Here is a 115,343-nt window from a genome sequence, read left to right as displayed (position 1 = left end):
CTTCGGCAAGGCCAGTGACGAGGTTGGTTGCGCCAGGTCCAGAAGTGGCGATACACACACCAACTTTAATGCCCGAAGTTGCTCCTGCGCGGGCATAACCCACAGCTGCCATTGCCGCACCTTGCTCGTGGCGAGTAAGCATGTGCTTTACACCACCGTCATAGAGAGCGTCGTATAAAGGCATAATTGCCCCGCCAGGATAACCAAATACTTGTTCAACGCCCTGTTGTTTCAGAGTCGCTACAATTTGTTGCGCACCATTCATTACTACTTCCTTTCCACCGTTAACAAAAAACCCCCGAGCTTTGCAGCGCGGGGGTTTGATGTTGTGTGCTTGTTTCAGTTACAACAACGCATCCCCGCGAGGTGATAGAATAATCACCACAAGGACGACGCTAATAATTAGAGCAACTGAAAGAGACATATTTAAAACTTTCCTAAATCATTGGCTAACAAGTATCACAGGATAAAATGTGATTCAAGTCCACTTTGGCTACTAATTGTTCTGCCTGTGGTACGTTTAATAAACAATTTAAGGTTTCTTAATCTGTCTTTTCTTTTTTGGTTGGTTGTATGTTCTGTTTTATTTGTTTTGAGTGGTGATAAATTTTGCATATGCAGCAGATTGTTCATTGCTCATTTGGCTAAAATTATTGCACTTTTTTTCGTTGATTTGCGTTTAAGCAAGGTAAAGTGATGGCTTGCTTAGTGAGTTGTGTATCTGACACGGTTTTACTTAGCGCCGTTTTAGTCATCTGGGAATCCTGTAACTTTGAATGTATCCGTTTATAAATATGTCCTATTGGTTTTACTGGTAGTCACAAAAAATGTAGGGGCTGCAACGCCAAGTGAGGAATTTCCAGCGGTAGCGCTGGAGGTAAATCAACAGCACTACACGGTGGAATATGCCTACAGTGACCAACAACGCGCCTTGGGTTTAATGCATCGGCTGCACTTGTGTACCGATTGCGGCATGTTGTTTAACTTTCAGCGCAGCAAACAAGCTCAAATGTGGATGAAAAATACTTTGATCCCTTTAGATGTCGCTTTTATCCGCAAAGATGGCTCTATTAGCGAAATCACTCAGATGCAGGCGAATGATAACAAACTAACTAAATCGCGCTTTCAAGTGATGTACGCTTGGGAGATGAATCAAGGCTGGTTTGCCAAAAATGCAATCCAAGTCGGAGATAAAGTAGTGATTAAACCTGTAGAATAACTTACTGAAAATAAAACATTTCGCTGCAGTTTTGTCCTAGTGGCGGCCAGTTTCTCGAAGAGGTAAGCATGACAGAAAAAGAAAAGATGTTAGCTGGAGAGTTGTATTTGGCCTTTGACGGAGAGTTGGTTGAAGAGCGTAACCAAGCTAAGTCTCTATGTTACGAACTCAATTTGTTACACCCCGAAGAAGACCTTCGCGCCGAGGTATTAGCCGAGCTGTTGCCAAACAGTCTCGATCCTTGGATAGAGCCAGATTTTTTCTGCGACTACGGCTATAACATCACCACCGGTAAGAATTTTTATGCCAACCATAACTGCGTGATTCTTGACGGAGCGCCTGTCACCATCGGCGATGACGTGATGCTGGCTCCTGCTGTGAACATTTCTACTGCGACTCACCCGTTAAACGTTAAACAGCGCACCGAAGGTTTAGAGCGAGCTTTACCTGTAACTATTGGTGACCGCGTTTGGATTGGTATGGGCGCGAATATTTTACCTGGCGTAAGCATTGGTGATAACGCGGTAATTGCCGCTGGTGCCTTGGTAAACAAAGATGTGGCGGCTAATACAGTGGTAGCCGGCGTGCCGGCTAAATACGTGAGAGATATTCCCGAGGACCAAGACTAGCTAACCTGAGTTAGCTAGTCGCTTTTTCTATGCGGCTTTAATTGCACTTAGTGCTTCGATGTATTGTTTTGCTTGGCTCTCGCCAACGCTTTGGTTGGTGAGTTTGCCATGAATTACATTTAAGCCGTTTAACAAGTGCGGGTTAGCTAATAATGCCTGTTTGTAACCTTGATTTGCGAGCTGCAATACAAAAGGTAAGGTGGCGTTATTGAGGGCAAATGTTGACGTTCGCGCGACTGCGCCAGGCATGTTGGCAACACAATAGTGTACTACGTCATCAACAATGAAGGTGGGGTCGGCGTGAGTGGTTGCTACCGATGTTTCAAAACAGCCACCCTGGTCAATGGCTACGTCAACAATGGCACTTCCAGGCTTCATACCGCTGATCATTGCTCTAGTAACTAACTTGGGCGCTGCAGCACCTGGAATTAATACTCCGCCAATTACTAAGTCGGCATCAGCAACATATTTTTCTAGATTGTATTGGTTAGAGAATACTGTTTTAACGCGGCCAGAAAACTGAGCGTCAATTTGGCGTAGTGTATCAATGTTATTGTCTAACACGGCTACGTCAGCATACATGCCCACCGCCATTTGGGCCGCATTTCGGCCTACGACGCCGCCGCCAATAATTACTACTTTTGCTGGCTCTACACCACTTACGCCACCTAGCAGCATGCCACGTCCAAGGTTAGATTTTTCTAAACAATGAGCGCCAGCTTGAATTGCCATGCGGCCTGCAACTTCAGACATTGGCGCTAATAGCGGCAATGCCCCGGTATTAGAGGTGACTGTTTCATAGGCAACGCAGACTGCGCCGCTGTCAATCAGGTCATCTGTTTGCGGGACATCAGGTGCTAGATGTAAATAAGTGAATAGTAGTTGGTCTTCTTTTAGCATCGCGCGTTCTTGAGCCAAAGGCTCTTTTACTTTTACGATCATCTCGCTGCCAGCAAACACGTCTTGTGCGCTGCCAACAATGTTTGCGCCAGCTTTTTGGTAGGCGGCATCGTCGATGTTAATGCCTAAACCTGCACCAGCTTGAATGTTAACTTTATGGCCGCGGGCGGTAAGCTCTTGAACTGAGGCTGGCACTAAGCCAACGCGATATTCATGGTTTTTGATTTCTGAAGGTACGCCAATAATCATAATAATCTCCTAGCGATTTAAGTTTTAATTGAAAAAGTAATTAGTTAGCTTGTTTAACAACATTGAAATTGTTCCAAGCTTGCGAGCTCGGCATGACTTCTAAGCTATTGATGTTGATATGAGCAGGTTGCTCTACTAACCAATAAATAATGTTGGCAATGTCTTCTGGTTGCAGGGCATTGCTATTGCCGTAAAGCTGCTGATATTTTTCTTGGTCACCACCAAAGCGCACCAAGCTAAATTCACTCTCTGATAAACCAGGCTCTAAGCTGGTAACCCGCACGCCGCTACCCACTAAGTCACAGCGTAGATTTCTAGAGAACTGGGCGACAAAGGCCTTTGACGCGCCATATACATGACTGCCAGGGTAAGGCCAATTAGAAGCTATCGAGGCTAAGTTCACTACCGAGGCAACGGTTTGTTGAGTAAGAATGGGCAGCAAGGCATGGGTGACATTAATCAGCCCGGTGACATTGGTATCAATCATGGTGTGCCAATCAGCAAGGCTGGCCTTATCACAAGGGTCGGTGCCTAGGGCTAATCCGGCATTGTTAACTAGCGCTGTTACTTGTTTAAAGTCTTCGGGCAGTGCTGCTACTAACTGGGCTACTTGTTGGCTATCGCGCACATCAAGGCTGGCATAGTGCACTTGGCATTGTTGGCCTAGATCATCGGCAAGTTGGGCTAAACGCTCTATGCGCCTGCCGGTTAAAATGAGTTTGTAACCGTGCTGAGCAAACAACTTAGCACTGGCAAGGCCAAACCCCGATGTAGCGCCAGTAATGAATACGCAATTGCTCATAAATAACTCCTTGTTAAACCAACTATATTTTTGACGGCTGGTTAGAGTCATAGCCTCTAACAGCGGAATGAAATTAGATTAACCAAGGGAGGTTGTGGGCGAGTAGTGCCAGAAATATGAACCGAAGGGACCAGATTAAGTTTGGGGTTTTAGCTAAACGTACAAACCTCTCTAGCGTTGAAGAATATCTGCGCTAGAGAGGTTTGTTGATCAGTATTATTGGTTTAGGCGTGTAAGGCTTCGCTAGGACTATGCTGTGAGAGTTGGCTAACTAAGTTACCTAACAGGGCGAGTCCGGCATTTATCTTTTCTTCTGCAATCGCCGAGAACCCCAAGCGGATGTAGTTTTTGGGAGCTTGTTGTTCGGCAAACAAGGTATCCCCCGATTCTACTAATATTCCTTGTTTAGCCGCTTGTACCACTAGTGCACTACTGCATACATGCTTAGGCAGTTCTATCCAAAAACAAAAACTACCTGGTGTTGCGTTAATCACGCATTGATGAAGGTGGCGCTGTAAACCCTGTTGCATGAGCAGCCACTTTTGTTCATATACATGGCGCATTCTACGAACATGGCTATCGTAATAACCTTGGGCAATAAACAGCGCTGCGGTGCGTTGATTATTGGCTGGAGGGTGGCGGTAGATAAGTCGGCGCAGTGCGCGTAGCTCGGCAATTAGCTGCTTGTTTGCTACCAAGTAACCTATGCGTAAACCTGGTGATAGCGATTTAGACAGGCTGCCGATGTAAATAACCCGGCCATGTTGGTCAATGCTTTTTAGTGCGGGCAATGGCTGCTCATGAAAATTCACTTCGCTTTCATAGTCATCTTCTATTAATACAAAGTCGTCCGTAGCGGCTTGTTCGAGTAGTTGTTTGCGTCGCTCAATAGGCATGGTTACGGTAGTTGGGTATTGATGGCTGGGCGTTACACATACATAGTCACAATCGCTAAGTTGCTGGCCGAGTATTAGGCCCTGTTGATCAAGCTCTAATGGCTCTGGTTTAGAGCCACATTGGGTGAATATGTGCCTTAAGTCAGCATAGCCGGGGTTTTCTACCCCTACTTTTACTCCCTGTCCCGCGAGCAAGGAAGCCAGTAGGTACAAAGAATTTTGGGTACCCATGGTAATTAGCACTTCGTCGTTACTGGCTGTAATGCCGCGTTTAGACAAAATCTGCTGGCGAATCTGCGTGACCAATTCTGGATCATCTACATCAACATAATCTTCAATCCAATGATGCACACTATTACGGTTTTGGGCGATGCGAGAACATTCTCGCCATTGATAAATGGGGAAATGGCTTGGCTCAATTTGGCCATAAATGAAGGGATAAGCATAATTTATCCAATCTTTATCTTTGTTTAAGGTGCTAAATGATGCCGGGGCGCTGCGTAAGCGATGGGTCCAATTTGGCTGGTTTTGGTCCAGATGAGGGCGAGTTTGCACCAATTTGAGAGTTGGTTCTTGGTCCAATTCAGGGTTTACAAAAAAGCCGCTGCGTTCTCTGGCAATTAAGTAACCATCGTCCACCATGCTTTCGTAAACCAATACCACTGTGTTACGCGACACTTTTAGCAGTTGCGCCATTTTGCGGCTGGAGGGCAGGGCCCTTGTGCCAAAGTAGTCGTGCTGAATCAGCTCTACTAACTTTTCTCTAATCTGTTGTTGTAAGCCTCTACCTGCTTGTAACTCAATATTCATCATGCAGTCATTCATGCCCATATCCTTACAAAAAGTAGGTGAAGATTTTGCATATCTTCCATTCCCCATGTTTGGAAATAGCAATTTATTAGCCAACATGGCTTTTTATTTGTTGCTTTGCGCTGGACCAGCAATTCAAAAAAATTGGCCCTATAGCTCGTTTTTCGCACGCAGTAACTTAAAACAACACGCTAAGTGTCGGGTTCAACAAGGAGTTAACGATGAAACAATTGAAGATGAAAACTGCGATAGCAGCTTTGGCGGGACTAATGATTAGCACGGCGGTTACCGCAAAAGAGGTCACCATTGGATACCAAGGAATGTTCAATCCATGGAAGCACGCCATTAACGAGAAATTGGTAGAAAAAGAGACGGGCTACACCATCAAATGGCGTCGCTTTGATTCTGGCGCTAAAGCGATGACCGCAATGGCCTCTGGCGCTTTAGATTTAGCCTCGGCGGGCTCTAGCCCAATTGCCAGTGCGGTAAGCCGCGGCGTAGATATCGAATTGGTATGGATTCTAGAAAACATTGCCGATGCAGAAGCATTGGTAGTGCGTGATGGCTCGGGGATCAGTTCTCCAGCCGACTTAAAAGGAAAGCGCATCGCGGTACCGTTTGTATCCACTACGCACTTCCATGCCTTATTTGCACTTGAGCAATTTGGCTTAACCGAGAAAGACGTTCGCTTAATCAACATGCAGCCTAATTCTATAGCCGCAGCATGGCAGCGTGGAGACATCGACGGCGCGTTTATTTGGGATCCTGCACTGGGAAAAATTAAGCAAAGTGGCAAGGTGTTGATTACCTCGGCCACCTTAAGCGCTTGGGGTAAACCTACTTTTGACGGCTTAGTTGCGAACAAAGAATTTGCTGCTGCTAACCCTGATTTTGTGAGCAAAATGCTAAAAGTAGTGATTGATCTAGACGAAGACTACCGCAGCAACAAAGCGAGCTTTGATGCTAGCAATCCAATTGCCCAGTCTATTGCTAAAGTGAGTGGCGGTGACGTAAACACCGTAGCTGAGGTGCTAGACCTTTATGAGTTTCCCGATGTAACTACGCAGTTATCATGCAGTTGGTTGGGGTGTGGCGCAGAAGGCGGAGCCAGCCAATCACTTAAATCCACTTCAGAGTTCTTGAAAGAGCAGAAGAAGATCAACGACTTAATGCCAGATTACAGCAAGTTTGTTAACCCTGCTTATGCAGCGGCAGCCGCAGAAATGTAACTGGCTAACAGCCTAAACCAGGAGACTTAACAATGAATACTCTCGAAATTCATGACGTATCGGTAGTCTATCCTGCAGCTCAAGGTGGTGACCCAGTCACCGCCTTATCTGAGGTGAACTTGAACATTGAACAGGGCGATTTTGTGGTTGCCTTAGGTGCTTCAGGATGCGGAAAAACCACATTATTAAACTTGATTGCCGGGTTTATCGCGCCCACCAAAGGGTATCTCACTTTAGGCTCTAGCCCTATTGAAGGTTATCCCAGAGTAGCTTGTGGTTTAGATATTGGCGATGAAATTGTTGGCCCTGGTGCCGATCGCGGCGTGGTGTTCCAAAAACATGCGCTACTGCCGTGGTTAAACGTAATCGAAAACACCGAGTTTGGCTTAAAGCTGCAAGGTGTAGACAAACAAGAGCGCCGAGAGCGCGCGGCCAGTTACTTAAAACTGGTGGGGCTTGAAGATTTTCACCAACACAAGGTGTACCAGTTATCTGGTGGAATGCAGCAGCGGGTTGGTATTGCCAGAGCGCTTACTAACAACCCTGAAATGCTGTTACTTGATGAACCCTTAGGTGCTTTGGATGCGCTTACTCGTGAATCCCTGCAAGAGCTCTTGCTGGATGTATGGCGCGAAACCAACAAAATGATGTTTTTTATCACCCACAGTGTGGATGAAGCCTTGTTGTTAGCTACTCGCCTCATTGTGATGTCGCCGCGACCAGGGCGGATCACTCATGAATTTAAGATTGATTTTAACCAGCAGTTTTTAGACTGCCGAGACGCTAGAAAAGTGAAATCGAGTGAAGCCTTTATTGCCATGCGCGAGCAAGTGTTAGCAATTATTCATGGCGACGAAGCGGCGGCAGCCTAAGGACCAATTATGACGACCAATACCATGAGTGCCTCATCTCTAACTTCGCCCATCAGCCCCGATGAGAAGGCTGTTGGCGCAGCAGCACATAAAAAAGAGCTGACCCCTTTTGCTAAAAAAGTTGTTAGTACTACCAAACAATTAACCGCGCAAAAAGCCGTTCAAAGTGGTGAATATTTTGGTACGCCTGGTGCTGGTGATAGCAAACTAATTGCACTGTGCTCTACCATATTTTTCTTGGGTTTATGGGCACTGGTAACCGAAGCTGGCATGATTAAACCGATGTTCTTACCATCGCCTTTTGATGTGCTAGCTCGCCTTTGGGACATTTTTATTGATGGCTTTGCTGGCGCCACCTTGTTTGAACACCTTGGTGCAAGTTTAGGCCGCATTTTTGGTGCGTTTGTTTTGGCCTGTGCCATAGGTATCCCGCTTGGTATCGCTATTGGCTGTAGCAGAGTGATGCGTGGCATATTTGACCCTATAATCGAATTTTATCGCCCGCTGCCTCCTTTAGCCTACCTGCCATTAGTGATTATTTGGCTGGGTATTGATGAAGAAAGCAAAGTGACCTTAATCTTTCTAGCCATGCTGGCGCCAATTGTATTGAGTGCCCGTGCGGGAGTGAGCTCGGTGCGGATTGAGCAAATTCAAGTGGCTTATTCAATGGGAGCAAGTCGCTGGCAGGTGGTCTCTCAAGTGATAACCAAAGGCGCGTTGCCCGATGTATTAACCGGTATGCGCATTGCTATTGGCTTTGGCTGGACAACCCTAGTAGCCGCAGAAATGGTGGCCGCAGAGCGAGGCATAGGATTTATGGTGCTAAATGCGTCTGAGTTTTTGGTTACCGATGTGGTTATTGCCGGCATCGTGGTGATAGGCATAATCGCTTATTGCTTCGATTTGTTTATGCGGTTCTTAGAAAGCAAATTGGTACCTTGGAAAGGGTGCAACTAAGCGCAATAAGTTCTACCTTTGCATGTTGTTTGCCCGGCTAATGTCGGGCTTTTTTAGTTGGTATATATTAGACAATCTTCAAGATTCTTGTTTTTCATAGCGTCTGTTCAAAAGCTGCTTTATATACTCAATTGTTAAAATACTGCTTGGGGGAAATGTCTCTTGGATTCTTTTAATTAGCTGTTTCTTCGCACCTAGTACCACTACATCTTGACACTCAACGTCAATGTATATCCCACACCAATCTTTTTGAGTAGGGTAAAAAAACATACCAGCGTAAACCAATTGCCATTGCTCCTTATCAGAAAGCATTAAGCTTTTGGCTGAATATTGCTCTGTCCAATTAGGTTCTTCAAAGTCTGCAAACATAGTTAAGTGAAAGTGGAGCTCATCTTCTGTTTTACTCTTATCTAATTTGCTTAATACCTCTATGCCTTGAAAGTAGTTATCTTCATCTAAAAGAAATTGTGGAGATACCAATAGGTAGTCCCAGCCATTAACAAACACTTTGTGAAAGCTATCCAAGCTCTTCGCTTGGCTTAGGTCAAACCAACTATCAGGATCTTCGTTTTCATTTCCCACAATATAAGCTCCAATAAGTAGCGATGTTTATATTAACCGGCATTTTCGCGGATGGACATTGGAGAGTGAAATATAGCTTCTGATAGGAAATTGGTAGCTTTACTTTTTAAGATGGTTCGGGTTTCAGCTGCGGAAGAGGTAATGGAGTTTACAATTCATTCAATTAATAAACCCCATCTAATGAAGCGTTGATTCCCAGAAACGCCACAGTAATCATTACGGGTAAGGCGATGTGCTTAAATGAACGTGGCGGCCAACGATTAAATAAGTATTGGCCTAAGCGCACCGCTAACATAGTGGGAATAAGTAGAACGGCAATATGGCTCAAAGACTGCCAGCTAAAAATTCCAGTTGCTAGCAATCCGCCCACCGATAGCAATTCACTCACGATAAAAAATAAGATCATGGTGGCACGTTGTTGCTGCGGGTTGAGCGGGCTAGAAAGCATGTAAACGACTACCATTGGACCACCTACCGAAGCACTGGCTGTGCCAGCTCCCGAGAGAAAGCCAAATAGCCCAGGGGCTGAAGGCTTATCCATGTGAGGTAGGCGCATATTGCAGGCGAGGAATAAAGAAAACAGCAATATGAACAAGCATATCGCTAGCTTAAGCAATTCTGCTGGTAGCAAAAGGAGTAGTCCTAGGCCTAAGGGAATACCTATTAAGGAGCCCGCAATTAACTTTTTGAGTATTGGGTAGTTGGCTTGTTGACGGGCTTGTTTCCATAGGTTTACGCTACACAGTAAATCCAAGCTTAAGATAACCGGCACACTTTGCTGCGGCGTAAAAAACAGGTTCATACCAATCACCGCAATGGCAGCAAAACCAAAACCACTAAAGCCTCTTACCAAGGCCGCCAACATCACTATGGGTACCATTACGGCCATGTTATCAAGCATTTAGTTATCTCTTAAACCTGAGTAAATGGCTAATATGGCAGGCTGTTACATTAAGGCTATAGGGCCAATTAGCAGTATATATAGCGCCACTTTCCACTAAGTTTTGTCCTCGGGTTTATCTGGCTCCATGGATTTGAATTGCTGGTCCTAAGCACCCGTTTTACCCTGAGTTAATGTCGTAAGCATGCTTTGCAATATTGAATTAGCTTAAGGGAGTAGAGGCATGTCGATAGAAAATACGGCGGTAATTGAGCAAGATCGTAAGCATGTTTGGCATCATCTTAACCAACACAGTGTGTTAAAAAGCCAAGACCCAATGGTTATGGTAAAAGGCGAAGGCTCACGAGTGTGGGACGCCAAGGGCAACAGTTACTTAGATGCCTCATCGGGCGGAGTATGGTGTGTTAACGTTGGTTACGGGCGCAGCTCAATCGCAGAAGCAGTGAGCAAACAACTTACAGAGCTTAACTTTTTTGCCAGTACTGCGGGTACCGTTCCAGCAGCTGAATTTGCCGAAAAGCTACTCGCCAAAATGCCCGGTATGAGCCGCGTTTATTATGCAAGCTCTGGTTCTGAAGCAAATGAAAAAGCCTTTAAAATTGTTCGCCAAATTGCACATCTAAAATATGGCGAAAAGAAACACAAAATTTTGTACCGCGAGCGGGACTATCATGGTTCTACCATCGCTGCTTTAAGTGCAACGGGCCAAGAGGAGCGCCGTAAGCAATATGGCCCCTTTGCGCCTGGCTTTGTAGAGTTTCCACATTGTTGTGAATATCGTAGTCAATTTGGCGATGTTAGTGATTATGGAGTGAGAGCTGCTAAAGAGTTAGAGAGGGTCATTCTGCAAGAAGGGCCAGATACAGTAGGAGCAGTGATCTTAGAGCCCATTACCGCAGGCGGCGGGGTGATTACACCACCCGAAGGTTACTGGCCTACCATCATGGAGATTTGTAAGAAATATGACGTACTGCTGCACATCGACGAAGTGGTTTGTGGCCTAGGCAGAACCGGCGAATGGTTTGGTTACCAACACTATGGTATTAAGCCCGACATTGTCACGCTAGCAAAAGGTGTTGCCTCTAGTTACGCCGCCATTTCTTGCACGGTAACAACCGAAGAAGTATTTAATGAATTTATGGCTGATAGCAGTGACCGTGAAGCCTATTTTAGAGACATTAGCACCTTTGCCGGCTGTACTGCTGGGCCTGCTGCGGCATTAGAAAACTTACGCATTCTTGAGCAAGAAGAACTGGTGCATAACAGCAAGATGATGGGCGATTATTTGCTAGAAGGGCTAATAGGCTTACAAGCCAAGCACCCTATCATTGGTGATGTACGAGGCAAAGGTTTGTTGCTAGGCATTGAGCTGGTTAGTGACCAAGACGCCAAAACGCCAGTGGATGAAAGTGTGGCGGTTAAGGTAGCGGGAATGTGTATGGCTAAGGGCCTAATCATTGGTAGAACTAACCGCTCATTTGCTAGCTTAAACAATACCTTGTGCTTGTGTCCGGTGCTAACTTTGAGCAAACAAGAAGCAGACTTTATTGTTACTACCATCGATGAAGTATTGGCCCAGCTTGAAGCCAGTTAAGCGCAAATATAGTGGGTTTAAAAGCAGCGTTATTCGCTGCTTTTTTGCGCCAAAACCCCTACCTATCAATCTAATAGTTATAAGCCATTTCTTATCTGTCTTGGCTTGTATTACATTTGAGCTGTAATCTTAAAGGCCCTTGAAGGAGGTCTTATGCAACAGCTTAATGTTAGACACTACATGCGTGCTCAATTCTTGAGTTTTACCGAAGAGCAAAGCATTAACGAGGCCAGCGAATTGCTGACTAATTCACACCAGCTTGGTGCCCCAGTGGTTGACGCTAAAGGCACATTAATTGGTTGGTTATCAGAGCTAGACTGCGTAACTCAAATGCTACAAGCCGGATACTACTGCGATCAAAGTGCTTTGGTTAAAGACATTATGCGCAGTGAAGTACTTAGTGTTGGCCCAGATGAGAATGTACTCGACTTGGCAAAAACCATGACGGATAACAAACCAAAAAGTTACCCAGTATTGGAAAACGGCAAACTGATTGGCTTAATCGAACGCAAAGCGGTATTAGCGGCGCTTCATCAGCAACAGCAGCAGTGCTTTAGCGTACAGTAACAAACCTGTTTTCAGTCACTTAATAACAACTTTGGCAAAAGCCTACTAGTATGTAAGTTGTTATTAAGCGCTGGAGAGCAAATGGGTTTAGCGATAGTTAAAACGTGTACCTTAGTGGGCATGGAAGCCTTAAATGTGACTGTAGAAGTGCATTTAGCCAATGGTTTGCCTGCCTTTTCTATTGTAGGTTTACCAGAAACCTCTGTTAAAGAAGCTAAAGATAGAGTTCGTAGCGCCATTCTCAATAGTGGCTTTTCCTTTCCTGCAAAACGCATTACCGTAAATCTAGCTCCTGCAGATGTTCCTAAAAGTGGAGGTCGCTTTGACCTGCCAATTGCTATTGGTATTTTAGCCGCTGCTGGTGATGTTCCTCTAGCGTGTTTGAATGACATGGCGTTTTGCGGTGAGCTGGCTTTATCGGGAGCAATTCGCCCGGTGAGCGGAGCAATTGCCACTGCCTTATCAATAAGCCAGCAGGGTTTAACCTTGGTGACTAGTGAGCAAGATGCCGACGCAGCGGTAAGAGTGCCAGAGGCAAAAGTACATGGCAGCGCCAGCTTGCAGCAGTTAAGTGCTGGTCTCAATGGCCAAAGCGCTTTCAACTTGAAGGATTCTCAAGTTATTGAGCCGCAGTTTAACGAAAGCCTCTTAGATATGAGCGAAGTGCAAGGTCAACATCTGGCAAAACGTGCTTTAGAACTAGCTGCCGCCGGCGCGCATAATCTGTTAATGATGGGCCCTCCAGGTACCGGAAAAACTATGTTGGCGAGTCGTTTACCGGGCATATTACCCAGCTTAACCGAGCAACAAGCCATAGAGGTGGCGGCAATAAACTCGGTAAGCGCTCAGCAACGAGAGCTAGAGCAATGGTACATCCCGCCTTTTCGTAGCCCGCATCATAGTGCCTCAATGGTAGCGCTGGTGGGAGGTGGTTCAAATCCTAAACCCGGTGAAATAACCTTAGCCCATCATGGTGTGCTTTTTTTAGACGAACTTCCTGAGTTTGCTCGCAGTACCTTAGATGCTTTGCGCCAGCCGCTTGAGTCGGGTGAGGTACATATTTCTCGTGCTGCTTTGCAGGTGCGCTTTCCTTCACGATTCCAGTTAGTGGCGGCGATGAACCCTTCGCCTTGTGGTTACTATCAAGGTCAGCAGCTACGCAGTAATCCTGATCAAATCTTGAAATATCTTGGTAAGCTATCGGGGCCATTTTTAGACCGCTTTGATTTAAGTGTTGAGGTGGCTGAGTTACCCAAAGGCAGTTTAACTCAGCATGCGCAGGGAGAGTCTAGTGCCATGATAAAACAGCGGGTGATTAACGCGCGCAAGCTGCAGTTGGAGCGTAGCGGTAAGCTAAATAGCCAACTCTCGGGTAAAGAGCTTCATCAACACGCTAGTTTAAGCTCAGATAACAGCGAATTTTTAGAAAATAGCATTAATCAATTGGGTTTATCTGCACGGGCATTTCATCGAGTTTGGCGTTTGGCTAGAACCATTGCCGATCTTAAACAGCAAAAAGATATTCAGCGCAATGACATTGTGGAAGCACTAAGTTATCGGGCAATGGATCGCTTACTTAAGCGTTTGTCTGCATAGTGTTTATATTTTGTCGAGTTTCTCCTTCCTCTATTGATTAATAAATCACTCACCAGATTACGAATTATCTCAGTGCTCGCGGGGCTTCGCTGGCATTTTGTCTTAGCGTAAACAATTAGCTACAACAAAATGGCTCAATAATTGTATAGCTGTTAGTGTTCAAATTATTGACACTTTATTAGAATAACTTGAAGATAACGTTTTCATAAGCTTATGTTTTTCAAGTACAATATAGGATATAAACACAGAGTTATAGATAGCGCTCACTAGGAAGGGCGCCGCTTAGCGCTTGATTAGAGCAATAAAAAAAACATAAAAATAAAGGCAGTGAGGTCAGAAACATGACTTTCACCGAAAAAATGTCAAACAGGCGTTTACAAGGGTGAAGCTGCTACTTAAAGTGCACGTGAATAAGCCGTATGCAAAGAGCTTATCGCGCTTCAAAAGAAGGAAGGAAATACTATGATGAAATGGATGGTGATTGGCATTTCTCTATTGTTTGGTACTGCAAATGCGCAGGATGTTAGAATTTGGCTACAGTCGGGTAGCGAATCGCAATGGATGCAAATGCAAGATTTACAGATCCAAAACTCCGATGGCAGTTTACAACAACGCATTGTTGCCTTAGATAGCAAAGGAAAACCGCTGTTTATGCCATTAAGTGAGTTGGCGTTTATTCAAGCCGATAACAAATATTATTATGTTTCAAATGAGTACGTAGCGGTTACTCATAGCGGTGCTAAATTTAAACTTCCTAGCGGTGATGAAGCCGACAATATGTTTGTTGCACGCAACGGTTACGGCGGTTACACCAGTTTCGACTATTCTGCGCTACGTCGCATTATCTTCTCTAAGTAGCTAGCTGTTCAGCTAACTGCTGCCATCCAGTGAAAATCGTTTAAGCAACACTTTTTTAAGCGTTTTTTTCTGGCACAATAAAGGCTGCTTCGTTCAAGGGAACAGCCTTCTTGTTATATCTTTATCAAAGTAATCACCTCAGTTCATTAAGGGAAATGTTGAGCTCAGTAATGAGTTTACAGACTCCTGATAGTCCGTTTACTCAGCAACAGATTTTGGTACAAAGCCCTGGCATGGCGCAGTGGTTAAAACTGCAGCTAGCCGAACAACAAGGCATTGTGGCAAATGTGGCGTTTCCCCTGCCTGCTAGCTTTATTTGGCAAATGTTTCATTTAGTTCTGCAAGATGTTCCCGAGCAAAGTCCCTTTAATAAAGAAGCCATGAGTTGGCGATTAATGCGCTTGTTGCCGCAACGTTTGCAAGAGCCAGCATTTAACGCCTTAAAGCACTATCTGTTGGGTGAGCAAGAAAGTGAGGAAGTTGACAGTCGTAAGCTTTGGCAACTGGCACAAAAAATTGCTGACATTTACGACCAATACTTGGTGTATCGCAGCGAATGGACTAGTGCATGGGAAACGGGTGATGACTTAAACGAAGTGAGCGAAAGCCAGCCTTGGCAGCCTATTTTGTGGCGTGACTTGGTCGACGACACGGTAAGCTCTATGGACTCCCCTTATCATCGGGGCAACTTATATATCGACTTTGTTGAACAGTTGCGAGTGGCCAGTGCCGTGCCTGAAGGCTTGCCTGAGCAGGTGTTTATTTTTGGTATTTCGGCTTTACCGCCTGCTTATGTTGAAGCTTTAGATGCCTTAGCCTTACATACTGACATCCACTTGTTTTTAACTAACCCTTCAAAAGAGTATTGGGGGGATATAAAAGATGTTCGTACAGTACTTAAAGAGCAGTCCGAGTTACTTAGTGTCGGTAACCCTTTGTTATCTTCTATGGGGAAATTAGGCCGTGACTATATTGATATGCTGCATCTGCTTGAAAAAAATGACTTCACTTCATTTGACGACAATTTTCCAGAGAATAATGCACACACGATTCCTCCGATATTGAAGTTAATACAAGACGACATCTTGTATTTACGAGACCCCATTAACTATACATATTTTGATAGTAGTGAAAAGAAACGTCCAGTAGCTTTAAATGATACCAGTATTCAGCTGCATCTTTGCCATAGCCCTCGCCGAGAGCTAGAAGTATTGCACGATCAACTCTTGGCGATGTTTGAGCAAGATCCAGAACTAAACCCCCGCGATATTATTGTAATGGTGCCCGATGTAAATCGTTATGGGCCAATGATTCAGGCGGTGTTTGGCAGCACCAGTGCTGAAACGCGCCTGCCTTTTGCTATTTCAGATCGCAGTGCCACTCAAGAAAACCCCGTTTTGTTAAGCTTTTTGGAGCTATTGGCGCTACCACAAAAACGCAAGTCTGCTGCAGAGCTCTTGGCGTTATTAGAAGTACCGGCGATTATGCGTCGTTTTGAATTGGCTGAAGATGAACTTAAGTCGCTGCGCCAATGGGTGAGAGAAGCAGGGGTGCGTTGGGGGCTAGATGGCAGTGACCGCAGCCGCTGGCAGGCCCCAGAAGATGAAACTCACTCTTGGCTATTTGGCCTTAAGAGGATGCTGTTGGGTTATGCGATGCCCAGTGATGCGGGTTTACATCAAGGGGTGCTAGCCTATGATGAGGTGCAAGGGAAAATTGCCTTAGCAGTGGGCAAGTTAGCCGACTTTATAGACCAACTAATGTTGCTAGAGCAACAGTTGTTGAGCGCGGTTAACGCCGAGCAATGGCGACTGCGTTTGCAAGATTTGCTCAGCAATATTTACAGCTTTGATAGTGATGACGAAACCGAGCAATTGCGCCTGCATAAGCTATTTGAAACCCTCGTAGAGCAATGCAGCAGTAGCGGTTTTATGGAGCTTATCAGCCCTGAACTTATTTTGGATTATTGTCGCAATCAGCTAAATGCCCAGCGTGGTAGTCAACGCTTTTTGGCGGGGCAAATTAACTTTTGTACCTTACTGCCAATGCGCGCTATACCCTTTAAAGTGGTGTGTTTATTGGGCATGAATGACAGTGAGTATCCGCGCTCCGTGCCTAGCATGGGCTTTGACTTAATGGCGCAAAATCCTGCTAAACGTGGCGACCGTAGCCGCCGAGATGACGACCGCTATTTGTTCTTAGAAGCATTGCTGGCCGCCCAAGATACTTTATATATCTCTTATATTGCCCATAGTGCCAAGGATAACAGTGAACAAACGCCGTCGGTGTTGGTGGCTGAGCTATGTGATTACATTGGCCAAAGCTGCGTGCTACAAGGTGACCAACAATTAAATGTGGATCAATCAGCCAAACGTTTATTAACGCATCTTAGTTGTGAGCATCCTTTGCAACCTTTTTCGAGCGATTATTATCAAAACCAAAGCGATAAGTTTAGTTATGCGCAGCGTTGGCTGCCGGCTGTAGCAGCCCAGCAACAAAGCAAAGCGCCCGAGCCGATAGAGGAAGCGCTGATCAATGAAGGTTACATAGCGGATATTGAAATGGACGAGTTGCTTGCTTTTAGTCGCTCGCCCATCGCTTATTTTTATCAGCGGCGCTTAAAAGTGAGTTTTCCGCGCTTAAATGAGCAATTAGAAGAAACCGAACCCTTTTTAGTAGAAGGGTTAGCGGGTTTCTCTATTAAGCAATATTTACTCGAACAGCAACTAAACAAGGCAGATAAAAAGCAGCAATTTGCGCTGTTACATGCTGCCGGTAGCTTGCCACATGGTGGTTTTGGAGAGGTATCGTTTGAGCAGCAATGGCAAGATCTTGAACCTTTGGCCGATGCGCTATTTCCCTTACTCGCGGGAGGGCTAGTTAAGCGCCAGCAGCTAGCGCTAGATCTAGAGTATTCGCTTGAGGATGGTTTGCAGCAGTGTCGTTTGTCGGCTTGGTTAAAGCACCAATACGCACAAGGTTTAGTGAGTTATCGACCGGGCAGTATTCGAGGTAAAGATTTGCTTGCTGCTTGGCTGTGGCACTTAGTGTTTCACGCCAGTTTGCCAGAGCAAGCGCTTAGCTCTTATGTGCTTGGTCGTAAAGGGGCTTGGCAGCTTTCGCCATTAAGTGCCGAACAAGCAAAAGAGTATTTAGCTCTTTGGCTAAGCCACTTACAACAAGGTTTACACCAGCCGATATTGCTACCTATCGAAAGCGCTTGGCAGTGGATAAGCCAATGTAAAGACAAGAAAACCGGCAGTATTGAATACAGCGAGGCCAATCTAGATAAAGCAAGGCGCGCGGCACGCAATCAGTTTAACGGAGGGCCGTTTGCTCAGGCAGAAGGCGCAGATCCGTATATTCAAGCTCAGCTAAATGATTTAGAAGCCATTTGGCCGCAGTTCGAAGCCAGTGCTCAAGCATTGCTTGGCCCTTTGTTAGCTCATCTAGAGGAGTTTGCTGGTGCCTAATCTAAACCAAGCTACTCAGCAGAGCAGCACGACCAATAATAACTTAGATGTTTTCACCTTTCCCTTAAATGGCTCTAGGCTTATTGAAGCCAGTGCCGGTACAGGTAAAACCTACACCATTGGTGCTTTGGTGCTGCGTTTGTTGCTAGGGCATTATCGTCAACCAGAGCAAGCTTTTAGCCAAGCTGGAGAGTGCGTAGCGCTCACTATTGAGCAGATATTGGTGGTTACCTTTACCGAAGCGGCTACGCAGGAGCTGCGAGGGCGAATTCGCGAGAAAATTCATCAAGCGCGAATTGCTTTTTTGCGAGGCCAAAGCGATGATTTTATTATAAGTCAGCTGCTAGATGAGGTTAACGACCACCCGCAGGCGGCGCAACGTTTGTTGTTGGCAGAGCAGAACATGGACCAGGCGGCGGTGTTTACCATTCATGGTTTTTGCCAACGCATGTTGAAGCAACATGCTTTCGAATCGGGCTTGCCCTTTGAAATGGAGTTTCTTACCAATGAAATTCATCTTCGTTTGCAAGCGGTGCAAGACTGTTGGCGTCAGCGCTTTTATCCCTTATCGGTGCCTTTAGTGGGGCGAATAGTGCAATGCTGGGCCAGCCCTTACGACTTACATCAAGAGCTGGGCGGCTTGTTAAATCAAAGCCATTTTGATCTACAAGGAGTGCCGCAAGAGCAAGATTTAGAACGCTTTTTTGCGCAACAAATTAATCGCATTGATGCCTTTAAACAGCTCTGGAAACCAGCTGCGGCAGAAATTGCCGAACTTATTGCAACTGCGCCATTAAATGGCAATAAGTTTCGTAAAGCTTCGGTCGAAAAATGGTTGGGCTTAATTAACCAGTTTGCAGACGCCGCAACCGACAGTGACTTTTTAAGCAAACCATTGCGCGAGGCTTTGGCTAAGTTCGCGCCAGAGAATTTAGCCAATGGCGTAAAAGCTAAAGGTACGCCGCCACAGCACCCGGCGTTTAACGCGATAGAAACCTTGTTTGCAGAAGAACAAAACATCAAAAATTTGCTGTTAGCTCAGTTGTTGCCGCAAATCCGTCAGCGTTTTAGTGAACTCAAGCAACAACAGCAGTTGTTAAGTTTTGATGATTTATTGGCGGGTTTGGCCAAGGCGCTAAATGCCCCTCAGGGAGAGGCTCTAGCCAAGCAAATCGCCGAGCTTTACCCGGTGGCGATGATTGATGAATTCCAAGATACCGATCCTCAGCAATATCAGATTTTTTCTCAGCTTTATATTGATAGGCCCGATACCGCATTAATGCTAATTGGTGACCCTAAACAGGCGATTTATGGCTTTCGTGGCGCCGACATTTTCACTTATATGCAAGCGCGCAACAAGGTTAGCGCGCGTTACAATCTGCCAACCAATTGGCGTTCTACTGGCGCGATGGTGAACGCTTGCAATAAGTTGTTTGAGTGCCATGCTCGGCCATTTATTTTTGACGATGCCATTGAGTTCATCCCGGTGAATGCGGCTAAAGCAGAGCTGAGTGGTTTAGTTATAAACGGCGAGTCACAGGCAGCCATGCAGTTTTTGTATCAGCAAAACGCAGAATTTGTGCGCGGCGAAGATTATCTTGTTGGCCAAGCGCTACAGTGTGCCCAGCAAATACAGGCTTTGTTAGAAGCCGGGCAACAAGGGCGTGCAACTCTAGGCGATAGTGGAAAAACAGTGCAAGCGGGCGATATCGCGGTGTTAGTGCGCACTCGCCGTGAAGGCGAAAAAGTGGCCGCGGCATTGGCTAAACAAAACATTGCCAGTGTCAGCTTATCTAACCGCGATAGTGTGTTTGAAAGCCCCGAAGCCTATCAATTTTATTTGCAGTTATTAGCCTGCCAAGAACCACATAATGACCGAAAACTACGCGCAGCTTTAGCCTGTAAAATCTTAGGTTTAGGTTTAAGCGAGTTGGACCAGCTAAATACCGATGAGCGCAGCTGGCAACGCTATTCCCAAGAGTACAGCGAGTACCAACAGCTTTGGTATAAGCAAGGCGTACTGGCAATGTTTTATTCTTGGATGAGCCAACGTGGCATTAGCGAGCGCTGGATCAGCCAAAACGATAACTATGGTGAGCGCTTACTTACTAACTTGATGCATTTAGCTGAGTTACTGCAAAACCAGAGCGCCGAGTTAGATGGTGAAGCTGCGTTAATGCGCTGGTTTGCCGAGCAACTACTCGAGCCCGATGGCAATGCCGACGACCAACAACTGCGCTTAGAAAGTGATGCGAACTTGGTGCAAATTGTCACTATTCATAAAAGTAAGGGCTTGGAATATCCGATTGTGATGTTGCCGTTTATTTTGGGTTATCGCGAAGCGAGCGAAGCGCTTTATCACGAAGGCGAGCGCTTTATTCTCGATTTAAATGGCAGTGAGCAAGCTATGGAGGCTGCCAGCCAAGAGCGTTTGGCCGAAGACTTGCGTTTGCTTTATGTGGCGGTGACTCGGGCGGTGTATTGCTGTTATTTAGGTGTGGCAGATCTGAAAAAAGGTAACGCCAAAAAAGGTGATACCGACGTGCATCAAAGCGCCCTAGGCTACTTGTTGCAACAAAATCAGCCACAACCTGCTGGCGCGCTTAGCGCTATTTTGGACAATTTGGCTCAGTTTCCCTGCGTAAATTGGCAATCGGTGAGTGAGCAAACACTTGCGCCATATAGCCCGCTAAATCAAGAACAGCAAACTTTTGCTGCTAGGCCATTTACTACCCAGCTTAATCGAAACTGGTGGCTAACCAGTTATTCTGCGCTTAGTCGCCAGCAAGGCCATGGCGCAGGCTTTGATGCCAGTAGTGATATGGCATGGCTAGATGAAGCAGAAGGTTTAAGTGCTGAGCCAAGCCAAGTTGAACAGCCGCAAACGCTGACTATTTTTGATTTTCCTCGTGGCGCAGAGGCTGGTACTTTTTTGCACTTATTGTTTGAAGAAGTGGATTTTCAAGCCGATTTAGCGAGTATTCAGCTAGCTATTGCGCCCTTACTGCAAGCCTCTAGTTATAATCAGTTGGACGCCCAAGGCGAGTTGTTATGGTTAGTGCCACTGGCTGATATGTTCCAACAAGTGTGTGCTACGCCTTTGGATGATGCTGGGAGCACTGCTGCATATAGTTTAAGCCAACTAAGCCCCGCGCAACGCTTGGTAGAAATGGAGTTTTTCTTGCCAATTGCAGACTTGCAAGCCAATCAAGTTAATCAGCTAATTCAATATTTCGACCCATTAAGTCGCCAAGCTAAACCTTTGGATTTTGCTAGTGTGCAAGGCATGTTAAAGGGCTTTATCGATTTAGTGTATCAACATGATGGTCGTTATTACGTATTGGACTATAAGTCGAATTACCTAGGTGCAGAAGTAAGTGAGTACCAACAACAGGCAATGATGGATGCTATGGTTGAGCATCGCTACGATTTCCAATATCAGCTGTATAGTTTGGCCTTACACCGTTGGTTGGGGCAACGAATACCTGACTACGACTATGAGCAGCACTTTGGCGGGGTTTATTACTTATTTTTGCGTGGAATGGCCGGTGATATGTCTAGTCAAACCGCTCAAAACGAGCAGCGTAATGGCGTGTATTTTAGCCGGCCAGATCCGCAATTTATTGAGTACCTTGATCAGTTATTTGCCGGGCAAGATCTTAATCAAACACTAGTGCAGCTAAATCATGTGGAGGCGAATGATGACTAGTTTACAGGTTAATGATACTAGTCTCCTAAGCGCTACTGATTGGCTTCATCAGTTAAAACTGCAGGGACAAATCAGCGCCTTAGATTTTCACTTTGCTAAGTCGTTTGCAAGCAGCGACCAGGCAGATGTTTTGATGGTGGCAGCCGCGCTGGTAAGTAATGAATTACAAGCCGGCCATGTTTGTATCGATATGCCTAGCCTAGCCAAGCGTTGTGAACAATTGGGCGCTTGTCCACTTGCGGGCGCGCTAGAGCCTGAGTTTTGGCAAGCGCAACTTGGGTCTTCAGCGGCAATAATGCAAGCCGAATTATCCAGAGATGCTAAGCCATTGGTATTGCAGTATGGGCGCTTATATTTGTATCGATATTGGAATTATGAGCAGCAAATTGCTGATTACTTCGGTGAACACTCACTTAGCAGTGATTACCCCTTAGCCCAAATACAACAGCAAGTGGAGCAATTGTTTAGCCCTAACTGGCAAATGTTATTACAGGCTAAAGCCGCTTATAGTCCGCAACAGATGGCTTTATATGCCCAGCAATATTTGGATGTAAATGACGCGAATTTGCTTAATAATGCCGAGTTCTTGAGCAAACTTGCTGATATTGAACAAGTATCAGAACTGCAAAGCCTAGTCGCTAAAATTGCTAATGCCAGCAAGATAAACTGGCAGAAGCTGGCAGCCTTACAAGCTTGTTACCAGCCTCGGCTAGTGATTAGTGGCGGGCCGGGCACCGGTAAAACCACCACCGTGACGCGCTTGCTCGCCTTATTACAAGATTTACAACTAAGTGCAGGAAAAGCGGCGTTAAACATTCAGCTGGTTGCACCAACGGGTAAAGCTGCCGCGCGCTTGAGTGAATCCATTATCGGCGCAAAACAGCAGCTTAATGCGAGCGAGCAAACTATCGCAACTATCCCTGAGCAAGCTTCTACAATTCACCGTCTTTTGGGTGTTATACCTGGGCGGGCGGAGTTTCGTCATCATGCCGACAATCCCTTAGCTTTAGACTTATTGGTGGTGGATGAAGCGTCGATGATTGATATGCCACTTATGGTGAAGTTACTGGCGGCCATGCCCAAACAGGCGCGTATTATATTGTTGGGTGATAAGGACCAACTGGCTTCGGTAGAGGCGGGAGCAGTATTGGGGGATTTATGTGCCTTTATCGAGCAGGGTTACAGCCAAACCTTGCTGGATAATTTGCAAGCCAGCAGTGGTTTTAACTTAAGTGCTTGGCAAGCTAAGCAGCCTTTACCCATAGCTGATAAGCTGTGTTTATTGCGTAAAAGCTATCGCTTTGATGCTCATTCAGGGATCGGTTTGTTGGCAGCTGCGGTAAACCAAGGCCAAGTTAAACAAACCATGGCTTTGCTGGAATCACGCCGCGAAGACTTACCCTATCAAACGCTAAATCAAGACAGCTACCAGCACTTGCTTGGGCAAAGCGCTAAGGCTTATCAGCCCTATTTAGAGGCGTTGCGCCAAGGTTTACCGATGGAGCAGGTGTTTGCCAAGTTTCATCAGTTTCAGCTTTTAGTTGCACTTCGTAATGGTGATTTGGGTGTGACTGGGCTTAATCAACGCATCGAGAAACGGCTAAACCAGCAAGGTTTTATTACGCAGCCAAAACATGCCGATAGCGTGTGGTATGCCGGTAGGCCAGTGATGATTGAGCAAAACGATCACGAGCAGCAGCTGTACAACGGCGATATTGGTATTTGTGCGCAAGATGAAAATGGCCAGCTAATGGTGGCTTTTGAATCCGCCATTGGTTTACGCTGGTTATTACCTAGTCGCTTGCCTGCTCACCAAAGTGTTTACGCCATGACTGTACACAAGAGCCAAGGCAGTGAGTTTAAACAGGTGTGTATGTTGCTGCCGCCAGCTACCCAAGCGTTGGTAAATCGAGAGTTGTTGTATACCGCAATCACCCGCGCAAAAAGTACCTTTAGTTTATATGCCGATGTCGAGAGCATAAGTGCAGCATGTAGGAATAAAACCCAGCGGCGCTCGGGCTTGGTAGAGCGCTTGGCTGTTGGTGAGTAAATCTGATACTTAGCGCTCCAATTCTTAAATATTTCACAATTGGCTAGTTTTTACGTTGTTGAATGTATTCCTTAAACAGCTTATGCACGCCGTGTAAAAACTCTATATCGTCGCGCCGCGCACCCAGCATATCGTCAACAAAGCGCAGGCTGCTGGCTGGAATTGGTGGCCCTTTAACTAAATCACGCTCATGTTGAGATAGCGGTAATAAGTACACCACACTCAGATCTAATGCTTTGGCAATTTTAAACAATTCAATCTGGCTAAAGTTAGCGTTGCCGTCTTTATCTAGCTTGTTGTAAAGGGCACTTTTCGAAATGCCGCTTAGCTTGGCCAGTTGATTACGGTTAAGTTTGCAATAGGCTAGCAATGACTCGATCCGGTCGATTTGCATAAAGCGATATTCGCGCTCGTTTATATCCTTAAATTCAAAACTGCCTGTGGCAATGCTGTCTAAATCAGAGTTGTCCATAACTTTTCCCTGTTTGCGGAAAATACCATGCATTCTGTTCCAGTATAGGGAATCGTATACCGATAAAATAGCCTTATTGAATCGAACTGGAGATAAGCATGAGACAAACATCCGATAGAATTCGTCATGCCGTAGGTTTTGAGTTAGTTGGCCTATTGGGAGCTATGCCTTTGCTGGCTGTGCTGTTTGGGGTAGACCCAATGCATTCTGGCGCGATGGGTTTGTTTTTTTCGGTTATCGCTACAGCGTGGAACTATTTCTACAATCGCTGGTTTGATATTTTCTTATTTAAACGCCAAGGGCATAGCGATAAAAGCCAAAAGCAACGCATATTTCATGCTTTTGGTTTTGAGTTAGGTTTGTTAGTTATTACTATCCCAGTAATGGCTTGGTGGCTAAATGTTAGTTTGCTAGATGCGCTGATTATGGACGCAGCCATGATCATCTATTACTTGTTTTTTGCATACTTTTATAACCTGGCGTATGACAAGTTATTTCCAATTAACAAAGCCAGTAAACTGCTTACCAGCGTTTAGTCGAGTAAACCCGCAAGCTTAGCGCGGCTATAACAAGCAATGGTTTTGGCATCGTTGATGGTTCCATTAACGATGCCTTTTTCAAACTCTGCACTGCTCATTTCAAATACTTCAATAAACTCATCTTCGTCGCATTGACCTGCTTGATGCGAAAGCTGCTTGGCCAAAAACAAATACTGTATCTCGTCACAAAAGCCCGGCGCCGGATATAGTTTACCAAGGCTGTGCCATTGCTCGGCGACTAAATTAACTTCTTCCTGCAGCTCGCGTTTAGCACAGGCTAGTATTCCATCTTCGCTTTGTTCATCGGCTTCTATGGTACCCGCAGGGAGTTCCACCAACCAGTCTTGAATGGCAGTGCGATACTGGCGCTCCATAACAATGTTGCCCGCATCATTAATCGCTAGCACTACCACTGCACCTGGGTGGCGAAGTGTAGTGATGGTTTTTTGCTGTTGATTGGGCAAGCGTTGCTGCTCGCGAGTTACTTCGAAACAATGCCATTTTAGTAGGCTTTGCTGTTGCATAGCGGGATCCTTTTAGCGCCAAAAAACTTAGCTTACTGCAGCGGCAATTAATTGTATTTGTAAAAAACCTGAAAAATTAAATATAAATTCATCAATTGCTGGTGGTTTGTATAAAAATTAACCATAGTTTAAAGAGTTGTAGGAGGGAATATTATGTCTCGCTTAAGTCTTTATCTTATTGCCAGTGCCTTATTTATTGGGGTCGTTATGGGCTTAACCAGCATGAGCTTGCTGAGCCAACATAACGCAGCAGTGAATCAGCTTTCCAGCAGTGTCGCTAAGCGCGCTGCCGCCGTTGCTGCCTTAATTAAGCATACCGAAACGCAACACCGCCAAGAGCTAGAATACTTTGCCGAACTTTCGATGGTGCCCAAAGCTTTAGATAGTGGCAACTATGAGGTTGTCGCGGAGTTGCTTAGCAAGCTAATGCAAAGTAAATCAACCGTGGTGCAAACGCGTTTGTTTAATCCAGAAGGGCAAGAGGTATTCAAGCTGGTGAATCGCGCAGGTGTGCCAGTGCGTTTAAGCAATATAGAGCTTCAGGATAAGTCTCAGCGCTACTATTTTAAGCAATTAAGTAGCACTGCTATTGGCAATAGCTACTTGTCTCCGGTGGATTTAAACGTTGATTATGGGGTGATTGAGCGGCCTTATCGACCGGTGATGCGCATTGCGCAAAAGATAATGCATTTAGATAGCGGCCAATATCTAGGTAGTTTGATGTTTAATTACGATGTGAAACAAGAGCTTAGACAGTTAGCTAGCTTGTTACCCGAGCAGCTAAGGTTTTACATTGTAGATGAGCGCCAGCAGTTTTTGGCCCACCCAAATTCGGCGAGTTTATATTGTGCAGAGTTGAGTTGTGACGATCTTTTCATTGAATCTCAAGTTCAGCGCTTGGCCCACCAGCGGGTTTATTTCGACGATAGTTTAGCCGCAGAAATAAACCTAGATAGCCCAGTTCAGCCGGTAATGATGGGCGCACAACTTATTGTGGCTTATCAACATAATTATTTACCACATTTAACCCAGCCTATCTCTAATTTAGGCGTGTTAACAAGGAGCTACCAATGGTGGGCAGCTTTGCTTGTAGCGAGCTTAATATGCTTGCTTGCATGCTATTTCTACCAACATCTGCAAAACCGGATAGAGGAACGCTTGCAAAAAGCCAAAATGCATAAGGTGCTAGAAGGGGTAACAGAAATGTTAGAGCGCTTGCATGAGAATGACGACGCGGTAACCGGTAGCCATGTGCAACGGGTGGCCGATTATTCTCGGCTTATGGCGGAGCATGTTGGTTTAGATAAGCAGCTGGTTGAGGATATACATCAATTTGCCTCTTTGCATGACATCGGCAAAATCTCTACTCCCGACGCGATTCTTGGCAAACCGGGTAAGCTTGATGCGCAAGAGTGGGAAGTGATGAAGCAACACGTGGATAATGGCTATCAACTATTAAGAGAGTTTGAGTTAAGCCCAGTAGCCGAAAACATTGTTCGCGGTCACCATGAGCGTTGGGATGGGCAAGGCTACCCACAAAAAATTGCCGGTGAAGAGATTCCTATTGAGGCAAGAATCGTTAGTTTAGTGGATTGTTTTGATGCCTTAATGTCGGAGCGGCCCTATAAACCGGCTTTTTCCTTTGAGAAGTCGAAGGAAATTATTAACGACTTAAGCGGGAAAGCTTTTGATCCCTACCTAGTCAAAATGTTTAATTTTTTGGAAGCTGATTTTCGTAACAGCCACCCTAGCCCAAAAATTAAAAGTGGCTAAGGTAAGCTGCTTGGTTTATTGGTAGCGCTATTTAAGCTGTTTGGTAGCCAAAAGGGTCATCGATGCTTGGACTTGGCTGGGTGAACCAAACTGGCCCTGACTCGCCGATATAAAAATGATCTTCTAAGCGAACGCCAAAGTGTTCGGGGATCACCAACATCGGTTCGTTACTAAACACCATGCCAGGGGCTAACAGGGTTTCATCGCCTGCTACTAAATAAGGCCCTTCGTGAATGTCTAGGCCACAACCGTGCCCTGTGCGATGTGGTAAGCCAGGTAACGCATATTCTGGCCCATAGCCATCCGCTTCTAACGATTGGCGAGCTGCAGCATCTACACTGGCGCAGCTAGCGCCAGGTTGCGCGGCATTAAAAGCGGCCTGTTGCGCTTTATGTTCACTTTGCCAAGCTTTACGTTGTTGTTCAGTCGCTTCACCGTAAGCGTAGCTGCGGGTTATGTCTGAGTTATAACCGTGCAATAGGCAGCCGGTGTCAATGAGTACCCAATCGTTTTCTTGCAAGATTTGCGGTTTTTTTACGCCATGTGGAAATGAGCTGGCTAAACCAAACAAAACAATACAAAAAGATGATCCGCTAGCGCCTACCTGTTGGTGGGCTTGGTGGATGAACTCGGTCACTTCGCTAGTGCTAATGCCAGGGCGCAAAATTTTAGCCGCAGCTTTTTGTACCGCCAAGGTCATGTCTTTGGCTCGTTGCAATAAGGCAATTTCGGCGGCTGATTTTATGGCGCGACAAGCTTGAGTGACTACATCACCATTTACAAAATTTAACTCAGGGTTCGCTTTAATCAGACCGTCTACTAAAAAAAACGCTGCACTGGAGTCGACTGCAATGGTGCCGCTTAGTTTTAAATCTGAGCATAGCGTTGAAAACAACTGATAAGGGCTTTGGTGTTCATGCCAGCCATGGAAGGGGGCATCAACAAGCATGAAGTCGTTTAAAGAGTCTTGCTCAAAATACGGAGCAATATAGTGCAGTTGACCATCGGCACTTAACAACGCTCCTACCATACGCTCGCTGGCACTCCACTTTAATCCAGTGAAATAATACAAGTTAGTGCCGGCGTTTAAGTAAATAGCGCTTATGCCTTGTTGTTGCATTAACTCACATGCTCGTTGCTGGCGCTGTTGGTATTCGGCCTTACTAATTCCACTTATGTCGCTACACATATTGCTTAATGCTGCCAACTGTTCGCTGGCTGAACTGCCACCTACCCCTATGGTCATTATTTTTCCTTGTTGCATGATTAGCTAAGATAGTCGCGCTATCTAGGTTTTACTAAAGAGTATGGTGAAATGCTTAGCGGGTAAAGTGGAATTGGTAAGCTAAAGTAGTGAAATATTTCAACTAACTGCTGGTGTTTTCATTTAGAGCGTACACCTTGACCTTGTTTCCGCCCTGGCGTTTGGCTTGGTACATTGCTTCATCGGCTTGTTTAATAAGTTTGGATAAATCTTGAGTTTTTAAGTTTGACGCTACGCCAAAGCTGGCACTCATGTAGAGCTTACCCTTGCTGGTTTTTAGCGCTTGCTGATTGAGTTGAATGCGGATCCGGTTTGCTAGTGCATTAGCTTGCTGTGCGTTGGCTCCGTTCAGCGCTATTACAAACTCCTCGCCACCAAAACGGCCAAATAAATCGCCGACACGCAGGTTGTCTAGGGCTATCTCTGAAAAATGCATTAAGGCTAAGTCGCCGTTGTCGTGGCCGTAGTCATCGTTAATGCTTTTAAAACGGTCTAAATCGATAAACACAACGCTAATTTCACCACCAGAAAATTGCGCGCGCTTGGTCATTTTTTCTAGTTGTTTTAAAAAGTAGCTGCGACGCATTGCGCCGGTGATATCGTAATTGGCGAGCTGTTCTAATTGAATGATTTGCCGCCAATGCAGTAAAAAGTAAAACACGTAAGTTTGCAGCGCGTTTCCAGCGAATATGGCTAACGAGAGCAAGGTAGGCACGCCAAGCAATAAACCCTGGTTTTGCGGCGTATGTTGCATGGTGATGTAAACCCTGAGCAGTAAACAAGTACCAAAGAATAAGTACATGCCAATGACCAGCCACAAGGCATGATTGTGTTGCTGACGCCAATAGCGAAAATACAGATAGGCGCAGTAGAAACAGCATAGCGCAAGGGTGCTTGAGAATAAGGTAATACGAGATTGGCTAGAAGGCTCAATCGAGATGAAGTAAAACATCAGTGCGCAATACAATAACAGCCCTATCGACAGAAAGTTGCGGTTAAAGCGCTGCTTTAAGTAATGGTGATGACCCGCAACGATAAGCAGGAATGATCCAGCAAATAAGGTATTTTGTAACAACAACTCCGTGGCCGAGGGTTGTCTGGAAAGTAGCACAACCAGCAAGGCACACACTTGAGTGTAGGAGGCCATAATCCAACAATCTAGCGCGGTTTTTTGCCCATGAAATACCCGAATAAGGGTGAGCACCACTGCCGACACCACGGTGACTAAAGTGGTTAAAATAAAATAGGTGAGTCCATCAACAACCATTAACGAGCGATTCCTTTCTGCTACACCCTTAGTGTAGATGGCTGTTTTATTTATACAAATTGAATGTTCTGAAGAAGGTGCTGTTCGGCTAAAAAACCAGCATTAAACATAAAGCGCCCAGAGCACTTATAAAAGTACTCCGGGCGCTTTGGCTTATCGGCCTTTCAATAGATACAAGGTATTGCGATCGATAGTTTGATTAGCCGGTAGTATCTTTTGGATAACATGCTCGCCTTTCGCCGCTACGGCAAAATCATCATCATTAAGCACCGCTAGCTGATTGTTGGCGCGCAGCCACAAGCCTTCCAGTTTGTCGTGAGGGTAGGGGCTGGGCAAATCTACCAATAGATCATTCACCAAGGTTTTTGTTACTGGCTTAATCCCTTGTTGTGCGACTTCTTGCCAGCTCATTTGCTCGAGGGTTTTCCCTGCAAAGGTTAATCCTAGCTCGGCGTCTACATCGCCACTTACATCGGTGGCTTGGCTTAAATCTATTTGATAAATACGTTTGTATTTCGCCTGTTTTTTGCCACTAGCACCGGCAAATCCACCGTCACGTTCTATGACCAAAAACTGTTGCTGGTTTAAGGCGACAATTTCTGAGTTAGAAAGGTTATTTGCTTCTTGCTGGTAAAGGTATTGCTTCGTTTTACCACTAGCGATATCAAAGCTTACGATGCGAGTGAGGTTTTTGTTGCTGATAGCTTTTTTACTTGGGTTGTAAAGTGTCGACTGCATAATGCCAAACAATACTTTCTCGTCTGGGCTAATTGCCAAGCCTTCCATTCCGCGATTAGCACGACGATTCGCCAATACCGCAGGTAGCTTTCTGCCGCCAGTTCCGGTGCCAAAGGGATTAATACGCTCCAGTTCTACACCAGTGGCACTGTAATGAACAATATGCGGACCGTATTCATCACTCACCCAAAAGCTGCCATCTTTTAAGGCAACTAAGCCTTCACTATCTAAACCAAAAGGATCGGCTTTTAGTACCGACTTGTCGTTAGCGTAGGCTACTTCACCGGTATCGCCCATGCCTTTGGGGTTTGGTAAGCCAGAAATTAATTTGCCATTTGGGTCCTTCAACAAAATTTCTTTTACTTGGTTTACCTCACCATTGGTAAAACTAAATAAACCAATGCGTGGTGTGTACTCCGGTGTTGGAAAGATCTTGCCTTTGCCTTCTGGCCCTTGGTATTTGGCATTGGGGCCACGATCGGTAAGGGCATAAAAGTGATCGGCCAAATGCGGATGGGCGGTCATGGCAGATCCGTATCCACCATTGCGGATTTCGGTGCCATTTTCCATGCTCGTTAACACTTGATAGGGCAAAGCTGCTGAAGATGCTTCATCTTTAGCTAATATTTGCGGGCTAGTTAACAAGAGTAGAGAGAGGGGGAGAATCAGCCGTGGGCTCATGTTTGCTTCCTTGCTATGATGTTTTATAAAAAAATAATACAAACATCAGGTTAATCTTTTATTACGCATTTTTTTGCACGAACAATGAGCTAAAAAGCCAAAATTAATAATGGCTTACAGTTTTTTGATGTGCGGAACATCGCACAATAACGACTAAAAAAGATAATCAACAAAATCCTTACTAGTCTTACTAGTACGGGAATTAGCGAGCTTTTGGGAAAAGGTAGCAAGGCATGTTGGGAAAAAGTATCAATCAAATCTCGGTTGTTCATCGTTTATATATTGGGTTTGCCGTTCTCACTTTGGTGATAGCGATGGGCGGTGGTGCCGCTTTCTTGCTGGCTCAGCAAATCAATTCAAGTTTCAATACACTTACTGACAACAGTGCAAGAACCCAGTTGCTGGCAAACCAGGTAGGTAGTCAAGCGCTTCGAGCGGGTATCTTGCTGTTAAGTTTGGAAAATGCCAGCAACTTAGATGAGCTGCAAAGCATTAATAGCCAAGCCGATGAATCATTAAATGACCTAGAAAGTCATGTGGCAGAGTTAGAAGCTCATGCCCAAAAGTTTAATATTAATGGGCTTTCGCAGTATTTAAATGATGTTAGCAATGTAGAGAACACCTTGGCCTCGCAAGGCGGGCGATTAGCGCAATTACAGAATACTTACCTGCAGCAAGACGAAAAAGTACGTGACGATTTGAGTCAGTTTCTATTTCGCTTGTCTGATTTGAAAAGAATTGTGACTAAAGTGGCTAGCCCTGCAGCTGCTGAAGATTCATACATTGAAGACATTCTCACCATGGTCATGGACCGTTTTGGTTTGATGGAGTTCTTACTATCAAACATGGTGAATACTCGCGACCCGCAAAAAATCGCCGATTTGGTTAAGAAGATTCAATATAACAACCGTGTATTTAACGATGACTTTTCTTCATTAATTGATGAAGTAGAAGGCTTGGCTGATCCTCAAGTCGCGGACTTGGTTGCTGAGTTTAACCGTCAAGTGAATGACCCAAGCGGCATTGTAGAGCGCTATGTAGATAGCCAAGAAACCATTGCTAATATCGCTATCCAAACTGTAGAAATTAACCGTCAGCTTTCTGGTTTAGATTCTACCGTTACTAAGATTGTTGATTTAGCTAACCAGCAAAGTGAGGTTGCCAGCGAGCAGGGCCGAAGTTTAATTCTTAATGCGCGCTCTATTACCGCGATTGTTGTGCCTTTGGTGATTATTTTTGCTATTGCCGTTGCTTACTGGTTAGCGAGTTTGATTCGTAAACCGCTAGAGCATACCCAATCCCACATTCTACGATTGGCTGAGGGCGACTATAGCCAAAGCATGAATGGTAAATACTCTGGCGAATTTGCGGTGCTGGTGGCAGCCATTAACCGAATGATTGAACAAGCTCGCGAGGTGTTTAGCCAAATTCAAAGTGCTGCTCACCAACTTAGCGATGTATCGGTTAAAAATAACGAAGCTTCAAGCGTGGTAAAAACCAAGCTTGATAAGCAAACCGCGGAACTGAGTAGCGTAGCAACTGCTGTTACTGAAATGGAGTCGGCAATTAAAGAAGTGGCTTCAAACACCGAAAGTAGCCGCGAGTTGTCGATGTCTGTTGAGAACAACATTGATCAAGGCCAGCAGGTAATGAATCAAAATATCGAGATGATCGATAGTTTAGATGATGCCTTGCAGAGCACTTCTGGCCAAGTGGATAAGCTAGCAGACGCCAGTAAACAAATTGGTTCTATTATCGAAGTGATCGATGGTATTGCCGAGAAAACCAACCTGCTAGCCTTAAATGCGGCCATTGAAGCGGCACGTGCCGGTGAGCAAGGTCGAGGTTTTGCTGTGGTTGCCGATGAGGTGCGCAGCCTAGCTAGCCAAACCACCAAAAGCACCGAGTCAGTGCGGGCAATGATTACTACCTTGCAACGCGAATCAACTCAGGTATTTGATGCAATGGCTGCTAGTCGCGAGCAAATGAGTCAGTCAAAAGATCTGGCCGAGAAATCTCGTGAAGCGATCATGACAATTCGTACTGACATGAGCCAAATGCGCGAGATGACCGATCAAATTAGTGTGGCCGCTCAAGAGCAACATCATGTTGCAAGCGAAGTTACGCGTAATGTGAATGTGATTGCCGAGGTAGCAGAAGATAATTTTGAGCAAATAGAGCGAGTTGCTCAATCTAGCCAAGCGCTACAACAACAGGTAAATGATATAGAAACTATGTTAAAACGTTTTATATTGAAGTAAATTAGAGAGCCTTTTGGCTCGGTCTTTTGCGAGTGATTCGCTGAGGTTAGTTTATGTTCAATTTATCGCGTTTGTTGAGTCCCAAAACTCAACAGTTGGCTGCTCTGGATTTAGGCAGCAATAGTTTTCATTTAATTATTGCTGACTGGGAAGACGGCGAACTTAAAGTTCGTGATAAAGTGAAAGAAATGGTGCGTTTGGGTTGGGGCTTGCAAGATGATGGCAGCCTCGACGCAGCTGCTTGGAATCGCGCTCAAGCATGTTTAGAGCGCTTTGGTGAGCGTCTTCGCGAGTTTAAACCTGGCAGTGTTAGAGTTGTTGGCACCAAGACCCTACGTAGCATTATTGACTCCAATGTGTTCCTGCAAGCTGCTGAGCAACGCCTTGGCCATCCTGTTGAAGTTATCTCCGGTGAAGAAGAAGCCCGTTTAATCTACCTAGGTGTTGCTCACTATATGGCGCCAACTAATGGCCCGCGTATGGTCATCGACATTGGCGGTGGTAGCACCGAAGTCACTCTTGGTGAAGGCATGGATCTAAAGCTTAAAGAAAGCTTAGATATGGGCTGTGTATCTATCACTAAACGTTTCTTTAAAAATGGCCGAGTGACCAAAAACCGCTTATTAAAAGCTAGTGTCTATTGTTCGCAGCAACTGTTGCCTGTGGCCGATGATTTCTTGGAACATGCTTGGAATGAGTGTTTAGGTGCTTCTGGCACCATTAAAGCTGTGGCGAAAGTTTGCTTAGAAAATCAATTTTGTGATGGTGAAATTCAGCTCAAAGGCCTAGACGCTATTATTGAACGCTACCTTGAAGCAGGCGAATGTAACTTGCCGCTAAAAGGTCTTTCACTAGAACGTCAGCCGGTGTTTTTGGGAGGTGTTATCGTCTTACAAGCCTTATTCCAAGCACTGAACATTGATACTATGCATGCGGCAGAATCGGCCTTACGCGAAGGTTTATTGTATGAGCTAAAAGGTCGTTTAGAGCACAGCGATATTCGTCCAGCTAGTGTGCAAAAGCTAGCTGAGCGTTACCACGTAGACAGCCAGTTTAGTGGCCGAGTAGATAGCACTTGTCAGTTATTGTTAAACCAAGTGGCAGAAACTTGGTCGTTGGATGAAGTAGAAACTACCAAGCTGTTAAATTGGGCTTCGCAATTATTTTTAGTGGGCCTCGATGTAGCACACAGTGATTATCATAAACACGGTGCTTATATTGTGGAACATGTGGATCTTGCTGGCTTTTCGCGCATCGAGCAACAACAGTTGGCAGCCTTAGTTTTAGCGCATCGTAAGCGCATCCCAGTTAAGCAGTTCCCGATGGAAAACGTAGACTTGCTCAAGGCGTGTTTGATCATTCGTTTGTCAGTCATTTTTAACCGTGGCAAACGCCGTCAAACACTGCCGGAACTGCAGTTTAGAGCTGCTGGGCAGCAAATGAGTTTACTGTTGGATCAAACTTGGCTGCAGAATAATCCTTTAACCCGTGCAGATTTAGAAAATGAGCAGCAATACTTGAGCCAGATAGATTATAAGCTAGATATTATTGAGCTCTAAAAAGCAAAATGCAGTTCAATGGTGAGCTTCACCAGAACTGCATTTCAAGTATTGAAAGCCCGCACTGCTGTGCGGGCTTTTTTATTAGCGGTCTTTGTTGGTTGCGCTAATTTTGTGAATCGCTAAGTCAGCGCCGTGGAATTCGTCTTCTTCAGAAAGACGCAAGCCTGCAACTTTATCTACAATACCGTAAACAATCACACCACCGATTAGCGCTACAGCAACACCTGCAAGGCTACCGATGATCTGACTGATTAGAGATACGCCACCTAAACCGCCTAATGCTTGGCTACCGAAGATACCTGCGGCAACACCACCCCAAACACCACACAAACCGTGAAGTGGCCAAACACCTAATACATCGTCTAAGTCAGAGCGTTGTTGTAACCAAGTGAATACCCAAACAAATAATGCACCAGCTACGCCACCCGTTACTAAGGCGCCAATAGGATGCATTAAGTCTGAACCTGCACAAACAGCAACTAAGCCAGCTAAGGGGCCATTGTGAACAAAACCAGGGTCATTACGGCCTACAACTAGCGCAACAATCGTTCCGCCAACCATTGCCATTAAGGTATTAACCGCTACTAAACCGCTGATGCCGTCCATGGTTTGGGCCGACATAACGTTAAAGCCGAACCAGCCAACGGTAAGTACCCAAGCACCTAAAGCTAAGAATGGGATGTTAGAGGGTGCAAATGCCACGCCTGGCTTTCTGCCTTTACGTGCGCCAAGAACTTTAATCGCAACCAGTGCTAACCAACCACCCATTGCGTGCACAACTACCGAGCCAGCAAAATCATGGAAGGCAGCGCCAAATTGCGCTTCTAACCAATCTTGGAAGCCGAAGTTACCGTTCCAAATAATGCCTTCGAAAATCGGGTATACCAAACCAACAATCAATGAAGAGGCAATTAAGAATGGATAGAACTTACCACGCTCCGCGATACCACCCGAAACAATGGCTGGAATAGCAGCAGCAAAGGTAAGTAAGAAGAAAAACTTCACCAGCTCGTAGCCGTTTCCTTCAGCAAGTACTTCTGCACTATTAAAAAAGTGGTTACCGTAAGCTAAGTAGTAACCAATAACGAAGTAAGCCACACCAGAAAATGCGAAATCGGTGATAATTTTAACTAAGGCGTTTACCTGGTTTTTATGGCGAACTGTACCTACTTCTAAAAAGGCAAAGCCAGCGTGCATGGCTAGAACCATAATGGCACCTAGCAGAATGAATAAAGTGTTTGCGCTTTGCGACAATACGTCGATAGCGTCACTAATATTATCCATTAAAAAATCTCCCTAATTGTTTCTTTAAATATGGTTTGCGCCAAAAAGAAGCAATTTTCAGGCCTTTTGTAGAATAAATTTCTTAACTAAGCACTAAGTTGATGCAATAAAAGGGTTTTAACTTGATGATAACAATAGGATTACATGTTTTGGCTCTAAAATGGTGCGGTATTATATGTGATCTATATACGATATGTTCTAAATTGGTGCGGTATCGCTATATTTTGGTGCTGGGTAGTTGCGGCTCATCATAGTGTTAAGCGAGCCTTTTTAAGCTGAGGTTAAGTCAATAAAATGTTAGGGCGCTGAGCTAATGTGCCCGCTCACTAGGTCTATTTAAAAAGGGTTAATGCCTAAGTTTTTGTGTTAGCAAGCAATACTACAAGCAACTCACCTATACTAAGCATTAATGGTAGCTATTAAGGAGAATAAATGAGCCAATGGCATGAGTTTTATCGAGCCGCCAACTTTGTAGAAGCGCGATTGCTGCAAGGTATGTTAAGTAAAATGGGCATTGAGAGCCGAGTAGATGGTGAGTATGCCATGGCGGCAGCTGGTGAGCTCCCTATGGACGTTGTACAAGTCACATTAATGGTAGAGTTAGCCCAATGGGACAAAGCCAAGCAAGCGGTTAAGGACTACGAAGTAAATAGTGTTGCAGAGTGGACCTGCAATAAGTGCCAAGAAATTAATCCCGGAAGCTTCGATTATTGCTGGTCTTGCGAGCAAGAAAAAAGCACAAATTAGCGTTCAAAAAGATGCGATTTTGGGCACTTAGTGGTATGCTTAAAAAGTATACAGCTAGGATGGCTGCTCTAGTAAATGTTTTGTTGAGGATATCCAATGGCTATCAATCAGGTTTCAAGCTCCGTTTCTCCGTCCGATTTTTATATGGACCAAGCGAAGAAACGCCAAGAAGAACAAGATGAAAAACTTGCTTCTGGTAAGCGTATTAACACAGCGGCAGATGATCCTGCAGGCTTACAGATTTCTAATCGCTTAACCACTGGTATTAGCGAGCAAGAAGCCTACGCTAATATCTATCAAAACCAAGTTAGCCTCAACAATATCGAATCTGCTCAACTACAGGGTACTACTGAGCTATTGCAGCAGAACCAAGCTTTGGTTGTACAAAGTGGTAATGGTATTTATAACTCTGACGATATTGCCGCTTTGCAAGCTCAAGTTGATGCCAACACTGCCGCGATTCCCAACGCTACCGATCTTGGCGTAGATAATGTTGACCTTAACGATCCTGCCACAGCTCAAGCAGCGTTGCAGGGGGCCCAGCAAACTACCGATGCCAATCAAGCGGAACTAGGTGCTTCTAGTAATGCGGCTGAGTCTGCTTATCGCTCTACCCAAGCTGCCATCGAGGCACAAAGCGCAGCGCGTTCGCGCATATTAGATACCAACTATGCGCAATCAACGTCGCAACAAGCACAAAACGATGCCTTGTTGCAAAGCTCTATTCAGTCTTACCAACAACAATTGGCCTCCAAGAACATTGAGAAGCTTATCTAGCTTGTTCTAACGCAACAAATAAACGGCGTGGCACTGGTAAAGTGAACGCCGTTTTTTAATGGAGGTAATAATGAGTCAGTCGATTCACGGGCATCAAGTGATGCAGTTGATGTTAGAACAAGGTGGTAGTTTCACTTCTGCGTCTCTAGAGGCGTTAATGAAAGAAACATTTGGTGAAGACAGTGAGTACCATACTTGTCGTCAAAAAGGCATGAACGCCCAGCAATTGATCGTGTTCTTAGCAGAACGTGGCAAGTTCATCGAAGCAAAACAAGGCTTTACTACTGCTGAATCAAAGATCTGTTCTCACAAATAAACCTGCCTTATATGGGCCATTTCAGGCCCTTTTCATATATAAACGACTATTAATTCAGTTATAACTGATATTACTTGCTATTTATCACTCTTTTAGTGTTTAATTCATCTTTCTTTGCTGTTTTCCCATCTTATCTGGAATAAACATCTATAATTTCTTATGCACCTAGGCTTTTAGTCGGAACGGAATAAGTGGTTTAATCTAATAAGATTTCTAACAATATTTAAACGTGTGTTTTAATTATTTAGGGTTTGTTTAACAACAGAGAAGTAATTTAAACATTCAGTTGATGGTGCCGATACATAAGTTATCGATACTTGTATTTACATGGAGTGGTATAAATGGATTTGGCTAGACGTCTAAAAATAAGCCATAAGGTTGGGATCTTGGCGGCAATTGCTGTTGTTGGGTTTGCAATCTACTTGGTGAACAACATGCAAGTTCAGCAACAAAGCCAGTTCAATATTGAACAAATTAGAGACCAATATTTCCCTGCCTTAGACACCGCAACGGTTGCGCAAAACACCCTATATAACGTGGACCAACTGCTACAAACTGCTGTAACCACTGGTGAAGAAGAATCATTAGATGCGGCTGATGAGCAAAATCAGCTGTTAAACGATAAGCTAAACGAGCTAATTACAATTCTGCCTAGCGCTAGGCAAGACGTAGAGCAACTGCAAAGCCTACAAAATAAATATTATGGTCAAGCTAGAGGCATTGCCATGAGCTTGGTAGATGGCAGTGCCGACTTCGCCACTTTACCTGCCAAAGCTGAGCGCTCCGCCGCAGTACTGCAAGAGCTGACTCAAGGTTTGGCAAGTTTGCGGGTAAACACCGAAAAAGCCTTTAACGAAACCATAGATGGCACCATTGCTAGTTCTCAGTCTGCGGTAACCACCGGTATTATTTTGGGCGTGGCCACCATTGTAGTGGTTATCTTCGTCGGCATTATGACCACTCGCAGCATCGTTAACTCGATTGCCCAAGTGACTTCATCATTGCGTGAAATCGCCGAAGGCGAAGGGGATCTTACCGTTCGTGTTGACTACGACGGTAAAGATGAAATAGCCACGCTAGTTCATTGGTTTAATCAGTTTATTAGCAAGATGCAAATTAGCATTGCTACAACCACCGAAACCGTTCAAGCCCTTCAAGATGTGTCTACTCGCTTAATGGAAACCAGTAAACATACTGCGAGTAGTATCGAGTCTCAAAATCACTCGGTAGATGCAGTAAGTGCAGCAATTCAAGAAATGACCGCTAGTGTGCACCATATTGCTGACTTTGCCTCGCAAGCTTCTCAAGAAGCGTCTTCTGCAAACAGTTCCGCGCAAGAAGGCAACCAAGTTGTAGAAAATACCATCTCAGTAATTAACGATTTAGCTGAAGAAGTGAACGGTACTGCACAAGCGATTAATCAGCTTGAATCTTATACCAGCAATGTAGGTGTGATTTTAGATGCGATTCGAGGCATTGCAGAGCAAACCAATTTGCTAGCTTTGAATGCTGCTATTGAAGCAGCACGCGCCGGCGAACAGGGACGAGGTTTTGCGGTAGTAGCAGATGAAGTTCGCACCCTTGCCTCGCGCACCCAAGATTCTACTCAAGAAATTCAACAAGTATTAGAAGAGCTACAAAAAGGCTCTGGATCGGCTGTTGAAGCTATGAACCGCGGTATTGAACAAGCCGGTTTAAGTGTTGAGCAATCTGCCCAAGCGGGTAAATCACTAATGGATATCACCGGTAAGGTGGAATCAATTCATGCTGTGAACGAGCAAATTGCAGCAGCAACAGAAGAGCAAACTAAAACTTCAGATGTTATTCACAACAGCGTGAATGACATTCAACAAATATCTCTCGCAGTGGCAAAAAGTTCTAGCGAAATAGACAACGTTAGCGAGGATGTAAGGCAAGTAACTCAGCGATTAAGTGACGTTATTAGCCAATTTAAAGTGTAAATAAAAAAACTATAAAAGAAAGGAGATGCCCCATGGATTTAAGGGCGTGGCAGGCGTTACCAATATGCTTATTGAGTGGCGCAGTAATGGCAGACGAAGCTCTCGAGCAACGAGTAAATGATCTCGAGCAAGAGGTGCAGGTTCTAAGAGAACAAAATCAGGATAATGCCTTTGATAGAATCAGCTTTAACGGTTTCTACAGCGTGGGCATTAATCAAGCTAACAATAACCTAGGTTATGCCGGTTCTACCGACGAGTACGATTTTAATAATCTTACTTTGGTGGGCCTACAGGGTGACTTTGCTTTAGCCGACAGTACCAGTGTAACGGTGCAGTTAGTGGCACGTGGTGAAGATGACTTTAGCCCAGATGTTGAATGGGCTTACTTAAAGCATACCTTTGATAACTACATTACAGTGCGTGGCGGTAAACTTCGCTTACCTATGTATATGTATTCTGATTATCTAGAAGTGGGTTACGCTCAGCCGTGGGCTCGTCCACCAGAAGAAGTATATGGTTTTGTGCCATTTAACTCTTTTGTTGGTGTTGATGGTAGCTACGACTTCGAGTTTGATAACTCAACCCTAACGGTACAGGGCTTTTGGGGACAGTCGGAAGAAGATGGCACTAAGTACGATGATATCTTAGGAGCTAACCTTACTTGGGCTATTGACGATTTCACCGTTCGAGCTGTTTACGGCGTAACTAAAATTACCGTAGCTGATACCAACTATCCCGATAGAGATGCACTTGCTGATAAAAACAAATCAGACTTCTTAGGTGCAGGCCTTAGCTATGACAATGGATCGTTGTTAGTGGTGTCGGAAGTAACTCGTGCAACAGTAGAAGGTGAGTACTCGGATGTTGATTCAGGCTACCTGACCTTGGGTTACCGCTTTGGTAAAGCCATGCCTTACGGCACTGTAGCTGGCATGAAAACCCAAGATGACGATGAGCGCGAAGGTAAACTCGTTTGTGTGGCAGCTTGTGGAACTGGGTCTGACGCCATGGCTCCATCTTCATGGATATACGACGGTAAGCGTACTTCATACTCTCTGGGCCTACGTTACGAGCTATTGTCGAACCTGTCGGTAAAGTTTGATGCTACTCTAGTAAATGGCTTCGGTGATACCAACGGCTTATTAGAAAACAAGGTTGCTGGTCAACTGTCTGGTCAGGATACACCTGATAGCACCACGGTTTACAGCATTGTATTTGACGGCGTATTTTAGGAGGAGTCATGAAAAAACTATTATTGGCTCTGTCTTTGAGCGTATTTAGTCTTAGTAGCTTGGCTGCTCCGGTAGTGATTGCAAACCCTGCGGGTCCTGATGCTTTATCAAAAGCAGAAGTGAAAAAGCTGTTCTTGGGTAAGCTTAAAAAGCTACCTAATGGCACACCACCAGTGGTGATTGAATATAAAGAAGGCGACGCATTACGTGCTAGCTTTCACGATGCCGCAACCGGTAAAAGTGAAGCCCAGCTTCAAGCTTATTGGTCAAAGTTAATCTTCACTGGTAAAGCTAAGCCGCCTAAAACGGCTGCTTCTCCGTCAGTTGCTGTATCAGAAGTTGCTGGCAATGCCGCTGCTATAGCCTATGTTGACGAAGCGGATGTAACCGATGCAGTAAAAGTCGTTTATAAACCGTAAATAAAGCTAAGCTATAAAAGAGTCAGGGTGTTATGCTCTGGCTCTTTTTTATTTCTTAGACAAAATAGTCGTTATTTAGTGAGTTAGCCAATGGATATGTTATCAGCAGCAGTGATGTTGTTTTTGATTATGGATCCGCTAGGAAACCTTCCTGTGTTTCTTAGCATGGTCAAACATCTTGACCCAAAACGTCGGCGAATCGTTTTACTACGAGAACTGGTGTTTGCCCTTACTGTTATGTTTGCCTTTTTGTTTGCTGGTGAGCAAATTCTAGGTTTCTTAAATCTTCGACAAGAAGCGGTAAGCCTTGCTGGCGGGATAATTCTATTCCTTATTGCCTTGAAGATGATTTTCCCTCAGCCCGGTGGTGTTGCTGGTCTTGCTGCAGGTGAAGAGCCCTTTTTGGTACCGATGGCAATCCCAATGATTGCCGGCCCCTCGGTACTTGCATCGTTAATGTTGCTGGCAAATCAAGATGGAAGTCGGATGCTAGATTGGTCTTTGGCGCTACTCATTGCTTGGGGCATTAGCGTGGTGATCTTCTTATTTAGTGGGGTGCTTTTAAAACTGCTGGGTGAGAAAGGTTTAAAAGCCATGGAACGTTTAATGGGCATGTTGCTTATTATGCTTGCGGTTCAAATGTTCCTTGATGGAATAGCCGATTATTGGCAATCACTATAAGCAGAATGGCTAGCCTTGCGGATTCCAGCTTTAAACTGGTAATCCGCAAGTTTACTAAGCCTGTTGATCTCTAGAGCAAAATTAACCGCGACAGATTAACAGATCCTAGTAAGGGTGATTTATACCTAAACGAAAAATGCTGTCATCGCCGCTGGTAGCAAAATCACCGCGTAGTACAACACCTTCCATCATTACTCTAAGACTGCCGCCTACGCTGTATTTCATATCTTGGTGTAAGGTTGCCAAGTTGTATTCATCAGCCACTCGGCCAATTTCAACAAAGGCGACCCAGTACCAAGCAGGTACGTTAAACCAATTTACAACTGGCACTTTGGGAAGTGGGTTCCAGTTGGGTGTGAAGCGGTATTCTGCCGAATAATAGATCATCGAACGATCGTGATAACGGGCAGTTTCATAGCCTTTAAGCCTGTCCATTCCCCCTAAACGAGAACCAGCAAACCACGCAGGGCGGTGAAATTGCTGTTCGCCATTGTTGTAAGAACTGTGGTTCCAAGTGGGGGTATCAGAGGTGGCAAAACCAAACGCTAAAACTTGGCTTTGTGCCCAAGAGGTTTTTGGCAAACTGATATATTTAGAGGCCGAAAGCTCCCACATCGTCCACGAAGGTCGCTCACTATCGCCCCAATCACGGCTTACATTTAAGCGCTGTCGGCTACCTGCTGTTGGGTTTTGATGGTAGTTACGATTATCGTATTCGAGTTCTAAGGTAAGGCCTGCCGAGGTATTCGAATCTTGCAGTTGGTTATATTCACCAACGTCCTTTTTCCAATAAAAAGGTTCAAGTTGAATAATGGTGCGGCCGCTGGTGAGTGGGTTCCACTCTTTCGCGCCCGCTTCATAACCTTCCATTACTTCACCGCGGTTTACTCTAAAAGTGTGAACTGCTGAGTTTTTACCGTGGCCTAGAGGCAGTAAATAGCGAAATCTAAAGCGATACTCTTGGCCTTTGCTGTGGGTATAAACACGGTTCTCTTGGCTAGAATCATTGCTACCCGCTCGCTCTCCTGGGTAATCCGAATTACCGTTAATATATTGCGGATCGCGAGTAAAATTAGTTTGATACAAAGTGGTATCAAAAAAGATCCGGTCAGCAAAAGGCATTTGATAGTCACCAGTATACAAAAAGCCCATCCAGCTATCGTTACTGGTTACAGTCGCCGTTGCCACCATGCTAGAGCTGGGTTGAATATGCCCTGCGGCGCCTACGCCAACACCCACGCCCCACTGGAGGTTTTCGGTGTAATAGGCATAGGGTAATACTTGGGTCCAAGCTCCGCTGCGTTGATGTTTAGCATCATCAATGACCGTAACGCTCATCGCCCAACTAGGCAGACTTACAAAGCAAATGCTCGCCAATAGTAACTGGCGTGTAATCAAGAGTCTTTCCCAGTCATACGTTTATGAATTTGCCACATAGCAAAAAAGCCAAAGAACAAAATTTGTAGATTATCACCCTTCTTCAACACGCCTGCTTCAAGCAAAGTGCCGCGAATGGATAACAGTTGAACGCCGTGCAGCAATAACAAAAAACCACCCACTAGCGGCAAAATCCAATTGTAAGGCGGAACAAAAATAATTGGGCTGAGTAGCATCGCTAACCACATGGCAGCCATAAACAGTTTGCCAATTTTAATAAACATAAATAGGGCTCTTAAGTTAGTTGGTATAAACGGTAGCTTACTTGGCCTGCTTGTTTTTCTTTTATGCAGTGCCAGTTTGCGGGTAATTGGGGCTCGTTGGCTTCGTTCTCAAATTCAAGATAAACCAGTGCGTCGGGTTTTAACCAGCCATTGTCATTTAACATTGCGCAGCTAGGTGCTAGTAGCTCGCAACGAAACGGCGGGTCAATAAATACAATGTCGTAGGCTTCGCTCGGTGTTTGCTTTAGCCATTGCAAGGCATCTTGGTTAATTAACTTTGCTTGCTCGCTGCTAAGCTCTAATACTTGTAAATTGGCCTTAAGCTGCTTAGCAGCTTGCGCATCTTTCTCTACGAAGGTGGTAAAACTAGCAAAACGCGACAAGGCCTCAAAACCTAAGCTGCCACTTCCAGCAAAAAGATCTAAGCAATGGCTGTTGTGCAAATAGGGGCTTAACCAGTTAAATACGGTTTCTTTAACTCGGTCGGTAGTTGGGCGTAAGCCTTGGCTATTCAGCACCTTGAGCTTGCGCCCGCGCCATTGACCGGCAATTATGCGTACCTGACCGCTGCCATTATTAGATTTGTTACTTTGATTTGAATGTTTTCTTGAGGAAAGCCGTGCCATTTACTTAGACCATTGAGAAACTGTGATAATATCCGAGCAATATTGATTGGACGTTGGCATTGTAACAGCCAACGTCGTTTACTGGTAAAAAAGGTTTTGCAGTAATGGCAAAAAAGAAGGGCCTATTTTCTTGGTTTGGCCGAAAAAAAGATGACGAGCAACAACAATCAAGCGATCCCGCCGCAGAACAACAAGATACTCAGCAAGCTGAGTTAGACGCGCAAGCAGAGCGTGAAGCACAAGCAGAACGTGAAGCTCAAGCAGAGCGCGAAGCTCAAGCAGAACGCGAAGCTCAAGCAGAACGCGAAGCTCAAGCAGAACGCGAAGCCCAAGCAGAACGTGAAGCTCAAGCAGAACGTGAAGCACAAGCAGAGCGCGAAGCCCAAGCAGAACGCGAAGCTCAAGCAGAGCGCGAGGCCCAAGCAGCACAAGAGGCCGAACTAGCGGCGCAGGCTGAACAAGAAGCCGAGCTAGCCGCAGCGTCGCAAGCTGCTGAGCCAGTGAAAAAAATGGGTTTGTTTGCCCGTTTGCGTGCAGGCTTAAGGCGTACCCGTAAGAATTTTGGTTGGGGTTTCTTTTCTCTCTTTAAAGGGCGAAAGATCGACGATGAGCTGTTTGAAGAATTAGAAGAACAGTTATTGGTGGCGGATGTTGGCGTTGATACCACTTTAAAGATTATCGAAAACCTCACCAGTCACGTTAAACGCAGTGATCTACAAGATGGTGAAGCCTTATACCAGCAACTAAAACTCGATATGGCTAGCATGCTTAATCAAGTTGAAGCGCCTTTAGATTTAGATAGTAGCGACGGACCGTTTGTTATTTTAATGGTTGGGGTTAATGGTGTGGGTAAAACCACCACCATCGGTAAGCTTGCCAAGCAATATCAAAGTCAGGGTAAATCGGTGATGTTGGCCGCGGGTGATACCTTCCGCGCCGCTGCGGTAGAGCAGCTGCAAGTGTGGGGTGAGCGTAACGAGATCCCGGTAATTGCTCAACACACTGGTGCCGACAGTGCTTCGGTAATTTTCGATGCTTTTCAAGCAGCTAAGTCACGAAATGTAGATGTATTGATTGCCGATACAGCAGGTCGCTTGCAAAATAAAGCGCACCTAATGGAAGAGTTGAAGAAAATTGTACGAGTAATGAAAAAGCTCGACGATGCCGCTCCTCATGAAATTATGTTAACTATTGATGCCAGCACTGGCCAAAATGCCATTAGCCAAGCTAACTTATTTAACCAAGCGGTGGGCTTAACGGGTTTAACACTTACCAAGTTAGATGGCACCGCTAAAGGTGGGGTAATTTTTGCCTTAGCCGACAAGTTTGCTTTGCCTATTCGTTATATTGGTGTGGGTGAAGGCATTGATGATTTACGCGAGTTTGAGTCACAACCCTTTGTTGATGCGCTATTTAGCAGCGAAGAGAGTGAAGAGGCGTAGTTAAACGCTGCCTAAACAGTAAAAAAGGTCTAGGAATGATCCGGTTTGAGCAAGTAAGTAAAATTTATCCAGGTAGTCAGCGAGCCTTACAAAAAGTCTCGTTTCAACTAGAACAGGGAAAAATGGCCTTTTTAACCGGCCACTCTGGCGCAGGAAAAAGTACCTTGCTCAAACTTATCACCGCCATGGAGCGCCCCAGCGACGGCAAAGTATGGGTAAATGGCGACGATATTAGTCGCATTACTCATCGAAAGATCCCTTATCTTCGCCGTCAAATGGGGGTGATTTTTCAAGATCACAAACTGCTAATGGACCGTACGGTATTCGACAATGTTGCTCTGCCTTTAGTGATTGAAGGTTATAGCATGGGCAATATTAAACGCCGTGTTGCCGCAGCCCTGGATAAAGTGGGTCTGCTAGACAAAGCCAACTGCACCCCGGTTATTCTCTCTGGTGGTGAGCAGCAACGAGTGGGCATTGCACGCGCTGTAGTCAACAAACCTGCCATTTTGATCGCCGATGAGCCCACCGGTAACTTAGATCCGGCACTGTCTTTAGAGATTTTCCGCTTATTCGAAGAGTTCAACCGCGTGGGTGTTGCGGTGCTTATCGCAAGTCACGATTTAAGCCTAATCGCTAAAATGCACTATCAGCGACTTATTCTCCAAAATGGTCAGTTGCTTAATGCCTCTCAAGCAGAGGAGGTACAGTAATGGCTGGCGCTAAACCGCAGGTGAAAGTCGCGTTTCCGGTACGCTTTATGATGTTTTGGGTACGCCATTTACAGCAATGTATTGCCAGCTTAGGCGAGCTTTGGCGCACCCCTGCTAGCTCAATGCTTACTTTAGCGGTAATCGGCGTTTGTTTGGCTTTGCCAGCAAGCTTTTATTTGGCCACCAAAAACGTACAGCAGCTTACGGCTTACTGGAAAAGTGACGCTCAAATCAGTTTGTTTCTAAAACAAAATGTTACCGAGCAACAGCGCGATTTATTGCAAAAAAATATATCCAGCATGCAGCAAGTGGCTGCGGTAGAGCTGGTTACCAAGCAACAGGGCTTGGCCGAGTTTCAAGCCAACAGCGGCTTTGAAGACGTACTCGCTTTACTACCAGAAAACCCCTTGCCCGATGTATTACTGGTGCTGCCAAGTGCCGAGTACAGCTCCGCTAGCGCTGCAAAAACCTTACTCGACAGTTTGCAAGAGCATAGCTTGGTTGAAGAAGGCCGTTTAGATGTTGAATGGTTACAACGTTTAGACACCATTGTAAGCATGCTGCAGCAAGCCGCTTGGCTGCTGATTATACTGTTGCTCACCGCGGTGGCCTTAATTGTAAGTAATACTCTGCGATTAAACATTCTCAATCGTCGTAACGAAATCGAAGTTATGAAATTGGTCGGCGCTACCGACGCCTTTATTCAACGGCCGTTTTTATATACCGGATTTTGGTTTGGCATTGTAGGCGGCTTAATGGCTTGGGTATTGTGTAATATTCTGCTTATTTGGACCGAGTACGCCCTGCAGCAAATCGGTTTGTTGTACCAACAAGACATTTACCTTTCGGGTCTAAGTATTCAAGAGTTTGGCTGGTTAATCTTATTTGCGACTTTACTGGGTTTAGGTGCATCGTGGTTCTCGGTAAATCGGCATATTAAGCAGATAGAGCCGAGCTAAGCGGAATGAGAAATAGCTAGTTATTCAAAAATGGAGTAATTCTGCATGCCGGCCTCAGCCTTCAGGTTATTTAATCTAGCACTTGCTCTGCCGGCACTTTTCTCCATATTTGCTACATTACTGAACATTTCTTTTCTTCATCTCATAATCGATAAACACTTCATTATTCTTCCTTCTGTCTGGTCTAGCATACCCAGTGGTATCAAAATGCTAACTGCGATCAGCGTAAATATTTGGCTTCCTGCTTTTTTGATTGCGGGCATCTTCATCTCCTTTAGTTTTCATCGAAAGGCGATTATGTCACCGCCTTTTAGACGTCATTTGAGCATTGCTTCAATATGGATAGTGGCGCTATTTTTTGAAGCCTTAGCTTTAAAATATAAAGGGATGAATCACGGTGGGTTGTTCATGATAGGTTCAGTATTCTTGGCTTTGCCGTTTGTAATACTGGTAACTATTGTAGGTAGTTCATCGGTACTAAAAGAAATTGAGAGTTTTCGGCAGGCTCCAAGGATACTTGATTCTTTCTTTCCGGCGAGCATTTTATTTTGGGCGCTACCCATACCTTTGTTCACGCTTATGTTAATTAGTTTGCTGTCTGTGCTGTCTTGGTCTCCGGTCTCTTTATCTTGGAAGATGAATAAGGATTTCCATAAACTCTGTGAAGATACAGGTGTTGAGTATTTTGCTCGCCCTTCAGGCAAAGTACGTTCGGTTGCTTACTTGAGTACTCTTAATCAAGAAGTCGTTGATTCTAAACATGCTGAAATAGTATTGAATCAAGAGGGGAGACTCAAAAGAACATTATATGAGGCTTATGGAGACCGGTTCGGAAGGGAGTTAACCCTCAAATTAAGCGAAGGAGAATCGGACTTAGTTAGAGTAGAAGAGGTAACTCTCAAACTTGAAGAACCTTTTTATGGAGCTCCTCAGTCTTTAACTAATACTGTAGACTCTGGCGTGGATGCTGTAGAAGCGGATATTTTGGTGTATTACAACATAGAGCAAGCTTTGTATGAGGCTCGTAGGTTGAAATGGTCGGGACCTAAGCATTACACAATTGAAATTAGCGATCGTCGTTCTAATGAGTTACTTGGAGTAATGAGGTACGTTATTGATAGAAGTAATCGACGTGCTTGTGGGGCTAACCTAGACAATACAATCGACGAAGACTATTTTGTGGTAACGGCTCTTACTCGTTAAGCGTTATTAAGTCTCATTAGTTTAAATTTTAGAAGCTATTTAAACTACTTCTCGTTTTAATACCCAACTTAAAGTTTAGTCCGGTGCTAACTTACGCTTCCATTTATCGCTCTTCCAGCGGCGCCAGTTTATTTGGCTACGTAGAAACTCGTCTACCATGCCTGCTAGTAACACCGCATATAAACCATAACCTAGGTAAACCCCGGTAAAGTAGGCCAGTGGCACTGAGAATAGCCAAGTCACCGCAATGGCGTTGCCGGTAACAAACACTGCGTCACCACAACCGCGCAATACATTACCGCTGATAATGTTTATTGCCCTTAGTGGCTCGTTAAGGCTGTGAATTAAACATACCACCACGCCTAGGGCGAGTACTTCAGGGTTACTGGTAAATAAACCCAGTAAGCTTTGATGAAAGATAAAGATAATGCTGGCAACAATAGCCACCGCTATTAAGCCCCAGCGCATGCCTTGGCGCATTTGTTGGTGGCAACGCTCAAAGTGGCCAGCACCTGCAAGTTGGGTCACTAACATGGTATTAGCAATGCCTATGGCGACTAGCATCATGGTGCAATAAACGTAGATGTTTAGTGCGTAAATACGCACGGTGAGCGAGGTTTCGCCAAACTGAACAATCATCAAGTTCATGACCATCACAAAGCTTTGGTAAGAGAAAGGCTCGAGCGCTGAAGGTACGGCAATTTTTAGAATAGGTTTAAGGCTAAGAGCTGGCTTTTTAATCGCCTCGGCTAAAGGCAGCTTCACTTTTATTAGCAGCAATACCACTAACAAACTAAAGCTAAGGCTTAGCAACCAAGCAATTAAGCTGGCTAAGGCTACCCCGGTCACGCCCATTGGTGTTGCGCCAAACCAGCCCAATACCAACACGCCATTGCCAATAATATTGGTGACCAGCATGAGCGCTGCTGAAATGGTGTTCCAATGAGATTGACCATAGCTATTACAGATGTTGGCTAGGGTCATACGTAAGCCCATAAAGCCCACGCCCGCTCCAGCAAGTACTAAGTATTCGGCGGCTAATAGGCTCATATCTGGGGGAAGGCTCATCCATTGGCCAATGTTGCTGGCTTGGCTTACAAAGAATAGCCCGCAGAGTAGCCCTGCTAGTACACCGAGTATTATCAAGCCGGCTAGAATCAAATTAGCCCGTTGATAGTTTAGTTTGCCCATGTACTGCGACGCCAAACTTGCGCCAGCGATGCCAGTGGCCGAGAAAAATACAATGGCCATTGAGAACCAAGGCATCACTGCACCTACCGAAGCAGCGGCTTGATCAGAGACTTGGCTAAGGAATAGCGCGTCAAATACCGGTACCGACATGTTCAGCATGAATTCGCCAAAAATAGGCAAGGCCATTCCAAACAGGCCTTTTTGTAGGGTTTTACTCTGGGTAGTAGACGACATGCTGACCACAAACTAGCAAGAAATTGCGCTTATACTAGGCACTTCCTAGTAACTAGGCCTTTATGTAAATCAACTTTATATTTATGAAAGTTAATTAAGTTGGCTGGCCCACTGCCATATCACCACTAGCAGCAAAAATAAGGTGGTTGATTGCCAAAAACGCACCGGATTACGCTCGATCAAGGGTTTGGCTTGATAGCTGGCTTTAAGCTTGGGATTGGCATGTTGTAAGTCATGAATCAGTTCCGACAAGCTCTGATAACGCTGCTGCGGTTTAGGATGGCAGCCTTGCTCTAAGGCAGCGTCTAACCAGTCGGGCATGTCATTGCGGAAATGCTGAATGTTTTGATAATGCCAGTCGCTGTAATTTCGCTGAGCAATTTGCTCACGGCTGGCTTGTTTGTAGGGCAACTTGCCTGAGAGCATTTCGTAGGCAATCACCGCAAACGAGAAAATGTCGCTACGATGGCGACCTGTTTCACCCACTAAATACTCTGGTGCGATGTATTGTACCGAGCCAACCGGTGTGGTGTTTTTTTCATCTTGCTCAAGTTGTTCGGCCGATTGCACTGTGCCAAAGTCGACCAGTTTGAGTTGGTCGTCGGCGGTGATAATAATGTTCTCGGGTTTAAGATCGCGGTGCACCATTTCGTAACGGCGTAAGGCCCGCAAGGCTTTAGCCAGTTTTTGCAGCATGCGCACAACTTGCTGAATAGGTGGGTGAGGGTGCTTATCCATCCATTGGCGAAGGGTAATGCCTGGAACGTATTCGGCGATTAAATAACGAAAGCGGCGAGTACCAATAGGCTCGAAGGTGCGCATGATATAAGGATTACTAACCACGCGGCCAACCCACTCTTCGCGGGCAAAGCCGGCAAAGTATTCTTGGTCGTCGGCCATACTGGCATCGGGCGCTTTAAGAATACGCACTCGACCATTGCTATTACCTTGTTCATCTAGCTCTTCGACTAAATACACATGGCTACGTGGGCTGGTATGAAGGATCTCACTAACGCGGTATTGGTCGATTTTATTGCCAACCGACATTACCGGTGGAATAGGCAAATGCAGCAGCTGTGCGCGGCTTTCATCTAGCTCGGCTTCAGGCACGTTATCAACGTTAACTAGCATGGCGCTAATATTGTCGTCGCTGCCTGCTAATTCCGCAGCATTAACAATGGCACTGGCTTGTTCTTCTAAGCTTGAAAACTTGGCTTGTAATAGCTTAACCAGTTGCTGTTCACTTAGTGCATCGTGCACACCATCACTGGTTAGCATGAAGATATCGCCAGTCTCTACAGTACGAGTGGAATAATCTAACTCGAGGCTCGAATCCACACCCATAGCACGAGTGAGGTGGTTTTTTTGTTTACCGCGAATTTGCACATGGTCTCGGGTTAGTTGGCGTAGTTTGCCCGCGCGAAAGCGATAGATGCGGCTATCACCCACATGAAAAAGGTGGGCGACTCGCGATTTAATAATTAGTGTTGATAGGGTACAGGCGTAAGAGCCAGTTTGTTTACCTTGTTGGAAAAGCCAATTGTTCAGCGATTTGGCGACTTGAGCGGTAGATTTGTTTACCGACCAGCTTTCTGGGGTTGCGTAGTAGTCTTCAACAAATTGGGTAACCGAGATTTGGGCGGCCATTTTGGCATGTTCTGCACTGCTTAAGCCGTCGGCCAGTACTGCTACAACACCTTTGTAGTATCGGGTCCATGGCTCGGGGATTTTAGCGACACATGCATCTTGGTTTTCTGGTTTAGGACCAGGAATGGAGGCGCCTCCAAAAGACGCCTCCAACTTGTTGCTAGCTTCAGAGGATGCTTTTTCGCTGTTACTAACTCGGTTACTGCTGGCTGGGGTGGCCGCTGCAGTTTGCTGTTCTTCTAACACTAAGATCGCTTCCTTGAGGTAAGCAGCGTGGCCAATTAAGGCGCACGCCGCTATACGGGGCTGGCTTAGCTAACGTTGATTAGCGTTACTTCGCCATCTGGGCCTACTTCAGCAATAGTGCCCTTCGGCTCTTCTAGAAGCAATAAGGCGATAAAACCTAACACCGCAGTGGCACCAATTACGTAGAAGAACGCTTGGTAGCTTACTAGGCTTAACACGGTTAAGTAGAATACTGCGCCTACGTTACCGTATGCACCTGTCATACCGGCAATTTGACCAGTTAAGCGACGCTTGATAAGCGGTACAGCGGCAAATACAGCGCCTTCACCAGCTTGTACAAAGAATGAACATGCCATGGCCATTGCTACTGCTAGGAATAGTGGCCAAGTTCCGTCAATTTGGCCCATGCCAAAGTAACCTAGGGCTAAACCAGCGGTTAATACTAATAGGGTTTTCTTACGGCCAAATCGATCCGAAATCCAACCGCCGCCTGGGCGAGAGGCTAAGTTCATAAAGGCATAAGCAGAGGCGAGTAAGCCCGCGTAAACCATATCTAGTTCGAATACTTCGCTAAAGAACAACGGCAACATAGATACTACCGCTAGCTCTGAACCAAAGGTTGCGAAGTACAATACGTTTAATACTGCTACTTGCTTAAATTTGTATTGTTCAATTTCTGGAACTGGCTTAACAAAGATGTTTTTGTTTACTTGGTAAGTTTTCCAAAAATCCAGAACGTATAAGGCTACTAGGCCTGCGTAACACGCGTATACCACTTCTTGGCTTAGCATTTTTACGCCAGCTGGAGACAGTTTCCATGCTAACAAAGCAAGGGTGGCGTACATTGGAACCTTCATAATTAGCAGCAATACAAAGTCACCTTTGGTGGTTACTTCCATTGCGCCAACATTTTTTGGCTTAAAGTAGGTAGAGCCTTTAGGCGTATCGCTTACGTTTTTGTAGTAAATAACACTGAACACAAGGCTGATTAAACCGGTAAGGCCTACCGCATAACGCCATCCGTCTTCACCGCCAAATATAATCGCTAGCGTTGGAAGTGACATAGCTGCAGCTGCGCTACCAAAGTTACCCCAACCGCCGTAAATACCTTCTGCAGTACCTAGCTCTTTAGCTGGGAACCACTCCGATACCATACGAATACCCACTACAAAGCCAGCACCAATAAAGCCCAATAAGAAACGAGCGATAGCGGCTTGCTCAAAGCTATTGGCAAAGGCAAACATGAAACAAGGGATAGAACATACTGCCAACAGGGTAGAGTAGGTAAGGCGTGGACCAAAGCGGTCGGTAAACATGCCAATAACAATTCGCGCAGGAATGGTTAGGGCTACGTTTAGAATAAGTAGGGTTTTAATTTGGCTGGATGTTAAACCTAGGCTGGCAGCAATGCTGGCCATTAATGGTGCGTGGTTAAACCACACCAAAAAGGTAATAAAAAAAGCCATCCAGCTCATGTGTAGTATTTTCATTTTTCCGGTAAAGGAAAACAGGTTAAATTTTTCTGCACTCATCATAATGTCTCTAAAAAAGTTAAAGCGTTTCCTACCACGCCGCCGTAGCGGCGCGGTTTAGTATTATTTTTTTAAGTATTTTTTATTAAGCGGCGACTTTGATGCTGTCACCCTCTACCTTCACTTGGAAGGTAGGAATAGTGACGCTGTCGTCGTCTAGGCATTGGCCGGTTTTTAAACTAAAACGTTGCTTATAAAGGGGAGATGCCACCATTAATTCGCCTTTGAAGTCTCCAATAATGCCTCGAGACAACATGTTTACTTTGCCAAATGGGCAGTAATTACTTATGGCGAATATTTGGTCACTAATTCCTTCCCAGAAAATGGCGACTTGTTTGCCTTTAACTAAGGCACAAACACCGGTTCCTGGGCTAAGCTGCGATTTGCGACAAACTTCGGTCCAAGTTTCTGTAGCTAATTCACTCATCATCACTCTCCTTGTTATGGTGCTTCTACAATTTCGATGGTTTGAATACGTTCTTCTTCGGTAGCTGGGCGACGTTGGCCACGCTCACGAACATATTGCAGGTTGTTGTCTGGCTCGTCGGCGTTAATAAACTGGCTGAAGCGCTGCAGTTTCTTCTCGTCATTAATCGTAGATTTCCACTCACACTGGTAGCTTTCTACTACGTGATTCATGTTTGCTTCGAGTTCTTCACAAATGTTGAGTTTGTCGTCGATAACCACTTCTTTTAGGTAATCTAGGCCGCCTTCAAGGTTTTCTAACCATACCGAGGTACGCTGTAAGCGGTCGGCAGTACGTACGTAGAACATCAATACGCGGTCGATGTAGCGCATTAGGGTTACGTCGTCTAAATCGGTAGCGAATAAGTCGGCGTGTCGAGGGCGCATACCACCATTACCACAAACATACAGACCCCAACCGCCCTCAGTTGCAATAACACCAATATCCTTGCTCTGTGCCTCAGCGCACTCACGAGTACACCCTGACACACCAAACTTAATTTTGTGTGGGGCGCGTAGGCCCTTGTAACGGTTTTCTAGCAGAATCGCCATGCCAACACTGTCTTGCACGCCGTAACGACACCAGGTTGAACCAACACAAGACTTAACGGTACGTAATGCTTTACCGTAGGCGTGGCCTGTTTCAAAACCCGCATCAATTAACTTGCCCCAAATCTTCGGCAGTTCGTGCAGTTGCGCACCAAATAAATCAACCCGCTGGCCACCCGTAATTTTGGTGTATAGGTCGAACTCTTTGGCCACTTCACCAATGGCAATTAGCTTGTCTGGAGTAATTTCACCGCCAGCTACTCGAGGTACTACTGAGTAGGTGCCATCTTTTTGCATGTTGCCTAAGAAGATGTCGTTGGTATCTTGCAGGGCAATATGGTCATCGGTAAGAACGTAGTCGTTCCAGAAGGTGGCTAAAATAGAACCCACTGCTGGTTTACAAATTTCACAGCCATGTCCGGTTCCGTGTTCTTTAAGCAACTGCTCAAAGGTTTTGATTTTCTTAACGCGTACAATGTCGGCTAGCTCGGCACGTGAGTAAGCAAAGTGCTCACAAATGTCGTTGCTAACTTCAACACCTAGGTTTTCTAGTTCTGCGTTCATCACTTGAACGGCTAATGCGCTACAGCCGCCACAACCGGTTGCTGCGCCCGTAGTGGCTTTAATATCAGCCATGCTGGTTGCGCCGTCGCGTACTGCTTGGCAAATTTGCCCTTTGGTTACGTCGAAACATGAACAAATTTGGGCGCTGTCTGGCAGTGAATCAACACCCATGGCCGAAGCGGCACCTTCTTCTGATGAAGGTACCAGTAAGTATTCTGGTGCTACTGGTAATGGCATGTCGTTTAAGAACAATTGTAACCAGTTGCCGTAATCGTCGGCATCACCTACTAATACTGCGCCCAACAAACGGTCGCCAGCGGCGTTGGTAACAACTTTTTTGTACACTTGACGGGCTTCGTCGCTCAAGCTGTAACTTAAAGCGCCTTCGGTGTTAGCGTGTGCGTCACCAATACTGGCTACGTCTACACCCATCAACTTAAGCTTGGTGCTCATGTCGGCACCAGCAAATTCTTTAGCTTGCTCTCCGGCGATATGGTCGACGGCTACTTTAGCCATGCTGTAACCAGGGGCTACTAGGCCAAAAATTTTGCCTTCCCATAAGGCACATTCACCAATCGCGTAAATGTCTGGGTTAGACGTTTGACATTGATTGTTAATCACTATGCCGCCACGAGGACCAAGCTCTAGACCAGTTTCGCGTGCTAATTGATCTTGTGGGCGAATACCTGCAGAGAACAAAATCATGTCGGTATCTAAACTGCTACCGTCTGCAAAGTTCATGCGGTAGCGAGTGTTTTCACCTGCCACAATTTCTTTGGTATTTTTCTCGGTATGAACTTGTACGCCAAGCTCTTCAATTTTAGTGCGAAGAATTGCACCGCCACCGTCACACACCTGCACAGCCATTAGGCGAGGTGCAAATTCTACAACGTGAGTTTCCATACCAAGGTCTTTAAGTGCTTTAGCGGCTTCTAAGCCAAGTAAACCACCACCTACAACTACACCTACTTTTGAGTTTTCGCCTGACTTAGTCATGGCTTCTAAATCTTCAATGGTGCGGTATACCAAAATGTTTTCTTGTGCCGCTTGATCGTCTGGACGAGGAATTGGCGGAACAAATGGGTAAGAACCGGTCGCTAGCACCAGTTTGTCGTAGCTTTCGCGACGGCCACTAGCGGTAACCACAATCTTTTCTTCAGGCAATACTTCAACAACTTTGTCGTTTACAAAGTATTGAACGCCATGTTCGTCATAGTATTCAGGAGAGGTCATCATCAAGTCGTCTGCGGTTTTACCCGAGAAGTAACTTGATAATTGCACGCGGTCGTATGCTAAGCGCGACTCTTCACTAAAAGTGGTTACCTGAACTTGGCCTAACTTGTCTTGCTGTATCAATTGGTCAATGAAGTGGTGACCAACCATGCCGTTACCAACAACGATGATACGTTCCATGTACTCTCTCCTATGCGCTTAGAGCGGCGCTATTTTCTAATTCAAATTGGTTCTGGTTCGCGTCTAACTTACTTAGCCAGTTGAGTTGCTCGCGCAGTGATACCACTTCACCGATTACAATTAATGTAGGGGATTGCAATTGGTGTTCACTGGCGAGCGTAGGTAACTGGTCTAATTGGCCGGTAACAACGCGTTGATCGCTTTGGCAGCCTTTTTCTATTAATGCGGCAGGTGTCTTTGCACTCTTTCCAAAACGTTGTAGCTGTTGGCTGATTTCAGGCAAGCTGCTCAGCCCCATGTAAAACACTAAGGTGTGGTCGAGTTGCGCCAGTTGGGCCCAATCGATATCTAATTTGCCATCTTGTTTGTGGCCAGTAATAAAGCTACAACCAGTGGCTAGGCCACGGTGAGTAAGCGGAATACCCGCGTAGCTAGTACAGCCAGATGCAGCAGTAATACCAGGAATAACCCGAGCTGGAACGTCATGTTCATGTAAAACACTGAGTTCTTCACTGCCACGACCAAATACAAATGGGTCTCCACCTTTAAGGCGACAAATGCGTAAACCTTGTTTAGCTTTGTCTACCATATAGAGGTTAAGTTGTTCTTGCGGGATGCAGTGATTGGCTTTGGCTTTACCTACGTAAATAGCTTTAGTGTTGCTAGGAATAAGCGCTAAGATTTCTTCGCTTACTAGGCGGTCATATAACACTAGGTCTGCTTGTTCTATGCTGCGTAGGGCCTTTAAGGTGAGCAGCTCTGGATCGCCAGGGCCAGCACCCACCAAGTCAACCATGCCTGTTTCAATAGGCTGCTTTTGACTTGTTTTAGGATGTTGGCTAATTCTTTGTATGCTCATATCACTGTCTCGCAATTACTTATGCCAGCTATGACGCAATCATGGTGCCAGTAGCAAAAAAAACACTAAAACTTGATTAAAATCATTTTTTATCAAAGAGTTAGAGTTTTTTGAAATTTTTATTGAGCTCCAACTGTCTATACTCCTTAAGGGATAACTTGCACCTATTTGGTAAAATTGCGCACCTAGAAAGTGCTTAAAAATGTGAACTATCTCTGATTTAGTGCGTCATATATCTGGAAACAAGTGAGACTGCGCAAAGCCGCGCAGCCTGCTATATAGGGGGTTAGATCTTGCTAATTGGCTATGGTAGACTCGTTGACCGAGTAATATTTAGAGGTTGAAATGGATCAAGTAAATGCATCTATGGCGCTAGTCCCGCAAGGGAGCATTGAAGCCTACATTCAATCAGTTAATCGCGCTGATATGCTCACGCCTGAGCGTGAGAAAGAGCTTGCTACTCGTTTATACGACGAGGGTGATTTAACAGCAGCTCGCGAATTAGTTATGTCGCACCTACGTTTTGTAGTGCATGTAGCTAAAAATTACGCAGGTTATGGCTTGCCGCAAGCCGATTTAATTCAAGAGGGCAACGTAGGCTTAATGAAAGCCGTAAAACGTTTTGACCCTAAAGTGGGTGTTCGTTTGGTATCTTTTGCTGTGCATTGGATTAAAGCGGAGATTCATGAATACGTATTACGTAATTGGCGTATGGTGAAAATTGCTACCACTAAAGCACAGCGTAAGTTGTTCTTTAATCTTCGTAAATCTAAAAAGCGTTTAGGCTGGTTTAGTAATGACGAAGTAAACATGGTGGCTGAGAATCTTGGTGTAAGTACCAAAGACGTATTGGAAATGGAATCTCGAATGAGTGCCCAAGACCAAGCCTTTGATTTAGCCGCCGATGATGATGAGCGTGAAGGCAGCTTTGCGCCGATTCAGTACTTGGAAGATAAGTCTTCTGATGTAGCCCAGTTTGTAGAGAAAGAAAACTGGGAAGTTGCTGCAGCTAATCGCTTACGAGCCGCTTTAAATACCCTAGACGAGCGAAATGCGCATATTGTGCAGCGCCGTTGGTTAGATGAAGACAAAGCGACTTTGCAAGAGTTGGCAGACCATTACCAAGTTTCTGCAGAGCGGATTAGGCAGCTAGAAAAAAATGCCATGAAGAAGCTCAAAGCAGCCATGGAATAAAAACTTATTAAAAACCTCGCCTAGCGAGGTTTTTTTATATTCAAATCTGCCGCTTGCCTGTGTTAAATTTGCACAAACTTTCTAATACATGGTCTGACATGGACGGTCCATTCGAACTTTCTAAAGTTAATTTTGTTATTGACGGTGATGGCCGCAAAACCGCTGCAATTTTACCTATTGAACTGTATCAGCAGCTATTGTCTTTACGTGAGCTAGTGGTTGAGAGCAGTCAGCACACCATATCCGCTGAATATTCGTTCAGCGTTAAGCAAGCGGTTGCGCATGGTTACCCTACTGGCGCTAAAAACAAACCCGGCTTTACTGTAGTGAAAGGTTCAACTGCCAATGGTGGTGGGGCGGAGTCGTTACGCCCGGCAGTGTTGGCACTACGTGAGCAGTTACTTGAAGATACCGTTCTTTGCCGTCAAGGCGATGGTTACGAGTTTATGCGTGATTATCAGTTCTCTAGCCCCAGCTCCGCCGCTTGCTTAATCGCCGGTAATGCTCGCAGTGGCTTAGATGCCTGGCTAGATAAATGGGGACGTAGCCTTAAAGATCGCGGGTATGGCAAAAAGCGCTAAGGCTTAATAATTAATCTGAGCTCGGGACATTAAACTGGTTTCTAACGACTATTTTTACTTATTTCGGTGTTGAAGCCACTTGCAATAGGCTAGCTATTGACGCGCAGCTTCGCCTTGAACTAAGCAAAACTATCTCGCCAGAAATATGAAATTAGATTAAGTACTGGTTTGCGGAGTTATCGTCAGTTCCTTATCCCGAGTTCAGGTTAACTAGACAGATATAAAAAAGAGCGCCTAAGCGCTCTTTTTTTCTGTAACTTAGGCCAGTAGCTCTAAAGGCTCGACCGTTTCAATGCCAAGGGCTTCGCCTACTTCGGCGCAAGTTAACTTGCCATGCATTACGTTTAAGCCATTGCGCAAGTGCTCATCATCTAGCAGTGCTTGCTTATATCCCTTGTTCGCAAGGGTGATGATGTAAGGCAAAGTTGCATTATTAAGTGCCATGGTAGAGGTACGAGCCACGCCGCCTGGCATATTTGCAACACAATAGTGCACCACATCATCCACGATATAAATAGGATCTTGATGGGTAGTAGCCTTTGAGGTCTCGGCACAACCACCTTGGTCGATGGCAACATCAACAATAGCGCTGCCAGCCTTCATGCGTTTAACCAAATCCTTAGTGATAAGCTTGGGCGCAGCGGCACCTGGTAACAATACACCACCAATCACCAAATCAGCCTCTAATACATGCTGCTCAATACTGCTGGTCGTTGAGTAAACCGTTTTAAGCTGGCCATGGTATTCAGCATCAACACTGCGAAGTACATCAATGCTGCGATCGAGTATGGTGACATCTGCACCCATTCCAACAGCCATTTGTGCAGCATTACGACCAACCATGCCGCCGCCAATAACGGTAACTTTGGCAGGTTCTACCCCTGGCACGCCACCCAGCAATACCCCGCGACCGCCTTTAGATTTTTCTAAGGCAAGTGCACCTGCTTGAATCGCCATTCTGCCCGCAACCTCTGACATTGGTGCCAGCAAGGGAAGACCACCACGTGGGCTAGTTACTGTTTCATAAGCTACACAAACTGCGCCAGATTTTATTAAATCATGAGTTTGTTCTGGGTCGGGAGCGAGGTGCAAGTAAGTGAACAATAGCTGGTCTTCACACAACATAGCGCGCTCAACTGCTTGTGGTTCTTTTACTTTCACAATCATTTCGGCTGCGGCAAATACTTCCGCGGCAGTGTTTGAAATGTTCGCGCCGACCGCTTGGTAATCAGCATCACTGAAGCCAATACCTGCGCCGGCCTGAGTCTCAACAATGACTTGATGGCCATGTTGAATTAACTCATTCACACTGGCGGGTGTCATTCCCACACGATATTCGTGATTTTTTATTTCCTTAGGTACACCAATCAGCATAGCGATTAACTCCTTTTTAGATATATATGTTGGTCATATATGCCGCTCTAATTATTAACATATAGTTAAATGCGCTGATAATGCAATTGTTTTTTGGTGTAACCGTCTGTGTTGTTTTTGGCTTTTCGGTAGGATATGTTGTGCCCTTGTTAAAGGATAAAACAAAGTTATGGGAAAACCGCAAATCATGCAGCAAAATATTCTGAATCAGGTTTTAAACGATATCGATCAATTTAACTTAAATGACCCAAATAAGGAGATAGATGAGTTAGGAACCGAGCATGCCAAAGAATTTTTGTACGGTAAGCGCATGTCTAATTGCTTACATGATTTTATGTTAGCACCTCCAGCTGAATTACAAATTGCTGCCCGAGCTCAGCATATTGGCCGTTGGTTATCATTAAGAAGTGATTACCCAGAAGGTCGAGCAGGTTACTTAAAATGGCGCAGCGATTTAGGTAAAAAGCATGCTGAGTTGTGTGCAGAAATAATGCGTAAGCACAATTTAGATGAAACCCTCATCGATGCTACTGCCAGTTTACTACGCAAAGAAAAGCTAAAACGTAACCCGCTTACCCAAGCCCTTGAAGATGTTATTTGCTTGGTATTCTTAAAGTACTACTTTGTTGAATTTGCTAATAAACATGCTCAAGAGAAAGTGATTAGCATCGTGCAAAAAACCTGGGCAAAAATGTCTGAACAAGGCCAGCAAGCTGCGCTTGCACTAGATTTGTCTGACGAAGCACTAAGCTTGGTAAAGCAGGCCTTAGCCTAGCTTTTCAAGCTGAATAAAACATAATCTTGTGCTAGTATTCGTCACGATTTTTAGTTGATTAGGCGTATCTGATGAGAAGAGATCTGGCATTTCGTTTTTCCCGCGTGACCGAAGCCGCAGCTTTAGCTGGTTACAAGTGGTTGGGCCGTGGGGATAAAAATATTGCTGATAACGCAGCTGTTGAAGCCATGCGTATCATGCTCAATGACATCGACATTGATGGCGAAGTGGTTATTGGCGAAGGCGAGATTGATGATGCACCGATGCTTTACATTGGCGAGCATGTTGGTACCGGTGGCGAAGGTGTAGATATTGCGGTAGATCCTATTGAAGGCACCCGCATGACCGCAATGGGTCAAAACAATGCTGTTGCCGTGCTTGCTGTAGGCGAAAAAGGCGCATTCTTACGTGCACCAGATATGTACATGGAAAAGTTGGTAGTTGGACCGGAAGCCAAAGGTTGCATCGATTTAAACCAACCACTTGAGCACAACATTAAAATGGTTGCGTCGGTTTTGGGCAAAGAGCTGAGCGATATGACAGTGATTACCTTGGCTAAGCCTCGTCATGACCAAGTGATTGCTGAAATGCAAAAGCTAGGTGTTCGAGTATTTGCAATTCCTGATGGGGATGTAGCTGCATCGATTTTATCGTGTATGCCGCTTAGCGAAGTTGACATGATGTACTGTGTAGGCGGAGCACCAGAAGGGGTGATTTCGGCGGCGGTAATTCGCGCTTTAGGCGGTGATATGCAAGGCCGTTTAATTCCACGCCACCAGGTAAAAGAAGATACCCCGGAAAATCGCGCAATTGGTGAAGAAGAGATTCGTCGCTGTGAAGCCGAAGATATTCAAGTAAATAGCGTATTGCAGTTGAATGACTTAGCCAAAAACGACAATGTGATATTCTCGGCAACGGGCATTACCAAAGGTGATTTACTGGAAGGTATTAATCGCCAAGGTAATATTGCCACCACCGAAACGCTATTGGTTCGTGGTAAAACGCGTACTATTCGTAAAATACAATCAACCCACTATTTAGATCGTAAAAACGACGATTTGAAGTCGATTATTTTGTAGTAATACGGGTAGAAAAAGAAAAAACCAGAGCCATGGCTCTGGTTTTTTTATAGCTGAAAGGTGAATTGGTTGTTTAAGCCAAGATGCTGATAAAAGGCCAGCACGGCTGGATCATTGCTGTGCGGAAAAGTGAGTTGGCTTAGGCCCTTTTGAGCCGCTAACTGCAGAAGCTGCTGGAACATAAACAAGCCTATGCCACGGCGTTGGGTAATATCTCGCACGTGAAAGCGCTGCACTAACAACTGTTGTTTATTACAACTTACAACACAATATGCAACCACTCGCTGATTAAACGTACAGCTGTAGAGTTGAGCCGCTTGCTGCCATTCTTGCCACTGCGAAGGCTCTAGATTACTGGATATTTTCGATAAATCACTGGCGTGCTGTTGCCAGTTTTCAATAGCTTGAAAAGATAAACGCATAAAACCTTTAACTGTATAAATTAAGAAACTTGAGAGAGTGGTGTATCGGTAATTTGTTCTATATCGAGACTGTGCCAGCTTTTTAAGAAATGCTGAGCATCTTGGTGAATAAGTTTAATGGCACCTTTTAACTCTTCACTAAGGTAGTCTTTGTCTTGGTTAGCTAATTGATTAAGGGTATAGCTCAAGTCGTAAATGAGAGGCCCAAGGTCAAATAGATTGTTGGGTTCGATATTTCGCTTATGATTGGGTTGCGCTCGGCGCTTTCTCCAAGTGCTAAAAGCGACCAAAAATAAATGCAATAGTTGTTTTGATTCTCGGCAATCTAAACACGATTGTTGTACCCACCACGGCGCACTCCCCTTCATGAAACTGACACATTCGTTAACAACATTGTTTACATAGTTGTCATCAACGTAGCTAGGCACTGACTGAGGTTTCATAAAAAAAGTTGCGTGATTATTGGTGAATTTAGATTACACATTTTCATTGTTACACACCAATATTTTTATCTAGCTTTGTTAAGAAAAGTGTTGCCAACACTGTTCGCCGGACAAAATTGTGTTGGGTATTTGAGACAGTATTTCGTGCTGTCAACCCTGCATTACAGAAGTGGTAGTTCGAAGTATGATATCTGTCAACTATTGTTGCTCTGCTTATTGTGTATACAAGGTATGTTTGACAAAATGACTCGCTAATTTATTGATTTTTTTACTATATAGTCTCATCAATTTTTTACCTGTGGAGTGACTGGTTCGCTTTACATTATTTGCTGTGATTATTGCTGTTATGGATGATAAGCAATGCTTGGTATTTCCAAACAAGGCTATGTAGCCAAAGGCTTTACCCTACTTGAGCTAATGATCGCCGTGGCGATTCTGGTTATTGTAATGGTAGTGGCGGTGCCTTCGCTTCAAGGTTTTATGCAAGACAATAAGCAAAAAGTCACCCGAGACCTTTTAGCAAACAGCTTATTGGTGGCCCAACAGGAAGCTATTCGAAACAACCTCTCTACTTATGTTTGTCCTACCACCAATGGTACAAGTTGTGAGGCTGCTTGGGGAGCGAATAAGGGCTGGTTGGTATTTATTGATGAAACTCGCTCTGGCGGTTTGTCTTCAAGTGACCCCGTTATTGCTGCGCACCCTAAGCCTCAATCCGGAGAATTGAAATATAGTCCTTCTGCCAGTGGGAGCACCAGTACTTTGGTGCGTTTTTTCCCTACTGGTCACGCTACCGCTGGTGAGTTAACGGTTTGTGCTCCTTCAAACGATTATGAAGACCAGCGAATCAGCATTACACGCATGGGGAGGGTTGAATATGCTTCGCCATCAACAACTTACTGCAACTAAACAACAAGGCTTTACCTTAATTGAACTGCTGATAGCAGTAGTTATTGTTGCTATCGGTTTACTTGGGCACGCCGCTTTACAGATCCAGTCGGTAAATACTGCTCACCAAGCCCGCTTTGCGCAAACGGCTAACATTGCCATGTTAGATATTGTACAGCGTTTTAGTGCCATGCCAGAAGCTACCGTAAACAACGAGTTTAATATCGATAACCTTGCCGATGGTACAGCCCCTACCAGTTCCAAAAACTGTATTAGCGAAACTTGCACACGAGCAGAGTTTGCGGCGTTTGAGTTAGCTGATTGGTTTGGTAATCATTCTGTGTATATACCCCAGCTACGCTTTTCAATACAACACGCCAGCAACCTGGTCACTGTAAAAATGACCTGGGATGCCAACTTATCGGGTGCCGGCGCCGCTGATTGCTCTGCAGATACAACTGGAGCAGGTCACCAATGTAGTGAGGTAGCGGTATGGGTAAGGTAATGCACAAACAAAGTGGTTTTGGCTTAGTTGAGTTAATGATCGCATTGGTATTGTCACTGATTGTGGTGGGTGGCCTATATGCAGCTTTAATTGGCGACCAAAAAAGTTATGAAGCCACTCGAGCTAGCCATTTATTGGTGAGTAAAAACCGAATGAGCATTCAAACTTTGCGCTTGTATCTGCAGCAAGCAGGCTTTCGAGATTACAACCAACTCTATCAGAATACCTTGTTACCGCTGGTTTCAACCGCCGATAGTTTTGGCTTTACTTGGGATGAAGCGCAAATGGTGCAAGGTTTAAACGACCAAACCACCTTTGCTGGCGCAAAAGCCGCTACCGATGTTATTGCTTTTCGCTTTTTTGGTGCAGCCGCGCCCAATGCAAGTATGTATACCTGTGACGGCTCTGAGTTGGCGGCGGATACGGTAACAACCTTAGTGTTCTTTATTTCTACTAGTGACCAATTGGTTTGCCGCGACGCAAGTGGCGATACTGTATTTGACGAAAGTATAGATAATTTGCAAGTGCTATACGGAAGTATCGAGGACAGTACATTTAAGTACTATACAGCCTCTGAAGTCTCGGATTGGAATGAAGTTAATCGCGTCAAAGTGGGCTTACTGGTTTCACAGGAAGTATCGATGAGTAATTTGACGAATACCCGAAAATATCAGGTATTAGATAAAGAAATTTCGGTGAATGATAAAAGCATCCGCCAAGCGGTGAGTGAAACTGTTTTACTATTAAATATGGGAACCTAAATATGCCTTTAGTCAGTATTAAGCAACAAGGCATGGCGCTAATCATGTCCCTGGTAATGGTAGTGATTATCGCGATGATTGGTATTGCCATTGCCCAGCAAGTCACCAGTGGCCGTAAAAGCTCTGCGGTACACCAAGACCATTCTATGAGCTTTTCTCGTGCAACTTCCGGAGTGAACGAAGCCGAGTTTGTTGTTCGCCAGCAAGCTTACCACACTGACGCATTACTTAATCCAGACACGCCTAATAATTTAGTGACCGCTGCTTTTGCGAGTGATACTTGGTGGCAAGATAACAACAATTGGACCTCTGCACCTAAGTTGGCCGTAGTGACTGATTCTTATGGTAACGCGCTAGCGGGCCAACCTAGTTATATTATCGAAGATGGTGGGGTTGATTCAGGCTTAGTATTAGGAGCTAAAGTGCCCAAGCGTCGTTTTTTGCGCATTACCTCTAAAGCCGAAGGTGAGGGCGGGGCAATAACCTATTTACAATCTTACGTAGCGTTCATGGAGTAAAGTAGTGAAACAAGTAAAAGGATTTACATTGCTAGAGGTGATGATAACCGTTGCCATCGTAGCTATTCTTGCAGGCATTGCTTACCCGAGTTATTTAAGCCATGTGCAAAGTACTAAAAGAGAAGAGGCCAAACGCACTTTAGTGGAAGCTGCCCAACAAATGGAAAGCTATTACGCAATGCACCTTAGCTATGCCAGTGCAGCTAGCGGTACAAGTTTAACTATCTACACTCCTAGCACCGAATTCAACGAAATCTACACGCTTACAGCGAGTAATGTTAGCGATTCAGGCTACAAGCTTACCGCTACACCTAAAGGCTCTCAATCTGGGGACTCTTGTCAACAACTAAGTTTATCTAGTACTGGCCTCAAAGAACCAACTTCTGGGGGCTGCTGGTAATGAATAATTTAGTGAAATCAGTATTTAGTTGCTCAGTTATAGGGACCATAGTGTTTGGTGTTAATGCTGCAGAGCTTGATTTAGCTGATGCACCCTTATATACAGCCAGTAAGCCACCACCAATGGTTATGTTAGTTATGGGACGTGACCACACCCTTTATTACGAAGCGTACAATGATGCCTCTGATTTAGATGGTGATGGTGAGTTAGATATTACTTATAAGCCGAACAAAATCAATTACGCAGGTTACTTCGATAGTAACCGCTGTTACGCCTACGAATCTGGTAAGTTTGTCCCTAAACAAGCGGTTATCAAATCTGGCATTGCACAATCAGATTCTGATACTAACGATTACAAAACTTGTGCTCAATCGGGAGCTGGCCCCTGGAGTGGCGACTTCTTAAATTATCTTACAATGTCTCGTATGGACGTTTTACGCAAAGTTTTATACGGAGGGTATCGATACACCGATACCGCCGCAAGCGGTGACTCTCCTAGTCAGACAGTTCTAGAGCGTGTTTTTATTCCACAAGATGCCCACAGTTGGGGAAAAATGTATACATCTGTGGCCGTCGATAAGTTTGATATAAGGAACTATTCACCCTTTGGATTACCAGAAGCTAACACCAAGCATTTCTTTGGCACAGCTTCTTTTAGTGATGGTGGCACTCCCAAATTGAAAGTTAGAAGAGATGTGCCTCCTAGTGCCAGTAACCCTAATGAGCCTACCGGTAACATTTGGGAGTGGGCGAGTACTGAGCGGCCAGTGCTAAGTAGTTCTAATCGAACTATCGATAATACTTTCAATATACGAGTTGCAGTATGTGTTGAAGGTGCTCTTGAGGAAAACTGTAAAGAATACTCTGATGGGAACTACAAGCCTACAGGGGTTCTGCATGAGTATGGAGAAAGCGGTAGAATTGAGTTTGGTTTAATCACCGGCAGTTATGATAAAAACCTATCTGGTGGTGTGCTTCGTAAAGCGGTTGGAGATTTTAGTTCTGAAGTTAAATCTGCCTCTGGAGTATTTGATAGTAGTGTCAATGGTATTGTAGATACTATCAATAAGTTGAAGATATACGGTTACAACTATAATTCTGAAGAGTACGGCTGTGGTTGGGTGGCGACGAGGGCTATTACTAATGGAGAATGTACTTCTTGGGGTAATCCGGTAGGTGAAATGCTTTATGAAAGCCTTCGATACTTCCATGGCGAGAAGAGTGCGAGTTCAAGCTATTCGGCCGGTAGCGGGACTATAGATGATTCTTTAGGGTTGCCGTATGCTTCTTGGGATGATCCTTATGAGAATTGGGATGACCCAGCTACGGCCAAGCGTTCCTATTGTGCCGCGCCATACAACTTAGTCATTAGTGATATCAATCCGTCTTATGATTCTGATGAGCTTCCTGGCGCGCTTAATAGCTTTCTCAAACGAGATGATGAAAACAATACGATTAGCTATCAAGGCTCTACACTTACTGGGTTCGATGTTACCAATCTCTTAAATGTTATTTCTGATAAAGAAGGCTTAGATGGTGTTGATGGTAGCTTTTATTTTGTAGGAGAATCAACAGATGATGACTCTGATACCAGAAGCGCTCCTACGGCCAAGTTAGTAAAAGACTTAGCGCATATACGGGGTTTATCGCCAGCTGAGCCTACCAAAGAGGGTAGTTACTCTGTTGCTGGAGTTGCGTACTATGGACATAAAACGGATTTGTTTCCGTCAAAAGAGGGCAAGCAAAATATTAGCACTATGGTGGTCGCAATATCCTCGCCGCTTCCAGAAGTCGAAATCAAAGTGGGTGATGCTGGAGATATTATAAAGATTGTTCCATTTGCTAAGTCGGTTGGTGGATATAGTATTGACCCAACTAAAGGGAAGTTTCAACCAACCAATACTATCGTTGATTATTACGTAGAAGAATTTTCTAGTACAAAAGGTGTATTCCGAATTAATTTCGAAGATGTTGAGCAGGGAGCTGATCATGATATGGACATGATCGTTCAATATACTTACGAAGTAAAAGAACTTTGCCCTAATGTTGGAGATGATCAAGATAGTTGCTCTAAAGCTACAGGCGTAGAATTAACGCTCGACTCTTTATATGCTGCAGGCAGTATCGACCAACATGCAGGATATGTGATTTCCGGAACCAATAAAGACGGTATATACCTAGATGTAAAAGATAAGGGGGGGAATAAGGTAAAATACTACCTTGATACTCCAGAGCAAGCAGATTCAGCTTACCCTGATAATTCTAGAAATCGTGATACAGGTGCAAATGAGGACGATTTAGAATTAACGCGTACTCGGCATTTTTTCCCTAGTAGTACATCTGCTAACTTGCTGCCCTCTCCACTTTGGTATGCGGCTAAATGGGGAGGGTTTGAAGAAGCTGATGATGGTTCTGCAGATGGCTTCCCAGATGCAGGAGAGTGGGATAAAAATGAGTCTGGTGAGCCTGATAACTACTTCCCTGTGACTAACGCAGGTGAATTAGAAACTCAAATATCAAAGGCTTTGGATAAAGCTTCTGGCGACGCTCAATCGGCCACTTCACCGGTATTTAATAACACCTTTCTAAATAGCGGTGCCTTTTTGTATCAAACAAGATTTGAAGGTAAAAATTGGAGTGGAAATGTATTGGCTTATTCCAGTAGTGGGGGAAGCTTTAGTGATACGCCTTCATGGCAAGCGGCTGAACAAATAGATGCCGTATCTCCTTCAAGTCGGGTGATTTATACACGAAATAATACTAGTGATGAAATTGTCGACTTTGTTGCTCCATCTGATTTGACCGGAGCCGATGATGGTTTAAGCTTGAGTCAAATTGGTGACTTGTTAGGTGGACAAAATGGTACTGATGCGGAGAAACTGACTTACCTTACAGCCGTTATTAATTACTTACGTGGAGATAGAACCTTCGAGGTGTCAGACCTTGCTTATAACATGAGAGAACGAGAGTCTGCTTTAGGCGATATAGTGAACTCTACTCCCTATTACGTGGATAAAGTAAACGGTCACGGCGTAGAGAAGCCAGTTTTGGTTTTTGGCGCAAATGACGGCATGGTTCATGTTTTAGATGTTGCTACAGGCGAAGAGGTAATGGCTTATATACCTAGTCAGGTTTACGAGCACCTAAATAGTTTGACCAAAAACACCTATACACATAAATATTTTGTTGACGGTGGTATCTCTGGTTTTACTGATGAAAATGACAAAACTACTGTAGTAGGAACTTTAGGTACTGGCTTTAAAGGACTTTATGCACTAGATGTAAGTGATATGAGAAGTACCAGTAAAAGCAAAATTTTATGGGAAATTGATGCTGATACTGCAGGATATTCAGGTATTGGATATACACGAGAAGAACCAACTATTGCGAAGTTAGCCAATGGTAAAGTGGGGGTTATTTTTTCTAATGGCTACAACTCTAGCGATGATGAAGGCCAGTTATTTATTGCAGATATCGAAGATGGCAGTTTAATTGCCACTTTGAAAACTGGAGTAGGAAGTAGTGATGATCCTACTGGAGAAAGTAGGCCCAATGGACTAGCTAGCCCTGCAGTTGTCGATAAAAATAGTGATGGAGTCGCTGACCGTATCTACGTTGGCGATTTATTTGGTAACTTGTGGGCCTTTGATATCTCTAATTCAAGCTCTGCAAATTGGAAGATTGATAACCTAGATAACAAACCTCTCTTTACCGCGGTTAGTTTGGATAAATCGGGTTCTCCTGCCGAATATATCTCGCAATCTATCACCACAAAGCCTTCGGTTGGTGTTCACCCTAATGGTTTATCTCAAGGGGTTTTAGTGGCCTTTGGCACCGGTAAATATATAGAAAATGGGGACAATAAGTATCTTGGTGAACCAACCCAAACTATTTATGCGATTTGGGATAAATTAAATCAGACTTATTATAGTGATACACGTGAAGAGGTTGATGGTGAACAAATTTACAGCAATATGCTACGTCAATCGATTACTGAAGAAGACGCACAAAATCGTCGATTAAGTAGCTACCCAATAGATTGGGGCGTGCATAAAGGGTGGTATTTAGATCTTGTAAATACTCAGGATGGCAATACTAACAACTATGGTGAGCGGCAAGTAACTAATAGCTTGCTATTAGCGAACAAATTAAGTTTCACCACTTTATTGCCGAATGAAGACCCTTGTACGACAGGAGGGAGTGGTTGGTATATGGAAATGAACTTACATTCCGGTGTTACTTGGAATTCTGGTAACGAGAATTACACAGACCCTAATGATGATACCAATACCATTGATGATGAAAGCTCTCATCAAAAAGTTAATGATGGTATCCCATCGGCCCCTTCAGTGATTATCGACCCTAATTTAACTGATGGTGTTGTTGATGACGATGGGATTATCCAAAAGAACTGTATTACATTAAGTAATGGTTCAATGTTCTGTTACGATGATTATCAGTCACCAACTGGGCGTTTAAGCTTGCGTACTTTGCACTAACACTCACCGTTAAACTAAATATAAAAGGAGCTGCTTATAGCTCCTTTTTTGTTCGTTGTTAGTGGTTTTATATTTTCTATATTACTTATATATTTTTAGCTAAGGTATTTATTTAAATATATGTTTTTCAAATATATTACTAATTTAAACTGTCTAGCGCTTCACTAAATTTCTATTGTTTAAAGATTAAAATTTCAGCAGGTTTTCTATGGTTGTTAGTTGTCGCTTCAAGTCAGTTTGAGGTTGCAACAGCCTAAGTTGTTGGAAGCAAAACTTTGAGTACTCTCACCACACTATTTACACACGTGCGTTGCTGCATGCTTGCGCAAAAACATATCCGTTTTACTTGCCTTGCTTTGACTATGGGTTTGCTGCTAAGTGTAATTTCATTAGCAACTAAAGCTGCTCAGTTAAATCTGGCTGATAGTCCCTTATACGTCGCTACTTCACCTTCACCAATGGTGATGTTGGTAATGGGAAGGGACCATACTCTTTACTATGAAGCTTATAACGATGCTACCGACTTAAGTGGCAATAACGACCTAGATATTAACTACAATCCCTTGGTTGTAGACTATGCGGGTTACTTCAATAGTGAGCGCTGCTACACCTATAATTCTTCGCAAAAGCGTTTTACCCCTGGCGTTGAGGCGAATGCGAATACTAAGGCGTGCACCGGCTCAGGAGAGTGGAGTGGTGATTTTCTGAATTACTTAACCATGTCACGCATGGATGTTCTGCGTACCGTACTGTATGGCGGCTATAGAGCAATAGACAGTGAAGGTACTACGGTATTGGAGCGGGTATTTATTCCGCAGGATGCTCACTCATGGGGTAAAAGTTATACCTCAGAAGCGGTGAATGGTTACCGTATCGACAACTACACCCCATTGTCTCAGCCTAATAGTAATCGTAAGCACTTTTTTGGAACTGCGTCTTGGTCTGATGGCGGTGCGCCAGAGCTAAGAATCAAAAAGAACCAGAACAGTGAAATATGGGAGTGGGCGACTACAGAGCGTCCTGTATTGGCTGGAAATTATAGCGAGTCTTATGAGATTAGGGTTGAGGTATGTGTACAAGGCAAGTTGGAGGCTAACTGTAAAGAGTATCCCAACAAACAATATAAACCCACCGGATTGCTGCATGACTACGGCGAAGACGGCAGTATCGAGTTTGGGCTTATTACTGGTAGTTACGACAAAAACTTATCAGGTGGGGTTTTGCGTAAAGCGGTATCCCATTTTGGCGACGAGTTAATCAGCAATACCGGGCAGTTTAAAACCAGCGTAAACGGCATTGTAAGTACAATCAATAAATTGCGTATTTACGGTTTTAAATATGGCAGCTATGAGTATGGCTGTGGCTGGATTACCGATCGCGCAATTCGTAATGGCGAATGTACTTCATGGGGTAACCCTATTGGTGAGATGTTGTACGAAAGCTTACGTTATTTCCACGGCGAAGGTTTTGCTAGTAGCTCATATTCAAGCGGCAGCGGTACTATCGATGGTCAACTAGGCTTGCCGTTTGCAAAGTGGGACGATCCTTTTGCTAATCGAGAATATTGCGCAGCACCCTATAATTTGGTGATCAGCGATATTAGCCCGTCTTACGATTCTGATGAAATCCCTAACGCTCACCCAAGTTACGCAGGCTCTTATCAAGGGTCGATACTTGACGGATTTCACCTCAAAAACTTGTTAGATAATATTTCAAAATACGAAAGTATTGGTGGTGATTATTTCATTGGTGAGTCTGTTAGTGATACTACCGGTACCACTAGTGCACCCACGGCAAAAACTGTAAATACTTTATCGGAGATTCGAGGCCTCTCTCCTCAAGAGCCAACAAAAGAGGGCAGTTATGCGGTAGCTGCAGTGGCGCATTATGGTCACAAAACCGATATCTTCCCCAATAAGCCGGGTAAGCAAAACATTCAAACCACGGTGGTAGCTGTTTCTTCTCCACTGCCTGAGGTTGAAGTTGAAGTCGATGGAGAAACCATCATTATTGTTCCGTTTGCTAAGTCAGTAGGCGGCTGTGCTAGTGGTAGTTGTATTAGTACTAATAAGGGGGATTTTCAGCCAACAAATGCCATTGTTGATTACTACGTAGAAGAGTTTTCTCCCACTAAAGGCACCTTTAGGATTAACTTTGAGGATGTCGAACAAGGCGCTGATCACGAGATGGATATGATCGTAAAGTACCACTACGAAGTAAAACAGCTGTGTGAGAATGCCTACGATAATGAGGCCACGTGTAGTAAGCGCTTAGGTGTTCAATTAACTTTAGATTCAATTTACGCTGCGGGCAGTATTGACCAACATGCTGGTTACGTTATTTCCGGTACTGACAAAGATGGTATCTATTTAGATGTGAAAGATCGTGGTGGAAGTAAGCGTACTTATTACTTAGATACACCTTTACAAAATGATTCGGCTTTTCCAAATAACTCTCGGGAATCTAGCAACAACAGCTCAGATTTACCGCTAATTCGTAAGCGGAATTTCTTTCCTAGCTCAAGCTCTGAGGCTGCGACTTTATTGCCTTCGCCGCTTTGGTATGCGGCAAAATGGGGCGGTTTTACCGATACCAATAACAACGGCATACCTGATGACGGCGAATGGGACGAAGAAGAAAGTGGTCAGCCAGATAACTACTTCCCGGTAACTAACGCTGGGCAACTGGGCGCGCAAATTGGCAAAGCCTTAGAGAAAATCGCCAGTGGCAGTCAATCAGCTAGCCCTCCGGTGTTTAATAACAATTTTTTAAGCAGTAGCTCGTTTTTATATCAATCGTCATTTGATGGGGAATACTGGAGTGGCGATGTAAAGGCATTTAAAGCGGCAAGTGGAGGTGGATTCAGCTCTACTGAGACTTGGAGTGTGGCCAAAGAACTCGATTCAATGCCTCATCAACAGCGTACTATTTTCTCTCGTAATGATGAATCCGGCGAGGTCTTTGAGTTTACTGCGCCAAACAGTTTACAGCCTTCGGCTATTGGCTTTAGCCAATCGCAAATCTCCGCCTTGCTGGCAGGGCAAACAGGCTCCGATTCTCTGAAGTTAGATTATCTTCAGGCGGTAGTGAATTACCTGCGAGGTGAGCGCACTTATGAGCAAAGTGACTTGCAGTTTTCCATGCGAAAACGCGCTACTGCATTGGGTGATGTCATCAACTCCATTCCCTATTATGTAGATCTTGCTACTGGCCACAAAGTGAATAAGCCAGTGCTGGTGTTTGGAGCAAACGATGGCATGGTGCATGTGGTTGATGCTAAAACTGGCAAGGAGCTAATGGCCTATTTACCCAGCCAAGTTTATCAACATCTAAATAGCCTTACCCGCAGTACTTACACTCACAAGTATTTTGTCGATGGGGCCATTACCGGCTACACCGATGAATCGGATAAAACCACTGTAGTGGGAACTTTGGGCACTGGCGTGAAGGGCTTATACGCATTAGATGTTACCAATATGAATTGGCCAACTAAGAATAACATTAAGTGGGAAATTGATAGTTCCACCAAAGGTTTTGAAGGCCTAGGTTATAGTCGTGAGCAGCCCACTATTGCTAAGTTGGCCAACGGTACAACTGGAGTGATCTTTTCAAATGGCTATAACGCTGCAGATGACCAAGCAACTCTATATATTGCCGACCTAAAAGACGGCAGTTTAATTGCCGACCTAAGTACTGGGGTCGGTAGCACAGAGGACCCAACTGGACAAGGCCGGCCAAACGCATTGGCTTCTCCTGCGGTGGTCGACTTAACCGGTAACGGTGTTGCCGATCGCATTTATGCGGGTGATCTCTACGGAAACATGTGGGCATTTGATGTATCCGATACTCGAGCTAGCAACTGGGAGCTAGCTACCATTCAAAGTGCTGGGTCCAAGCCGCCGTTATTTTCTGCAACTAGCCCAAGCAAACGTTTAGTTGGCGCTAGCATGCAATATCAAGCGCAGCCAATAACTACCAAACCGTCGGTTGGCGCTCATCCAATGGGCTTGAATCAAGGTGTGTTAGTAGCATTTGGAACGGGTAAGTATATCGAAGTAGATGATAACGATGCAGATGATCAAGATACTCAAAGCATCTATGTCATTTGGGATCGTTTAAACGGCGAAGCAGTAAGTTCTAAGCGTTCTAGAGTGAGTGGAGAAGATGTTTATGATGCTAACTTATTGCGGCAAGCCATTATAGAAGAGGACTCCAGCAATCGCTTGTTAAGCGATAATCCAATTGATTGGAATACTCATAACGGCTGGTATTTGGATTTTGTGAATACTCAGAATAACAATACCAATAACTACGGTGAACGGCAGGTAAGTAACAGTTTACTGCTCGCTAATAAACTTAGCTTTACCACTATGCTACCCAATACTGATACTTGTGCCTCTGGCGGTAGTGGCTGGTATATGGAGTTGAATTTGCATTCAGGTAGAACCTGGAATACGGGAACTAATGGCAACACTGATCCCAACGATCCTAACGATACGATTAATAATGATAGCTCCCATCAAAAAGTAGAAGACGGCATTCCTTCTTCACCAGGAGTGATTATTGATCCCAACTTACCTAGTGATGGTTCAGTCCACGATGGCTCGATTAATCAGAAAAACTGCATTACTTTAAGTAACGGCACCATGCTCTGTTTTGACGACTTTACTTCGCCAACCGGTCGATTAAGTTTACGCCGCTTACACTAGTAAGCCGCAAAGCGTAATAAAAGCAGCCCTCTAGGGCTGCTTTTTTGTTCAAATAAACGTCGATTTATGTTGGCCTGTTTTGCTACACTAGCCGCCCTTTTTTTGGAGAGCCTGTTATGCATTGTCGTTTAGGCTGCGGTGCTTGTTGCATTGCGCCATCAATTAGCTCATTAAATAAAGTAGCGGGTGAGCGATGTGTTCATTTAAATGCTGATAATTTATGCGCTATTTTTGGTAAAGCTGAGCGACCTAAGGTTTGCAGTGATTTTAAAGCTGCAGAATGGCTGTGTGGAACTACCCAGCAACAAGCCATGGATAATCTCATCTACTTAGAAAAGCAAACCGCGTAATAATATTGCTTGGTATTAAGGTTTTGTACTGCTTGCTTTAATGCAACTGCCTAGAGCTGTTTGTTGTGCACAGGCTGCACAATGGGCTCTTCTGAACCCACTAAACGAATGCTAGGTTCACTCTCGAGCTCTGGTGCTAATAAAGCTATGCGTTGGGCTACCCCTACCAATTGCACATCTTCCGGCAAACTTAATTGACTAAGTAAATCCACCGAGTGTGGTCTGGGGTGAGCGATTAGCACTGCATGACCATATTTTCGAGCAAGGCTTATGGCCTTTTGCCATTGGCGCTCAATGGCCACGGGGTTGTCTTGGTGGTCAAGAAATACATGGCGTTTTAAATTGGGTACTTGGTACACCCTAGCTGTTTGCTGGGCAATACTGGCTAGGTGGGTGCGGCTATCCACAAAAAATAGCTGCTGTTTAGCCAGTACTTGCATCAACCAATGCATTTCTGTGGGCAGTTGGGTGAGTTGGCTACCCATGTGGTTGTTTAAGCCAGTGGCTTCTGGAAAGTTATAAATAGCTGCTTCTACACGTTGCTTAAAAGCTGCTTCTTCTAAATTATCGGGCAAGCCATATGGCCCTAAAGCAATGGTGCCACTGCCCTGCATCGGCAGGTGCAACATTATTTCGCGTTGCTGTTGCTGAGCTTGTTCGGCAATGTCTTTGGCATAAGGGCTTGATGGAAGTACCGATAGGGTAATATTGGGGTGCAGATCTAATAGCGCAAAATCGCGAGCACTATTACCGACATCATCAATGATGATACTTAACTGCGCAGCCATAGCTGAGTTTGTCGCCAGCATACTTAGGCAAAGTAGAATTATTTTAACCATTTACGTGGGTCTTGGGTCTGCCCTTTATGGCGAATCTGGAAGAACAAGGCGTTGGTCGTTTGGCCGCCAGTATTGCCGGCGTAAGCCACGGTTTGACCAGCACTTACTCGCTCACCAATTTCTGCATTTAAGCTTTGGTTATAGCCGTAAAAGCTAAGGTATTGCTCGCCATGGTCGATGGCGACTACCAGGCCATAACCACGCAACCAATCAGCAAATACTACATTGCCAGAGGCTACTGCTTTTACGTTAGTACCTGGGTGGGAGTCAATCACTATGCCCTGCCAGCGTGTTTGCCCCTGATTTTTACTGTTATAACTGTGAAGTACTCTGCCTTTGAGCGGCCAAGGCAGTTTGCCTTTTGCCTTGGCGAGGCCAGTGAGAGGCGTTTTATCTAAGTTTTGTTTAAGGGCAAGTTGTTGTTGCTGTTCAATTTGGTCACTAATCACTTGCTGTAAGTGCTGTTCATTAATTTGTAGCTGCTCTAAACGGCTTTGCTCAGTATTTTGCAGCTTATTAAGTTTAGCGAGTTGTTGCTTACGTTGATTTTGTTGAGACTGTAGCTGGTCCAGCTTTTGTTTTTGCTGAGCGACCAAGCCTTCTAGGTGCTTTTGCACCTCGGCCAGTTGGCTTTGAACTTTGCTTAACTCTAGTTGCTGGAAGTTGACTTGCTCTAAGGCCTTGCTGCGGGCTTTGGCCAAATATTGGTAGTAGCTTAACATCCGCTCTAAATCTGCGGCATTTTGTTGATTCAACAGCATCTTCATGTAATCGCTATTACCTAAGCGATAAGCGCTGTTGATTTGTGCCTTCAGTGCTTGTTGCTGTTGAGCCAGTTTTTCTTCTAGCTGCCGCTCTTGCTGCTGAATATCTTGCTGTTCGATTTTTGAGTGGGAAAGCTGATTGTTAAGTTTGCGTAGTTGTTGGCTGGAGTCCGCGAGCGCCAACTCATATTGTCTTAACTGTTCTTGCGCCTTGCTTATATCATTTTTGCGCTTTTTAAGTTGCTGTTGTTGCTGCTTAAGCTGTTGTTGAACGTCGAGCAACTGTTGTTGTTCGTTGGCATGAAGTGGCGGGAAGAGCAATAGCAAAACGCCAGCAATAAGGCTGGCGTTAAACAGGCGAATAAGGCGCTTGCTAGCGCCTTGTTTCGAAGCTGAAATAGGCTCTTTCATCAAGCCATTATTTCAAATTCATCAATACCTTGCCAGTCATTTCTGCTGGAGTTTCCATGCCCATCAAGCTTAGCATTGTTGGTGCAATATCACTTAAACGACCGCCTTCAACTGGAGTTGCTTCACGACCGTAGTAAATGAAAGGTACAGGCAGGTTGGTATGAGCTGTGTGGATGCCACCCGTTTCTGGGTCAACCATTTGCTCGGCGTTACCGTGGTCGGCTGTGATTAAACATTCGCCGCCAACTTTATCAAGTGCTTCAACCAAACGGCCAATGCTCTTATCTACGGCTTCACAGGCTTTAACTGCGGCATCGTATACGCCAGTGTGGCCAACCATATCGCCATTCGGGTAGTTACAAATGATTACGTCGTACTTGCCGCTTTCAATCGCTGCTACAAACTTGTCGGTTAGCATTTCCGAGTTCATTTCTGGTTGTAGGTCGTAAGTGGCTACTTTTGGAGAAGGGATAAGCTCGCGGTCTTCACCAACAAAAGCGTCTTCTTTACCGCCATTAAAGAAGAAGGTTACGTGGGCGTATTTTTCTGTCTCTGAAATACGTAGTTGCGTTTTGTTGTTCTTCTCTAGCCACTCACCTAGTGTGTTCACTAAATCTGTTGGGCCATAAGCACAAGGGGCTTTAATGTCCGCTGCATATTGGGTTAGGGTAACAAAAGCACATGCAGGCACTTTAGCGCGCTCAAATCCAGTGAAGTCTTGCTCAACAAAACAACGTGAAATTTCACGGGCACGGTCAGCACGGAAGTTCATGAACAATACCGCATCGCCATCGTTAATGCTGGCTGCGCTTTCGCCTACTACAGAGGCTTTAACAAACTCATCGTTTTCATCACGCGCGTAAGCAGCTGCTAGCGCTTCAGTGGCGTTAGCGTAGCTGTATTCAGTTTTGCCTTCAGTAAGTAATTGATAAGCTTCTTCTACACGTTCCCAACGGTTATCGCGGTCCATTGCGTAGTAACGGCCTACTAAAGAAGCAATTCGACCTGAACCAATTTCTGCGAATTTTGCGTCAAACTTGTCAATTGAGCCTTGCGCGCTGCGTGGTGGTGTGTCACGTCCGTCTAAGAAAGCGTGTAAGTAAATTTCTTTTGCGCCTTGCTTGGCGGCTAATTCAATCGCAGCTAGCATGTGATCTTCGTGGCTGTGAACACCGCCTGGAGAAAGTAGCCCCATGATGTGAACGGCTTTACCGGCAGCTACGGCTTTATCTACCGCACCTACTAATACTTCATTAGTGAAAAAATCACCGTCTGTAATTGACTTACCAACACGGGTAAGTTCTTGGTATACAACGCGACCAGCACCGATGTTAGTGTGACCAACTTCTGAGTTGCCCATTTGTCCGTCTGGTAAACCTACATCTAGGCCTGAACCCGAGATAAGGGTGCTAGCAGCCGTTTCCCAAAGGTTGTCTAATACTGGTGTGTTGGCGTTTGCTACAGCGTTATTGGCGCTGTCTTGGCGGTAGCCCCAGCCGTCCATAATAACTAGTGCTAAAGGCTTTTTGCTTGCAGACATTGCAATTTCCTCAATCGGTAAATGTTTAAGTGAAAAACGAAATAGTGAAATATTACTACATTTTTTGTCTGAGTCACCTGATTGAGCGCAAATCAACCGAGATTAGTTGTTTTTGCTCAGATTTGTTCTGGTGTATGAATCTTAGGTCAATTTGCGAGCTTTGGCGCGCTTGAGAGCTGCTATTCTTCTCGCTCAGGTGTATACTCTCGCCCCAATATCACTAACTATTTGCTTAACTGGAATTGTCATACTATGCAGCAAGTTGTCGAATTTGTCGGAAATAACCCTATCATTTCATTCGCTTGGGTAGGTTTGTTCGGTGCCGTTATCTACACTTTTATTCAACCAATGCTGTCGAAGGTTACCTCGGTAGGCAATCACGAAGCTACATTGCTCATTAATAAAGAAGATGCAGTAGTGGTGGATGTTCGTACTAACGACGAGTACAAAAAAGGGTATATTGCGGGCGCACGTCACATTCCTTTAACCCAAATACAGGCTAATAACTTTAAGCCTATTGAAAATTTAAAGGGCAACCCCATTATCGTTGTATGTGAAACAGGGATGCGTTCAGGCTCAGCGGCTAACGCTCTGGTTAAAGGCGGTTTTGAGAAAGTGTATAACCTACGCGGCGGCATGACCGATTGGAAATCAGCAAACCTACCGATCACTAAGAAGTAAGATCGAGTTTTAATGGCTAGCGCTCTAGCGATTAAGCAATTTTAAATAAATGTATTAAAGGTAATTATCATGGCTGAAGCAGCAACCACTGAAGCACCACAAGTAGAATTTGCAATTCAACGTATTTACACAAAAGATATTTCTTTTGAAACGCCTAACTCTCCACAAATCTTTCAACAAGAGTGGAAACCAGAAGTTAAGGTTGACCTAGACACTACTAGCAACAAACTAGCTGACAACGTATTTGAAGTAGTATTAACACTTACCGTTACTGCTAAAGTTGGCGAGCAAACTGCATTCTTATGTGAAGTTCACCAAGGTGGTATCTTCACTTTAGGTAACATGCCGGAGCCTCAACTTGCTCACGCAATTAACGCTTACTGCCCTAACATTCTTTTCCCTTACGCACGTGAAGCGGTATCTAACCTAGTTAACCGTGGTTCTTTCCCACAAATTAACTTAGCGCCAGTTAACTTTGATGCTTTGTTTGCTAACTATGTACAACAGCAAGCAGAACAACAGCAAGCGGCTAAAGCTGACGCTTAATGGTTAACTCAAAGGCTACTATGACCGTATTGGGCGCAGGCTCATACGGTACCGCGTTGGCAATTGCGATTGCTCGAAATGGACAACGTACCGTGTTATGGGGTCATGAGCCTGAGCACGTGGCTGCGCTTGATGCAGCCCGTGAAAACCAAGACTTCTTGCCTGGGGTTGCTTTCCCCGAAAGCCTAGAACTAGAAGCTGATTTAGCCACCGCGGTTGCGCAAAGTGACAACTTGCTAGTGGTAGTGCCTAGTTTTGCTTTCGCTGATGTAATGCGTCAGATAAAGCCAATGTTAAGTGAACAATCACGAGTAGCTTGGGCAACCAAAGGTTTAGAAGCAAATACCGGACATTTGTTGTCTGAGGTTGCGGTTGATGCCTTAGGTGAACAGGTGTCGCTAGCGGTGATCTCTGGGCCTACTTTTGCTAAAGAACTAGCAGCAGGTTTACCTACCGCCATTTCTGCGTCATCTTCAGATGCTGAGTTTGTGCGCTATTTGGCGAAGGTTATGCACTGTGAGCGAAGCTTTAGGGTGTACACCAATAACGATATTATTGGCGTGCAGCTTGGTGGCGCAGTTAAAAACGTTATTGCGATTGGCGCCGGTTTAGCCGACGGTTTAGGCTTTGGTGCAAATGCACGTACTGCCTTAATTACCCGCGGTTTACGCGAAATGGCGCGTTTGGGTAAGGCCTTAGGTGCTGATCCTGAAACCTTTAAAGGCATGGCTGGCTTAGGTGATTTAGTGCTTACCTGTACTGATAATCAAAGCCGTAATCGCCGTTTTGGCTTGGCACTAGGCGCCGGAAAATCCTTCGAGGAAGCCGAACGCGAAATTGGCCAAGTAGTAGAAGGTTACCGCAATACTAAAGAAGTCTATTTGTTAGCTGAAAGAGTTGGAGTTGAAATGCCAATAGTGGAGCAGGTTTATCAAGTGCTCTACAAAGGGAAACAAGCTAAACAAGCTGCTATTGATTTGCTTGCACGCGACCAGCGCGAAGAGTAGTGATAAGCGCCATAAGCTAGCAACAAAAAAGCCTATCAAATGATAGGCTTTTTTGTATTTGTAGTTCGCTGAGCCTAGTAGTAAGAGTGCTCACCAGCTTGGTGCTCGGTAACATCTTTAACACCGGTTAGCTCACCAGGGAAGGCTTCAAGCAACTGCTTTTCGATGCCTTCTTTTAGCGTAACATCTACCATGCTACAGCCATTACAACCGCCGCCGAACTGAAGCACTACCACGCCTTCTTCGGTTAGCTCCATTACGCTAACTTTACCACCGTGTGAGGCTAAATTAGGGTTAACCTGAGTTTCAATGGTGTATTCAACACGCTCAATCAAAGGAGCGTCATCATCTACTTTGCGCATCTTGGCATTTGGTGCTTTAAGCGTAAGTTGTGAACCCACTTTGTCGGTCACAAAGTCGATTTCGGCTTCTTCTAAAAACGGCGCGCTAGCGGTATCAACCATGGCTTTAAAGCCGTCGAATTGTAGCGCGGTATCATCTTCTTCAACCGACTCTGGTGGGCAATACGATACGCCACACTCTGCGCTTGGTGTTCCAGGATTAACCACAAATACACGAATATGGGTGCCTTCAGGCTGTTGTTCTAGCAACTTAACAAAATGCTGTTGAGCTGTTTCTGAGATCGATACCATCTGCTTCCTCGATACCTGACTAAAATACTAAGGTTTATTGTACGGCTTTTTAAACAGCGCTGCTAGTGTTGCGAGTGCTTATCTTCGTTGTGAAGGTTTTGGGGTGCGTGCAATAGCCCAGATGTCGACTCGTTCAGCGCCGGAATCTTTAAGCTGCCTAGCTAGCACGTTAGCGGTGCTGCCGGTAGTTACAACATCATCAACGATTACCCAGTGTTTATAGTTAAGCGTATCTTGGCAACTAAAGCTGGCCGCCAAGGCTCTTTGTCGCTGGCGGCGGGTAAGTCCTGCCTGGCTTGAACCATAATGTTTGCGCGTAAACGGCTTTTGCATTGGCTTAGCTGCGTGTTTTGCCAAATTCTTACATAAAACCTCACTTTGGTTAAAACCGCGTTGCCATTGCTTAAACCAATGCAAAGGTACTGGACAAAAAACATCTGGCAGCATTGCTTGAGTATGTTGAATATGCTGCCAAATAAGGTGGCCTAAGGGCTTCGCCAAGTGTTGCTGTTTGGCGTATTTGTAGGCTTTAATCACCGGCTCTATCGGCCATTGGTAGTCACTTAAACAGATTACTTGATCGTAAAAAGGAATGTTGCCTTGGCACTCGCCACATATTCCTGGCTCTGCTAAGGGCAAATAACACGTCTCACAACGGTGTTGGTTCGGCGTTAACAGCAGAGCGCTGCAGCTGTCGCAACAAACCTGATTGAGCCTTTTGCTTTGAAAACAAAAATCACAGTGTTTAGACAAAACTAAGCGGGAGTTTAAAGCCGCGTGAAATCTAGTTAACATGAGCATCCTTTTTGATGAGTAGTTAAGTGTAGATGAGCAAATTGCATTTTGAACGTCATGGCTCAGGCCCTGCGCTCATTCTTATTCATGGTTGGGGTTTAAACGGCGCTGTATGGCAGCCTGTTACCGAGCTATTAGCCGAGCATTTCAGCGTATATCTGGTGGACTTACCCGGTTTTGGTCACTCTCCTGCTATTGGGCCGCTTAGCCTAGACGGCATGGTGCAAGCTATTAGTGCTCAGGTGCCGGAGCGGGCCATTTGGCTAGGCTGGTCTTTAGGTGGTTTAGTAGCAAAGTATGCAGCTATTCACCAGCCACAGCAGGTTGCGGGTCTAATTACTGTGGCCAGCTCGGCCCACTTTATCGCTAAATCGGAGTGGCCGGGAATTCAGGCAAAAGTGCTGGATGGTTTTGCCAGCGGTTTACAGCAAGATTTTAAGAAAACCTTACAGCAATTTTTGGCCATTCAAGCCATGGGAAGCGATCAAGCTAAGCAAGATATCAAGCAGTTGCGAGAGCTACTGGCAAGTAGACCACTACCCCAGCTTAGCGCCTTAGAACAGGGTTTAGCGCTATTGCAAAGCCAAGACTTACGCGATGAATTGGCACAAATCTCAATGCCTTGGTTACAGCTATATGGTCGTAGTGATGCGCTGGTGCCAAAGGCCGCTATGCAGCAACATGCCGAGCTTCATCCTGAGGCTACTCAATACCTGTTTGCTAGTTCTTCGCATGCACCATTCATCTCTGAGAAGCAGCTATTTGCTGAAAAAGTACTCAGCTTTGCGCGCAGTATAGTGGTGTAAAAGTGAGCAATTTGCTAGAATTAAGGCTAACTATGATCGAGGCGGCAACTAACTAAGCGGAGGGCATATGCAAATTGGCGCAGCAAGTAGCGGTTTTCAAATTATTGCTAATGCAAATCAGCAGGTTAGTGAAAGTGCTCAAACCCTTGCTGAAGTAGCGACAAAACGTGAACCACAGCAGAACGAAGTGGTTGATGCCATGGTGAGCCTTAGCCAAGCTGAGCTTTATGCTAAAGCTGGCGCTAAGGTGATACAAACCGAATCAAAAATGTTAGGCACTTTACTGGATGTAGAGGCCTAGTATGAATATCAATGTTAGCTTGCCTAATGTTTTCCCCAATACCTTAACTCCGCCTACGGATTCCGCTCGTCGCGACAATCAGTTGCGTCAGGTGATAGCTCAGCCCAAAGAAGTCGCTAGTTTTGCTAAAGAGCCCGAGGTAGGCGCTGAGAAAGATCGCAGCAAGCCGCAAAATACGGCTCAATACCCACAAGTTCAAGAACAGCAGCAAGCTAAAATAAACGAGCGTGAAGCGCAGCAAGGTCGCGAGCAACAAGGCGAGCAGCAGGGTAAACAAGACGAGCAAAAAGGCAGCCAAGACCAGTCCGGTTCTGATCAACCCAGTGCCAGACAAAAAGGCCAAAACGAGCTTAGCGAAAGCGAACAGAAGAAAGTTGATGAGCTAAGTGCGCGCGACCAAGAAGTACGCACCCACGAAGCGCAACATCAAGCGGTAGGCGGGCAATACGCCAGTGCCGCCTCTTTTGAGTTTGAACGTGGCCCAGATGGAAAGCAATATGCGGTAGGCGGTGAAGTGTCTATCGATGTGAGTGAAATCCCCGACGACCCACAGGCTACCATTGCAAAAATGGAGCAGGTACAACGGGCGGCGCTAGCACCCGCAGAGCCTTCCTCGCAAGACCGGCAAGTAGCCGCACAGGCTCAACAAAAAGCAGCCGAAGCACAACGCGAACTTAATCATGCGCAACCGCCAGGTTTGCTGGCATCAGACGAACAACCTTCAGCCTTTGGCACCATTGCTGCCGAAGGTGCCGAGTTTGAACCTACTCAGCAAGCGCGAGAGCAGCAAAATGCTCAAGCTTTGCAGCAACGCTACCCCGATATTGCGCAGCAAATGGCGCAGCGTAATCAAACCATCGAACAGCGCTATAGCAGTGCTGCGGCCTTTAAGCCGCAATCTCAACTAAGCTTACAAGCTTAATTTAAATCTCCGCTTAAATTTATTTCTTCGCTTTAGCAAAAGCATCTGCAAAGGCGCTATTTATCGGCGCACTAGCTTGCGGCTTTTTGGCCGAATGAGGCTTATTGGGTGTTGGTTTTGTTTTGTTTGTAGATGGAGTAGAGCGGACGTCTTCATCTAAGCGCATGCTAAGGGCAATGCGTTTGCGTTGTACTTCTACTTCCAGCACTTTTACCTTAACAATATCACCGGCTTTAACCACTTGATGAGGATCTTTCACAAAGTGATTGGCTAAGCAGGAGATATGTACCAAACCGTCTTGATGCACGCCAACATCAACAAAGGCACCAAAGTTAGTTACGTTGGTCACAACGCCCTCTAACAGCATGGCTGGCTTTAGATCGCTAATGGTGTTTACACCCTCTTTAAAGGTGGCGGTTGCAAACTCAGGGCGAGGATCGCGACCAGGTTTTTTAAGCTCATCAATAATGTCGGTTACAGTGGGTAGACCAAATTTGTCGCTAATAAACTGTTTCGGGTCGAGTTTGTTTAAGCGCTCACCGTTGGCAATCAACTGGCTAACTTCACACTGGCTATGCTCAGCAATGGCCTGTACTACGGGATAAGCCTCGGGGTGAACCGCCGAACCATCTAAAGCATTTTTCGCTTGGTTAATCCGTAAAAAACCCGCGGCTTGTTCAAAGGCTTTAGGCCCTAAACGAGCCACTTTTTTAATTGCTGCGCGTGACTTAAACGCGCCGTGCTCGTCGCGGTAGGCCACAATGTTTTGCGCTATGGTGGTGTTTAAACCTGCCACAAAACTTAGCAGTGGTGCCGAAGCCATATTTACATCTACACCTACGGCATTTACACAGTCTTCAACTACGCTGTCTAATTGTTGTGATAGTTTGCTTTGGCTCACATCGTGTTGGTATTGGCCAACACCAATTGCTTTGGGCTCAATTTTCACTAACTCGGCTAAGGGATCTTGCAGCCGGCGAGCGATCGACACTGCACCGCGAATCGACACATCCAACTCTGGAAATTCTTGTGCTGCTAACTCTGAGGCAGAATACACCGAGGCTCCAGCTTCACTTACCATTACTTTTTGCAAACCTTGCGGTGGCAACATGCTTATGAGATCCGCGGCTAGTTTATCGGTTTCACGCGAGGCGGTGCCGTTACCCACACTAATCAACTTAACTTGGTGTTTAGTCACTAAGCTCGCTAATGTTTTAAGCGAGTCTTGCCATTGATTTCGTGGCGCGTGAGGGTAAATGGTATCGTAGGCAACCAATTTACCGGTAGCGTCAACCACCGCTACTTTAACCCCAGTACGCAAGCCAGGATCTAGACCTAAGGTGGCTTTAGGCCCTGCAGGGGCTGCCATCAATAAATCATTTAAGTTACGCGAAAACACACTAATTGCTTCGTCTTCGCCACGTTCACGTAGTTGATTGAGCAATTCTGTTTCTAGTTGTAGTTTTAATTTTACTCGCCAGGTCCATTGCACCACGGTCGCTATCCAACGGTCGCTAGCATGCCCTTTAGGGGCTAAAGCAAAATAGTCGCGGATCATTTGCTCGGCAGGGTGGTTTAGCCCGTCCTCTTGCTCAACTTCTACACTTAGGTTAAGTATGCCTTCATTGCGCCCTCGCAATATGGCTAAAGCGCGGTGAGAAGGTATTTTTCCTATGGCTTCGTGGTAGTCAAAATAGTCTTGGAATTTCTGACCATTTTGTTGCTGACCATCGATAACCTCCGCCTTTACAGAGGCATTTTGTTGTAAAAATAAACGAAGCTTAGCTAGCAGCGGGGCTTGCACGGCAAAGCGCTCCATCAGTATGAATTTGGCGCCATCTAATACTGCTTTGCTGTCGGTAAAACCTGCTTCGCTATTAATAAAATCTTCGGCTAGGCTTTCTGGGCTGGTATCTGGCTGGCTTAGCAAAAGCTCTGCTAAAGGCTCTATACCCGCTTCAATGGCAATTTGCCCTTTAGTGCGCCGTTTGGGTTTGTAAGGAAGATAGAGATCTTCTAGTTCTGTTTTACTGCTTGCTGCATTAATGGCTTGTTCTAATTGCGGAGTAAGTTTGTCTTGTTCGGCAATAGATTTAAGAATGGCGCTGCGACGTTGCTGCATCTCACGCAAATAAATTAAGCGTTGCTCTAACAAGCGTAATTGCCCGTCATCTAATCCGCCGGTAACTTCTTTACGGTAGCGGGCAATAAAAGGAACCGTTGAACCTTCATCAAGAAGCTTAATGGCGGCACTCACTTGTTGAGCTTGTGCGTTGATATCTGAAGCAATTTGTTGTTCTAAATTTTGCATGGGCTTATGTAATTTTAGAGGCGCTGCTTGCTGCAGCAAAAGAAAGTGCCCTCTATCTTATTCGCTTATTAACTGGCATCAAGCAGAAAAGTTAATATGTAGAATCTTAATAGCGTGAAAACTATTTCACAGCGTGACAAATTTTTCATGGGCACTTCATAGATACGTTTTGTTGCAGGCCCTTGGTCATAGTTATGTGAGCTAAGCCCATCAACAAAACCGACTTGCTGAATTAGAGTGAAGTTAGATTTTAATGCCTCAGTTCAAGGAGAGCGAAATGAGCGCGAGCGACAAGACTCTTATCAATTTTAGTTTAAGCCGTATTAGCCAAAGCATTGTATTGGCGAGTTTAATCAGTGCCCCAGCACTAGCGGCTAGCGATGAAATGCTTAGTAATACTGATTTTAGCAATGGAACCACCGGCTGGTGGTCTAGCGGTGCCGAATTAGTAGCCAAAGACGGCGAAGCCTGCATGGACATTAAGCGTGCCGGCTCTAACCCATGGGATGTAATTTTAGGCCAGCGCGGATTTGGTTTAGAAGAAGACCAAGACTATGCTATCGACTTTGTGGCGCGCGCCAACAAAGACACGGCCTTTACTGCACTAATTCAGCATAATGGTGCGCCTTATACGCAATACTTTAATCAAGTATTAGAGATTGGCACTGAGCCAAAAGCCTTTAGCTTCAAGTTCACTCAAGATCAAAAGAGTGATGCTAAAACCGAGTTTCAGTTCCAGCTAGGAGCCCAAAAAGAAGCGGTTCTGTGTTTTAGCGATATCTCGGTGAAAGGTAAGTCGTTCGTAATCGTAAACAAAATTCCTAATATTCGTTTAAATCAGATTGGTTTCTATCCTAAATCAGAAAAAATTGCGGTGATTCGCAGCGAAGAACAACAGCCTCGCGTTTGGCGAGTGAAAGATGCCGAAGGCAATCACCTGCTAACCGGTAAAACCAAAATATTTGGGGTGAATGCTGCGTCTGGCGAAACAGTGCATCAAGCGGATTTTTCTGCTTTAACCACCAAGCATGAAAACTTGGTGTTAGATGTGGATGGTCAAACTAGTCATCCTTTCAAAATCGCCGACGATATATATAGTGAGCTGAAACATGATGCCTTAGCTTACTTCTACCAGAACCGAAGCGGTATCGAGATTAAGCCAGAGTTTGTACAACGTCCAAACTTGGCGCGCCCAGCAGGGCATGTGCCAGATGTAGTAAGCTGTTTTAATAAAACCGATGACAAAGGCAACAAGTGGCCAGGTTGTGATTTTGACATGGACCTCACTGGCGGTTGGTATGACGCGGGCGACCACGGTAAGTATGTGGTAAACGGCGGCATTAGTACTTGGACCTTAATGAACCTGTACGAGCGCTCACAGTTTATTGAAGGCGCCAGCGAACCGTTTGCCGATGGCAAGCAACCGATGCCAGAAGCGGGCAATGGTGTTAACGATCTATTGGATGAAGCGCGCTGGAACATGGAATTCATGCTAGCGATGCAAATTCCAGAAGGCAGTAAAGTATCGGTGCCTGTGGGTAACCAACAAGAAAACATTCGTTCCCTTAAGCTAACCGAAATTGACGCCTCTGGTATGGCGTTCCATAAGGTAGCCGATGAGAAGTGGACCGGTATGCCATTGCCGCCGCACAAAGATACTCAAAAGCGCCATGTTGGCCAATCTAGTACTGCCGCAACCTTAAACCTAGCTGCAACCGCAGCCCAGTGTGCGCGTATTTGGAAAGATATTGATGCAGATTTCTCTGCTCAGTGTTTAACTGCGGCAAACCGTGCTTGGCAAGCTGCCAATAAACACCCAGAAGTATACGCTTATGATAACTTCACTGGCTCTGGCCCATACGGGGATCTAGAACTAGCTGATGAGTTTTATTGGGCAGCGGCAGAGCTATTTATTACTACAGGTGAATTTAAGTACTTAGAAGCAGCTAAAGCATCTCCTGCATTCTTAGCGGCGCCAGTAGGTGATGAAACCGCTAAAGGTGACTTATTCTGGCAAGATTTAAGTTCAGCAGGCACCTTGAGCCTAGCTCTTGTCCCTAGCAAGTTAGATCAAGCAACTCGTGATAAAGCGCGCGCTAAGATTGTTGCTACTGCCGATGCATACAGCTCTTTAATGACAAAAGAGGGCTACCACATTCCATACAGCGCAGAGCAGTATCCTTGGGGGTCTAACTCAAACTTAGTGAATCGCGGTATTTTCCTTACCTATGCAAGTGATTACAGTGGCAATAGTAAGTACATGCAAGCTTTGATACATGCCATGGATTACATCTTAGGGCGTAACCCGCTTGATCAGTCATACATCACTGGTTACGGCAGCAACCCGCTTAAGAATCCGCACCACCGTTTTTGGGCGCATCAAGCTGATGCTAATTCACCAAAACCGGCACCTGGCGCATTATCGGGTGGACCAAATTCAATCAGCTTTAGCGACCCAGTTGCGGCAGGTATGAAGGGCGGCTGTGTTGGCCAAACTTGTTTTGCCGATGAAATTGGTGCATGGACCTTGAACGAAATTACCATCAACTGGAATGCGCCTTTGGTATGGGTGACTACAGTGTTGGATGAACACCGTCTCAAGTAAGTAAATCCATAACAATTAAGTATTTTAGGCCGACATTATGTCGGCCTTTATTGCTTCAAAAATTAAGTAATTACTGATACTTGGGTGTAAGCACCAGCAGATTATGTGATCTGTCACGGCGTTCTAACGCTCAATATCATTGAAAACAAGTTCTTGGCTAAGTAGACGGTTATAGTGAGACAGGGAGTTATATCTTTCTAGGTCGCTATCACTATTTAGCAACACCGGGAGAGATATAATGCGAACTAGTGTTAGTTGTCAGAGAATCAATGTGAAAGATAAGAATAAATTAGAGCAACGCTCAACTGTTTATGATGTCGCTGCGTTGGCTGGGGTTTCACCTAGCACTGTATCTCGGTTTATGAATCAAACCACTTATGTGTCTGATGCAAAACGTAAGCAAATTCAAGCTGCAATGATTGAGCTTGGCTATAAACCTGGCCAGCAAACCGGAGCCAGTGCTAGCAGCCGCACCATGACAATTGGTGTATTGGTGCAAGACCCAGACAGCCCGTTTTATTCATCTATTTTAAATGGAATTGAAGAAGTTCTACTGGCTCAAGGTTACTCACATATTATTGTAACGGGCCACTGGAATAGCGAAGAAGAAATGGAGTCGATGCAGCTGCTGTTATCGCGCTCGGTGGATGGAATTATCATTGTAACTGGCGGGTTGAGTGACGAACAGGTAGTCGAGTTTTCAAAGAAGAGACCCATTGTTGCTTTAGGCCGTGAGTTAGAAGCAGCCCGCTTACGTTCGATAAAGATTGAAAACTCAGTGGGCGCTTACATGGCCACCAATCATCTTATTCAATTGGGCCACCGCGAGATTGTGCATATTAAAGGTGCCGAGGGGCATCCCGATGCTCAGCAACGTTATGAAGGGTATTGCCAGGCCATGGAGCACGCAGGTTTGCCTGTGAAGCTGCAGCTGGTTGAGCAGGGCGATTTTACCGAACAAGGCGGTTTTGATGCGGTGCAGCGTTTGTTAACCAACAAGCGTCAGTTTAGTGCTATTTTTGCTTCTAATGATTTAACCGCACATGGCGCAATGTTGGCTTTATACAAAGCCAAGCGACCAGTGCCAGAGCGGGTTTCGGTGATTGGATTTGATGATGTGCCGGGCTCGGCGTTTTTCATTCCGCCGCTAACTACAGTGCGTCAACCCATATTTGATACCGGTTATGCTGCCGCCTTAACCATTTTAGACATGCTAAATGGTGGTGCTAGCAATAACTTCCGTATTCCTCCAGTTGAATTGGTGAAACGCGAAACCACCCAAGCACATATCCTCTAGTTAAAGCTTGCGAGTTTGCTGCCTAAGTCGTTTATAATCGGCTTAGGCAGACTTAACTACGTAGCTATGAAAACCAATTTAATCACTCGCCCTGGCTGGCATAAACTCGATGAAGAATTAAAGTACTTGTGGAAGGTTAAACGCCCTCAAGTAACTCAAGCGGTATCCGAAGCCGCAGCACTGGGTGATCGCTCAGAAAACGCGGAATACAAAGAAGGTAAGCGAGAGCTTCGCCGCATCGATTCTCGATTAAGGTTCTTAACCAAGCGCTTAGATGCGCTAGAGATTGTTGACCATCACCCCCAACAAAACGGCAAAGTATTTTTTGGCGCATGGGTCGAGCTGGAAAATGATGAAGGCGATATCGTGCGCTACCGCATTGTTGGCACCGATGAAATAGACCCAAAGCTGGGTTACATCACTATCGACTCTCCCATGGCTCGGGCGCTTATCGGCAAACAAGTTGACGATGATGTGTTTGTAAAAACGCCCTCTGGCACTAAAGAGTGGTGGATTAATCTTATTCAATACACCCCTTTCGAATAGCTGAGATGATTCTGTTAGCTAACTATTTGTCTTAATGCATATTTAGCGAGTAGTTAGCGGCTAAAATCCCCATGTTGAAAATAATTCATCTAAAGCTATGTTTAAGATGAATAGCGTTGACTTACTTTGTCTTCTCTTTAGTATCTAGCGGTATAGACGTCTAAAAGTCTTTAACGGAGAAGGTCAATGGGATTTCACAACGCGCAACAAATCGAAACACTCAATCAAAGCTTAAGTGAGCTTAACCGCGATATTAACGTGTCCTTTGAGTTCTTCCCGCCAACCACCGAGACCATGGAGCAAACCTTGTGGTCGTCTATCGAGCGTTTACAAACCTTAAAGCCTAAGTTTGTATCAGTAACCTACGGCGCAAACTCGGGTACCCGAGACCGCACTCACAAGGTGATTAAGGCAATTAAAGACCGCACAGGCTTAGCGGCTGCACCGCATTTAACCTGCATCGACTCAACGCCCGATGAGCTGCGCCAAATTGCTCGCGATTACTGGAACAGCGGTATTAAAGACATTGTGGCACTACGAGGTGATTTACCAGAAGGCTCTGCCAAGCCGCAAATGTACGCCAGCGATTTAGTGGCTTTGTTAAAAGAAGAAGCTGATTTTGATATCTCGGTAGCGGCTTATCCAGAGATTCACCCAGAAGCAAAAAGTGCCCAAGCTGATTTGCTGGCTCTAAAACGTAAAATGGATGCAGGTGCCAACCGCGCCATTACCCAGTTCTTTTTTGATGTAGAAAGCTACCTGCGCTTTCGCGACCGCTGTGCAGCCATTGGCATTGAAGGGGAAATCGTACCCGGTATTTTGCCAGTATCTAACTACAATACCCTGAAAAAGTTTGCCTCTTTTGCCAATGTAAAAGTACCAAAATGGCTACACAATCAGTTTGCTGGCTTAGAGAATGACCAAACTACTCGAAACCTAGTAGGCGCCAGTGTAGCCATTGAAATGGTTAAAGTATTATCGCGCGAAGGAGTGAAAGACTTTCACTTCTATACGCTTAACCGCTCGGAGTTGTCGTATGCTATATGCCACACCTTAGGTGTTCGCCCAGCTGAAGCCGTACCTGCTTAGTGACGAATGCAGCTGAGAGATAAAAAGCCTAGCAATGCTAGGCTTTTTGTATCTGGGAATGCGTTCAATAACAGTAGATTATCTTCAAAAAAGCTTTCGGGAAAATATTGTTAGTTGCGTTCCTCAATTTCATGATGGATTCTAGTCATATATGCTTGTTGATGCTGAGATAACTCGCTCATAGGTGTTATACGCAGTTGGTCAAGTATGCTTTGATCTTCAATTATGCCTATGGGTTTAACTCTTATTTCATATTTATCATGACTCTCAATCGCTTGAAAAAACGTAAAGCCATGTCTCGTATCTGTTGTAGATGTGAAATGATAGCCTGCCGCAATAACTTTCCTTTTATCCGACTCAGAGACACTAGCTCCGAATATTATACCCTTTATAAGGTGTTGATTAATCTGAAGGCAACGTAACTCAGCAGGAAGGGGCCCATAAGTAGGGAAGAATAGCCGAACTTCTTTTTCATATTTCCAGTCAGTAAATTTTACCAAGCCAACTGAATTTTCCTCCATAGGAGCAACATCACTAGACAAAGACTCTGGGACATCGTAGTCCGCTTCGGCTGCGGTGTAACAAAACTTGTGAATTAACCTACTAAAGGCATTTATTTTGGCTGGTGTCCTAGAGTACTTAACTTCTTCTAGGCGTAGTCTCTCATTGTTATATAGTCCAAGTTCAATTACGGATCCTTTATTTCTAAAACCTGAAAGATTACATAGAGTTGACTTTACATCGACATATCCGTCATCAGATTCATAAATGACGACAATACCTTTTTCTGCGTTACCATAGTGCCCCCACATTGTTGGGTTTATAGCATTAGTTGAAAATGAGCAAATATATTTTGGCTCATGCATTTCTTTTAGAAGGTGTGCTTCGGTGAAATCACGAAAGCAATCCAATATGTATTGCCTTTCAGTATGGCTAAATTCACGGGTAAAGCTCAAGGGTATTGACTCTGTTAGTAACACTACCACCTCAGTGAACTCTAGCTTCCTTTTTCGAGTTTTATTAAAGACTGCTTTGTATATTTTAGGAGCTAATGATAGTAATTTAGTCGCTTCTTCAGGATTTGGGTAGAGTCTGTACCTTACACACAATTCTACTAATACATAGTCAATAAACCTTAACCAAACCTCCTTGGAGCCTTGAAAGAGATACTTGGGTCGGCACTCATGTTTATCGTTCAATTCTTCAGAGGATGCAAAAAAAACTTCCCCTCTTTTAAGCATCATCAACGACAACGCATTTATGCTCTGATACTTATAGAAATACATACAACAAGCCTCTTTAATTTCCCAGCAGCTAACAACAAGTAGGAAGCATGTGCCTCCCATCGCAGAAAATGTGACCAAGTGGAAAGCCGCTCGCGTGCTCTTGCTCTGCCTATAACTTATTGTCTACTTTGGTATTTTATTTCAATTTTATCAATAGTCAGAGTTCAAATCTTATGGATTGTTTTGACTGGAGCAGTATGATTGAAGGTAGGGTTTTATATGAGCGTTTCCTTATACCCTTCCTTCATTATCGCCGAGTCGCGGAAGTGACAAGCGATCAAGCTGAGCATTGTTTGAGCGTAGCGAGTTGCGCAGGCGCGCTTGCCACTGAGCAACGCGGGATAAAGATAATGCAGGGCGACCTTTCTTTTTGCTTCGTTTTTCTTTGGTCGTCAAAGAAAAATGACGTCGCCGCAGGCGAAAGCTTTTGCTCTATAGCTAACACTTAAAGGGGTAACAATGCGTTTGACTCTAGATAACCATATCGTGAACTAGAAGTTAAAAGCTCAAGCTTACGGTAAATGCAAACGAACTAACGACATGCCCACGACCCTTGTTACATCAACAGCGCATTTACCCCAGAGCATATTAGCCACATGATTAGGGCGTAGTACCAGTTGTTTTTAAGTATCTGCCGAGTCGAAAATTGGTAGCGGCCAATCATGGTTAGGCCTACGCCAGATAGCGGGCTGCTGCCGGTGGATATTGCCCAAGAACTTAAGAATAGAAAACCTAGCTGACTAGGCTCTGGATTAAGCGGCAATAACAAAGGGCTGGCTAAAGAAATGCTAATAACTGGGTGAATACCAAACATGCAGGCCACGATCATCATTGCTAACACTACTGCAAAGGTTTGATGATTAAAGCTTACGTTGTGCAGGCTTAAGGTTTCTGGATAGGCCAGCAACAAGGCTTTAATACCCGCCGAGAATACCCCAGCAGCTAAAAACAACACGTATTGGCTGCCAACGTTAGATAAGCGATGGCTAACAAAGTTTCTGGCAATGAGCACTTTTGAGTTCCCTTTGGCAAAACTTGAGGCTGCAAGAGGTGCTAGGCAGGTAATCATCAAAATAATGCTGAAATCGGGGAAGGCGAAATGCAAAGCTATCACGCTGGAGGCTAGCACAAAGGGAATGGTTAAGCTTTCTCGACGCAAGGGGTAACCAGCAAAACTGTCTTTCTCTCTTAGTGATACTTCGGCAGTGGTAAAGGCCAAGGCAATCAGCGCCATTAAAGCGCCCGGTAGTAGCACATCTAGCCATTGCATACCGGGGGCGTAAGTAATGGAAACCGCGGTGGCGATAAAAAATGGAGACCACCAGGCTGCGGCACAAAAGCAGCGCATTAATACTTTTTGTTGGGCGTTAGTTAAAGCTCGCTGTTTGGCCAAGCGGTCGCCGACAATGAATACAATCGATAGATTGATGACCGCACCCAGCAGGTTCATACCTAGGGCGGTTGAGGCAATGCTGCGTTTGCCAATAGGTAAAGGGTCTTGCTGATTCTCTGGATTGGCTAAGGCGAGAAAAGATACCGCGCTAAACATCGCCAGCAAGGGAAGGTTTATTGAGAGTATGTCGGAGGCACTTAGCAAGGTATTTTGCTTGGCTGCAATTAATAGCAATACGATGCCAATGCTTAACAAACAACCCGCCTGAATGCGAATGGCTTTGCTAAGTTGAGGCAAGTACAGCAAGGCGGCAGCCCAGGTTACTGCGGTGGCTAAACCAATGCCAATTACGCCAAAGGCATACAGTAAGTAAAGTAGCAGCGAGGCAAGAAATAACCACCCTTTGTATTGTTGCATTGAAGACATCCTAGCTATCAATGAGCCAACGCTGCCAAGCAGCAAAAGTACCCTGTAAAGTAAGCTATTAGCTTAGCCTAAGAACAAACAACCCCGCATAAAGCGGGGTTGCTACGGTTAAATATGTGTGTATTTAACCGGTGTTACGCATACCCGCAGCGATACCGGCAATGCTTACCATTAAGGCTTGATCAACTACAGGGCAAAGTTCTTCGTTAGCGCGAGAACGATTTAGCAGCTCAACCTGTAAAACATGCAAAGGATCGATGTAAGGGTTACGCAGATTAAGTGACTCAACCACCCAGGCTTGATTAGCCAATAGCTTGTTGTCTGGGGCTAGCGAAACAATGGCCGCTTTAGCGCCTTCTAACTTAACCCGAAGTTTTTCACCTAGCTCCTGTAGCTCTGGCTCCACTAAACGCTCGTCGTAGATTTTTGATAGCCAAGTATCGGCTTTCATAAATACCATTTCTAGCATTGCTAAGCGGTTGTCGAAGAATGGCCACGCGCGCATTTCGGTTAGCAGCTCGCTTTTACCTTCTTTAATTAAACCTTCGAATGCAGCACCACTACCTAACCAAGCTGGCAGCAATAGGCGGTTTTGGCTCCATGAGAAAATCCATGGGATAGCACGTAAGCTTTCTACACCACCGTCTGAGCGACGCTTGGCTGGGCGGCTGCCCAATGGCAGTTTAGCTAACTCGCGCTCTGGAGTAGCCGAGCGGAAGTAAGGCACAAACTCTTCTTCACCCCAAACAATGCCACGGTAGGCTTCACAAGAGGTTTCGGCAATTTGATCCATCACTTCGCGCCATTCGTCTTTTGGCTCCATAGGTGGGATCAAGTTGGCTTCTAAAACTGCGCTGGCGTAGAGGTTTAGGCTGTCCATGGCAACTTTAGGTAGGCCGAACTTAAAGCGGATCATTTCGCCCTGCTCAGTTACCCGTAAGCCACCTTTTAGTGAGCCTGGAGGTTGTGATAACAAGGCTGCGTGCGCTGGCGCGCCACCACGACCAATGGTACCGCCACGTCCATGGAACAAGGTTAAGCTGATTTGATGGCCTTCACAGATAGATACTAGTGCTTCTTGAGCGCGGTATTGCGCCCACGATGCGGCTAATACACCGGCATCTTTAGCAGAATCTGAGTAGCCAATCATTACATGTTGTTGGCCAGAGATGTAACCGCGGTACCAATCAACTGATAATAGTTTGCTCATGGTAGCTGGCGCATTGTTCAAATCGTCTAGGGTTTCGAACAAAGGCGCAACCGGCAAGCGGAACGGACAACCGGCTTCTTGCAGTAGCAATTGTACGGCTAATACATCAGATGGCTCGCTCGCCATGGAGATGATGTAAATGCCTAATGCTTCGCGCTCTTGCTTGGCGATAATAGCGCACGTGTCTAGTACTTCTTGTACCGATTCACTGGGCTCCCAGTCACGTGGGAACAGCGGGCGCTTAGAGTTTAACTCTTGCAGTAAGAAGTGCTGCTTATCGGTTTCGTTCCAATGTGCATAGTCACCCATGCCTAGGTAACGAGTGATTTCTGAGAACACTTCTTCGTGGCGGCCACTGTCTTGGCGAATATCCAAACGTAGTAAGTTGATGCCAAAACAGGCAATACGACGCAGTAGATCTAGCAAGGTGCCGTCGGCAATGATGCCCATGCCACAGTCTTGTAGCGAGTAGTAACAAAGCTCAAGTGGCTCACGTAGCTGCTCGGTATTGGTGATAATATCGCGCGCTTCGGTGTACTGGCCTTTTAGCTTGGCTGTAAGGTAGTCGTGAGTTTCTTGTAGCTCGCTGCGCAATACTTTTAATAAGGCGCGGTAAGGTTCGTTTTGGTCACCGGTTTGCTCAAGCAGTGCTTCGTTAGCATCGCTCATCGACAATTCGCTAACCAAGGTTTGAATTTCTTTTAAGTAAAGGTCTACCGCTACCCAGCGGCTAGACAGCAATACTTCTTCGGTTACTTTAGAAGTAACAAATGGGTTGCCGTCACGGTCGCCGCCCATCCAAGATGAGAACACTACTGGCGCGGCATCTAGGGCCATGCGCATATCGAAGTGCTGGCCAAGTTTTTTGTCTAACTGGCGCACAAAATCTGGCACGGCTTGCCATAGCGAGTTTTCAATTACCGCAAAACCCCACTTAGCTTCATCTACCGGAGTAGGGCGCTGCTGGCGAATTTCGTCGGTGTGCCATGCTTGGTTGATTAGCTGCTCTAAGCGGCTAAGCAATTGGCTGCGCTCTTGGTCTGGTAAGTCGAGTTCTAACCAATCTAAACAGTTATTAATGGCAACGTGTTTGTTGATTAGGGTACGACGGGTCACCTCGGTTGGGTGCGCGGTAAGTACCAGCTCGATATTTAACTGTGCCACTGCATGGTGGATCTCTGCTTCACTTAAGTTTTCTTGCTTTAGTTTATTGAAAACTTGGTCGATAGGATCTTGGGCACAGGTACTGCCTTCGCAGTTACGTGAAATGGTGTGGAATTGCTCGGCGATATTTGCCAAATTTAGGAATTGGCTAAAGGCACGGGTTACCGGCAATAGCTCGTCATCACTTAGGTTACGCAATAGCTCCAATAACTGCTCGCGCGCCTCATCATCGTTATTACGTGAGGCCTTAGCTAGCTGGCGTATGGTTTCTACTTTCTCTAGAAACGCTTCTCCCATATGGCTCTTGATCGTATTACCAAGTAGTTGTCCGAGTAGACTCACATTTCCTCGTAACGAGGCGTTAATCTCCTGAGGCATATTCTGGCTCATTGTCTTTCCTTCACTGTTTGCGTTTGCTAGCGATTATTGAAATTTTTTTACTAAATCACCCTAGTCCTAGGGCAAAAACATACCTAAGACCGAGCATATAGTCAAAATACCTGTAATTAAATTACAAATAACGCTGTTTCCTTTGCTTAGGATCAAGCGGCTATTTATAGATTGTTACTCATATTTTAATAAGGGCAACTTTGTTTGGCTTACTTTTTAACCTATACGCGTAAATCTAACAATAAATAAAAATTCATTTTTATTGCATAAAGAATTGCCTGTGGTATTCTCCGTTTATATTAAAGACAGCTAGTTTTTTTTGAGCTGACAAGCGTGACATTTTGTTCATTTGGTCAGTAAAATGCAGCTCAATAAATAACACTATGCCATAAGATTTCAAGGGAACAAGAAACGATGTTAAAGGCAGCGATTGTTGGTGCAAGTGGATACACCGGAGCAGAGTTGGCAGGCTATGTAAGTCGCCATTCAGATTTAGAACTTGCCGGGTTGTATGTTTCAGAGCGAAGTGTAGACGCAGGCAAGGCGCTATCTACTCTGCACGGCAAATTACGCGGTGTGGTTGACGCTCCTGTACAACCGTTAATTGTGGCTGATATCGCCAAAAACTTTGCTGATATTGATATTGTTTTGTTAGCCACTGCTCACGAAGTAAGCCATGATTTAGCCGAAGCATTTTTAAATGCAGGTTGTCAGGTCTTCGATTTGTCTGGCGCCTTCCGTGTTCAAAGCGCAGAGTTTTACGAAAAATTCTACGGTTTTACTCATCAATTCCCCGAGTTATTAGAAAAAGCGGTATACGGTTTAGCTGAATGGAATGCCGAGAAAATTAAGCAAACGGATTTAGTTGCTGTAGCGGGTTGTTACCCAACTGCATCGTTAACTGCGCTTAAGCCACTAGCTGAAGCAGGATTGATTGAGCCAAGCAACAAAGCAGTAATTAATGCTACTAGTGGCGTGAGTGGTGCAGGGCGCAAAGCCTCGTTAACTAGCTCATTCTGCGAAGTAAGCTTAGCGCCTTATGGGGTGTTTAATCACCGCCACCAACCAGAAATTGCTGCCCACTTAGGTCACCCAGTGATCTTCACTCCACATTTGGGTAACTTTAAACGCGGTATTTTAGCCACCATTAATGTGGTGCTAAAAGCAGGCACCACTGAAGAGCAAGTAAATGCAGCTTATCAGCAAGCTTATGCAGGCCAAAACATTGTACGTATATTGGAAGGTGAGTGGCCTTCTATTGCCAAAGTAGAAAACACACCGTTTATTGATGTGGCTTGGCAACAACAAGGTGAAGACTTAATTGTGGTATCGGCTGAAGATAACCTATTAAAAGGTGCTGCTAGCCAAGCTATCCAGTGTTTGAATATTCGTAATGGCTTTGCCCTTACTGAGTCGCTGGTTTAGGAGCAGGCAATGAAACCATTAGTGATTAAGTTAGGCGGTGCCGTTTTAAATAACAGCCTAGCCCTAGACAATTTATTTGCTGCCTTGCAACAAGTTAAGCAACCTATTGTATTAGTGCATGGAGGCGGCGTAGTAGTAGAAGATGTATTAGCTAAAACCGGCTTTGTATCAGAAAAGTTGGACGGCTTGCGCATAACACCTAAAGAGCAAATTCCTTATGTAGTGGGTGCCTTAGCAGGTACCAGCAATAAGCTGTTGTTAGCGCAAGCGCTAAAAGCAGGTTTGTCGGCTGTGGGCTTGTGTTTAAGTGATGCAGGCTCTTGTAAAGTAAGCCAAATGGATGCACGTTTAGGCCATGTAGGCGAGGCAACTTTAGGCAACCCTGCATTGTTAAATAGCCTTATTGAGCTGGGCCACGTGCCGGTAATGAGCTCAATTGGTATTGGTGAAGACGGCGAACTTTACAATGTGAATGCCGACCAAGCTGCGTTAGCGGTGTGTAAATTGCTGCAGGGCCAATTGGTGTTATTATCCGATGTGGCTGGCGTACTCGACCAAGATAAACAGCTGGTGGCTGAGCTAAATAGCGCGCTGGCTGACAAATTGATTGCCGATGGGGTAATTACCGATGGCATGACGGTAAAAGTTAAAGCGGCTCTAGAGGCTGCCGAGTTTTTGCAAACACCGGTTTCGCTAGCGTCATGGAAAGATCCTGCGAAACTCGCCAGCTTGTTAGCTGGACAAACATATAAAGGTGAGTCGGTAGGGACTCAGGTTACCGTTTAAGGAAAGATGATGAGTGATTTTAAACACCTGTTAAGCTTGCAGGACCTAACTCAAGAACAAATTTTAGGGCTGCTTGAGCTGGCCGCTAAAATCAAAAAAACACCCGCAGATTATGGGCAAACCCTTGCGGGTAAAAGTGTTGTAACTTTGTTTGAAAAACCATCATTACGTACACGAGTAACTTTTGATATCGGCATTAACCGTTTAGGCGGCCATGCGGTTTATTTAGACCAGCAAAATGGCGCGATGGGCGAGCGTGAAAGTGTTAAAGACTTTGCCTCTAACATTACCCGTTGGGCTGATGCGATTGTAGCGCGAGTGTTTTCTCATAAAACCCTACAAACTTTGCGTGAGCATTCGTCGGTACCAATTATCAACTCACTGTGTGATTTGTACCACCCTTGCCAAGGCTTGGCCGATTTCCAAACCATCGCTGAGCACTACTCAGATTTAAGCAAAGTTAAGCTGGCTTACTTAGGCGATGGCAACAATGTGACGCATTCATTATTGTTAGGTGGCGCTATCTTAGGCATGGAAGTGGCTGCAGTTTGCCCACTAGGCTCAAGCCCAGATGCGCAAGTTGTGCAAAAAGCTAATCAATTAGCCAAAGCGCATGGCGGCAAAATTGTAGTGACCAATACCGTTGAAGATATTAAAGGCTACGACGTAGTATATGGTGATACTTGGGTATCAATGGGTGACGATACGCCACTGCAATCAGTAAAAGATAAGTTTATGGCTTATCAAATTAACCAGAATTTGATGCAACAATGTGGTATTAACCACGTGCTGCACTGCCAACCTGCTCACCGCGAGTTGGAAATTACTTCGGAAGTGATGGACGGTCCTCAGTCTTTGATTTTTGATCAAGCCGAGAATCGTATGCATGCACAAAACGCCGTACTAGTAAGTTTATTAAGTTAGTGAATGTTCAGCTCTAGGCTGAGTTAAACAAGGAATTTTTAAATGTCAGATATCAAAAAAGTAGTATTAGCATACTCAGGCGGCCTAGATACTTCGGCCATCATTCCGTGGTTAAAAGAAACCTACAACAACTGTGAAATTGTTGCCTTTTGTGCCGATGTTGGCCAAGGCGAAGAAGAGCTAGTTGGCTTAGAAGAGAAAGCTTTAGCCTCTGGTGCATCTGAGTGTCACATCGTTGACCTTAAAGAAGAGTTTGTAGCTGACTACATTTACCCAACTATTGCTACTGGTGCAGTATACGAAGGGACTTACTTGTTAGGTACCTCAATGGCGCGCCCTATTATTGCTAAAGCGCAAGTAGAAGTTGCCCGTAAAGTTGGCGCCGACGCGGTATGTCATGGTTGTACTGGTAAAGGTAATGACCAAATTCGCTTCGAAAGCTGTTTTGCAGCATTGGCTCCAGAACTAACAGTAATTGCGCCTTGGCGTGAGTGGGACATGGAAAGCCGTGAAGATTTGCTGGATTACTTAGCAGAGCGCAACATTGCGACAACTGCTTCTGCAACCAAAATCTATAGCCGTGATGCTAACGCATGGCATATCTCGCACGAAGGTGGCGAGCTAGAAGACCCTTGGAACGAGCCAAGCAAAGGTGTTTGGACCTTAACTGTTGATCCAGTAGATGCGCCAAACGAGCCAGAATATGTAAGCCTTAAAGTTGAACAAGGCCGTGTTGTTGCGGTTAACGATGAAGCATTAAGCCCTTACCAAGTAGTAATGAAGCTAAACGATATTGCTGCTGCTCATGGTGTTGGTCGTATTGATATTACTGAGAACCGTACTGTTGGTATGAAGTCTCGTGGTTGTTACGAAACTCCTGGCGGCACTGTGATTGTTGCTGCACTGCGTGCAATTGAAGAATTAGTATTAGACAAAACTTCACGGGTATGGCGTGAGAAAGTGGGCCAAGAAATGGCACACTTGGTATACGACGGTCGTTGGTTTACGCCACTGTGTAAATCACTCATTGCCGCGTCTGAAGCGATGGCAGCTGATGCCAATGGCGATGTAGTGATTAAGCTTTATAAAGGCCAAGCAGTTGCGGTGCAAAAACGTTCGCCAAATAGCTTGTACTCGGAAGAGTTTGCAACCTTTGGTGAAGACCAAGTTTACGATCAAAAGCACGCTGAAGGCTTTATTCGTTTATACTCTCTAGCCAGCCGGATCCGCGCTTTAAATAGCAAGTAAGATTGGCAGAAGTAATAAGCAGGAATACTTAGACCTCAGAGGCAAGTTGCTCTGAGGTCTTTGCAATAATAAATGGAGAGTAAAATGGCATTGTGGGGTGGGCGTTTTAGCCAAGCTGCAGATACCAGGTTTAAGCAGTTCAACGATTCTTTACGTTTTGATTACCGTTTAGCGGAACAGGACATAACGGGTTCTATTGCCTGGTCTAAGGCCTTATTAAGTGTTGGCGTTCTCACACAAGATGAGCAAAGCAAACTTGAAGACGCGTTATTAGATTTAGGTAAGCAAGTCGCCGAAAACCCACAGCAAATTTTGGGTAGCGATGCCGAAGATATTCACTCTTGGGTTGAGATTCAACTGATCCAACGGGTGGGTGATTTAGGTAAAAAGCTACATACAGGCCGCAGTCGTAATGACCAAGTTGCTACCGATTTAAAATTGTGGTGTAAAAGCCAAGGGGTTGAACTTCTTGAGCATTTAGACAAGCTGCAACAAAAACTGGTTAAATTTGCGCGCCAGCAGCAAGACACCGTTCTGCCAGGTTACACTCACTTACAACGTGCCCAGCCGGTGACTTTTTCTCACTGGGCAATGGCCTATGTAGAAATGTTTGAACGTGATTACTCACGTTTGCAAGATGCACTGAGCAGGGTAGATGTTTGTCCGCTTGGTTGTGGTGCGCTTGCCGGTACTGCTTACCCAATGGATCGCCAACAAATTGCTAAAGATTTAGGCTTTCGCCGTGCGACACGCAATAGCCTAGATTCGGTATCGGATCGCGACCATGTGGTTGAGCTTATTTCTACTGCATCTATTAGCATGATTCACCTAAGCCGCATGGCTGAAGACTTAATCTTCTATAACTCAGGTGAGTCTGCCTTCCTCGATTTGTCAGACCAAGTGACTTCTGGCTCGTCATTAATGCCACAAAAGAAAAACCCCGATGCGCTAGAGCTTATTCGTGGTAAAGCCGGTCGAGTTTACGGCTCTTTGTCTGGCATTATGATGACCTTAAAAGCATTGCCTTTGGCTTACAACAAAGACATGCAGGAAGACAAAGAAGGTTTGTTCGACGCGCTAGATACATGGGGCGACTGCTTAGCTATGGCAGAGCTCGTGCTTGATGATATGAACGTGCACGAAGAAACCACTACCGAAGCTGCCAAAGGTGGTTATTCAAACGCAACAGAGCTTGCCGACTACCTTGTGGCTAAAGGCATCCCATTCCGTGAAGCTCACCATATTGTGGGTATTGCGGTAGTGAAAGCCATTGAAAAAGGTGTGCCTCTAGAAGAGCTAAGCTTGGCTGAGTTTAAAGAGCTAGCACCAGAGATTGAAGACGACGTTTATCCAAACTTATCGCTAGAGTCCACTCTTGCGAAGCGCCAAGCTCTAGGTGGTGTAGCGCCCGAGCAAGTTGAACATGCTCTAACCGAAGCAGAAGTACGTTTATCTAAGCGTAACGTAAAAGGTTTGTACGTACGCTCTGCCCGCATGACCGATTTAGACAACATCGAAGAGATGGTCAACTACTGGTCACAAGCCGGTGAAAACTTGCCACGTCCTCGTCCGGAGCTAGTTCAAGCAATTGGTGATTTCACGGTTAGTGAGCAAGCTGGCAAAGTTACCGGCTGTGCATCGCTTTACCTTTACGACACAGGTTTAGCTGAGATTCGCTCATTGGGTGTAAATCCAGGCTCACAGCGTGTTGGTCAAGGTCGTGCAATGGTGCAGCACTTAATGAAGAAAGCCAAGAAAATGGAAATCGAGAAGGTATTTGTACTAACTCGAGTGCCAGAATTCTTCATGAAGTTAGGTTTTAGCCCAACCTCTAAAAATATGCTGCCAGAGAAAGTGATGAAAGATTGTGATATTTGTCCTCGCCAGCATGCCTGTGATGAAGTTGCTTTAGAGTTCATCATTGATAACAGCACACTTATTCATAAGCAAAACGTGGCTTAACAGTCATCGTTTGTGTTGCTAAAGCCTCGCATCGCGAGGCTTTTTTTATTGCCGTTTCTATTGTCGTTTAGTGTGTCGGAATTTGAATCAGGCTAATTACAGGGCGATGGTCAGATAAGCTATCTGGCCCAACTTGGTAGTCAATAAAACTCAGGTCTTTAGAAAGAAAAATCCAATCTAAGCGTTTGCTTTTATAGCTGGCCAAGGCTTTGTTGCCCAGCTCAAATGCTCGGTAAGGACTATGCTGAAGAAAGTGGTTTACTTCATCTGGCTCGTCTAGCTGCCCCTCACTATTAAAGTCGCCCATGATAATGGTGTGATTTACCGTATCTTTTAGTTGTTTATTGAGTTGTTCAAGTTGTTGCTGGCGAATACTGGCGCGAGAAAAATCTAGGTGCACAGAAACTACATCAAGGCTCTGCTCAGAGTTAAGCCTTATGCGTGCATGGGTAAAGCCTTTACTGGTAGTGGGCGGGCTAGGTGCAAAGTTAATCGCAAGCGCTTCACTAATAGGATATTTGGAAAGAATGGCGGTGCCATAGCTGGCCAACTTACTGCTGCTGTGAATGCTATGTGCATACCAGCGATAGCCAGCATGTTGAGCGAGGTAAGCAACATGGTCAAAGCCACCAGACCAAGATGAACTTGCGTCTGCTTCTTGTAAAGCCACAATGTCGATATTTTGTTGTTGTAAGTAAGTGGCTATGTCTAACAAATTCTTTTTGGTGGTATCGCCGTTCACCAGCAGCTGGTTAAGTGCATGTTTACGCCCATGGGCAAGGTTTAGCGTAGCGACTTTAAGTTGTGGTAAAGGTGTGGTGCTCACATCAGGATGTGGCCAGTAAGCGATTTTTAGAGGAACTGAGCTGGCAGTATTATTACCATTACTCGAGCATGCAGATAAAGCCGGAATCAGGCCAATTAGCACTAGCTTAAAGGCTAACCTTAACGGCTGAGTCAAGATTAGCTTATGCCTAGCAGTTGTTGCTGAGCCTGTTTGTTCATGCCTTTAACCACCAACTCAAACGAGTTATCAATTAAGCGCAAGGCTTCTTGTTCGGCATCACTTCCATCAAAATAAAGAGTTAGCCAATGGCGTTTATTCATATGGTAGCCACGGGTGATGGCGGGATAAATATCGGTCAGCGCATCGATTTGCTCGGGTTGGCATTTCAAGTTCATATTCATTACGCCGTCTTTCCAACCTACTAGAGCAAACATTTTCCCGCGAACTTTAAATACCGGCACATCGGGGGCAAAGGGCAAATCTTGGGTCACCTCAGGTTTGCCCATTAAATACGCTTTTAGTTGTTCGTAATCCATAACTTTGCCTAATACCAATCGTACTAAGTAACTGTTCATTCTATCTGGTTAAAATACTGGATAACTGCGTTAGAATTTTTGATTGTAGAATAACTACTTATCGAAAAATCTTGCCTTATTCTCGAGTATTTTTCCTGCGTTATTTTTAATCACTTACCTAGCGTGATTGGTATAACTCTAGAATCCTGCTTTTATAATAAGGCTATTAAACAAATTTTTCTAAGCAGCAAGCATTCTCTACTGACATTTTGTTAATTACCTAGGTCTAGGCGGTGTTGGTTCATATGACTAAAGATCCGCTCTCCGTCTAGTACCTGAGCATAGGGCATAGGGTTGTCGCAATACTCAATAACAAAATCGGTTAGCTTTTCTTTAATGATGTTAAGCAGTTGCTCTTCTGACCATGGCTTAGCGAGATAGTAATTTAGTCCACCTCGATTAATCGCTTCTATGGTGTCGTGCAGACCAGCCTGCCCAGTTAATAGGATTTTTTTAGCTGATTCACTGGTGCTAGCGTGGTTGAGGTCGATGAGAAAATCGATGCCTAACTCATCGGGCATGATGTGGTCGGCAAGAATTAAGGCTAGCTTGCCGCCTTGCGCTTCAAAGTCTTTAATTACTTGGCGTGCTTCCGCAACGCTTTCAGCGCCATCTATAGTAAATGGTGGGCTTAAAGGGGCTATATCGTTAAGAACGCTATCCAATACTTCGCGTTCATCATCAACACACAAAATCAGTAGTTGTTCCATGGTGCGACTCCTCTAAGTCCTATTGTTGGTTTAATGGTAAGGTAATAATGAAACGGGTAAATTGTCCTAGCTCAGATTCCACTTCGATTCTGCCTAAATGTTGTGCAACTATTTGTTGGCAAACGGTTAAGCCTATACCAAGGCCAAAATTACCTTCTCGTTTGGTGGTGAAATTTAGCTGGAAAATCTTCTCAATAATCTCGGGCTTTATACCGGGGCCGGTGTCTTCTATAACAATTGAAAGATAGCTAGGTGAAGCTTCTACATATTGACTACTAATACTTAGCTTGCCACGACTCTCCATGGCATCTAAAGCGTTAGCGATGAGGTTAGTCCAAACTTGCTGTAAGGCGATTGGGTGACAACGATAAACTGGCAGTAAACCGTAGTTACACTCTACTTCGAAGCCGCGTAATCGGTTTTCTAAGATCACTAGCGTTTCGGCAATGCCTTCATTTAGGTCGGCTAGTACCGGTTGCTCAGGGTCTTGCCCTGCGTAGTGTTTTAGGCCTTTAACTAGCTCTGCGATACGTGCCGCGCAGACTTGAATATTGCGTAAAAAATTACCAATCTGATGGAAGCTAGATAAGGCGTTTATTAATTCCACGTTATCGGAAGTGCTTGCACACTGTAAATACTGTTGCCTAAGGTCTGGTCTATCTAAGCCTATGCTGACAGCCTTTCTGGCGGTTATGGCGTCACCAAATAAGTCGATTGAGTTATTGCTACGCTGACGAATCTCGCTAGTAGACATGGGGGTTAGGGTAAAAGCGGCTTCGAGCAGCTGTTGTCCCAATGTTTGCTGTGCATCACTAAGCGGGCTGTTAAGTACCTTAGGCAATTGCTTTGCGATAGTGTCACTGCCGCGGGTAATGGCGGCAACAGGATTATTTAGTTCGTGAGCAATGCCAGAGATGAGCTGACCGAGCACTGCCATCTTCTCCTTTTCGATGAGCTGTTTGTGGGCAGAATCTAAAGAGTTGAGCGTGCTTTGTAAGGTAAGTTTGGTATGAATACTTTTTTGTAGGCGCCGATTAAAATGCCGCAACAACAAGTTGGTAAACAAAGGCAATAAGTGGCTGCTAGAATCCAATACCTTGGCAAACGTGACCCTATCTAACTTAATCACATCGGTTTGCATGGTGGTCACTGCGCTAGTAAAACCGAGTTCGCCAGTTACAAAGGACATACCTCCTACCAATGAGCCAGCCTGCATGCGGGCAACTTCTAAGGTTTGTTGGTCTTGCTGTTTCTTTAAAACCACTTCTCCTTTGGCGATAAACCATAAAAACTGATTGGCCTTTCCTTCTTGGGTAAGTAAATGGTTGGCACTGTAAGTTCGGCACAAGTGGTCTTCATCGTTATCCTTAAAAAAGGCATACAGCGCCGAAATAACTTGGTCGGATAACTCTTGGTCGCTAAGCGCGGTGTAATCAAAAAAGTTAGCGCGAAACTGAGCTACATGCTCGGCCAATTGTTTTTCTAACCAACGTTGCTGCTGGTGATGTTCGGCAATTGGCCAATGCAATCTTAGCTGCTCAATCAACTCACTGTCAGAGTCTTCTGGAGACAGGATATGCATTGGCGTGAACTGATTCACTAGCTCGCATAATTGGTTAGCGCTAGGTAGCTTGTCGGCATAAAACAGCACATTAGCCGTTTCTGTTGTAGGCAGACTGAGCAAATGCCTTAGGCTGGCTTTGTTTTCAGGGCTTTGCAGTAAGGCGATATCTACAACGACCAGCGCAAGTTGGTGCTCTGAGAGTTGTTGGGAATTAGGAAAGGTTTTAGTTTGCCAGTAGATCCAGGGAGCATCTTCATGCTCCAGCTGCTTTGGCCAAAGGTGTTGGCTAACAATCAGTAAGCTATGTTGGGTATTCATACTAGCTCTATTCAATGCTTGTTGTTGAATATTATAGGCTTACAACTATTAAGGTTTTGCGAGCTGCTTAAAGATTCCCGCTGTTGTATGAAGGTGATTTGGTTAGCGATTGAACAAAATTTGTAGATTGGCTTGTTTTTTAACAGTGCTTGAGTATAATACCGCGGCTCACTAAATTAGTGGCTGAGTTGTTTCGGCAATTCATCAGTTAACTGGTTAAACGGTTAACTACTAACAGTGCTTCCGATTTGGAAGCAAACGTTACTCGTCGCATGCACTACCATCCCCAGATATTGGAATCGGATGTCGTTGGTGTGTGTTAGGTTCTTTTATTTTTTATTTGGAGCTCTGTCAATGCAGAACCAAAGAATTCGAATCCGCTTGAAAGCATTTGATCACCGTCTGATCGATCAATCTACTGCGGAAATCGTAGAAACTGCCAAACGCACTGGCGCTCAGGTTCGTGGTCCTATTCCACTACCTACTCGTAAAGAGCGTTACACCGTACTAGTATCTCCGCACGTTAACAAAGACGCGCGTGATCAGTATGAAATTCGCACCCACAAACGTCTTGTAGACATCGTTGAGCCAACTGATAAAACAGTTGACGCTTTGATGCGCCTTGACCTTGCTGCTGGTGTAGATGTGCAAATCAGCTTGGGCTAAGCCTGAGTCTGTTTAATAAGAGGTTTTTACAATGATTGGTCTAATCGGTCGTAAAGTTGGAATGACTCGCATCTTCACTGAAGATGGCGCTTCTATTCCAGTTACCGTAATCGAATGTGAGCCAAACCGCGTTACTCGTGTTATCACTGAGGACAGCGACGGTTACCGCGCTCTGCAAGTGACCACCGGCGCTAAAAAAGCAAGTCGTGTTAGCAAACCAGAAGCGGGTCAATTCGCTAAAGCTGGTGTTGACGCGGGTCGCGGCCTGTGGGAATTCCGTCTAGCAGACGGTGAAGGCGAAGAAGTTAACGTAGCTGATGAGCTAAAAGTTGACTTGTTCAATGAAGTTAAAAAAGTAGACGTTACTGGTACTTCTAAAGGTAAAGGTTTCCAAGGCGGTGTTAAACGCTGGAACTTCGCTACCCAAGATTTTACTCACGGTAACTCTTTGAGCCACCGTGCTCCTGGTTCTATTGGTCAAAACCAAAGCCCAGGTAAAGTATTCAAGGGCAAGAAGATGGCCGGACATATGGGTGCTGAGCGTGTAACTACGCAAAACCTAGATGTTGTACGTGTTGATGTTGAACGTAACCTAATTTTGGTTAAAGGTGCCGTACCTGGCGCTACCAATGGTGACGTGATCATTAAACCTGCTGTTAAAGCGTAACGTTAGGAGATAGTAATGGAATTGGTATTGAAAGACGCGCAAAGCGCTCTTGAAGTTTCCGAAACTACCTTCGGACGTGACTTTAACGAAGCGTTGATTCACCAGGTAGTAACTGCATATGCTGCAGGTTCTCGCCAGGGTTCACGCGCTCAGAAAACACGTTCTGAAGTATCAGGTGGTGGTAAGAAACCATGGCGTCAGAAAGGTACAGGCCGAGCTCGTGCCGGTACTATTCGTAGCCCAATTTGGCGTAGCGGCGGGGTAACCTTTGCAGCTAAGCCACAAGATCACAGCCAAAAAGTTAACAAGAAAATGTACCGCGGCGCAATCCGCAGCATCTTGTCTGAACTTGTTCGTCAAGAACGTTTGATTGTGGTTGAAAAATTTGCTGTTGAAGCGCCAAAAACTAAAGAATTAGTTGCTAAGTTGAAAGACTTCGATCTTAACGATGTTTTAATCGTTACTCCTGAAGTTGACGAAAACTTATTCTTGGCCGCACGTAACCTATATAAAGTAGACGTACGTGACGTAGCTGGTATTGACCCAGTTAGCTTGATTGCCTTTGATAAAGTGTTGGTAACTGCTGATGCAGTTAAACAAATTGAGGAGTGGTTAGCATGATCAGCGAAGAACGTTTGTTGAAAGTTCTAGTAGCTCCACATATCTCTGAAAAGAGCACTATGTCTGCTGAAGCCGATAACACTATCGTATTCAAAGTAGTGAAAACCGCTACTAAAGCAGAAATCAAAGCTGCAGTTGAAAAACTATTCGAAGTTGAAGTGACTGGTGTTACTACCTTGAACCAAAAAGGTAAAACTAAGCGTCACGGAGCACGTTTTGGTCGCCGCAACGACGTGAAGAAAGCGTATGTAACCTTAGCTGAAGGTGCAGACATCGACTTCACCGGTGCCGCAGAGTAAGGAGTATCTTAAATGGCTATTGTAAAATGTAAGCCTACATCTGCTGGTCGTCGCCACGTTGTTAAAGTGGTTAACCAAGACCTGCACAAAGGCAAGCCTTACGCTCCTTTATTGGAAAGTAAGTCTAAGTCTGGTGGTCGTAACAACCGCGGTGTAATTACCGTTCGTCATATCGGTGGTGGTCATAAGCAACACTACCGCATGATCGACTTCAAACGTAATGACAAAGACGGCATCCCTGCGAAAGTAGAGCGTCTAGAATACGATCCAAACCGCAGCGCAAACATTGCACTTGTATTGTTTGCTGACGGTGAGCGTCGTTACATTTTAGCACCTAAAGGTGTTAAAGCAGGCACTCCGCTAATGACTGGTGTTGATGCACCAATCGAAGCAGGTAACTGTTTGCCAATGCGCAACATGCCAGTAGGTTCTACTGTGCACGCGATTGAAATGAAGCCTGGTAAAGGTGCCCAAATGGCACGTTCTGCTGGTGCTTACGCTCAAATCGTAGCGCGTGATGGTGCATACGTAACTCTACGTCTACGTAGCGGTGAAATGCGTAAAGTTTTATCTGATTGTCGCGCTACATTGGGCGAAGTTGGTAACGCTGAGCATATGCTACGTAAACTTGGTAAAGCTGGTGCAACGCGCTGGCGTGGTGTTCGTCCTACCGTTCGCGGTGTGGTAATGAACCCAGTTGATCACCCACACGGTGGTGGTGAAGGTCGTACTTCTGGTGGCCGTCATCCAGTTACTCCATGGGGTGTTCCAACCAAAGGTTACAAAACTCGTAAAAACAAGAGTACGGATCAATATATCGTACGCCGTCGTTCTAAGAAATAAGGGGAATCGCCATGCCACGTTCTCTCAAGAAGGGTCCATTCATTGACCTACACTTGTTGAAGAAGGTAGAGAAAGCGGTGGAAAGCGGGGACAAGAAACCATTGAAAACTTGGTCTCGTCGCTCAATGATCATTCCACAAATGATCGGTTTGACCATCGCTGTCCATAATGGTCGTCAGCACGTTCCAGTATTTGTTACCGATGAAATGATCGGTCATAAACTGGGTGAATTTGCGCCAACTCGTACTTATCGCGGCCACGCTGCTGATAAGAAAGCGAAGAAGAAGTAGGAGTCTAAATAATGGAAGCTTTAGCTAAACATCGTTTTGCTCGTGGTTCTGCGCAAAAAGCTCGCCTGGTTGCAGATCAAGTACGTGGTCTACCAGTTGAAAAAGCACTTGTTACGTTGCAATTCAGCAGCAAAAAAGCAGCAGGACTTGTTAAGAAAGTTCTAGAATCTGCCATTGCTAACGCTGAGCACAACGAAGGTGCTGATATTGATGAGTTGAAAATCACCAAAATCTTCGTAGATGATGGTCCAACTCTAAAGCGTATTCGTCCTCGTGCTAAAGGCCGAGCCGACCGTATTATCAAGCGTACCAGCCACATCACTGTGGTTGTGTCTGATAACTAGGAGATAAGCAATGGGTCAGAAAGTACATCCTAATGGTATTCGCCTAGGTATCGTAAAACCATGGAATTCAACCTGGTATGCCGATAAAGGTGAATACGCAGATAACCTTTACAGCGACCACAAAGTGCGTCAATTCTTAACTAAAGAATTGAAAAGCGCTTCTGTATCTCGCATTACTATTGAACGTCCTGCTAAGAGCATTCGTGTAACTATTCACACTGCTCGCCCAGGTGTTGTAATTGGTAAGAAAGGTGAAGATGTTGAAAAACTTCGCAAGAACGTAGCTAAATTAGCTGGCGTACCTGCGCAAATCAATATCTCAGAAGTTCGTAAGCCTGAGTTAGACGCTAAATTAGTAGCAGACTCTATCTCTAGCCAGCTAGAGCGTCGTGTTATGTTCCGTCGTGCTATGAAGCGCGCAGTACAAAACGCAATGCGCCTAGGCGCTAAAGGTATCAAGGTTCAAGTTAGTGGTCGTTTAGGCGGTGCAGAAATTGCTCGTGCTGAATGGTACCGTGAAGGTCGTGTACCTCTACACACTTTACGTGCTGATATCGATTACTCAACTTCAGAAGCGTTGACTACTTACGGTATCATCGGCGTTAAAGTTTGGATCTTTAAAGGCGAAGTACTTGGCGGAATGCCAGTGGCTGCAGCACCTGAAGCTCCTTCTAAGCCGAAGCGCGGTAACAAGCGCAACGCTAAATAGGAGAACCGGGAATGTTACAACCAAAACGTACTAAATTCCGTAAGCAACACACTGGTCGTAACCGTGGTTTAGGCAAAGGACAAAACGTGTCTTTTGGCGACTTCGGTCTTAAAGCGACTGGTCGTGGCCGTCTTACTGCTCGTCAGATCGAAGCAGCACGTCGTGCGATGACTCGTCACATTAAACGTCAAGGTAAAATCTGGATCCGTGTATTCCCAGACAAGCCGATTACTCAGAAGCCTCTTGAGGTTCGTATGGGTAAAGGTAAAGGTAACGTGGAATACTGGGTAGCCCAAATTCAGCCAGGCAAAGTTCTGTATGAAATGGACGGCGTTTCAGAAGGTCTTGCTCGCGAAGCTTTCGAGCTTGCTGCGCGTAAGTTACCTATTAGCACCACTTTTGTAACGCGGACGGTGATGTAATGACAGCGAACGAACTTAAAGATAAAAGTGTTGAAGAGCTTAAAGCTGAGCTACTAAACCTGCTTCGTGAGCAATTCAACTTGCGTATGCAAGCAAGTACTGGCCAATTGGCTCAAACTCACTTGCTTAAAAACGTACGTCGCGATATCGCGCGTGTGAAAACAATTCTGAATCAGAAGGCAGGTGCGTAATGAGCGATATCCGTACATTGCAAGGTAAAGTAGTTAGCGACAAAATGGACAAGTCTATTGTTGTTGCTATTGAGCGTCAGGTTAAACACCCTATCTACGGGAAATACACCAAACGCACTACTAAGCTACACGCTCATGATGAAGCTAACGTTGCCGCTCAAGGCGATGTAGTTACCATCAGAGAATGTGCTCCAATCTCTAAGACTAAGTCTTGGACTTTGGTAGACGTAGTAGTTAAAGCCTAAGCTTTAAAACTATGAAAAAGGCTCCCATTGGGAGCCTTTTTTCGTTTATTAATAATAATTATATTATTATTGTTTTTTGCAGCATGAAGCATTTTTTTCACCTGCAATTCCAATATTTCCTAATTGCATCTGGCCCGCTGAGCTGGCAGTATCAGTTAGTTATAGGAAGTACATTAGGTAATGGAGTCACCGTTTAGGTTCATGGAAGAGCAGAAGTCGTCACAAAATAGAGAGAGCAAAGAAGTCGATTTACGTCATCTCTTTGTTACTTTGTGGCAAGCAAAATTAAACATTATCTTGGTTGTGATGGTCACGTTGCTGCTAAGTATGTTGTATGTAAAAGCGCTGCCTTCTTTATACCAAGCATCCTCCAAGCTAATGATCGGTTACAGCCAAACCAAAATGGTAGCTGTAGAAGATGTCTACAACTTCGATACCCAAGCTGAAGCTTACTTTAATACCGAAACAGAAATTCTCCGTTCTGAGCGTATCGCACTGGCGGTTATTCATAAGTTAGATTTACAACATCATCCTGAATTTTTACGCAAACCAATTGCCCCTTGGCGTTATTG

At 45.0% G+C, this 115,343-nt stretch carries 103 protein-coding genes and 1 pseudogene (2 of these 104 cut by a window edge); 67 read left to right on the top strand and 37 right to left on the bottom strand.

Features of this window, described 5'->3' with window-relative positions; genetic code table 11:
• On the bottom strand, positions 1–265 hold the 5' end (the start) of the coding sequence (gene ilvG / locus OV592_RS19400; protein ID WP_406609700.1) for an acetolactate synthase 2 catalytic subunit. It extends 1,394 nt beyond the left edge of the window; 265 of the gene's 1,659 nt are visible here — the first part of the coding sequence; it begins with the start codon at positions 263–265; its stop codon lies beyond the left edge, outside the window.
• 507 nt (positions 266–772) lie between these two features.
• On the opposite strand from ilvG, the gene OV592_RS19395 reads away from it, so the two are divergent.
• Positions 773–1,219, top strand: a complete 447-nt coding sequence (locus OV592_RS19395; protein WP_406609699.1) for a DUF192 domain-containing protein — start codon at positions 773–775, stop codon at positions 1,217–1,219.
• A gap of 68 nt (positions 1,220–1,287) precedes the next feature.
• Positions 1,288–1,848, top strand: a complete 561-nt coding sequence (locus tag OV592_RS19390; protein ID WP_152783266.1) for a sugar O-acetyltransferase — start codon at positions 1,288–1,290, stop codon at positions 1,846–1,848.
• Between the two features lie 27 nt (positions 1,849–1,875).
• Here the strand turns inward: OV592_RS19390 and ald (OV592_RS19385) are convergent, their stop codons facing one another.
• From ald (OV592_RS19385) to OV592_RS19375, 3 genes are all read right to left on the bottom strand, one after another.
• Positions 1,876–2,997 carry an alanine dehydrogenase gene (gene ald / locus OV592_RS19385; protein ID WP_406609698.1) on the bottom strand — a complete coding sequence of 374 codons (1,122 nt, stop codon included), beginning with the start codon at positions 2,995–2,997 and terminating at the stop codon, positions 1,876–1,878.
• Positions 2,998–3,037: 40 nt separating this feature from the next.
• Positions 3,038–3,799, bottom strand: coding sequence for an SDR family NAD(P)-dependent oxidoreductase (locus OV592_RS19380; RefSeq protein ID WP_406609697.1), 762 nt, complete (start codon positions 3,797–3,799; stop codon positions 3,038–3,040).
• A 224-nt stretch (positions 3,800–4,023) separates the two neighbouring features.
• Entirely contained in the window at positions 4,024–5,520 is a 1,497-nt protein-coding gene (locus OV592_RS19375) for a PLP-dependent aminotransferase family protein (RefSeq protein WP_406609696.1), read from the bottom strand.
• Here OV592_RS19375 and OV592_RS19370 point away from each other — a divergent pair.
• From OV592_RS19370 to OV592_RS19355, 4 genes are read left to right on the top strand one after another with little or no spacing between them, the layout of a single operon-like run.
• Positions 5,519–5,782, top strand: coding sequence for a hypothetical protein (locus tag OV592_RS19370; protein ID WP_016402309.1), 264 nt, complete (start codon positions 5,519–5,521; stop codon positions 5,780–5,782). The genes OV592_RS19375 and OV592_RS19370 overlap by 2 nt on opposite strands.
• The gene (gene tauA / locus OV592_RS19365) at positions 5,727–6,734 is read left to right on the top strand and encodes a taurine ABC transporter substrate-binding protein (protein ID WP_040307302.1); all 1,008 of its coding nucleotides are present in this window, start codon (positions 5,727–5,729) and stop codon (positions 6,732–6,734) included. The genes OV592_RS19370 and tauA overlap by 56 nt, the downstream gene beginning before the upstream one ends.
• A 32-nt stretch (positions 6,735–6,766) precedes the next feature.
• Positions 6,767–7,606: a taurine ABC transporter ATP-binding protein gene (locus tag OV592_RS19360; protein ID WP_016402307.1), complete on the top strand. Its 840-nt coding sequence runs from the start codon at positions 6,767–6,769 to the stop codon at positions 7,604–7,606.
• 9 nt (positions 7,607–7,615) lie between these two features.
• Complete coding sequence (locus OV592_RS19355) at positions 7,616–8,563, top strand: ABC transporter permease subunit (RefSeq protein WP_406609695.1); 948 nt, start codon at positions 7,616–7,618, stop codon at positions 8,561–8,563.
• Between the two features lie 78 nt (positions 8,564–8,641).
• Here the strand turns inward: OV592_RS19355 and OV592_RS19350 are convergent, their stop codons facing one another.
• Both OV592_RS19350 and OV592_RS19345 read right to left on the bottom strand, forming a co-directional pair.
• A complete protein-coding gene (locus OV592_RS19350; RefSeq protein ID WP_406609694.1) occupies positions 8,642–9,145 on the bottom strand; it encodes a hypothetical protein in 504 nt (167 codons plus the stop codon).
• Between the two features lie 163 nt (positions 9,146–9,308).
• Positions 9,309–10,046 (bottom strand): sulfite exporter TauE/SafE family protein, encoded by a 738-nt coding sequence (locus tag OV592_RS19345; protein WP_406609693.1) that lies wholly within the window; start codon positions 10,044–10,046, stop codon positions 9,309–9,311.
• Between the two features lie 223 nt (positions 10,047–10,269).
• Between OV592_RS19345 and OV592_RS19340 the strand changes: the two genes are divergently transcribed.
• From OV592_RS19340 to recD, 7 genes are all read left to right on the top strand, one after another.
• Positions 10,270–11,640, top strand: coding sequence for an aspartate aminotransferase family protein (locus OV592_RS19340; RefSeq protein ID WP_406609692.1), 1,371 nt, complete (start codon positions 10,270–10,272; stop codon positions 11,638–11,640).
• Between the two features lie 153 nt (positions 11,641–11,793).
• Positions 11,794–12,207, top strand: coding sequence for a CBS domain-containing protein (locus OV592_RS19335; RefSeq protein ID WP_406609691.1), 414 nt, complete (start codon positions 11,794–11,796; stop codon positions 12,205–12,207).
• Positions 12,208–12,288: 81 nt separating this feature from the next.
• Positions 12,289–13,803 carry a YifB family Mg chelatase-like AAA ATPase gene (locus OV592_RS19330; protein WP_406609690.1) on the top strand — a complete coding sequence of 505 codons (1,515 nt, stop codon included), beginning with the start codon at positions 12,289–12,291 and terminating at the stop codon, positions 13,801–13,803.
• A gap of 462 nt (positions 13,804–14,265) precedes the next feature.
• Positions 14,266–14,661 (top strand): hypothetical protein, encoded by a 396-nt coding sequence (locus OV592_RS19325; RefSeq protein WP_016402299.1) that lies wholly within the window; start codon positions 14,266–14,268, stop codon positions 14,659–14,661.
• A gap of 110 nt (positions 14,662–14,771) precedes the next feature.
• Positions 14,772–18,134 carry an exodeoxyribonuclease V subunit gamma gene (recC, locus tag OV592_RS19320; protein WP_406609689.1) on the top strand — a complete coding sequence of 1,121 codons (3,363 nt, stop codon included), beginning with the start codon at positions 14,772–14,774 and terminating at the stop codon, positions 18,132–18,134.
• Positions 18,127–21,843 carry an exodeoxyribonuclease V subunit beta gene (gene recB, locus OV592_RS19315; RefSeq protein WP_406609688.1) on the top strand — a complete coding sequence of 1,239 codons (3,717 nt, stop codon included), beginning with the start codon at positions 18,127–18,129 and terminating at the stop codon, positions 21,841–21,843. The genes recC and recB overlap by 8 nt, the downstream gene beginning before the upstream one ends.
• On the top strand, positions 21,833–23,893 hold the full coding sequence (gene recD, locus OV592_RS19310; protein ID WP_406609687.1) for an exodeoxyribonuclease V subunit alpha: 2,061 nt from the start codon (positions 21,833–21,835) through the stop codon (positions 23,891–23,893). Before recB ends, recD begins: the two co-directional genes overlap by 11 nt.
• A 43-nt stretch (positions 23,894–23,936) precedes the next feature.
• On the opposite strand, the gene OV592_RS19305 is transcribed toward recD, so the two are convergent.
• Positions 23,937–24,365, bottom strand: coding sequence for a helix-turn-helix transcriptional regulator (locus tag OV592_RS19305; RefSeq protein WP_016402295.1), 429 nt, complete (start codon positions 24,363–24,365; stop codon positions 23,937–23,939).
• A gap of 98 nt (positions 24,366–24,463) precedes the next feature.
• Here OV592_RS19305 and OV592_RS19300 point away from each other — a divergent pair, with 98 nt between their 5' ends.
• Positions 24,464–24,901, top strand: a complete 438-nt coding sequence (locus OV592_RS19300; RefSeq protein ID WP_220720096.1) for a PACE efflux transporter — start codon at positions 24,464–24,466, stop codon at positions 24,899–24,901.
• Here the strand turns inward: OV592_RS19300 and OV592_RS19295 are convergent.
• Positions 24,898–25,428 carry an NUDIX hydrolase gene (locus OV592_RS19295; RefSeq protein WP_221075031.1) on the bottom strand — a complete coding sequence of 177 codons (531 nt, stop codon included), beginning with the start codon at positions 25,426–25,428 and terminating at the stop codon, positions 24,898–24,900. The genes OV592_RS19300 and OV592_RS19295 overlap by 4 nt on opposite strands.
• 153 nt (positions 25,429–25,581) lie before the next feature.
• On the opposite strand from OV592_RS19295, the gene OV592_RS19290 reads away from it, so the two are divergent.
• Positions 25,582–27,201, top strand: coding sequence for an HD domain-containing phosphohydrolase (locus OV592_RS19290; RefSeq protein WP_406609686.1), 1,620 nt, complete (start codon positions 25,582–25,584; stop codon positions 27,199–27,201).
• 31 nt (positions 27,202–27,232) lie between these two features.
• On the opposite strand, the gene OV592_RS19285 is transcribed toward OV592_RS19290, so the two are convergent.
• The 3 genes from OV592_RS19285 to OV592_RS19275 all read right to left on the bottom strand — a co-directional run bounded on the left by OV592_RS19285 (position 27,233) and on the right by OV592_RS19275 (position 31,151).
• On the bottom strand, positions 27,233–28,447 hold the full coding sequence (locus tag OV592_RS19285) for a M24 family metallopeptidase (protein ID WP_406609685.1): 1,215 nt from the start codon (positions 28,445–28,447) through the stop codon (positions 27,233–27,235).
• Positions 28,448–28,568: 121 nt separating this feature from the next.
• Positions 28,569–29,732 carry a GGDEF domain-containing protein gene (locus OV592_RS19280; protein ID WP_406609684.1) on the bottom strand — a complete coding sequence of 388 codons (1,164 nt, stop codon included), beginning with the start codon at positions 29,730–29,732 and terminating at the stop codon, positions 28,569–28,571.
• Between the two features lie 153 nt (positions 29,733–29,885).
• On the bottom strand, positions 29,886–31,151 hold the full coding sequence (locus tag OV592_RS19275; RefSeq protein WP_406609683.1) for an esterase-like activity of phytase family protein: 1,266 nt from the start codon (positions 31,149–31,151) through the stop codon (positions 29,886–29,888).
• Between the two features lie 233 nt (positions 31,152–31,384).
• On the opposite strand from OV592_RS19275, the gene OV592_RS19270 reads away from it, so the two are divergent.
• The gene (locus tag OV592_RS19270) at positions 31,385–33,412 is read left to right on the top strand and encodes a methyl-accepting chemotaxis protein (RefSeq protein WP_016402288.1); all 2,028 of its coding nucleotides are present in this window, start codon (positions 31,385–31,387) and stop codon (positions 33,410–33,412) included.
• A gap of 53 nt (positions 33,413–33,465) precedes the next feature.
• Positions 33,466–34,971 (top strand): exopolyphosphatase, encoded by a 1,506-nt coding sequence (locus tag OV592_RS19265; protein ID WP_406609682.1) that lies wholly within the window; start codon positions 33,466–33,468, stop codon positions 34,969–34,971.
• An 84-nt stretch (positions 34,972–35,055) separates the two neighbouring features.
• Here the strand turns inward: OV592_RS19265 and OV592_RS19260 are convergent, their stop codons facing one another.
• Positions 35,056–36,258, bottom strand: a complete 1,203-nt coding sequence (locus OV592_RS19260; protein WP_406609681.1) for an ammonium transporter — start codon at positions 36,256–36,258, stop codon at positions 35,056–35,058.
• 432 nt (positions 36,259–36,690) lie between these two features.
• Here OV592_RS19260 and OV592_RS19255 point away from each other — a divergent pair, with 432 nt between their 5' ends.
• From OV592_RS19255 to OV592_RS19225, 7 genes and pseudogenes are all read left to right on the top strand, one after another.
• Entirely contained in the window at positions 36,691–37,005 is a 315-nt protein-coding gene (locus tag OV592_RS19255; RefSeq protein ID WP_406609680.1) for a putative signal transducing protein, read from the top strand.
• A gap of 183 nt (positions 37,006–37,188) precedes the next feature.
• Positions 37,189–37,782 (top strand): annotated as a pseudogene (locus OV592_RS19250) (flagellin); the annotation flags it as partial.
• 70 nt (positions 37,783–37,852) lie between these two features.
• Positions 37,853–38,098 (top strand): YecH family metal-binding protein, encoded by a 246-nt coding sequence (locus OV592_RS19245; protein WP_016402283.1) that lies wholly within the window; start codon positions 37,853–37,855, stop codon positions 38,096–38,098.
• 341 nt (positions 38,099–38,439) lie between these two features.
• Positions 38,440–40,059, top strand: a complete 1,620-nt coding sequence (locus OV592_RS19240; RefSeq protein ID WP_338622373.1) for a methyl-accepting chemotaxis protein — start codon at positions 38,440–38,442, stop codon at positions 40,057–40,059.
• 32 nt (positions 40,060–40,091) lie between these two features.
• Positions 40,092–41,291: a hypothetical protein gene (locus OV592_RS19235; RefSeq protein ID WP_406609679.1), complete on the top strand. Its 1,200-nt coding sequence runs from the start codon at positions 40,092–40,094 to the stop codon at positions 41,289–41,291.
• 8 nt (positions 41,292–41,299) lie between these two features.
• Positions 41,300–41,710: a phosphate ABC transporter substrate-binding protein gene (locus tag OV592_RS19230; protein ID WP_220720108.1), complete on the top strand. Its 411-nt coding sequence runs from the start codon at positions 41,300–41,302 to the stop codon at positions 41,708–41,710.
• A 90-nt stretch (positions 41,711–41,800) separates the two neighbouring features.
• The gene (locus tag OV592_RS19225; RefSeq protein ID WP_016402279.1) at positions 41,801–42,391 is read left to right on the top strand and encodes a YhgN family NAAT transporter; all 591 of its coding nucleotides are present in this window, start codon (positions 41,801–41,803) and stop codon (positions 42,389–42,391) included.
• Between the two features lie 105 nt (positions 42,392–42,496).
• Here the strand turns inward: OV592_RS19225 and OV592_RS19220 are convergent, their stop codons facing one another.
• The 3 genes from OV592_RS19220 to rsmD are packed head-to-tail and all read right to left on the bottom strand — an operon-like array spanning position 42,497 to position 44,678.
• Entirely contained in the window at positions 42,497–43,789 is a 1,293-nt protein-coding gene (locus tag OV592_RS19220; protein ID WP_406609678.1) for a BamA/TamA family outer membrane protein, read from the bottom strand.
• Positions 43,786–44,052 (bottom strand): DUF1145 domain-containing protein, encoded by a 267-nt coding sequence (locus OV592_RS19215; protein WP_016402277.1) that lies wholly within the window; start codon positions 44,050–44,052, stop codon positions 43,786–43,788. Before OV592_RS19215 ends, OV592_RS19220 begins: the two co-directional genes overlap by 4 nt.
• A gap of 11 nt (positions 44,053–44,063) precedes the next feature.
• Positions 44,064–44,678: a 16S rRNA (guanine(966)-N(2))-methyltransferase RsmD gene (rsmD, locus tag OV592_RS19210; protein WP_040307299.1), complete on the bottom strand. Its 615-nt coding sequence runs from the start codon at positions 44,676–44,678 to the stop codon at positions 44,064–44,066.
• Between the two features lie 104 nt (positions 44,679–44,782).
• On the opposite strand from rsmD, the gene ftsY reads away from it, so the two are divergent.
• The 4 genes from ftsY to OV592_RS19190 are packed head-to-tail and all read left to right on the top strand — an operon-like array spanning position 44,783 to position 48,995.
• Positions 44,783–46,120 (top strand): signal recognition particle-docking protein FtsY, encoded by a 1,338-nt coding sequence (gene ftsY, locus OV592_RS19205; RefSeq protein ID WP_406609677.1) that lies wholly within the window; start codon positions 44,783–44,785, stop codon positions 46,118–46,120.
• Positions 46,121–46,155: 35 nt separating this feature from the next.
• Positions 46,156–46,833: a cell division ATP-binding protein FtsE gene (gene ftsE, locus OV592_RS19200; protein ID WP_016402274.1), complete on the top strand. Its 678-nt coding sequence runs from the start codon at positions 46,156–46,158 to the stop codon at positions 46,831–46,833.
• Positions 46,833–47,792 carry a permease-like cell division protein FtsX gene (gene ftsX, locus OV592_RS19195; protein ID WP_152783351.1) on the top strand — a complete coding sequence of 320 codons (960 nt, stop codon included), beginning with the start codon at positions 46,833–46,835 and terminating at the stop codon, positions 47,790–47,792. The genes ftsE and ftsX overlap by 1 nt, the downstream gene beginning before the upstream one ends.
• A 45-nt stretch (positions 47,793–47,837) precedes the next feature.
• Positions 47,838–48,995, top strand: coding sequence for a hypothetical protein (locus OV592_RS19190; protein WP_406609676.1), 1,158 nt, complete (start codon positions 47,838–47,840; stop codon positions 48,993–48,995).
• A gap of 75 nt (positions 48,996–49,070) precedes the next feature.
• On the opposite strand, the gene OV592_RS19185 is transcribed toward OV592_RS19190, so the two are convergent.
• The 6 genes from OV592_RS19185 to cobA all read right to left on the bottom strand — a co-directional run bounded on the left by OV592_RS19185 (position 49,071) and on the right by cobA (position 57,695).
• Positions 49,071–50,420: an MATE family efflux transporter gene (locus OV592_RS19185; RefSeq protein ID WP_406609675.1), complete on the bottom strand. Its 1,350-nt coding sequence runs from the start codon at positions 50,418–50,420 to the stop codon at positions 49,071–49,073.
• 90 nt (positions 50,421–50,510) lie between these two features.
• A complete protein-coding gene (locus OV592_RS19180; RefSeq protein WP_338622365.1) occupies positions 50,511–52,313 on the bottom strand; it encodes a bifunctional protein-serine/threonine kinase/phosphatase in 1,803 nt (600 codons plus the stop codon).
• A 65-nt stretch (positions 52,314–52,378) separates the two neighbouring features.
• Complete coding sequence (locus OV592_RS19175; RefSeq protein ID WP_040307297.1) at positions 52,379–53,845, bottom strand: NarK family nitrate/nitrite MFS transporter; 1,467 nt, start codon at positions 53,843–53,845, stop codon at positions 52,379–52,381.
• A gap of 85 nt (positions 53,846–53,930) precedes the next feature.
• Positions 53,931–54,275 (bottom strand): nitrite reductase small subunit NirD, encoded by a 345-nt coding sequence (gene nirD / locus OV592_RS19170; RefSeq protein ID WP_016402267.1) that lies wholly within the window; start codon positions 54,273–54,275, stop codon positions 53,931–53,933.
• 11 nt (positions 54,276–54,286) lie between these two features.
• Positions 54,287–56,836, bottom strand: coding sequence for a nitrite reductase large subunit NirB (nirB, locus tag OV592_RS19165; RefSeq protein WP_338622364.1), 2,550 nt, complete (start codon positions 56,834–56,836; stop codon positions 54,287–54,289).
• Between the two features lie 10 nt (positions 56,837–56,846).
• Positions 56,847–57,695 (bottom strand): uroporphyrinogen-III C-methyltransferase, encoded by an 849-nt coding sequence (gene cobA / locus OV592_RS19160; protein ID WP_338622363.1) that lies wholly within the window; start codon positions 57,693–57,695, stop codon positions 56,847–56,849.
• 345 nt (positions 57,696–58,040) lie between these two features.
• Here cobA and rpoH point away from each other — a divergent pair, with 345 nt between their 5' ends.
• On the top strand, positions 58,041–58,889 hold the full coding sequence (gene rpoH, locus OV592_RS19155; protein WP_221077420.1) for an RNA polymerase sigma factor RpoH: 849 nt from the start codon (positions 58,041–58,043) through the stop codon (positions 58,887–58,889).
• Positions 58,890–58,987: 98 nt separating this feature from the next.
• Positions 58,988–59,470, top strand: a complete 483-nt coding sequence (locus tag OV592_RS19150; RefSeq protein WP_016402263.1) for a DUF4357 domain-containing protein — start codon at positions 58,988–58,990, stop codon at positions 59,468–59,470.
• Positions 59,471–59,728: 258 nt separating this feature from the next.
• Here the strand turns inward: OV592_RS19150 and ald (OV592_RS19145) are convergent, their stop codons facing one another.
• A complete protein-coding gene (ald, locus tag OV592_RS19145; protein WP_406609674.1) occupies positions 59,729–60,844 on the bottom strand; it encodes an alanine dehydrogenase in 1,116 nt (371 codons plus the stop codon).
• Between the two features lie 169 nt (positions 60,845–61,013).
• On the opposite strand from ald (OV592_RS19145), the gene OV592_RS19140 reads away from it, so the two are divergent.
• Together OV592_RS19140 and glpX are read left to right on the top strand one after the other, a co-directional pair.
• Positions 61,014–61,619 (top strand): DUF4202 domain-containing protein, encoded by a 606-nt coding sequence (locus OV592_RS19140; protein WP_016402261.1) that lies wholly within the window; start codon positions 61,014–61,016, stop codon positions 61,617–61,619.
• 71 nt (positions 61,620–61,690) lie between these two features.
• Entirely contained in the window at positions 61,691–62,698 is a 1,008-nt protein-coding gene (gene glpX / locus OV592_RS19135; RefSeq protein WP_016402260.1) for a class II fructose-bisphosphatase, read from the top strand.
• A gap of 47 nt (positions 62,699–62,745) precedes the next feature.
• Here glpX and OV592_RS19130 read toward each other — a convergent pair whose 3' ends face one another.
• Positions 62,746–63,120, bottom strand: coding sequence for an acetyl-CoA sensor PanZ family protein (locus OV592_RS19130; RefSeq protein WP_338622360.1), 375 nt, complete (start codon positions 63,118–63,120; stop codon positions 62,746–62,748).
• Between the two features lie 20 nt (positions 63,121–63,140).
• On the bottom strand, positions 63,141–63,563 hold the full coding sequence (locus OV592_RS19125) for a hypothetical protein (protein ID WP_152783368.1): 423 nt from the start codon (positions 63,561–63,563) through the stop codon (positions 63,141–63,143).
• A gap of 360 nt (positions 63,564–63,923) precedes the next feature.
• Between OV592_RS19125 and OV592_RS19120 the strand changes: the two genes are divergently transcribed.
• The 8 genes from OV592_RS19120 (at position 63,924) to OV592_RS19085 (ending at position 76,193) form a co-directional block, all read left to right on the top strand.
• Positions 63,924–64,472: a GspH/FimT family pseudopilin gene (locus tag OV592_RS19120; RefSeq protein ID WP_406609673.1), complete on the top strand. Its 549-nt coding sequence runs from the start codon at positions 63,924–63,926 to the stop codon at positions 64,470–64,472.
• Positions 64,441–64,956: a type IV pilus modification protein PilV gene (gene pilV, locus OV592_RS19115; protein ID WP_406609672.1), complete on the top strand. Its 516-nt coding sequence runs from the start codon at positions 64,441–64,443 to the stop codon at positions 64,954–64,956. The genes OV592_RS19120 and pilV overlap by 32 nt, the downstream gene beginning before the upstream one ends.
• On the top strand, positions 64,944–65,717 hold the full coding sequence (locus OV592_RS19110) for a PilW family protein (RefSeq protein ID WP_406609671.1): 774 nt from the start codon (positions 64,944–64,946) through the stop codon (positions 65,715–65,717). Before pilV ends, OV592_RS19110 begins: the two co-directional genes overlap by 13 nt.
• A 2-nt stretch (positions 65,718–65,719) precedes the next feature.
• On the top strand, positions 65,720–66,235 hold the full coding sequence (locus OV592_RS19105; protein WP_406609670.1) for a hypothetical protein: 516 nt from the start codon (positions 65,720–65,722) through the stop codon (positions 66,233–66,235).
• A gap of 4 nt (positions 66,236–66,239) precedes the next feature.
• On the top strand, positions 66,240–66,635 hold the full coding sequence (locus OV592_RS19100) for a type IV pilin protein (RefSeq protein WP_406609669.1): 396 nt from the start codon (positions 66,240–66,242) through the stop codon (positions 66,633–66,635).
• Entirely contained in the window at positions 66,635–71,134 is a 4,500-nt protein-coding gene (locus OV592_RS19095; protein ID WP_406609668.1) for a pilus assembly protein, read from the top strand. The genes OV592_RS19100 and OV592_RS19095 overlap by 1 nt, the downstream gene beginning before the upstream one ends.
• Before the next feature lie 317 nt (positions 71,135–71,451).
• Positions 71,452–75,843, top strand: a complete 4,392-nt coding sequence (locus OV592_RS19090; RefSeq protein ID WP_406609667.1) for a pilus assembly protein — start codon at positions 71,452–71,454, stop codon at positions 75,841–75,843.
• A 116-nt stretch (positions 75,844–75,959) separates the two neighbouring features.
• Positions 75,960–76,193, top strand: a complete 234-nt coding sequence (locus OV592_RS19085) for a YkgJ family cysteine cluster protein (protein ID WP_406609666.1) — start codon at positions 75,960–75,962, stop codon at positions 76,191–76,193.
• Positions 76,194–76,243: 50 nt separating this feature from the next.
• Here OV592_RS19085 and OV592_RS19080 read toward each other — a convergent pair whose 3' ends face one another.
• The 3 genes from OV592_RS19080 to gpmM are packed head-to-tail and all read right to left on the bottom strand — an operon-like array spanning position 76,244 to position 79,747.
• The gene (locus OV592_RS19080; protein ID WP_406609665.1) at positions 76,244–77,032 is read right to left on the bottom strand and encodes a divergent polysaccharide deacetylase family protein; all 789 of its coding nucleotides are present in this window, start codon (positions 77,030–77,032) and stop codon (positions 76,244–76,246) included.
• On the bottom strand, positions 77,020–78,207 hold the full coding sequence (locus OV592_RS19075) for a murein hydrolase activator EnvC family protein (RefSeq protein WP_406609664.1): 1,188 nt from the start codon (positions 78,205–78,207) through the stop codon (positions 77,020–77,022). The genes OV592_RS19080 and OV592_RS19075 overlap by 13 nt, the downstream gene beginning before the upstream one ends.
• A gap of 7 nt (positions 78,208–78,214) precedes the next feature.
• On the bottom strand, positions 78,215–79,747 hold the full coding sequence (gene gpmM / locus OV592_RS19070) for a 2,3-bisphosphoglycerate-independent phosphoglycerate mutase (protein WP_406609663.1): 1,533 nt from the start codon (positions 79,745–79,747) through the stop codon (positions 78,215–78,217).
• 252 nt (positions 79,748–79,999) lie between these two features.
• Here gpmM and OV592_RS19065 point away from each other — a divergent pair, with 252 nt between their 5' ends.
• From OV592_RS19065 to gpsA, 3 genes are all read left to right on the top strand, one after another.
• On the top strand, positions 80,000–80,428 hold the full coding sequence (locus OV592_RS19065) for a rhodanese-like domain-containing protein (protein WP_016403465.1): 429 nt from the start codon (positions 80,000–80,002) through the stop codon (positions 80,426–80,428).
• A gap of 69 nt (positions 80,429–80,497) precedes the next feature.
• The gene (gene secB / locus OV592_RS19060; protein ID WP_016403466.1) at positions 80,498–80,974 is read left to right on the top strand and encodes a protein-export chaperone SecB; all 477 of its coding nucleotides are present in this window, start codon (positions 80,498–80,500) and stop codon (positions 80,972–80,974) included.
• Positions 80,974–81,981 (top strand): NAD(P)H-dependent glycerol-3-phosphate dehydrogenase, encoded by a 1,008-nt coding sequence (gene gpsA / locus OV592_RS19055; protein WP_152783388.1) that lies wholly within the window; start codon positions 80,974–80,976, stop codon positions 81,979–81,981. The genes secB and gpsA overlap by 1 nt, the downstream gene beginning before the upstream one ends.
• A 74-nt stretch (positions 81,982–82,055) precedes the next feature.
• Here the strand turns inward: gpsA and nfuA are convergent, their stop codons facing one another.
• Both nfuA and OV592_RS19045 read right to left on the bottom strand, forming a co-directional pair.
• Positions 82,056–82,634 (bottom strand): Fe-S biogenesis protein NfuA, encoded by a 579-nt coding sequence (gene nfuA / locus OV592_RS19050; protein ID WP_016403468.1) that lies wholly within the window; start codon positions 82,632–82,634, stop codon positions 82,056–82,058.
• Between the two features lie 78 nt (positions 82,635–82,712).
• Entirely contained in the window at positions 82,713–83,429 is a 717-nt protein-coding gene (locus OV592_RS19045; protein ID WP_406609662.1) for a ComF family protein, read from the bottom strand.
• Between the two features lie 32 nt (positions 83,430–83,461).
• On the opposite strand from OV592_RS19045, the gene bioH reads away from it, so the two are divergent.
• The 3 genes from bioH (at position 83,462) to OV592_RS19030 (ending at position 85,458) form a co-directional block, all read left to right on the top strand.
• Complete coding sequence (gene bioH / locus OV592_RS19040) at positions 83,462–84,235, top strand: pimeloyl-ACP methyl ester esterase BioH (RefSeq protein WP_406609661.1); 774 nt, start codon at positions 83,462–83,464, stop codon at positions 84,233–84,235.
• A gap of 67 nt (positions 84,236–84,302) precedes the next feature.
• A complete protein-coding gene (locus tag OV592_RS19035; protein WP_406609660.1) occupies positions 84,303–84,536 on the top strand; it encodes a hypothetical protein in 234 nt (77 codons plus the stop codon).
• 1 nt (position 84,537) lies between these two features.
• Positions 84,538–85,458: a putative metalloprotease CJM1_0395 family protein gene (locus OV592_RS19030; protein ID WP_406609659.1), complete on the top strand. Its 921-nt coding sequence runs from the start codon at positions 84,538–84,540 to the stop codon at positions 85,456–85,458.
• A gap of 19 nt (positions 85,459–85,477) precedes the next feature.
• Here OV592_RS19030 and OV592_RS19025 read toward each other — a convergent pair whose 3' ends face one another.
• Positions 85,478–87,769, bottom strand: coding sequence for a Tex family protein (locus OV592_RS19025; RefSeq protein ID WP_406609658.1), 2,292 nt, complete (start codon positions 87,767–87,769; stop codon positions 85,478–85,480).
• 277 nt (positions 87,770–88,046) lie between these two features.
• On the opposite strand from OV592_RS19025, the gene OV592_RS19020 reads away from it, so the two are divergent.
• From OV592_RS19020 to metF, 4 genes are all read left to right on the top strand, one after another.
• The gene (locus OV592_RS19020; RefSeq protein WP_406609657.1) at positions 88,047–90,374 is read left to right on the top strand and encodes a glycoside hydrolase family 9 protein; all 2,328 of its coding nucleotides are present in this window, start codon (positions 88,047–88,049) and stop codon (positions 90,372–90,374) included.
• Between the two features lie 271 nt (positions 90,375–90,645).
• The gene (locus OV592_RS19015) at positions 90,646–91,671 is read left to right on the top strand and encodes a substrate-binding domain-containing protein (protein WP_016403475.1); all 1,026 of its coding nucleotides are present in this window, start codon (positions 90,646–90,648) and stop codon (positions 91,669–91,671) included.
• Between the two features lie 66 nt (positions 91,672–91,737).
• Positions 91,738–92,217 carry a transcription elongation factor GreB gene (gene greB / locus OV592_RS19010; RefSeq protein WP_152783402.1) on the top strand — a complete coding sequence of 160 codons (480 nt, stop codon included), beginning with the start codon at positions 91,738–91,740 and terminating at the stop codon, positions 92,215–92,217.
• Positions 92,218–92,403: 186 nt separating this feature from the next.
• Positions 92,404–93,306, top strand: coding sequence for a methylenetetrahydrofolate reductase (gene metF / locus OV592_RS19005; RefSeq protein WP_016403477.1), 903 nt, complete (start codon positions 92,404–92,406; stop codon positions 93,304–93,306).
• A gap of 110 nt (positions 93,307–93,416) precedes the next feature.
• Here metF and OV592_RS19000 read toward each other — a convergent pair whose 3' ends face one another.
• From OV592_RS19000 to ppc, 3 genes are all read right to left on the bottom strand, one after another.
• Positions 93,417–94,592, bottom strand: a complete 1,176-nt coding sequence (locus tag OV592_RS19000) for a DUF2971 domain-containing protein (protein WP_406609656.1) — start codon at positions 94,590–94,592, stop codon at positions 93,417–93,419.
• Between the two features lie 556 nt (positions 94,593–95,148).
• Complete coding sequence (locus OV592_RS18995; protein WP_406609655.1) at positions 95,149–96,402, bottom strand: hypothetical protein; 1,254 nt, start codon at positions 96,400–96,402, stop codon at positions 95,149–95,151.
• A 133-nt stretch (positions 96,403–96,535) separates the two neighbouring features.
• Positions 96,536–99,175: a phosphoenolpyruvate carboxylase gene (gene ppc / locus OV592_RS18990; RefSeq protein WP_227981444.1), complete on the bottom strand. Its 2,640-nt coding sequence runs from the start codon at positions 99,173–99,175 to the stop codon at positions 96,536–96,538.
• 414 nt (positions 99,176–99,589) lie between these two features.
• Here ppc and argC point away from each other — a divergent pair, with 414 nt between their 5' ends.
• The 5 genes from argC to argH all read left to right on the top strand — a co-directional run bounded on the left by argC (position 99,590) and on the right by argH (position 105,520).
• Positions 99,590–100,600, top strand: a complete 1,011-nt coding sequence (gene argC, locus OV592_RS18985) for an N-acetyl-gamma-glutamyl-phosphate reductase (protein WP_406609654.1) — start codon at positions 99,590–99,592, stop codon at positions 100,598–100,600.
• A gap of 9 nt (positions 100,601–100,609) precedes the next feature.
• Positions 100,610–101,386: an acetylglutamate kinase gene (argB, locus tag OV592_RS18980; protein WP_406609653.1), complete on the top strand. Its 777-nt coding sequence runs from the start codon at positions 100,610–100,612 to the stop codon at positions 101,384–101,386.
• Between the two features lie 9 nt (positions 101,387–101,395).
• A complete protein-coding gene (locus tag OV592_RS18975) occupies positions 101,396–102,310 on the top strand; it encodes an ornithine carbamoyltransferase (protein WP_016403485.1) in 915 nt (304 codons plus the stop codon).
• A gap of 42 nt (positions 102,311–102,352) precedes the next feature.
• On the top strand, positions 102,353–103,558 hold the full coding sequence (locus OV592_RS18970; RefSeq protein WP_406609652.1) for an argininosuccinate synthase: 1,206 nt from the start codon (positions 102,353–102,355) through the stop codon (positions 103,556–103,558).
• Between the two features lie 84 nt (positions 103,559–103,642).
• Complete coding sequence (gene argH / locus OV592_RS18965; RefSeq protein ID WP_016403487.1) at positions 103,643–105,520, top strand: argininosuccinate lyase; 1,878 nt, start codon at positions 103,643–103,645, stop codon at positions 105,518–105,520.
• A 67-nt stretch (positions 105,521–105,587) separates the two neighbouring features.
• On the opposite strand, the gene OV592_RS18960 is transcribed toward argH, so the two are convergent.
• The 4 genes from OV592_RS18960 to OV592_RS18945 all read right to left on the bottom strand — a co-directional run bounded on the left by OV592_RS18960 (position 105,588) and on the right by OV592_RS18945 (position 109,474).
• The gene (locus OV592_RS18960) at positions 105,588–106,481 is read right to left on the bottom strand and encodes an endonuclease/exonuclease/phosphatase family protein (RefSeq protein ID WP_406609651.1); all 894 of its coding nucleotides are present in this window, start codon (positions 106,479–106,481) and stop codon (positions 105,588–105,590) included.
• A 2-nt stretch (positions 106,482–106,483) separates the two neighbouring features.
• Positions 106,484–106,882: an MmcQ/YjbR family DNA-binding protein gene (locus tag OV592_RS18955; RefSeq protein ID WP_338622338.1), complete on the bottom strand. Its 399-nt coding sequence runs from the start codon at positions 106,880–106,882 to the stop codon at positions 106,484–106,486.
• A 212-nt stretch (positions 106,883–107,094) separates the two neighbouring features.
• On the bottom strand, positions 107,095–107,592 hold the full coding sequence (locus OV592_RS18950) for a response regulator (RefSeq protein ID WP_406609650.1): 498 nt from the start codon (positions 107,590–107,592) through the stop codon (positions 107,095–107,097).
• Between the two features lie 19 nt (positions 107,593–107,611).
• Positions 107,612–109,474 (bottom strand): ATP-binding protein, encoded by a 1,863-nt coding sequence (locus OV592_RS18945; protein ID WP_406609649.1) that lies wholly within the window; start codon positions 109,472–109,474, stop codon positions 107,612–107,614.
• 354 nt (positions 109,475–109,828) lie between these two features.
• On the opposite strand from OV592_RS18945, the gene rpsJ reads away from it, so the two are divergent.
• From rpsJ to OV592_RS18885, 12 genes are all read left to right on the top strand, one after another.
• Positions 109,829–110,140, top strand: a complete 312-nt coding sequence (gene rpsJ / locus OV592_RS18940) for a 30S ribosomal protein S10 (RefSeq protein ID WP_014290685.1) — start codon at positions 109,829–109,831, stop codon at positions 110,138–110,140.
• Between the two features lie 31 nt (positions 110,141–110,171).
• A complete protein-coding gene (rplC, locus tag OV592_RS18935) occupies positions 110,172–110,807 on the top strand; it encodes a 50S ribosomal protein L3 (RefSeq protein ID WP_016403494.1) in 636 nt (211 codons plus the stop codon).
• Between the two features lie 15 nt (positions 110,808–110,822).
• On the top strand, positions 110,823–111,428 hold the full coding sequence (gene rplD, locus OV592_RS18930; protein ID WP_016403495.1) for a 50S ribosomal protein L4: 606 nt from the start codon (positions 110,823–110,825) through the stop codon (positions 111,426–111,428).
• Positions 111,425–111,727: a 50S ribosomal protein L23 gene (gene rplW / locus OV592_RS18925; RefSeq protein ID WP_016403496.1), complete on the top strand. Its 303-nt coding sequence runs from the start codon at positions 111,425–111,427 to the stop codon at positions 111,725–111,727. Before rplD ends, rplW begins: the two co-directional genes overlap by 4 nt.
• Before the next feature lie 12 nt (positions 111,728–111,739).
• Positions 111,740–112,570: a 50S ribosomal protein L2 gene (rplB, locus tag OV592_RS18920; protein ID WP_016403497.1), complete on the top strand. Its 831-nt coding sequence runs from the start codon at positions 111,740–111,742 to the stop codon at positions 112,568–112,570.
• Positions 112,571–112,581: 11 nt separating this feature from the next.
• A complete protein-coding gene (rpsS, locus tag OV592_RS18915; RefSeq protein WP_026959667.1) occupies positions 112,582–112,860 on the top strand; it encodes a 30S ribosomal protein S19 in 279 nt (92 codons plus the stop codon).
• 11 nt (positions 112,861–112,871) lie between these two features.
• Positions 112,872–113,204, top strand: a complete 333-nt coding sequence (gene rplV, locus OV592_RS18910; RefSeq protein ID WP_016403499.1) for a 50S ribosomal protein L22 — start codon at positions 112,872–112,874, stop codon at positions 113,202–113,204.
• Positions 113,205–113,214: 10 nt separating this feature from the next.
• The gene (rpsC, locus tag OV592_RS18905) at positions 113,215–113,913 is read left to right on the top strand and encodes a 30S ribosomal protein S3 (RefSeq protein WP_016403500.1); all 699 of its coding nucleotides are present in this window, start codon (positions 113,215–113,217) and stop codon (positions 113,911–113,913) included.
• 11 nt (positions 113,914–113,924) lie between these two features.
• On the top strand, positions 113,925–114,335 hold the full coding sequence (gene rplP / locus OV592_RS18900) for a 50S ribosomal protein L16 (protein WP_016403501.1): 411 nt from the start codon (positions 113,925–113,927) through the stop codon (positions 114,333–114,335).
• Positions 114,335–114,526: a 50S ribosomal protein L29 gene (gene rpmC, locus OV592_RS18895; RefSeq protein WP_016403502.1), complete on the top strand. Its 192-nt coding sequence runs from the start codon at positions 114,335–114,337 to the stop codon at positions 114,524–114,526. Before rplP ends, rpmC begins: the two co-directional genes overlap by 1 nt.
• Positions 114,526–114,771: a 30S ribosomal protein S17 gene (rpsQ, locus tag OV592_RS18890; RefSeq protein ID WP_016403503.1), complete on the top strand. Its 246-nt coding sequence runs from the start codon at positions 114,526–114,528 to the stop codon at positions 114,769–114,771. Before rpmC ends, rpsQ begins: the two co-directional genes overlap by 1 nt.
• A gap of 180 nt (positions 114,772–114,951) precedes the next feature.
• Positions 114,952–115,343: the beginning of a polysaccharide biosynthesis tyrosine autokinase gene (locus tag OV592_RS18885; RefSeq protein WP_016403504.1), read on the top strand. The gene runs 1,813 nt beyond the window's last position; 392 of the gene's 2,205 nt are visible here — the first part of the coding sequence; it begins with the start codon at positions 114,952–114,954; its stop codon lies off the right edge, out of view.

The organism is Agarivorans sp. JK6 (assembly GCF_045277145.1).
In the GTDB taxonomy this organism is placed as follows: Bacteria; Pseudomonadota; Gammaproteobacteria; order Enterobacterales; family Celerinatantimonadaceae; genus Agarivorans; species Agarivorans albus.
The sequence above is the reverse complement of the archived record's forward strand: the minus strand, read 5'-3'. Positions and strand labels throughout refer to the sequence as shown.

Coding starts and splice junctions, on each gene's coding strand:
- OV592_RS19390 (WP_152783266.1), top strand. CDS start 1,288: ATGACAGAAAAAGAAAAGATGTTAGCTGGAGAGTTGTATTTGGCCTTT.
- ald (WP_406609698.1), bottom strand. CDS start 2,997: ATGATTATTGGCGTACCTTCAGAAATCAAAAACCATGAATATCGCGTT.
- OV592_RS19380 (WP_406609697.1), bottom strand. CDS start 3,799: ATGAGCAATTGCGTATTCATTACTGGCGCTACATCGGGGTTTGGCCTT.
- OV592_RS19370 (WP_016402309.1), top strand. CDS start 5,519: ATGCCCATATCCTTACAAAAAGTAGGTGAAGATTTTGCATATCTTCCA.
- OV592_RS19375 (WP_406609696.1), bottom strand. CDS start 5,520: ATGAATGACTGCATGATGAATATTGAGTTACAAGCAGGTAGAGGCTTA.
- tauA (WP_040307302.1), top strand. CDS start 5,727: ATGAAACAATTGAAGATGAAAACTGCGATAGCAGCTTTGGCGGGACTA.
- OV592_RS19360 (WP_016402307.1), top strand. CDS start 6,767: ATGAATACTCTCGAAATTCATGACGTATCGGTAGTCTATCCTGCAGCT.
- OV592_RS19355 (WP_406609695.1), top strand. CDS start 7,616: ATGACGACCAATACCATGAGTGCCTCATCTCTAACTTCGCCCATCAGC.
- OV592_RS19345 (WP_406609693.1), bottom strand. CDS start 10,046: ATGCTTGATAACATGGCCGTAATGGTACCCATAGTGATGTTGGCGGCC.
- OV592_RS19340 (WP_406609692.1), top strand. CDS start 10,270: ATGTCGATAGAAAATACGGCGGTAATTGAGCAAGATCGTAAGCATGTT.
- OV592_RS19335 (WP_406609691.1), top strand. CDS start 11,794: ATGCAACAGCTTAATGTTAGACACTACATGCGTGCTCAATTCTTGAGT.
- OV592_RS19330 (WP_406609690.1), top strand. CDS start 12,289: ATGGGTTTAGCGATAGTTAAAACGTGTACCTTAGTGGGCATGGAAGCC.
- OV592_RS19325 (WP_016402299.1), top strand. CDS start 14,266: ATGATGAAATGGATGGTGATTGGCATTTCTCTATTGTTTGGTACTGCA.
- recD (WP_406609687.1), top strand. CDS start 21,833: ATGATGACTAGTTTACAGGTTAATGATACTAGTCTCCTAAGCGCTACT.
- OV592_RS19305 (WP_016402295.1), bottom strand. CDS start 24,365: ATGGACAACTCTGATTTAGACAGCATTGCCACAGGCAGTTTTGAATTT.
- OV592_RS19300 (WP_220720096.1), top strand. CDS start 24,464: ATGAGACAAACATCCGATAGAATTCGTCATGCCGTAGGTTTTGAGTTA.
- OV592_RS19295 (WP_221075031.1), bottom strand. CDS start 25,428: ATGCAACAGCAAAGCCTACTAAAATGGCATTGTTTCGAAGTAACTCGC.
- OV592_RS19290 (WP_406609686.1), top strand. CDS start 25,582: ATGTCTCGCTTAAGTCTTTATCTTATTGCCAGTGCCTTATTTATTGGG.
- OV592_RS19285 (WP_406609685.1), bottom strand. CDS start 28,447: ATGACCATAGGGGTAGGTGGCAGTTCAGCCAGCGAACAGTTGGCAGCA.
- OV592_RS19280 (WP_406609684.1), bottom strand. CDS start 29,732: ATGGTTGTTGATGGACTCACCTATTTTATTTTAACCACTTTAGTCACC.
- OV592_RS19275 (WP_406609683.1), bottom strand. CDS start 31,151: ATGAGCCCACGGCTGATTCTCCCCCTCTCTCTACTCTTGTTAACTAGC.
- OV592_RS19270 (WP_016402288.1), top strand. CDS start 31,385: ATGTTGGGAAAAAGTATCAATCAAATCTCGGTTGTTCATCGTTTATAT.
- OV592_RS19265 (WP_406609682.1), top strand. CDS start 33,466: ATGTTCAATTTATCGCGTTTGTTGAGTCCCAAAACTCAACAGTTGGCT.
- OV592_RS19260 (WP_406609681.1), bottom strand. CDS start 36,258: ATGGATAATATTAGTGACGCTATCGACGTATTGTCGCAAAGCGCAAAC.
- OV592_RS19255 (WP_406609680.1), top strand. CDS start 36,691: ATGAGCCAATGGCATGAGTTTTATCGAGCCGCCAACTTTGTAGAAGCG.
- OV592_RS19245 (WP_016402283.1), top strand. CDS start 37,853: ATGAGTCAGTCGATTCACGGGCATCAAGTGATGCAGTTGATGTTAGAA.
- OV592_RS19240 (WP_338622373.1), top strand. CDS start 38,440: ATGGATTTGGCTAGACGTCTAAAAATAAGCCATAAGGTTGGGATCTTG.
- OV592_RS19235 (WP_406609679.1), top strand. CDS start 40,092: ATGGATTTAAGGGCGTGGCAGGCGTTACCAATATGCTTATTGAGTGGC.
- OV592_RS19230 (WP_220720108.1), top strand. CDS start 41,300: ATGAAAAAACTATTATTGGCTCTGTCTTTGAGCGTATTTAGTCTTAGT.
- OV592_RS19225 (WP_016402279.1), top strand. CDS start 41,801: ATGGATATGTTATCAGCAGCAGTGATGTTGTTTTTGATTATGGATCCG.
- OV592_RS19215 (WP_016402277.1), bottom strand. CDS start 44,052: ATGTTTATTAAAATTGGCAAACTGTTTATGGCTGCCATGTGGTTAGCG.
- rsmD (WP_040307299.1), bottom strand. CDS start 44,678: ATGGCACGGCTTTCCTCAAGAAAACATTCAAATCAAAGTAACAAATCT.
- ftsY (WP_406609677.1), top strand. CDS start 44,783: ATGGCAAAAAAGAAGGGCCTATTTTCTTGGTTTGGCCGAAAAAAAGAT.
- ftsE (WP_016402274.1), top strand. CDS start 46,156: ATGATCCGGTTTGAGCAAGTAAGTAAAATTTATCCAGGTAGTCAGCGA.
- ftsX (WP_152783351.1), top strand. CDS start 46,833: ATGGCTGGCGCTAAACCGCAGGTGAAAGTCGCGTTTCCGGTACGCTTT.
- OV592_RS19190 (WP_406609676.1), top strand. CDS start 47,838: ATGCCGGCCTCAGCCTTCAGGTTATTTAATCTAGCACTTGCTCTGCCG.
- OV592_RS19185 (WP_406609675.1), bottom strand. CDS start 50,420: ATGTCGTCTACTACCCAGAGTAAAACCCTACAAAAAGGCCTGTTTGGA.
- OV592_RS19175 (WP_040307297.1), bottom strand. CDS start 53,845: ATGAGTGCAGAAAAATTTAACCTGTTTTCCTTTACCGGAAAAATGAAA.
- nirD (WP_016402267.1), bottom strand. CDS start 54,275: ATGATGAGTGAATTAGCTACAGAAACTTGGACCGAAGTTTGTCGCAAA.
- nirB (WP_338622364.1), bottom strand. CDS start 56,836: ATGGAACGTATCATCGTTGTTGGTAACGGCATGGTTGGTCACCACTTC.
- cobA (WP_338622363.1), bottom strand. CDS start 57,695: ATGAGCATACAAAGAATTAGCCAACATCCTAAAACAAGTCAAAAGCAG.
- rpoH (WP_221077420.1), top strand. CDS start 58,041: ATGGATCAAGTAAATGCATCTATGGCGCTAGTCCCGCAAGGGAGCATT.
- OV592_RS19150 (WP_016402263.1), top strand. CDS start 58,988: ATGGACGGTCCATTCGAACTTTCTAAAGTTAATTTTGTTATTGACGGT.
- ald (WP_406609674.1), bottom strand. CDS start 60,844: ATGCTGATTGGTGTACCTAAGGAAATAAAAAATCACGAATATCGTGTG.
- OV592_RS19140 (WP_016402261.1), top strand. CDS start 61,014: ATGGGAAAACCGCAAATCATGCAGCAAAATATTCTGAATCAGGTTTTA.
- glpX (WP_016402260.1), top strand. CDS start 61,691: ATGAGAAGAGATCTGGCATTTCGTTTTTCCCGCGTGACCGAAGCCGCA.
- OV592_RS19130 (WP_338622360.1), bottom strand. CDS start 63,120: ATGCGTTTATCTTTTCAAGCTATTGAAAACTGGCAACAGCACGCCAGT.
- OV592_RS19125 (WP_152783368.1), bottom strand. CDS start 63,563: ATGAAACCTCAGTCAGTGCCTAGCTACGTTGATGACAACTATGTAAAC.
- OV592_RS19120 (WP_406609673.1), top strand. CDS start 63,924: ATGCTTGGTATTTCCAAACAAGGCTATGTAGCCAAAGGCTTTACCCTA.
- pilV (WP_406609672.1), top strand. CDS start 64,441: ATGCTTCGCCATCAACAACTTACTGCAACTAAACAACAAGGCTTTACC.
- OV592_RS19110 (WP_406609671.1), top strand. CDS start 64,944: ATGGGTAAGGTAATGCACAAACAAAGTGGTTTTGGCTTAGTTGAGTTA.
- OV592_RS19105 (WP_406609670.1), top strand. CDS start 65,720: ATGCCTTTAGTCAGTATTAAGCAACAAGGCATGGCGCTAATCATGTCC.
- OV592_RS19095 (WP_406609668.1), top strand. CDS start 66,635: ATGAATAATTTAGTGAAATCAGTATTTAGTTGCTCAGTTATAGGGACC.
- OV592_RS19090 (WP_406609667.1), top strand. CDS start 71,452: ATGCTTGCGCAAAAACATATCCGTTTTACTTGCCTTGCTTTGACTATG.
- OV592_RS19085 (WP_406609666.1), top strand. CDS start 75,960: ATGCATTGTCGTTTAGGCTGCGGTGCTTGTTGCATTGCGCCATCAATT.
- OV592_RS19080 (WP_406609665.1), bottom strand. CDS start 77,032: ATGGTTAAAATAATTCTACTTTGCCTAAGTATGCTGGCGACAAACTCA.
- OV592_RS19075 (WP_406609664.1), bottom strand. CDS start 78,207: ATGAAAGAGCCTATTTCAGCTTCGAAACAAGGCGCTAGCAAGCGCCTT.
- gpmM (WP_406609663.1), bottom strand. CDS start 79,747: ATGTCTGCAAGCAAAAAGCCTTTAGCACTAGTTATTATGGACGGCTGG.
- OV592_RS19065 (WP_016403465.1), top strand. CDS start 80,000: ATGCAGCAAGTTGTCGAATTTGTCGGAAATAACCCTATCATTTCATTC.
- secB (WP_016403466.1), top strand. CDS start 80,498: ATGGCTGAAGCAGCAACCACTGAAGCACCACAAGTAGAATTTGCAATT.
- gpsA (WP_152783388.1), top strand. CDS start 80,974: ATGGTTAACTCAAAGGCTACTATGACCGTATTGGGCGCAGGCTCATAC.
- nfuA (WP_016403468.1), bottom strand. CDS start 82,634: ATGGTATCGATCTCAGAAACAGCTCAACAGCATTTTGTTAAGTTGCTA.
- OV592_RS19045 (WP_406609662.1), bottom strand. CDS start 83,429: ATGTTAACTAGATTTCACGCGGCTTTAAACTCCCGCTTAGTTTTGTCT.
- bioH (WP_406609661.1), top strand. CDS start 83,462: ATGAGCAAATTGCATTTTGAACGTCATGGCTCAGGCCCTGCGCTCATT.
- OV592_RS19035 (WP_406609660.1), top strand. CDS start 84,303: ATGCAAATTGGCGCAGCAAGTAGCGGTTTTCAAATTATTGCTAATGCA.
- OV592_RS19030 (WP_406609659.1), top strand. CDS start 84,538: ATGAATATCAATGTTAGCTTGCCTAATGTTTTCCCCAATACCTTAACT.
- OV592_RS19025 (WP_406609658.1), bottom strand. CDS start 87,769: ATGCAAAATTTAGAACAACAAATTGCTTCAGATATCAACGCACAAGCT.
- OV592_RS19020 (WP_406609657.1), top strand. CDS start 88,047: ATGAGCGCGAGCGACAAGACTCTTATCAATTTTAGTTTAAGCCGTATT.
- greB (WP_152783402.1), top strand. CDS start 91,738: ATGAAAACCAATTTAATCACTCGCCCTGGCTGGCATAAACTCGATGAA.
- metF (WP_016403477.1), top strand. CDS start 92,404: ATGGGATTTCACAACGCGCAACAAATCGAAACACTCAATCAAAGCTTA.
- OV592_RS19000 (WP_406609656.1), bottom strand. CDS start 94,592: ATGTATTTCTATAAGTATCAGAGCATAAATGCGTTGTCGTTGATGATG.
- OV592_RS18995 (WP_406609655.1), bottom strand. CDS start 96,402: ATGCAACAATACAAAGGGTGGTTATTTCTTGCCTCGCTGCTACTTTAC.
- ppc (WP_227981444.1), bottom strand. CDS start 99,175: ATGAGCCAGAATATGCCTCAGGAGATTAACGCCTCGTTACGAGGAAAT.
- argC (WP_406609654.1), top strand. CDS start 99,590: ATGTTAAAGGCAGCGATTGTTGGTGCAAGTGGATACACCGGAGCAGAG.
- argB (WP_406609653.1), top strand. CDS start 100,610: ATGAAACCATTAGTGATTAAGTTAGGCGGTGCCGTTTTAAATAACAGC.
- OV592_RS18975 (WP_016403485.1), top strand. CDS start 101,396: ATGAGTGATTTTAAACACCTGTTAAGCTTGCAGGACCTAACTCAAGAA.
- OV592_RS18970 (WP_406609652.1), top strand. CDS start 102,353: ATGTCAGATATCAAAAAAGTAGTATTAGCATACTCAGGCGGCCTAGAT.
- argH (WP_016403487.1), top strand. CDS start 103,643: ATGGCATTGTGGGGTGGGCGTTTTAGCCAAGCTGCAGATACCAGGTTT.
- OV592_RS18955 (WP_338622338.1), bottom strand. CDS start 106,882: ATGAACAGTTACTTAGTACGATTGGTATTAGGCAAAGTTATGGATTAC.
- OV592_RS18950 (WP_406609650.1), bottom strand. CDS start 107,592: ATGGAACAACTACTGATTTTGTGTGTTGATGATGAACGCGAAGTATTG.
- OV592_RS18945 (WP_406609649.1), bottom strand. CDS start 109,474: ATGAATACCCAACATAGCTTACTGATTGTTAGCCAACACCTTTGGCCA.
- rpsJ (WP_014290685.1), top strand. CDS start 109,829: ATGCAGAACCAAAGAATTCGAATCCGCTTGAAAGCATTTGATCACCGT.
- rplC (WP_016403494.1), top strand. CDS start 110,172: ATGATTGGTCTAATCGGTCGTAAAGTTGGAATGACTCGCATCTTCACT.
- rplD (WP_016403495.1), top strand. CDS start 110,823: ATGGAATTGGTATTGAAAGACGCGCAAAGCGCTCTTGAAGTTTCCGAA.
- rplW (WP_016403496.1), top strand. CDS start 111,425: ATGATCAGCGAAGAACGTTTGTTGAAAGTTCTAGTAGCTCCACATATC.
- rplB (WP_016403497.1), top strand. CDS start 111,740: ATGGCTATTGTAAAATGTAAGCCTACATCTGCTGGTCGTCGCCACGTT.
- rpsS (WP_026959667.1), top strand. CDS start 112,582: ATGCCACGTTCTCTCAAGAAGGGTCCATTCATTGACCTACACTTGTTG.
- rplV (WP_016403499.1), top strand. CDS start 112,872: ATGGAAGCTTTAGCTAAACATCGTTTTGCTCGTGGTTCTGCGCAAAAA.
- rpsC (WP_016403500.1), top strand. CDS start 113,215: ATGGGTCAGAAAGTACATCCTAATGGTATTCGCCTAGGTATCGTAAAA.
- rplP (WP_016403501.1), top strand. CDS start 113,925: ATGTTACAACCAAAACGTACTAAATTCCGTAAGCAACACACTGGTCGT.
- rpmC (WP_016403502.1), top strand. CDS start 114,335: ATGACAGCGAACGAACTTAAAGATAAAAGTGTTGAAGAGCTTAAAGCT.
- rpsQ (WP_016403503.1), top strand. CDS start 114,526: ATGAGCGATATCCGTACATTGCAAGGTAAAGTAGTTAGCGACAAAATG.